The organism is Streptomyces albidoflavus (genome assembly GCF_000719955.1).
In the GTDB taxonomy this organism is placed as follows: Bacteria; Actinomycetota; Actinomycetes; order Streptomycetales; family Streptomycetaceae; genus Streptomyces; species Streptomyces albidoflavus.
The window spans coordinates 1-111,583 of record NZ_JOII01000001.1; the positions used below are offsets into that span (position 1 = coordinate 1).

The 111,583-nt window shown below is 73.8% G+C and carries 105 protein-coding genes (1 of these 105 cut by a window edge); 49 read left to right on the forward strand and 56 right to left on the reverse strand.

Annotated features, from left to right (window positions below; all coding sequences use genetic code 11):
- Positions 1 to 316 precede the first annotated feature (316 nt).
- From IF45_RS0100005 to ilvA, 3 genes are all read right to left on the reverse strand, one after another.
- Positions 317 to 1,168 (reverse strand): ABC transporter permease, encoded by an 852-nt coding sequence (locus tag IF45_RS0100005; protein WP_003948328.1) that lies wholly within the window; start codon positions 1,166 to 1,168, stop codon positions 317 to 319.
- On the reverse strand, positions 1,168 to 2,205 hold the full coding sequence (locus IF45_RS0100010) for a daunorubicin resistance protein DrrA family ABC transporter ATP-binding protein (protein ID WP_030304707.1): 1,038 nt from the start codon (positions 2,203 to 2,205) through the stop codon (positions 1,168 to 1,170). Before IF45_RS0100010 ends, IF45_RS0100005 begins: the two co-directional genes overlap by 1 nt.
- 350 nt (positions 2,206 to 2,555) lie before the next feature.
- Positions 2,556 to 3,785, reverse strand: coding sequence for a threonine ammonia-lyase (gene ilvA, locus IF45_RS0100015; protein ID WP_003948331.1), 1,230 nt, complete (start codon positions 3,783 to 3,785; stop codon positions 2,556 to 2,558).
- Between the two features lie 175 nt (positions 3,786 to 3,960).
- Between ilvA and IF45_RS0100020 the strand changes: the two genes are divergently transcribed.
- From IF45_RS0100020 to IF45_RS33205, 3 genes are all read left to right on the forward strand, one after another.
- On the forward strand, positions 3,961 to 4,497 hold the full coding sequence (locus IF45_RS0100020; protein ID WP_003948332.1) for a MarR family winged helix-turn-helix transcriptional regulator: 537 nt from the start codon (positions 3,961 to 3,963) through the stop codon (positions 4,495 to 4,497).
- A gap of 79 nt (positions 4,498 to 4,576) precedes the next feature.
- A complete protein-coding gene (locus IF45_RS0100025; protein ID WP_018894348.1) occupies positions 4,577 to 5,065 on the forward strand; it encodes a sigma factor-like helix-turn-helix DNA-binding protein in 489 nt (162 codons plus the stop codon).
- On the forward strand, positions 5,062 to 5,313 hold the full coding sequence (locus IF45_RS33205; protein WP_030304710.1) for a hypothetical protein: 252 nt from the start codon (positions 5,062 to 5,064) through the stop codon (positions 5,311 to 5,313). The genes IF45_RS0100025 and IF45_RS33205 overlap by 4 nt, the downstream gene beginning before the upstream one ends.
- Positions 5,314 to 5,388: 75 nt before the next feature.
- Here the strand turns inward: IF45_RS33205 and IF45_RS0100035 are convergent, their stop codons facing one another.
- A complete protein-coding gene (locus IF45_RS0100035) occupies positions 5,389 to 6,555 on the reverse strand; it encodes a cystathionine gamma-synthase (protein ID WP_008411086.1) in 1,167 nt (388 codons plus the stop codon).
- Between the two features lie 129 nt (positions 6,556 to 6,684).
- Here IF45_RS0100035 and IF45_RS0100040 point away from each other — a divergent pair, with 129 nt between their 5' ends.
- Together IF45_RS0100040 and IF45_RS0100045 are read left to right on the forward strand one after the other, a co-directional pair.
- Entirely contained in the window at positions 6,685 to 7,788 is a 1,104-nt protein-coding gene (locus IF45_RS0100040) for a hypothetical protein (protein WP_008411088.1), read from the forward strand.
- Between the two features lie 94 nt (positions 7,789 to 7,882).
- Positions 7,883 to 8,416 carry a DinB family protein gene (locus tag IF45_RS0100045; protein ID WP_008411090.1) on the forward strand — a complete coding sequence of 178 codons (534 nt, stop codon included), beginning with the start codon at positions 7,883 to 7,885 and terminating at the stop codon, positions 8,414 to 8,416.
- A gap of 25 nt (positions 8,417 to 8,441) precedes the next feature.
- On the opposite strand, the gene IF45_RS0100050 is transcribed toward IF45_RS0100045, so the two are convergent.
- The 4 genes from IF45_RS0100050 to IF45_RS0100065 all read right to left on the reverse strand — a co-directional run bounded on the left by IF45_RS0100050 (position 8,442) and on the right by IF45_RS0100065 (position 13,217).
- Positions 8,442 to 9,485, reverse strand: a complete 1,044-nt coding sequence (locus IF45_RS0100050) for an NAD(P)-dependent alcohol dehydrogenase (RefSeq protein ID WP_030304713.1) — start codon at positions 9,483 to 9,485, stop codon at positions 8,442 to 8,444.
- A gap of 110 nt (positions 9,486 to 9,595) precedes the next feature.
- A complete protein-coding gene (locus IF45_RS0100055; RefSeq protein ID WP_003948339.1) occupies positions 9,596 to 10,285 on the reverse strand; it encodes an ABC transporter ATP-binding protein in 690 nt (229 codons plus the stop codon).
- 53 nt (positions 10,286 to 10,338) lie between these two features.
- The gene (locus IF45_RS0100060; RefSeq protein ID WP_030304715.1) at positions 10,339 to 11,832 is read right to left on the reverse strand and encodes an ABC transporter permease; all 1,494 of its coding nucleotides are present in this window, start codon (positions 11,830 to 11,832) and stop codon (positions 10,339 to 10,341) included.
- A gap of 125 nt (positions 11,833 to 11,957) precedes the next feature.
- Positions 11,958 to 13,217, reverse strand: a complete 1,260-nt coding sequence (locus tag IF45_RS0100065; protein WP_003948341.1) for a L,D-transpeptidase — start codon at positions 13,215 to 13,217, stop codon at positions 11,958 to 11,960.
- Between the two features lie 419 nt (positions 13,218 to 13,636).
- Here IF45_RS0100065 and IF45_RS0100070 point away from each other — a divergent pair, with 419 nt between their 5' ends.
- Positions 13,637 to 13,951 (forward strand): hypothetical protein, encoded by a 315-nt coding sequence (locus IF45_RS0100070; RefSeq protein WP_003948343.1) that lies wholly within the window; start codon positions 13,637 to 13,639, stop codon positions 13,949 to 13,951.
- Between the two features lie 251 nt (positions 13,952 to 14,202).
- On the opposite strand, the gene hutH is transcribed toward IF45_RS0100070, so the two are convergent.
- From hutH to IF45_RS0100095, 5 genes are all read right to left on the reverse strand, one after another.
- Positions 14,203 to 15,744 carry a histidine ammonia-lyase gene (gene hutH / locus IF45_RS0100075; protein WP_008411102.1) on the reverse strand — a complete coding sequence of 514 codons (1,542 nt, stop codon included), beginning with the start codon at positions 15,742 to 15,744 and terminating at the stop codon, positions 14,203 to 14,205.
- A gap of 86 nt (positions 15,745 to 15,830) precedes the next feature.
- Positions 15,831 to 17,012: a GGDEF domain-containing protein gene (locus IF45_RS0100080; protein ID WP_010638388.1), complete on the reverse strand. Its 1,182-nt coding sequence runs from the start codon at positions 17,010 to 17,012 to the stop codon at positions 15,831 to 15,833.
- 393 nt (positions 17,013 to 17,405) lie between these two features.
- Positions 17,406 to 18,194, reverse strand: coding sequence for an enoyl-CoA hydratase/isomerase family protein (locus IF45_RS0100085; protein ID WP_030304717.1), 789 nt, complete (start codon positions 18,192 to 18,194; stop codon positions 17,406 to 17,408).
- A gap of 312 nt (positions 18,195 to 18,506) precedes the next feature.
- On the reverse strand, positions 18,507 to 19,754 hold the full coding sequence (locus IF45_RS0100090; RefSeq protein ID WP_008411107.1) for an adenylate/guanylate cyclase domain-containing protein: 1,248 nt from the start codon (positions 19,752 to 19,754) through the stop codon (positions 18,507 to 18,509).
- A 72-nt stretch (positions 19,755 to 19,826) separates the two neighbouring features.
- Positions 19,827 to 20,711 carry a biotin--[acetyl-CoA-carboxylase] ligase gene (locus tag IF45_RS0100095; RefSeq protein ID WP_003948348.1) on the reverse strand — a complete coding sequence of 295 codons (885 nt, stop codon included), beginning with the start codon at positions 20,709 to 20,711 and terminating at the stop codon, positions 19,827 to 19,829.
- 323 nt (positions 20,712 to 21,034) lie between these two features.
- On the opposite strand from IF45_RS0100095, the gene IF45_RS0100100 reads away from it, so the two are divergent.
- The 4 genes from IF45_RS0100100 (at position 21,035) to IF45_RS0100115 (ending at position 23,755) form a co-directional block, all read left to right on the forward strand.
- Positions 21,035 to 22,642, forward strand: coding sequence for an acyl-CoA carboxylase subunit beta (locus tag IF45_RS0100100; protein WP_018894341.1), 1,608 nt, complete (start codon positions 21,035 to 21,037; stop codon positions 22,640 to 22,642).
- A gap of 31 nt (positions 22,643 to 22,673) precedes the next feature.
- Positions 22,674 to 22,877, forward strand: a complete 204-nt coding sequence (locus IF45_RS0100105; RefSeq protein ID WP_030304721.1) for an acyl-CoA carboxylase subunit epsilon — start codon at positions 22,674 to 22,676, stop codon at positions 22,875 to 22,877.
- Between the two features lie 107 nt (positions 22,878 to 22,984).
- Positions 22,985 to 23,122 (forward strand): morphogenic membrane protein MmpB, encoded by a 138-nt coding sequence (gene mmpB, locus IF45_RS33210; RefSeq protein ID WP_003948351.1) that lies wholly within the window; start codon positions 22,985 to 22,987, stop codon positions 23,120 to 23,122.
- A gap of 33 nt (positions 23,123 to 23,155) precedes the next feature.
- A complete protein-coding gene (locus tag IF45_RS0100115) occupies positions 23,156 to 23,755 on the forward strand; it encodes a Maf family protein (protein ID WP_008411115.1) in 600 nt (199 codons plus the stop codon).
- A 556-nt stretch (positions 23,756 to 24,311) separates the two neighbouring features.
- Here IF45_RS0100115 and IF45_RS0100120 read toward each other — a convergent pair.
- Positions 24,312 to 24,818 (reverse strand): hypothetical protein, encoded by a 507-nt coding sequence (locus tag IF45_RS0100120; protein ID WP_008411117.1) that lies wholly within the window; start codon positions 24,816 to 24,818, stop codon positions 24,312 to 24,314.
- Between the two features lie 428 nt (positions 24,819 to 25,246).
- On the opposite strand from IF45_RS0100120, the gene IF45_RS0100125 reads away from it, so the two are divergent.
- Both IF45_RS0100125 and IF45_RS0100130 read left to right on the forward strand, forming a co-directional pair.
- Positions 25,247 to 27,019: an acetyl/propionyl/methylcrotonyl-CoA carboxylase subunit alpha gene (locus IF45_RS0100125; RefSeq protein WP_003948354.1), complete on the forward strand. Its 1,773-nt coding sequence runs from the start codon at positions 25,247 to 25,249 to the stop codon at positions 27,017 to 27,019.
- 281 nt (positions 27,020 to 27,300) lie between these two features.
- Positions 27,301 to 28,383, forward strand: a complete 1,083-nt coding sequence (locus tag IF45_RS0100130; protein ID WP_051720654.1) for a YncE family protein — start codon at positions 27,301 to 27,303, stop codon at positions 28,381 to 28,383.
- Positions 28,384 to 28,455: 72 nt separating this feature from the next.
- Here IF45_RS0100130 and IF45_RS33070 read toward each other — a convergent pair whose 3' ends face one another.
- Complete coding sequence (locus IF45_RS33070) at positions 28,456 to 28,614, reverse strand: hypothetical protein (RefSeq protein ID WP_157846479.1); 159 nt, start codon at positions 28,612 to 28,614, stop codon at positions 28,456 to 28,458.
- 165 nt (positions 28,615 to 28,779) lie between these two features.
- Here IF45_RS33070 and IF45_RS0100140 point away from each other — a divergent pair, with 165 nt between their 5' ends.
- Positions 28,780 to 29,355 carry a TetR/AcrR family transcriptional regulator gene (locus tag IF45_RS0100140; protein ID WP_008411123.1) on the forward strand — a complete coding sequence of 192 codons (576 nt, stop codon included), beginning with the start codon at positions 28,780 to 28,782 and terminating at the stop codon, positions 29,353 to 29,355.
- Between the two features lie 33 nt (positions 29,356 to 29,388).
- Here IF45_RS0100140 and IF45_RS0100145 read toward each other — a convergent pair whose 3' ends face one another.
- Both IF45_RS0100145 and IF45_RS0100150 read right to left on the reverse strand, forming a co-directional pair.
- Positions 29,389 to 30,351, reverse strand: a complete 963-nt coding sequence (locus tag IF45_RS0100145; protein WP_008411125.1) for a DeoR/GlpR family DNA-binding transcription regulator — start codon at positions 30,349 to 30,351, stop codon at positions 29,389 to 29,391.
- Positions 30,352 to 30,660: 309 nt separating this feature from the next.
- The gene (locus IF45_RS0100150) at positions 30,661 to 32,109 is read right to left on the reverse strand and encodes an NAD(P)H-quinone dehydrogenase (protein WP_008411127.1); all 1,449 of its coding nucleotides are present in this window, start codon (positions 32,107 to 32,109) and stop codon (positions 30,661 to 30,663) included.
- 127 nt (positions 32,110 to 32,236) lie between these two features.
- Between IF45_RS0100150 and IF45_RS0100155 the strand changes: the two genes are divergently transcribed.
- From IF45_RS0100155 to IF45_RS0100165, 3 genes are all read left to right on the forward strand, one after another.
- Positions 32,237 to 32,674 (forward strand): gamma-glutamylcyclotransferase family protein, encoded by a 438-nt coding sequence (locus tag IF45_RS0100155; RefSeq protein WP_003948359.1) that lies wholly within the window; start codon positions 32,237 to 32,239, stop codon positions 32,672 to 32,674.
- 84 nt (positions 32,675 to 32,758) lie between these two features.
- A complete protein-coding gene (locus tag IF45_RS0100160) occupies positions 32,759 to 33,583 on the forward strand; it encodes a purine-nucleoside phosphorylase (protein ID WP_003948360.1) in 825 nt (274 codons plus the stop codon).
- Between the two features lie 49 nt (positions 33,584 to 33,632).
- Positions 33,633 to 35,297 carry a phospho-sugar mutase gene (locus IF45_RS0100165; RefSeq protein ID WP_030304726.1) on the forward strand — a complete coding sequence of 555 codons (1,665 nt, stop codon included), beginning with the start codon at positions 33,633 to 33,635 and terminating at the stop codon, positions 35,295 to 35,297.
- Positions 35,298 to 35,388: 91 nt separating this feature from the next.
- Here the strand turns inward: IF45_RS0100165 and IF45_RS0100170 are convergent, their stop codons facing one another.
- Positions 35,389 to 36,000, reverse strand: a complete 612-nt coding sequence (locus tag IF45_RS0100170; RefSeq protein WP_030304727.1) for a PH domain-containing protein — start codon at positions 35,998 to 36,000, stop codon at positions 35,389 to 35,391.
- A 352-nt stretch (positions 36,001 to 36,352) separates the two neighbouring features.
- On the opposite strand from IF45_RS0100170, the gene IF45_RS0100175 reads away from it, so the two are divergent.
- From IF45_RS0100175 to IF45_RS0100190, 4 genes are all read left to right on the forward strand, one after another.
- On the forward strand, positions 36,353 to 37,183 hold the full coding sequence (locus IF45_RS0100175) for an alpha/beta fold hydrolase (protein WP_003948363.1): 831 nt from the start codon (positions 36,353 to 36,355) through the stop codon (positions 37,181 to 37,183).
- A 160-nt stretch (positions 37,184 to 37,343) separates the two neighbouring features.
- Positions 37,344 to 38,297, forward strand: coding sequence for a deoxyribose-phosphate aldolase (gene deoC, locus IF45_RS0100180; RefSeq protein WP_030304729.1), 954 nt, complete (start codon positions 37,344 to 37,346; stop codon positions 38,295 to 38,297).
- 10 nt (positions 38,298 to 38,307) lie between these two features.
- A complete protein-coding gene (locus tag IF45_RS0100185; protein WP_107048024.1) occupies positions 38,308 to 39,783 on the forward strand; it encodes an aldehyde dehydrogenase family protein in 1,476 nt (491 codons plus the stop codon).
- Positions 39,773 to 40,690, forward strand: coding sequence for an aldehyde dehydrogenase family protein (locus IF45_RS0100190; RefSeq protein WP_030304731.1), 918 nt, complete (start codon positions 39,773 to 39,775; stop codon positions 40,688 to 40,690). Before IF45_RS0100185 ends, IF45_RS0100190 begins: the two co-directional genes overlap by 11 nt.
- A 100-nt stretch (positions 40,691 to 40,790) precedes the next feature.
- Here the strand turns inward: IF45_RS0100190 and IF45_RS0100195 are convergent, their stop codons facing one another.
- Positions 40,791 to 41,204 carry a hypothetical protein gene (locus IF45_RS0100195; protein WP_008403673.1) on the reverse strand — a complete coding sequence of 138 codons (414 nt, stop codon included), beginning with the start codon at positions 41,202 to 41,204 and terminating at the stop codon, positions 40,791 to 40,793.
- 133 nt (positions 41,205 to 41,337) lie between these two features.
- Here IF45_RS0100195 and IF45_RS0100200 point away from each other — a divergent pair, with 133 nt between their 5' ends.
- A complete protein-coding gene (locus tag IF45_RS0100200; RefSeq protein ID WP_030304732.1) occupies positions 41,338 to 42,006 on the forward strand; it encodes a uridine kinase family protein in 669 nt (222 codons plus the stop codon).
- Here the strand turns inward: IF45_RS0100200 and IF45_RS0100205 are convergent.
- Together IF45_RS0100205 and IF45_RS0100210 are read right to left on the reverse strand one after the other, a co-directional pair.
- The gene (locus IF45_RS0100205) at positions 42,003 to 42,854 is read right to left on the reverse strand and encodes a helix-turn-helix domain-containing protein (RefSeq protein WP_030304738.1); all 852 of its coding nucleotides are present in this window, start codon (positions 42,852 to 42,854) and stop codon (positions 42,003 to 42,005) included. The two genes, IF45_RS0100200 and IF45_RS0100205, sit on opposite strands and share 4 nt — an antisense overlap.
- A gap of 10 nt (positions 42,855 to 42,864) precedes the next feature.
- Entirely contained in the window at positions 42,865 to 43,599 is a 735-nt protein-coding gene (locus IF45_RS0100210; protein ID WP_030304739.1) for a DUF6879 family protein, read from the reverse strand.
- 170 nt (positions 43,600 to 43,769) lie between these two features.
- Here IF45_RS0100210 and IF45_RS0100215 point away from each other — a divergent pair, with 170 nt between their 5' ends.
- From IF45_RS0100215 to IF45_RS0100225, 3 genes are all read left to right on the forward strand, one after another.
- Positions 43,770 to 43,973 (forward strand): hypothetical protein, encoded by a 204-nt coding sequence (locus IF45_RS0100215; RefSeq protein WP_030304740.1) that lies wholly within the window; start codon positions 43,770 to 43,772, stop codon positions 43,971 to 43,973.
- Entirely contained in the window at positions 43,970 to 44,185 is a 216-nt protein-coding gene (locus IF45_RS0100220) for a hypothetical protein (RefSeq protein WP_030304741.1), read from the forward strand. Before IF45_RS0100215 ends, IF45_RS0100220 begins: the two co-directional genes overlap by 4 nt.
- 356 nt (positions 44,186 to 44,541) lie before the next feature.
- The gene (locus IF45_RS0100225) at positions 44,542 to 44,763 is read left to right on the forward strand and encodes a hypothetical protein (protein ID WP_003948373.1); all 222 of its coding nucleotides are present in this window, start codon (positions 44,542 to 44,544) and stop codon (positions 44,761 to 44,763) included.
- 314 nt (positions 44,764 to 45,077) lie between these two features.
- Here the strand turns inward: IF45_RS0100225 and IF45_RS0100230 are convergent, their stop codons facing one another.
- On the reverse strand, positions 45,078 to 45,866 hold the full coding sequence (locus IF45_RS0100230) for a SigE family RNA polymerase sigma factor (protein ID WP_026235035.1): 789 nt from the start codon (positions 45,864 to 45,866) through the stop codon (positions 45,078 to 45,080).
- Between the two features lie 181 nt (positions 45,867 to 46,047).
- Between IF45_RS0100230 and afsQ1 the strand changes: the two genes are divergently transcribed.
- The 5 genes from afsQ1 (at position 46,048) to IF45_RS0100255 (ending at position 50,087) form a co-directional block, all read left to right on the forward strand.
- The gene (gene afsQ1 / locus IF45_RS0100235; RefSeq protein ID WP_003948375.1) at positions 46,048 to 46,725 is read left to right on the forward strand and encodes a two-component system response regulator AfsQ1; all 678 of its coding nucleotides are present in this window, start codon (positions 46,048 to 46,050) and stop codon (positions 46,723 to 46,725) included.
- A complete protein-coding gene (locus tag IF45_RS0100240) occupies positions 46,722 to 48,416 on the forward strand; it encodes a sensor histidine kinase (RefSeq protein ID WP_030304744.1) in 1,695 nt (564 codons plus the stop codon). Before afsQ1 ends, IF45_RS0100240 begins: the two co-directional genes overlap by 4 nt.
- On the forward strand, positions 48,413 to 49,024 hold the full coding sequence (locus IF45_RS0100245; RefSeq protein ID WP_030304746.1) for a hypothetical protein: 612 nt from the start codon (positions 48,413 to 48,415) through the stop codon (positions 49,022 to 49,024). The genes IF45_RS0100240 and IF45_RS0100245 overlap by 4 nt, the downstream gene beginning before the upstream one ends.
- Positions 49,025 to 49,131: 107 nt before the next feature.
- A complete protein-coding gene (locus IF45_RS0100250) occupies positions 49,132 to 49,758 on the forward strand; it encodes a VanZ family protein (RefSeq protein WP_030304747.1) in 627 nt (208 codons plus the stop codon).
- A 122-nt stretch (positions 49,759 to 49,880) separates the two neighbouring features.
- Positions 49,881 to 50,087, forward strand: a complete 207-nt coding sequence (locus tag IF45_RS0100255; protein WP_003948379.1) for a PspC domain-containing protein — start codon at positions 49,881 to 49,883, stop codon at positions 50,085 to 50,087.
- A gap of 110 nt (positions 50,088 to 50,197) precedes the next feature.
- Here IF45_RS0100255 and IF45_RS0100260 read toward each other — a convergent pair whose 3' ends face one another.
- Both IF45_RS0100260 and IF45_RS0100265 read right to left on the reverse strand, forming a co-directional pair.
- A complete protein-coding gene (locus tag IF45_RS0100260; RefSeq protein WP_010638441.1) occupies positions 50,198 to 50,569 on the reverse strand; it encodes a hypothetical protein in 372 nt (123 codons plus the stop codon).
- 147 nt (positions 50,570 to 50,716) lie between these two features.
- Positions 50,717 to 51,883 (reverse strand): adenosine deaminase, encoded by a 1,167-nt coding sequence (locus IF45_RS0100265; protein WP_030304749.1) that lies wholly within the window; start codon positions 51,881 to 51,883, stop codon positions 50,717 to 50,719.
- 132 nt (positions 51,884 to 52,015) lie between these two features.
- On the opposite strand from IF45_RS0100265, the gene IF45_RS0100270 reads away from it, so the two are divergent.
- Positions 52,016 to 52,774 (forward strand): alpha/beta hydrolase, encoded by a 759-nt coding sequence (locus tag IF45_RS0100270; protein WP_008403758.1) that lies wholly within the window; start codon positions 52,016 to 52,018, stop codon positions 52,772 to 52,774.
- A gap of 40 nt (positions 52,775 to 52,814) precedes the next feature.
- Here the strand turns inward: IF45_RS0100270 and IF45_RS0100275 are convergent, their stop codons facing one another.
- Positions 52,815 to 53,753: a GlxA family transcriptional regulator gene (locus IF45_RS0100275; RefSeq protein WP_030304750.1), complete on the reverse strand. Its 939-nt coding sequence runs from the start codon at positions 53,751 to 53,753 to the stop codon at positions 52,815 to 52,817.
- Between the two features lie 223 nt (positions 53,754 to 53,976).
- Here IF45_RS0100275 and IF45_RS0100280 point away from each other — a divergent pair, with 223 nt between their 5' ends.
- Together IF45_RS0100280 and IF45_RS0100285 are read left to right on the forward strand one after the other, a co-directional pair.
- Positions 53,977 to 54,657, forward strand: a complete 681-nt coding sequence (locus IF45_RS0100280; protein WP_030304753.1) for a DJ-1/PfpI family protein — start codon at positions 53,977 to 53,979, stop codon at positions 54,655 to 54,657.
- A gap of 49 nt (positions 54,658 to 54,706) precedes the next feature.
- Complete coding sequence (locus tag IF45_RS0100285) at positions 54,707 to 55,057, forward strand: hypothetical protein (protein ID WP_030304755.1); 351 nt, start codon at positions 54,707 to 54,709, stop codon at positions 55,055 to 55,057.
- Here IF45_RS0100285 and IF45_RS0100290 read toward each other — a convergent pair.
- On the reverse strand, positions 55,011 to 56,036 hold the full coding sequence (locus IF45_RS0100290; RefSeq protein WP_198536851.1) for a LysR family transcriptional regulator: 1,026 nt from the start codon (positions 56,034 to 56,036) through the stop codon (positions 55,011 to 55,013). The genes IF45_RS0100285 and IF45_RS0100290 overlap by 47 nt on opposite strands.
- 62 nt (positions 56,037 to 56,098) lie before the next feature.
- Between IF45_RS0100290 and IF45_RS0100295 the strand changes: the two genes are divergently transcribed.
- Positions 56,099 to 57,454, forward strand: coding sequence for an MFS transporter (locus tag IF45_RS0100295; RefSeq protein ID WP_071338126.1), 1,356 nt, complete (start codon positions 56,099 to 56,101; stop codon positions 57,452 to 57,454).
- A 148-nt stretch (positions 57,455 to 57,602) separates the two neighbouring features.
- Positions 57,603 to 58,727: a sigma-70 family RNA polymerase sigma factor gene (locus IF45_RS0100300; RefSeq protein ID WP_030304759.1), complete on the forward strand. Its 1,125-nt coding sequence runs from the start codon at positions 57,603 to 57,605 to the stop codon at positions 58,725 to 58,727.
- A gap of 20 nt (positions 58,728 to 58,747) precedes the next feature.
- Here IF45_RS0100300 and IF45_RS0100305 read toward each other — a convergent pair whose 3' ends face one another.
- The 16 genes from IF45_RS0100305 to IF45_RS0100380 form a co-directional block, all read right to left on the reverse strand.
- Positions 58,748 to 59,629 (reverse strand): MHYT domain-containing protein, encoded by an 882-nt coding sequence (locus IF45_RS0100305; RefSeq protein WP_030304760.1) that lies wholly within the window; start codon positions 59,627 to 59,629, stop codon positions 58,748 to 58,750.
- A 169-nt stretch (positions 59,630 to 59,798) separates the two neighbouring features.
- A complete protein-coding gene (locus IF45_RS0100310) occupies positions 59,799 to 60,794 on the reverse strand; it encodes a hypothetical protein (RefSeq protein ID WP_030304762.1) in 996 nt (331 codons plus the stop codon).
- A gap of 12 nt (positions 60,795 to 60,806) precedes the next feature.
- Complete coding sequence (locus IF45_RS0100315; RefSeq protein ID WP_030304764.1) at positions 60,807 to 61,400, reverse strand: PadR family transcriptional regulator; 594 nt, start codon at positions 61,398 to 61,400, stop codon at positions 60,807 to 60,809.
- Between the two features lie 79 nt (positions 61,401 to 61,479).
- A complete protein-coding gene (locus IF45_RS0100320) occupies positions 61,480 to 61,782 on the reverse strand; it encodes an STAS domain-containing protein (protein ID WP_030304765.1) in 303 nt (100 codons plus the stop codon).
- Positions 61,783 to 61,848: 66 nt separating this feature from the next.
- Complete coding sequence (locus tag IF45_RS0100325; protein WP_008403739.1) at positions 61,849 to 63,126, reverse strand: thymidine phosphorylase; 1,278 nt, start codon at positions 63,124 to 63,126, stop codon at positions 61,849 to 61,851.
- Positions 63,127 to 63,233: 107 nt separating this feature from the next.
- Positions 63,234 to 63,674, reverse strand: coding sequence for a cytidine deaminase (locus IF45_RS0100330; protein ID WP_010638467.1), 441 nt, complete (start codon positions 63,672 to 63,674; stop codon positions 63,234 to 63,236).
- Positions 63,671 to 64,939, reverse strand: coding sequence for an ABC transporter permease (locus tag IF45_RS0100335; RefSeq protein WP_003948395.1), 1,269 nt, complete (start codon positions 64,937 to 64,939; stop codon positions 63,671 to 63,673). Before IF45_RS0100335 ends, IF45_RS0100330 begins: the two co-directional genes overlap by 4 nt.
- The gene (locus IF45_RS0100340; protein ID WP_030304767.1) at positions 64,936 to 66,162 is read right to left on the reverse strand and encodes an ABC transporter permease; all 1,227 of its coding nucleotides are present in this window, start codon (positions 66,160 to 66,162) and stop codon (positions 64,936 to 64,938) included. The genes IF45_RS0100335 and IF45_RS0100340 overlap by 4 nt, the downstream gene beginning before the upstream one ends.
- Positions 66,159 to 67,940, reverse strand: coding sequence for an ABC transporter ATP-binding protein (locus IF45_RS0100345; protein ID WP_030304768.1), 1,782 nt, complete (start codon positions 67,938 to 67,940; stop codon positions 66,159 to 66,161). The genes IF45_RS0100340 and IF45_RS0100345 overlap by 4 nt, the downstream gene beginning before the upstream one ends.
- Positions 67,941 to 68,303: 363 nt before the next feature.
- Positions 68,304 to 69,344 carry a BMP family lipoprotein gene (locus IF45_RS0100350; protein ID WP_003948398.1) on the reverse strand — a complete coding sequence of 347 codons (1,041 nt, stop codon included), beginning with the start codon at positions 69,342 to 69,344 and terminating at the stop codon, positions 68,304 to 68,306.
- A gap of 336 nt (positions 69,345 to 69,680) precedes the next feature.
- Positions 69,681 to 70,739, reverse strand: coding sequence for a hypothetical protein (locus IF45_RS0100355; RefSeq protein ID WP_174905197.1), 1,059 nt, complete (start codon positions 70,737 to 70,739; stop codon positions 69,681 to 69,683).
- Positions 70,730 to 71,350, reverse strand: a complete 621-nt coding sequence (locus IF45_RS0100360) for a hypothetical protein (protein WP_033237535.1) — start codon at positions 71,348 to 71,350, stop codon at positions 70,730 to 70,732. The genes IF45_RS0100355 and IF45_RS0100360 overlap by 10 nt, the downstream gene beginning before the upstream one ends.
- Positions 71,351 to 71,524: 174 nt before the next feature.
- A complete protein-coding gene (locus tag IF45_RS0100365; protein ID WP_030304772.1) occupies positions 71,525 to 74,203 on the reverse strand; it encodes a LuxR family transcriptional regulator in 2,679 nt (892 codons plus the stop codon).
- Positions 74,204 to 74,279: 76 nt separating this feature from the next.
- Positions 74,280 to 75,194, reverse strand: coding sequence for a bis(hydroxyethyl) terephthalate hydrolase (gene bdeA / locus IF45_RS0100370; RefSeq protein WP_003948402.1), 915 nt, complete (start codon positions 75,192 to 75,194; stop codon positions 74,280 to 74,282).
- 151 nt (positions 75,195 to 75,345) lie between these two features.
- Positions 75,346 to 76,305 carry a DUF389 domain-containing protein gene (locus tag IF45_RS0100375; protein ID WP_003948403.1) on the reverse strand — a complete coding sequence of 320 codons (960 nt, stop codon included), beginning with the start codon at positions 76,303 to 76,305 and terminating at the stop codon, positions 75,346 to 75,348.
- 9 nt (positions 76,306 to 76,314) lie between these two features.
- Positions 76,315 to 77,118 carry a formylglycine-generating enzyme family protein gene (locus IF45_RS0100380; RefSeq protein WP_030304773.1) on the reverse strand — a complete coding sequence of 268 codons (804 nt, stop codon included), beginning with the start codon at positions 77,116 to 77,118 and terminating at the stop codon, positions 76,315 to 76,317.
- 202 nt (positions 77,119 to 77,320) lie between these two features.
- Here IF45_RS0100380 and IF45_RS0100385 point away from each other — a divergent pair, with 202 nt between their 5' ends.
- The gene (locus tag IF45_RS0100385) at positions 77,321 to 78,040 is read left to right on the forward strand and encodes a hypothetical protein (protein WP_030304774.1); all 720 of its coding nucleotides are present in this window, start codon (positions 77,321 to 77,323) and stop codon (positions 78,038 to 78,040) included.
- Between the two features lie 76 nt (positions 78,041 to 78,116).
- The gene (locus IF45_RS33695; RefSeq protein ID WP_003948406.1) at positions 78,117 to 78,248 is read left to right on the forward strand and encodes a hypothetical protein; all 132 of its coding nucleotides are present in this window, start codon (positions 78,117 to 78,119) and stop codon (positions 78,246 to 78,248) included.
- Positions 78,249 to 78,889: 641 nt separating this feature from the next.
- On the opposite strand, the gene IF45_RS0100395 is transcribed toward IF45_RS33695, so the two are convergent.
- The 5 genes from IF45_RS0100395 to IF45_RS0100415 all read right to left on the reverse strand — a co-directional run bounded on the left by IF45_RS0100395 (position 78,890) and on the right by IF45_RS0100415 (position 85,236).
- Positions 78,890 to 80,158 (reverse strand): amidohydrolase, encoded by a 1,269-nt coding sequence (locus IF45_RS0100395; RefSeq protein WP_030304776.1) that lies wholly within the window; start codon positions 80,156 to 80,158, stop codon positions 78,890 to 78,892.
- A gap of 311 nt (positions 80,159 to 80,469) precedes the next feature.
- A complete protein-coding gene (locus IF45_RS0100400; RefSeq protein WP_030304778.1) occupies positions 80,470 to 81,618 on the reverse strand; it encodes a hypothetical protein in 1,149 nt (382 codons plus the stop codon).
- Complete coding sequence (locus IF45_RS0100405; protein ID WP_003948410.1) at positions 81,599 to 82,543, reverse strand: N-acetylneuraminate synthase family protein; 945 nt, start codon at positions 82,541 to 82,543, stop codon at positions 81,599 to 81,601. The genes IF45_RS0100400 and IF45_RS0100405 overlap by 20 nt, the downstream gene beginning before the upstream one ends.
- Before the next feature lie 57 nt (positions 82,544 to 82,600).
- Positions 82,601 to 83,821: an acylneuraminate cytidylyltransferase gene (locus IF45_RS0100410; protein ID WP_030304780.1), complete on the reverse strand. Its 1,221-nt coding sequence runs from the start codon at positions 83,819 to 83,821 to the stop codon at positions 82,601 to 82,603.
- 50 nt (positions 83,822 to 83,871) lie between these two features.
- Positions 83,872 to 85,236: a DUF6716 putative glycosyltransferase gene (locus IF45_RS0100415; protein WP_030304782.1), complete on the reverse strand. Its 1,365-nt coding sequence runs from the start codon at positions 85,234 to 85,236 to the stop codon at positions 83,872 to 83,874.
- Between the two features lie 198 nt (positions 85,237 to 85,434).
- Between IF45_RS0100415 and IF45_RS0100420 the strand changes: the two genes are divergently transcribed.
- Together IF45_RS0100420 and IF45_RS0100425 are read left to right on the forward strand one after the other, a co-directional pair.
- Positions 85,435 to 86,454: a glycosyltransferase family 2 protein gene (locus IF45_RS0100420; RefSeq protein WP_030304784.1), complete on the forward strand. Its 1,020-nt coding sequence runs from the start codon at positions 85,435 to 85,437 to the stop codon at positions 86,452 to 86,454.
- Positions 86,451 to 87,878, forward strand: a complete 1,428-nt coding sequence (locus IF45_RS0100425; RefSeq protein WP_030304786.1) for a polysialyltransferase family glycosyltransferase — start codon at positions 86,451 to 86,453, stop codon at positions 87,876 to 87,878. Before IF45_RS0100420 ends, IF45_RS0100425 begins: the two co-directional genes overlap by 4 nt.
- 12 nt (positions 87,879 to 87,890) lie before the next feature.
- On the opposite strand, the gene leuE is transcribed toward IF45_RS0100425, so the two are convergent.
- Positions 87,891 to 88,547 carry a leucine efflux protein LeuE gene (gene leuE, locus IF45_RS0100430; RefSeq protein ID WP_003948415.1) on the reverse strand — a complete coding sequence of 219 codons (657 nt, stop codon included), beginning with the start codon at positions 88,545 to 88,547 and terminating at the stop codon, positions 87,891 to 87,893.
- 233 nt (positions 88,548 to 88,780) lie between these two features.
- On the opposite strand from leuE, the gene IF45_RS0100435 reads away from it, so the two are divergent.
- Both IF45_RS0100435 and IF45_RS0100440 read left to right on the forward strand, forming a co-directional pair.
- Positions 88,781 to 89,647 carry a L,D-transpeptidase family protein gene (locus IF45_RS0100435; protein WP_008403702.1) on the forward strand — a complete coding sequence of 289 codons (867 nt, stop codon included), beginning with the start codon at positions 88,781 to 88,783 and terminating at the stop codon, positions 89,645 to 89,647.
- 282 nt (positions 89,648 to 89,929) lie between these two features.
- Entirely contained in the window at positions 89,930 to 90,826 is an 897-nt protein-coding gene (locus IF45_RS0100440; protein WP_030304788.1) for an imine reductase family protein, read from the forward strand.
- On the opposite strand, the gene IF45_RS0100445 is transcribed toward IF45_RS0100440, so the two are convergent.
- Positions 90,823 to 92,073: an MFS transporter gene (locus tag IF45_RS0100445; protein ID WP_030304789.1), complete on the reverse strand. Its 1,251-nt coding sequence runs from the start codon at positions 92,071 to 92,073 to the stop codon at positions 90,823 to 90,825. The two genes, IF45_RS0100440 and IF45_RS0100445, sit on opposite strands and share 4 nt — an antisense overlap.
- Before the next feature lie 17 nt (positions 92,074 to 92,090).
- The gene (locus tag IF45_RS0100450; protein WP_030304791.1) at positions 92,091 to 93,203 is read right to left on the reverse strand and encodes a GNAT family N-acetyltransferase; all 1,113 of its coding nucleotides are present in this window, start codon (positions 93,201 to 93,203) and stop codon (positions 92,091 to 92,093) included.
- A 476-nt stretch (positions 93,204 to 93,679) separates the two neighbouring features.
- Here IF45_RS0100450 and IF45_RS0100455 point away from each other — a divergent pair, with 476 nt between their 5' ends.
- From IF45_RS0100455 to IF45_RS0100480, 6 genes are all read left to right on the forward strand, one after another.
- Positions 93,680 to 94,489 (forward strand): 2OG-Fe(II) oxygenase, encoded by an 810-nt coding sequence (locus tag IF45_RS0100455; RefSeq protein WP_008403696.1) that lies wholly within the window; start codon positions 93,680 to 93,682, stop codon positions 94,487 to 94,489.
- Positions 94,490 to 94,491: 2 nt separating this feature from the next.
- On the forward strand, positions 94,492 to 98,886 hold the full coding sequence (locus tag IF45_RS0100460; RefSeq protein ID WP_242536810.1) for a non-ribosomal peptide synthetase: 4,395 nt from the start codon (positions 94,492 to 94,494) through the stop codon (positions 98,884 to 98,886).
- Complete coding sequence (locus tag IF45_RS0100465; protein WP_003948422.1) at positions 98,883 to 99,641, forward strand: SDR family oxidoreductase; 759 nt, start codon at positions 98,883 to 98,885, stop codon at positions 99,639 to 99,641. The genes IF45_RS0100460 and IF45_RS0100465 overlap by 4 nt, the downstream gene beginning before the upstream one ends.
- Positions 99,642 to 99,765: 124 nt before the next feature.
- Positions 99,766 to 101,070 (forward strand): ATP-grasp domain-containing protein, encoded by a 1,305-nt coding sequence (locus tag IF45_RS0100470; RefSeq protein WP_051720655.1) that lies wholly within the window; start codon positions 99,766 to 99,768, stop codon positions 101,068 to 101,070.
- Positions 101,067 to 102,344, forward strand: a complete 1,278-nt coding sequence (locus IF45_RS0100475) for an ATP-grasp domain-containing protein (RefSeq protein WP_003948424.1) — start codon at positions 101,067 to 101,069, stop codon at positions 102,342 to 102,344. Before IF45_RS0100470 ends, IF45_RS0100475 begins: the two co-directional genes overlap by 4 nt.
- A gap of 37 nt (positions 102,345 to 102,381) precedes the next feature.
- Positions 102,382 to 103,083 carry an aspartyl/asparaginyl beta-hydroxylase domain-containing protein gene (locus IF45_RS0100480; RefSeq protein WP_008412408.1) on the forward strand — a complete coding sequence of 234 codons (702 nt, stop codon included), beginning with the start codon at positions 102,382 to 102,384 and terminating at the stop codon, positions 103,081 to 103,083.
- A 48-nt stretch (positions 103,084 to 103,131) separates the two neighbouring features.
- On the opposite strand, the gene IF45_RS0100485 is transcribed toward IF45_RS0100480, so the two are convergent.
- The 3 genes from IF45_RS0100485 to IF45_RS0100495 all read right to left on the reverse strand — a co-directional run bounded on the left by IF45_RS0100485 (position 103,132) and on the right by IF45_RS0100495 (position 105,891).
- Entirely contained in the window at positions 103,132 to 104,139 is a 1,008-nt protein-coding gene (locus IF45_RS0100485) for a hypothetical protein (RefSeq protein ID WP_018468388.1), read from the reverse strand.
- Complete coding sequence (locus IF45_RS0100490; protein ID WP_008412405.1) at positions 104,139 to 104,804, reverse strand: RNA polymerase sigma factor; 666 nt, start codon at positions 104,802 to 104,804, stop codon at positions 104,139 to 104,141. Before IF45_RS0100490 ends, IF45_RS0100485 begins: the two co-directional genes overlap by 1 nt.
- A 313-nt stretch (positions 104,805 to 105,117) precedes the next feature.
- A complete protein-coding gene (locus IF45_RS0100495; RefSeq protein WP_003948428.1) occupies positions 105,118 to 105,891 on the reverse strand; it encodes a glycosyltransferase family 2 protein in 774 nt (257 codons plus the stop codon).
- Between the two features lie 171 nt (positions 105,892 to 106,062).
- On the opposite strand from IF45_RS0100495, the gene IF45_RS0100500 reads away from it, so the two are divergent.
- From IF45_RS0100500 to IF45_RS0100510, 3 genes are all read left to right on the forward strand, one after another.
- Entirely contained in the window at positions 106,063 to 107,037 is a 975-nt protein-coding gene (locus tag IF45_RS0100500) for an ArsR/SmtB family transcription factor (RefSeq protein ID WP_003948429.1), read from the forward strand.
- A gap of 89 nt (positions 107,038 to 107,126) precedes the next feature.
- Entirely contained in the window at positions 107,127 to 108,116 is a 990-nt protein-coding gene (locus IF45_RS0100505; RefSeq protein ID WP_008412399.1) for an alpha/beta hydrolase, read from the forward strand.
- Between the two features lie 35 nt (positions 108,117 to 108,151).
- Positions 108,152 to 109,249 carry a DUF4185 domain-containing protein gene (locus tag IF45_RS0100510; protein ID WP_015507780.1) on the forward strand — a complete coding sequence of 366 codons (1,098 nt, stop codon included), beginning with the start codon at positions 108,152 to 108,154 and terminating at the stop codon, positions 109,247 to 109,249.
- Between the two features lie 7 nt (positions 109,250 to 109,256).
- Here IF45_RS0100510 and IF45_RS0100515 read toward each other — a convergent pair whose 3' ends face one another.
- The 3 genes from IF45_RS0100515 to IF45_RS0100525 all read right to left on the reverse strand — a co-directional run.
- A complete protein-coding gene (locus tag IF45_RS0100515) occupies positions 109,257 to 109,763 on the reverse strand; it encodes a hypothetical protein (RefSeq protein ID WP_008405242.1) in 507 nt (168 codons plus the stop codon).
- Positions 109,764 to 109,940: 177 nt separating this feature from the next.
- Positions 109,941 to 110,747: a DUF4328 domain-containing protein gene (locus IF45_RS0100520; protein WP_203627643.1), complete on the reverse strand. Its 807-nt coding sequence runs from the start codon at positions 110,745 to 110,747 to the stop codon at positions 109,941 to 109,943.
- Between the two features lie 190 nt (positions 110,748 to 110,937).
- Positions 110,938 to 111,583, reverse strand: the 3' end of a protein-coding gene (locus tag IF45_RS0100525; protein ID WP_015507778.1) for a beta-N-acetylhexosaminidase. It continues 1,046 nt past the right edge of the window; 646 of the gene's 1,692 nt are visible here — the last part of the coding sequence; its start codon lies off the right edge, out of view — the gene reads right to left on this strand; its stop codon occupies positions 110,938 to 110,940.

Sequence of the window (111,583 nt, forward strand, 5' to 3'; positions counted from 1 at the left end):
CGTGTCGGGGTGCCCCCGCAGCAAACTGCACGCTAGGCCGCCTTGCTCCAATTGACCCCGCACCCTGCAGTTTGTGAGGAGGTACCCCGGCGCGGCCCCACCCCACCCACGTACCGGAGGAACCGCGAATCCCTATAGCCCGGCCGGCGATTGAGGCCAGTCTTTGACCGGCACGGTCGAGACGGAGCCTGGCGACCAACAGCCCGGCCGGCCCAGGCCAATGACAGCCCGGCCGGCGATTGAGGCCAGTCGGTGACCGGGCACGGGGAAGGAGCGGCACCCCCTAGTCGCGGCGCAGCCGCGTGGGCGGTGTGGGTCAGACGGCGGATTTGCGGTACCGGCGAACCGCCAGCGTGCGGAAAACCACCAGGATGATCAGGGACCAGATGACCGAGGCCCAGATCGGGTGCTGCATGGGCCACGCGTCCGGCGTGACGAAGTCGGGCGGCAAGTTCCCGAACAGCTCGCGACATGCCTGAACGGTCGTGCTGAAAGGATTCCACTCGGCGATGTGCCGGAAGACCGTCGGCAGCCTGTTGGAGTCGACGAAGGCGTTGGAGATGAAGGTCAGCGGGAAGAGCCAGATCAGCCCGCCCGAGGTGGCCGCCTCCGGGGTGCGGACCAGCAGCCCGATGAGCGCCCCGATCCAGGAGAAGGCGTACCCCAGCAGCAGGAGCAGGCCGAAGCCGGCGAGGACGCTGCCGAGGTTCTCGTGGGTGCGCCATCCGATGAGGAGCGCCACACCGGTGAGGACGACCAGGGTGAGGGCGGTCTGCACGAAGTCGGCCAGGGTGCGGCCCGTGAGCACCGCGCCCCGGGCCATCGGCAGCGAGCGGAACCGGTCGACCAGCCCCTTGTGCATGTCCTCGGCGATGCCGGCGCTGGCACCGGCGGTGGCGAAGGTGACGGTCTGCGCGAAGATGCCCGCCATGAGGAACTCGCGGTAGGCCGCCTGCGAGAGCGAGCCCCCCACCTGGATCGAGCCGCCGAAGACGTAGGTGAAGAGCACCACGAACATGATCGGCTGGATGAGCCCGAAGAGGACGACCTCGGGGATGCGGGTCATTCTGATCAGGTTCCGTTGGGCCATGACCAGGGAGTCCATGACCGACTGGGCGACTCTCCCGCGGCGCCGGGGGCGGGCGGCGTGCTCGGCGACGGTGCTCATCAGTCGACCTCTTTCATGGCCTGGGCACGGCGCTCGGCCGCACTGCGCTCTCCGTTGGCCGGGCTGTCGCCGTCCTCGCCGTTCTCCCCCTCGGCCGCCTGGGCGGCGTGGCCGGTCAGGGAGATGAAGACGTCGTCGAGGGTGGGGCGGCGGAGCCCGATGTCGTCGATCTCGATCTTGCGCACGTCCAGCTCGCGGATGACCTCGGCGAGGAGTTTGGCGCCGCCGGAGACCGGGACGGTGAGCTTGCGGGTGTGCTCGCTGACCGTCGGGGCGCCCTCGCCCACGCGGGTGAGGACCTCCACGGTGTCGGCGATCCGCTCCCGCTCGTGCACGACCAGCTCGACCCGCTCGCCGCCGGTGCGGGCCTTCAGCTCGTCCGAGGTGCCCCGGGCGATGACCCGGCCGTGGTCCACGACGCAGATGTCGTCGGCGAGGTGGTCGGCCTCCTCCAGGTACTGGGTGGTGAGGAGCAGGGTGGTACCGCCCTCGACCAATTCCTGGATGACGTCCCACAGCGCCTGCCGGTTGCGCGGGTCGAGGCCGGTGGTGGGTTCGTCCATGAACATCACCGGCGGGGAGACGACGAGGGCCGCGGCGAGGTCCAGTCGGCGGCGCATGCCCCCGGAGTAGGTCTTCGCGGTGCGGTCTCCCGCGTCGGCGAGGCCGAACCGCTCCAGCAGCTCACCGGCCCGGGCCTTCGCCTCCCGCCCGGAGAGCTGGTAGAGGCGGCCGACCATCTGGAGGTTCTCGCGTCCGGTCAGGTACTCGTCGATGGCGGCGAACTGGCCGGAGAGGCCGATGGCGCGGCGCACCTCGTCCGGACTCTCGACCACGTCGATCCCGGCGACCAGGGCGCGGCCGCTGTCGGGCACGAGGAGGGTGGTGAGGCAGCGGACGGCGGTGGTCTTGCCCGCGCCGTTCGGGCCGAGCATGCCGAGGACGGTGCCCTCGGGGACGTCGAGGTCGACGCCGTCCAGCGCTCTGACGTCGCCGAAGGTCTTGACGAGACCTTCCGCGTAGATGGCGCCTGGCATAGGGATCTCCTGACGTGATGCCGTGTGCGGAATAGTAGGTTTGCTCAGGTATGTCCGCGATGCTCGCGACGCGCGGGGGACAGGTCGAAGCAAGGGCGGGGACTCACTCTGATCACGGAGAGTGACGAAGGTGGCGCGAGACACACCATAACGCGATGTATCGCGTGCCGCAATGGATTCCAGCGCCCCGGTCCTGACGAGAAGGGGAACGCTCTCCTCCGACGCACGCGCGCCCGCCCGCCCGCTCGCACGCACGCGAAGGAGAAGGCGAGCAGGGCGAACAGACGAAAGGGGCGGGCACCCGGTCGACCGGGTGCCCGCCCCTCCCCCGCGCCGAGGCGCGTGTCGCCTCACTCCATGACGAGGTATCCCGCCCCGCGCAGCGCCGCGCCGACGCTCGCGCAGTGCTCGGGTCCCTTCGTCTCCAGGTGGACCTCCACCTCCGCCTCGGTGAGCCCCAGCCGGGGGTCGGTCCGCACATGGCTGACGTCGAGCACGTTGGCGTCGACGCCGGAGAGGACCGACAGCAGGGTCGCGAGGGCGCCGGGACTGTCGGTCAGCCGCAGCCGCAGCGAGAGGTAGCGGCCGGCCGCCGCCATGCCGTGGGTGAGGACGCGCTGCATCAGCAGCGGGTCGACATTGCCGCCGGAGAGCACCGCCACCACCGGCCCCTCGAACGCCTCGGGCCTGCTCAGCAGGGCCGCGACCGGGCTGGCCCCGGCCGGCTCGACCACCTGCTTGGCCCGCTCCAGGCAGAGCAGCAGCCCGCTGGAGAGGGCGTCCTCGGTGACCGTGACGACCTCGTCGACCAGTTCCCCGACGATCCGGAACGGCACCTCGCCCGGCCGCCCCACCTTGATCCCGTCGGCCATCGTCGACGGGCGCTCGACCGCCACCGGCCGGCCCGCGGCCAGCGAGGGCGGGTAGGCCGCGGCGCCCGCCGCCTGGACGCCGACGATTCGCACGTCGGGGCGGACCGCCTTGACCGCGACCGCTATCCCCGCGGCCAGTCCGCCGCCGCCGATGCCCATGACGATCGTGCGCACCTCGGGGCACTGCTCCAGGATCTCCAGCCCCAGCGTGCCCTGGCCCGCGATGACGTCGGGGTGGTCGAAGGGGTGGATGAAGACGGCGCCGGTCCGCTCCGCGTACTCCTGGGCCGCCGCCAGCGTCTCGTCGACCACCTCGCCGTGCAGCCGTACCTCGGCGCCGTACTCCCGGGTGGCCGCGACCTTGGGCAGCGGGGCCCCGACCGGCATGAAGACGGTGGAGCGGACGCCCAGCAGGGTCGAGGCGAGGGCCACTCCCTGGGCGTGGTTGCCCGCGCTGGCGGCGACCACGCCCGCGGCCCGTTCCTCGGGGGAGAGCCCGGCGATCCGCACGTACGCGCCGCGGAGTTTGAAGGAGCCGGTGCGCTGGAGGTTCTCGCACTTGAGATGGACGGGGGCGCCGACCAGTTCGGAGAGGTGGCGGCTGCCCTCCATCATCGTGACCCTCGCCACCCCGGCGAGCATCTTCTGCGCACCGCGCACGTCGTCGAGCGTCACCCTGGGCGGCTGGACGGCCTTGCTGTCTGTCATGGCCCCAGTGTGGCTGCTGGAGCGCGGTCCCCGATACGCCGCGCCCCCGCCGGCCCCGGCGGGCCCGGGGCAACCGCGACAGCGCCCGTACGGTCGGCGGCCCGGCCGCGTACGCTGTCCCCCCAACCGTCCCTCCCGCACGAAGTGAGCCCTGGCCATGCCCATGACTGAGGACATGTCGACCACCGCTTCCGGCGCTCCGGGTCCCTCCGGAGCCCCCGGAGATCCTTCCGCCCTCTTCGACACGCTCCAGCACCAGGTCGCCGTCTTCGCTCGGCGGGCCGAGCAGACCCGCCTCGGCGGGGTGGGCGCCGTCCGCAACTCGATGGACCGCGCCGCGTACCTGCTCCTCAACCACCTCGACAACGAGGGCCCGATGGGCGTGAAGGCGCTCGCCGCCAGCATGGGCATCGACTCCTCCACGGTCACCCGGCAGGTCGCGCCGCTGGTCGACGGCGGACTGGTCAGCCGTACCAGCCACCCCGAGGACGGGCGCGCCGTCGTCCTCCAGCTCTCCGCGCTCGGCCGCAACCGCCTCGAAGAGGTGCGGGCCGGCCGCCGCGAGCTGCTCAAGGAGCTGACCGGCGGCTGGAGCGACGGCGACCAGGAAGCCTTCTGCCGCCTGCTGACCCGGTTCAACGAGGAGATCGTGGCCCGCCAGAACCGCCTCGCCCAGAGCGGCGCCCCGGGCACCGACCCCGCCGAGAGCTGATCCCTCCCCGCCTCTTGACCCCGCGCGCCCCCTGGCCTCAGATGGGAGGCCGGACCGCAGCGGCGGGCAGGAGGCCCCGGTGAGCCCAGGCCACGAGATCCCCCGCACCGCCCGCGCCCGCGCGTTCGTCTCCTTCGCCGCCGGCGCGGGCGGCCGCCTGCTCCACCTGGCCGTGCTGCTCACCGGCGAAGCCCCCGGCAGCACCCCGTACGCCCGCCGCCTGCTCACCGCCGCACTCAGCCGCACCTACGCCGACTGGGACGCCCTGCGCGGCGACGACCCGTACGACCGGACCCGCCAGGACCTCGTCGCCCGCTACGCCCGCGCCGCCTGGCACCGCCGGCTCGGCGCGGCCGGCCGGACGCGGGACCCCGGGCCGCTGGGTCCCCTCACCCCGCACGAGCGCATCGCGGTGGTCCTGAGGCTGTACGAGGGGGTGCCCGAGGAGCAGGCGGCGGCGCTGCTGGGGCTGCCCGCCGAGCGGGTCAGGGCGCTGACGGCGCGGGCCTCGGTGCGGCTGGCGCGGCCGCCGGGCGGTGCCCCGGGTGCCCCGGAGCCGGCCCGGTGAGCGGCGAGGACCGCCGGAAGGAGCACGTCCGCCGGCTGCTCGACACCCCGCCGCCGCCCGTACCGCAGGAGCTGCTGGCCGAGGCGGTGCGCCGGGGTGAGCGGCTGCGCCGTCTGCGGGCCGGGGCGCGCCGGTTCCTCTGGGTGGTGGGGACGGCGGTCGTGGCCGGGGTGGTCGTCTGGCTGGTGGTGGCCCGGCCCTGGGCCGCGCCCGAGATGCCCGTCACGCCGCCGCTGACCGGCTGGTGACACGGCGCGGGGCCGGGCCCCCGTACGGACCCGGCCCCGCGCTCACCGGCGTACCGGCCTGCGCCCGTGTGCCGTTCAGCCCAGCGCCTGCTGGAGGTCGGCGAGCAGGTCGTCGGCGTTCTCGATGCCGACGGAGAGGCGCACCAGGTCGGAGGGGACCTCCAGCTGGGAGCCGGCCACCGAGGCGTGCGTCATCCGGCCGGGGTGCTCGATGAGGGACTCGACGCCGCCGAGGGACTCACCGAGGGTGAAGACCTTGGTCCGGTCGCAGACGGCGACCGCCTCCTCCTCGCCACCGGCGACCTGGAAGGAGACCATGCCGCCGAAGGAACGCATCTGCTTGGCGGCGACCTCGTGGCCGGGGTGCTCGGCGAGCCCCGGGTAGAGGACCTTGGTGACCTTGGGGTGGCGGCTGAGCATCTCGACGATCCGCTCGGCGTTGGCCGAGTGGCGGTCCATCCGCACCGCCAGCGTCTTGATGCCGCGCAGCACCAGCCAGGAGTCGAAGGGGCCGGCCACCGCGCCCATGGCGTTCTGGTGGTAGGCCAGTTCGTCGGCCAGCTCCTGGTCGTCGGTGACCAGGGCGCCGCCGACCACGTCGGAGTGGCCGCCCATGTACTTGGTGGTGGAGTGCACGACGACGTCGGCGCCGAGCGCCAGCGGCTGCTGGAGGTAGGGCGAGGCGAAGGTGTTGTCGACCACCAGGCGCACCCCGGCGGCGCGTGCGACCCCGGCGAGCGCCGCGATGTCGCTGATGCCGAGCAGCGGGTTGGAGGGGGTCTCGACCCAGATCGCCTTGGTGCGGTCGGTCAGCGCGTCCCGGACGGCCGCCGGGTCCGAGGTGTCGGCCACGGTGTAGTCGACGCCCCAGCGGGCCACGACCTTGGAGATCAGCCGGAAGGTGCCGCCGTAGGCGTCGTCGGGGATGACGAGGTGGTCGCCGGGGGCCAGCAGGGTCCGCAGCAGGCAGTCCTCGGCCGCGAGCCCCGAGGCGAAGGCGAGGCCGCGCCGGCCGCCTTCGAGCGCCGCGAGGTTCTCCTCCAGCGCGGTCCGGGTCGGGTTGCCGCTGCGGCTGTACTCGTAGCCGCCGCGCAGCCCGCCCACGCCGTCCTGCTTGTACGTGGACACCTGGTAGATCGCGGGGACCACGGCCCCGGTCATCGGGTCGGGAGTGTTTCCGGCGTGGATCGCCACGGTCTCGAAGCCGTGCGTGCCGTGCCCGTCACTGTGCCTGTCGCTCATGCGGCCCGAGCCTAGTGCCTCCGCGGCCCCGTTCAGGCCGTTGTGGCACCCGTCCCGCCTGCGGATGGAGACCAGTCCGTTACGGAGGGGGTTCGCCAACTGTCGGCGCCGTCTGGTTCGCTTGGAGCCATGGAACTCTTGTGGGCCCTGATGGCAGTGGTCATGATCGGAGCGGTCCTCGGACCGGTCATCCTGCGGCGCCGCCGCGGGATACGGCAGGTGCAGCCCGGCACCCCCGAGGCGGCCGACCCGGCCCAGTACGGCTTCCGCCCGCAGGAGACCCTCGACATCCGCCTGCCCGGCCCCGACCAGGACCTCCTCGACGTCCTCGACGTCGTCCAGCGCACCCAGGACTGGCGGGCCGCCTCCCAGCTGCTGGCCGGCACCGACAAACACGGCGAGCTGCGCTGGCAGCGCGTGCAGGCGTTCGCCGGGGCCGCCTCGCTGGAGCTCCAGCAGCGTCCGGGCGAGGGCGGCCGCTGGCTGCGCGACTGGCGGGCGCAGGAGCCCAAGGACGCGGGCGGCGCCGCGGTGCACGCCGAGTTCCTGGTGCAGCAGGCGTGGCGCTCCTCCACGGCCGGGAGCGACGACTTCCGGATCATCCTGGAGGAGGCGCGGTCGGCCGTGGCCCAGGCCGCGCTGCTCGCCCCGGGCGACCCGGTGCCGTACATCAGCGAGCTGGCCGTGGCGCGCGGGCTCGGCTACACCCAGCAGGAGTTCGACCAGCTCTGGCTGAAGATCCTGGACCGCGCCCCGGCGCACATGGGGGCGCATCTGGTGGCGCTGCCGTACTGGTCGGAGAAGTGGCACGGCTCGCGGCAGCAGTCGATGGCGTTCGCCGAGGCGGCCGCGGCCCGCGCGCCGGGCGGCTCGCTGCTCTCGGCGCTGCCCCTCTTCTCCCTGTACGAGCACCTGCCCGAGGTGAACCTGGTCCGTAACTTCTTCCAGAGCCAGGTCTTCACCCGGGCCCTGGAGGGCGCCCAGTTCGCCGCCCAGTCGGCGCGCCAGGACGATCCGGTGCTGCCGCACGTCCGGCACCTGTTGGTCTTCTTCCTGGTCAGCTCGGAGCGGTGGGGCGAGGCGATGCACCAGCTCGTCCGTGTCGACGGGTACGTGGGCGCGCTGCCGTGGACCCTGTCGGCCGACCCGGCCGCGCAGTTCGCCGTCTACCGCGCACTGGCGGTCGGCGGGTACGAGGCCAACGGCGGCAGCCCGGCCACCCTGCGCGGCTGAGCCCAAAACACCGGCGACGGGACGCCGCCCGCCTGGCATGATCGCTCCGGCGCGGCGGGAGACTCCCGTCGGCGCGAGGAGGACGGGGGCTCGTATGAGCGGGATCGTGGTGCCGGTGGACGGGCTGGCGGAGCGGGTCTCACCGCCGGTGAACGGCAGTGAGCGGGAGTCGCTCCGCGGCCATCTGGACTTCCACCGGGCGACGCTGCTGGCCAAGTGCGCCGGGCTGACCACCGAACAGCTCCGTACGAAGTCCTCGCCGCCCTCGGCGCTGTCGCTGCTGGGGCTGGTCCGGCACATGGCCGAGGTCGAACGGGCCTGGTTCCGCCGGACCTTCGCCGGTGAGGAGATCGGGCTGGTGTGGTCGCCGGAGGGCGACTTCCAGGTGGCGTACGACGCGGCGCGGGCGGACGCCGGGGAGGCGTTCGCGGTGTGGCAGGCCGAGGTGGCGCACGCCCGGCGGATCGAGGCGGCGGCCGCCTCGCTGGACGAGACGGCCTGGTCCCCGCGGTGGGAGGCCGAGGTGTCCCTGCGGGCGATCATGCTCCACCTGATCCACGACTACGCCCGCCACAACGGCCACGCCGACCTCCTGCGCGAGGGGGTCGACGGGGCCGTCGGCGTCTGAGGCCGGGCCGGGCGGCCCGCGCCGGTCAGATGGTGGCGGTGTCGATGACGAAGCGGTAGCGCACGTCGCTGTTGACGACCCGCTCGTACGCCTCGTTGATCTGGTCGGCGCGGATCACCTCGATCTCGGCGCCGAGGCCGTGTTCGGCGCAGAAGTCCAGCATCTCCTGGGTCTCGGGGATGCCGCCGATGTTGGAGCCGGCCAGCGTCTTGCGGCCGCCGATCAGCGAGAAGAGGTTGAGCGAGACCTGCTCCTCGGGGGCGCCGACGTTGACGAGGGCGCCGTCGGGGCGGAGCAGCTTGAGGTAGCCGCCGAGCTTGAGCGGGGCCGAGACGGTGGAGACGATCAGGTCGAAGGTGCCGGCCAGTTCGTCGAAGACCGTGCCGTCGGCGGTGGCGTGGTAGTGGTCGGCGCCGAGCTTCAGGCCGTCCTCGCGCTTGCGCAGGGACTGGCTGAGCACGGTCACCTCGGCGCCGAGCGCGTGGGCGATCTTGACGCCCATGTGCCCGAGCCCGCCGAGGCCGACGATGGCGACCTTCTTGCCGGGGCCCGCCTGCCAGTGGCGCAGCGGGGAGTACACGGTGATGCCGGCGCAGAGCAGCGGCGCGGCCACGTCCAGCGGCAGGCTGTCGGGGATGCGGACGGTGAAGTTCTCATCGACGACGACGTGGGTCGCGTAGCCGCCGTAGGTGGGCTCACCGTCCCGGCCTATCGCGTTGTAGGTGCCGGTGGAGCCGTTGGCGCAGTTCTGCTCCTGGCCGGCGAGGCAGAACTCGCAGGTGCGGCAGGAGTCGACCATGCAGCCGACGCCGACCCGGTCGCCCACGGAGAAGCGCGTCACGGCCTCGCCCACGGCGGCGACCGTCCCGGCGATCTCGTGGCCGGGGACCATCGGGAAGATGCCCTCGGCCCAGCCGTCGCGGGCCTGGTGGATGTCGCTGTGGCAGATGCCCGCGTAGGCGATGTCGATCAGCACGTCGTGCGGACCGGGGGTGCGCCGCTCGATGGTCGTGCGCTCCAGGGGTGCGCCGGGCGCGGGGGCCGCGTAGGCGGGAACCGTCTGGGTCATGGGGGTGGCCTCCAGGTCGTACAGGGTTCAGCCTCCCGACCCTACGGCGTCACCCCGTGTAGGGGCCAACGGTTCCGGGGCGGGCCCTCGCCCGCCCCGGAACCACGGCTTCAGGAGGCGTCCGCGCGGTTCTCGGTGAGGGCGAGGCTGCCGCCGGTGAGGGTGGCGAGGCGGTCGGCGCGGCGGGTGAGGGCGGGGTCATGGGTGACCATGACGAAGGTGAGGCCGTGCTCGCGCCAGAGTGCGTCGAGCAGCTCCATGATGTCGTCGCGGGTGGCGGTGTCGAGGTTGCCGGTGGGTTCGTCGGCGAGGAGCACCTTGGGGCGCTTGACCAGGGCCCGGGCGATGGCGACGCGCTGCTGCTGGCCGCCGGAGAGCTCGGCCGGGACGTGGCCGACGCGTTCGCCCAGGCCCACGGAGGCGAGCGCCTCGGCGGCCCGTTCGCGGCGGTCGGCGGCGCGCAGTCCGAGCGGGACCAGGGCCGTCTCGACGTTCTCCTGGGCGGTGAGGGTGGGGATGAGGTTGAAGCTCTGGAAGACGAAGCCGATGGTCTCGGCGCGTACCCGGGTGAGGCGGGCCTCGGGGAGCGCGGCGAGGTCGGTGCCGTCGAGTTCGACGGTGCCGGAGGTGGGCCGGTCGAGTCCGCCGAGCATCTGGAGGAGGGTCGACTTGCCGCCGCCGGTGGGGCCCTGGATGACGAGCCGGTCGCCGTCGGCGAGGGTGAGGTCGACACCGTCGAGGGCCGCGACGGTCTGCTTGCCGCGCCGGTAGTGCTTGGTGACACCGCTGAGTCGGTACATGGTGCTGCTCCTGCGTGGGATGGGGGTGCGGGCCGGGGACGGGGAGCCGGGTCTCACTCCACCCGCCGCAGGGCGTCGGCGGGCCGCAGCCGCGAGGCCCGCCAGCCGCCGAACGCCCCGGCGACCAGGCCCCCGGCGACGGCCAGGCCGACGGCGAGCGCGAGGGTGGTCGCGGAGACCGGCGCGGTGAGCGCGACGTCCAGGCTCTGCGCCCCGGCGCCCGAACCGCCGCCGGGCCCGCGCCCCATGCCGCCGCCCATGCCGCCACCACCCATGCCCCCGCCGAGGGAGCCCAGTTGGGCGGTGAGCGTCGGTCCGGCCGCCGTGATGGCGTAGGCGGCGCCGAGGCCGACCGCGATGCCGAGGACGCCGCCGATCAGGCCGTTGACCACGGCCTCGCCGACGATCTGCCGGGTGACGCGCCCGCTGCGCCAGCCGAGCGCCTTGAGCGTGCCGAACTCGCGGACCCGGCGGCCGACCGAGGCCGTGGTGAGCAGCCCGGCGACCAGGAAGGCGGCGGCGAGCACGGTCCAGGAGAGCCAGCGGCCGACGGTTCCGGCGAGCGAGGCGGCGGTGGAGAGGGAGCCGGAGACGGTGTCGGCGAGGTCGGCGGAGCTGGTGACGGTGGTGCCGGGCAGCTTCTTGGTGAGCGCCGTCTTGAGCGTGCCGATCTGCTGGGAGTCGGCGGCCTGGACGTAGACGGTGGTGATCTTGTCCTTGGCGTCGGCCAGGGTCTGGGCGCGCTTCAGCGGGAGGTAGACGTCGGCGGCGGCCTGGCCGCTGTCGGCGGTGGCGATGCCGACGACGGTGAACTTGGTTCCGCCGACGGTGACCTTGTCGCCCTTGGCGAGCTTCTCCTGCTGGGCGTAGCCGCTGTCCACGACGGCCACGGCGGCGTCGGTGTCGGCCTTGGTGAAGGCGCGTCCTTCGGTGAGGGTCGAGGAGGCGAGGGGGCCGAGGCCGTCGGCGGTGACGTCGGTGCCGTAGACGGTGAAGGAGTCGATGCCGAAGGCGGCGCCGCCGCCCTCGACGCGGCCGCCGGAGCCGCCGCCCGGTCCGCCCGAACCGCCGCCTCCGGGGCCGCCGTTGGGTGGGGTGGCGGAGCCGTCGGAGCTGTCGTCCTGCTGGACCTGGCCGCGGCGGAACTGGCCGTCGACGCTGATGCTGGTGAGGCTGAGGCCGCCGGCGGCGCGGGCGACGCCGTCCTGGGCGGCGGCGGTGGTGACGGTGGCGGCGTCCAGGGTGGCGAGGCCCTGGACGACGAGGCGTTCGCCGGACTGTTCCTCGCCGTCCTCGTCCGCGTCGAAGTCGAAGGTGGGGCGCTCGGGGCGCTCGCCGTCGGCCGGGGCGGAGCGGGCCTTGGTGACGGTCAGGTCGGTGCCCAGGCCGTAGAGGGAGCCGAGGACCTGGTCCTGGGCGCGCTGCATGCCGGCGGTGACCGAGGTGACGACGATGACCAGCGCGATGCCGAGCGCGAGCCCGGAGGCGACGACGAGCGCCGCCTTTCTGCGGCGCCGCAGTTCGCGCCGGAGGTAGGTGAGGAACATGCCGCGACCGTAGGAACGCTCCGTGATGAACGGTTAAGGCGTACGTGAGAGCGGCATGAGAAGACCCCGCGCCCGGGAGGGACGCGGGGTCTTCGGGGCCGGTGCGCTACCGGACGGGGACAGGATCAGACGGCGGAGCCGGCCTTCCACTGGGCCCAGTCCATGTTCCAGCCGTTGAGGCCGTTGTCGGGGGCGATGGTCTTGTCGCCGGTGTTCCGGACGTCGACCACGTCACCGACCATCGAGTTGTTGTAGAACCAGGCGCCGGGGGTGGAGGCGTCGTTGGCGCCCTTGGCGTCGGCGAGACCGACACAGCCGTGGCTGGTGTTGGCGTTGCCGAAGATCGACTTGTCGCCCCAGTAGTTGCCGTGGATGAAGGTGCCCGAGGTGGAGAGCCGCATGGCGTGCGGCACGTCCTTGATGTCGTACTCGCCCTTGCCGTCGTCGTCGGTGAAGCCGACGGTGGCGCCGTTCATCCGGGTCTCCTTGAACTTCTCGGAGATCACCATCCGGCCTTCGTACGTCTTGTTGTCGGGCGAGCCGGCCGAGATCGGGATGGTCTTGACCGTCTTGCCGTCCCGGGTGATCTTCATCGTCTTGGTCTTGGCGTCGACGATGCTGACCTGGTTGCGGGCGATCTTGAAGGTGACCGTCTTCTGCTGGACGCCGTAGACGCCGTCCGCGCCCTCGACGCCGTCGAGGTCGAGCTTGAGGGTGACGGTGGAGTTGCCGGCCCAGTAGTCCTCGGGGCGGAAGTCGAGGCGCTTCTCGTTGAACCAGTGGCCGACGACCTCCTGGCCGCTGCTGCTGGAGACCTTGATGCCGTTCTGCACGGCCGCCTTGTTGGTGATGCCCTTGTCGAAGTTGATCGAGACGGGCATGCCGACGCCGACGGTCGAGCCGTCCTCCGGCGTGAAGTTGCCGATGAAGCTGTTGTCCGGCGAGACGGTGGTGAAGGAGGCGTTCTCGTGGGCCTTGCGGCCCTCGGAGTCCGCCGCCTCGGCGGCGATCTTGTAGACCGTGGCGCGCTGGAGCTGGCCCTCGGGCTTCCAGGAGGTCTTGTCGGCGGAGAAGGTGCCCGGCACGTCGGTACCGTCGGCGGACTTCATGCTGACGTCGGTCAGCTTGCCCTTGGTGACGGAGACCTCGGCGTCGTTGTTGATGCTGGCGTTGTCCGCGCCGTCCTTGGGCGTGATCTTTATTCGGGCCGCAGAGGTCTTCTTCGCCGCGGCCTCGTCGACCTCCGCCTGCGACTTCTCGCGGCTCTCCGACGATCCCCCGCCGCTCCCGCCGTCGTCGCCGCCACCGCACGCCGTGAGCACGAGCACTCCGCCGAGCAGTGCGGACGCGGCCGACAGAGCCCTGCGCCGCTTGCTGTCCGTCATCACACGCTTCTCCATCGTTGCTGATCCCCGGACGTCCCGGCGGCCCGGCCCCTGACGCGGTCCGGACCGCGCCCTCCAAGGACGCCTGTCCCCACTACAGGTGTACAACACCCGCCCGGTAAGTCCGGTTCCACTTCACTCACCGATGTGAGCTACGCCACGACCGCCCGTCAGGGGACGTTCTAGCAGCTCACACCACCGGCCACCAGGGGCGACCGGATTCGGCCACTGCCGGGACGGTGGTCTCCTGCCCAATTCGCCCGAACTCATACGAACCGTTGTGCTCCACCGTCGCACACTCATGCCCCCGGGTCGTAGCCCGTCCCGTAACCAACCCCTCCGCTTTCCCCCGTCGCGGGCGGTCATTACCATCGCCCCCACACGGCCAATTCGCCAGCGCCACAAGGGGGATCGCTTCCGTGTCGTCCACCGCACGACGATCACTTCTCACCGCCACCACCGCCGCCACCCTGCTGGGGGCGCTGTGGTTCGTGCCGTCCGCCAACGCCTCCGGCACGGCGGGCGACACCGCCCCGCAGGAGGAGCGGGCCGCCACCACGGCCGGCTCCGCCGCCGAACCGGCCGGCGAGGAGCTCCTGCTCGCCGACTCCGGCAGCGTGGACACCACCCCGTACCTCGTCGGCGGAACCGCGTTCCTGCTGGTCGGGGCGGGCTTCGTGGCCTACTCGGCCCGCCGCGGCCCCTGGGTCACCGAGGACGCGGGACTGACCTGATCCCGCCGTCGCGGGGCGCGGGCCCGTGCCGTACGCCACACGGCCCGCCCGCTCCCCGCAGCCCTCTCCCCCAAAACCCCCACATCCCGCCACCGGCGACAATCAGCCACACCTCCGGCACCCCCCGCGCACACTCCCGCGCGAACCACCCCACCCCTCACTTCTTACGGGCGCCCCCGTCCGACCCCCTCCCGCCGGACGGCGGCGCCCGCACCCCTCCCCACCCCGCCGTCACCCGGCGGGGCAGTTGCTCAGGCCAGCGGCCCGGTGTGCTGCTCGGCGGCTTCGACCGGGCGGCCGGAGCGGACGAACTCGGTGGTCAGCGCCAGGTCCGGGGCGAGCACCCGGTCCGGTCCCGGGCCCTCGACACCGGCCGCGCGCAGCGCCGCGATGACGGCGGCGGAGGCCGGGGCCGGGGTGAGACCGGCCCGCAGCTCGACGGCGCGGGTCGCCGCGTACAGCTCGACCGCGAGCACCCGGGCCAGCGCGTCCACGGCGGTCCGCAGCTTGCGGGCGGCGGACCAGCCCATGGAGACGTGGTCCTCCTGCATCGCGGAGGACGGGATCGAGTCGGCGGAGGCCGGGACGGCGAGCCGCTTCAACTCGCTGACCAGGGCGGCCTGCGTGTACTGGGCGATCATGAGGCCGGAGTCGACGCCCGGGTCGTCGGCGAGGAAGGGCGGCAGCCCGTGCGACCGGTTCTTGTCCAGCAGCCGGTCGGTACGCCGCTCGGCGATCGAGGCAAGGTCGGCGACGGCGATGGCCACGAAGTCCAGCACATAGGCGACGGGCGCCCCGTGGAAGTTGCCGTTGGACTCCACGCGCCCGTCGATGACCAGCGGATTGTCCACGGCCGCCGCCAGCTCGCGCTCGGCCACGAGCCGGGCGTGCGCCAGCGTGTCCCGGCCCGCCCCGGCGACCTGGGGCGCACACCGCACCGAGTACGCGTCCTGTACGCGCGGGGCGTCGTCCTGGTGCCCGCCGACCAGCCCGGAGCCGGCCAGCACGGCGGCCATGTTGGCGGCGGAGGCCGCCTGGCCCGGGTGCGGGCGGACGGCGTGCAGCTCGGGGGCGAGGACGCGGTCGGTGCCGAGCAGCGCCTCCAGGGTGAGGGCGGCGGTGATGTCGGCCGTGGTGTAGAGCCGGTCGAGGTCGGCGAGGGCCATGACCAGCATGCCGAGCATGCCGTCGGTGCCGTTGAGCAGCGCGAGCCCCTCCTTCTCGCGCAGCTCGACCGGGGTGATGCCGTGCTCGGCCAGCAGCTCGGCGGCGGGCCGCACGGTGCCGTCGGGACCCTCGGCGTCCCCCTCGCCCATCAGGGCCAGCGCGCAGTGGCTGAGCGGCGCCAGGTCGCCGGAGCAGCCCAGCGAGCCGTACTCGTGCACCACCGGGGTGATCCCCGCGTTCAGCACGTCGGCGACGGTCTGCGCCACCTCGGGGCGGACGCCGGTGTAACCGGAGCAGAGCGTCTTCAGCCGCAGGAACATCAGCGCCCGCACCACCTCGCGCTCCACCCGCGGGCCCATCCCCGCCGCGTGCGAGCGCACGATGTTGCGCTGGAGCTGGGTGCGCAGCTCCGGGCCGATGTGCCGGGTGGCGAGGGCGCCGAACCCGGTGGAGACCCCGTAGACCGGTTCGGGCTTGGCGGCCAGCGCGTCGACCGCCTCCCTGGCGTGGGCGAGCGCGGCCAGGGCTTCCGGGGAGAGTGCGACGCGGGCTCCGTCACGGGCGACCGCGACGACGTCGGCCGCGCTGGTGCCGGAGGTTCCCACCACCACAGTGTGCATATCCATATTCAGGAGCGTACGCAGTGAATCCCGCGCTGTCACGGGTGGTGGGCGGGGGAGACCGTTACCGGTTTCACCTGGGGCGGGCCCGGTCATCCCGGAGCACCCGCGCCACCGCTGCCGCCTCTGCGCCCGCGCAGCCGCCGCCGCTCGCCGCCCTCCGGCGGCGGGGTGTCGGCCAGTTTCAGCACCGCGTCGGCGCCGGTCTCCGGCTCGGCCTCGCGGCCGGCGACGACCGGCCCCCGGGCCCGTACCGCCTTCGCCCGGTACTGCGCGGCGTCCGCCAGCCGGAAGAGCCGGCGCGCCGAGCGGACCTCGCCGATCGCGTCTCCCGTCGAGGCGACCCCGCAGGCCACCCCCTCCCCCGTCGCCAGCCCGTACGCCCGCTCGCACAGCTCCTCGGCCACCGCCACCACCTCGTCCGCCTCGGGGCCGACGCTGACCAGGCAGAACTCGTCCCCGCCGAGCCGGGCCGCCAGCGTCCCCGGCAGCATCGCCCCGCAGAGCGACAGCAGCGAGCCGAACCGCTCCAGCAGCCGGTCGCCGACCGCGTGGCCGTGGGTGTCGTTGACCCGCTTGAGCCCGTTCACGTCGCAGACCACCAGCGACACCACGGCACCCTCGGCCCGGTGCGCCTCCACCGCCTCGTCGAGTCGCGCGTCGACCGCCCGCCGGTTGGCCAGCCCCGTCAACGCGTCCGTGTACGCCAGCCGCCGCGCCTCCTCCAGCCGCTCGCACTGCACGATCCCGGCGGCCGCCACCGCCGCCAGCACCGTCGCGAAATCGGCGTCGGCCCGCCCGAACACCTCGGCCCCCGCGTCCCGCGCCACGTACAGCTCGCCCCAGGCGTGCCCGTGCAGCACGATCGGCGCCACCACACAACAGCCCCGGCCCCGCCGCCGCAGCGCCGCCACCCGCTGATGGCAGTAACCGGGCCGCCCCTCGGCCCGCCCGTCCGCCGTCTCCACCCAGGCGTCCGGCTCCCCGCCCCCCGCCCACCGCTCGTGCAGGAACTCCGTGATCTCCGGGAACTGGTGCACCGGATACGTCTCCGCCTCCGGATACTCCTCCTCCCCCGCCGCCAGCCGCCCCGCGTTGACCAGCACCCGCAACCGCCCCTGCTCCCGCTCCCAGACCGAGAGCGCCGCGAAACTCCCCCCGAGCGCCCGGCAGGCCCCGAGCGCAGCGGCCCGCCACACCTCACGGGGCCCCTGAGCAGCGGCCATCGCCTGCGCCAGCCCCACCACGGCCCGGAGCCGGAGATCGTCTCCCATCCCTCCAGGCTATGGACATATGCCACCAAGTGAGACTTTTTGCTGCGCTACGGGGCGCGGGGCCCGGCTCCGGCCTGGACCGGGCGTTGTCGGGCGGAGTCGAGTGAGGCCGGGCCGGACGGGCCGGGTGACGGCCGACCTTCCTTGCCCGGACCGGCAGCGACTCCCCCGGCGAACCACCGGAGCCGGACCGAGGCGCCGGGCTCGAACCCGCGCCTGCCGTGGCCACGGGACGGAACACGACACCGGGCCGTGCCCGCGCTCGGGACGTCACCGCCGGAGCGCGGGCACGGCCCTCGACGGCGCCCCGGCAGGAAACGGCGGACACGCACAGCGCCGGTCCGGCGGGTCAGCCGTCGACCGTTCCGGACGCGTGCGGCCCCGAGGGCGCGCTCACTCTCCGGGCCACTTCGGGGCGCGCTTCTCGTTGAAGGCGGCGACGCCCTCGGCGCGGTCGCCGGAGAAGGCGGTGGCACGCCAGGCCGCGTCCTCGACCTCCAGGCCGGCTCGCAGGTCCAGGCCCTGCCCGAGGCGCAGGGCACGCTTGGCGTTGCGCAGGCCGACCGGGGAGTGCGCGGCCATGGCCGTCGCCAGCTCCAGGGCCTCCGCGCGGTCCTGCCCTTCCTCGGCCAGCCGGTCGACCAGTCCGAGGGCGAGGGCCTCCGCCCCGGCGACCCGGCGGGCGCTGAAGACCAACTCGGCCGCGCGGGCCGCACCCACCCGGCGCGGCAGGAGCTGCGTACCGCCCCCGCCCGGGATCACGCCCACGGAGACCTCGGGCAGCCCCACCACCGCCGTGGGGTCGGCGACGATCAGGTCGCAGGCCAGCGCCAGTTCGTAACCGCCCCCGAGGGCATACCCGTGGACCGCCGCGATGGTCGGCATCGGCAGCTCCAGCACCCCCGTGTAGGCGGCCCGCGCGGTGGGCCGCTGCCGGACCAGCTCGGCGTCGGTGAAGCGGTTGCGCTCCTTCAGATCGGCCCCCACGCAGAACGCCTTGGGGTGCGTGGAGGTCAGCACGGCGACCCGTACGTCCTGATCGCGCGCCAGCTCCTCGCAGGCGGCTGCCAGTTGACGCGCCAGGTCGGTGGAGACGGCGTTCATCGCCTCGGGGCGGTTCAGGGCCAGTTCTGCCACGTGGCCGTGGCGGGTGATCGTGAGGTGCTCTGCGGTCTGCGGCATGGCCTGCTCCTGGCTGAGGTTAACGATCGTTACCCCGATCCTAGCCAGCACCCCACACACCCCATAGAGCCCGGCCGGACAGAGCCCGGCCGGCGCTTGAGTCCATCAGGAACCGGCACCTGCGAACCGGACCGGACAACCCACCAGAGACCGGCGCCCGCGAACCGGACCGGGCAACCCACCACAGCCCGGCCGGCGCTTGAGGCCACCCCACGGCCACCACGGCCGGACGGGGGGTGACGAGGCCGATGGGCGTCCGCCCCGGGTCGGCGCAGGTGGAAACGACGCCCGCTCACCGCCCTCGCGGGGAGTTCAGTCCCGGCGCGTGAGCAGCCAGGGCTCGACCGCCCCGAGCCCCCGCACCGGCCGCTGATGCATCGGCTGCAGGGCGAACCGGTACTCCCCGGGCTCCTCCGCGGCAGCGGCCTCCGCCTCGGAGGCGGGCGCCTCCCCGGTCCGCACCAGTTCGGCGGCGAACGCGCTGTCCACCAGGATCGCGTTCTTGGGGGCGATGGAGGTGAGCCGGGAGGCGAGGTTCACGGTCGTCCCGAAGACATCGCCCATCCGGGTGGTGATGGTCCCGAAGGTCATCCCCACGCGCAGCTCGGGCATGCTCCCGTCGTTGGCCATGGTCTCGATCAGCAGCAGGGCGATCTCCGCGGCCGTCCCCGCGTCGTCCGCGGCGAAGAGCACCTCGTCCCCGAGGGTCTTGACCAGGCGCCCGCCCCGTGCGGCCACCAGGTCGGCCGCGGTGGTCTCGAACGCCTCGACCAGCTCCCCGAGCTCCTCCTCCTCCATGCGCCGGGTCAGCCGGGTGAAGCCGACGAGGTCCGCGAAGGCGACCGCGAACCGCCGGTCGACCATCTCCTCGTCGTCCGCCACCTGGATGACCCGCCCGGTGGAGGCGGCCAGCTGCCGCCGCCACACGTAGACGAGGAACTCCTCCAGCTCCGGCAGGAGCAGCTCGATCAGCGGATACGTGACCTCGGTCCGGGTCATCCCGGGCTCGGGCGGCTCGGTGAGCCCTTCCAGGAAGGAGTCGATCTGCCATTCGGCCAGCCGGGCCGTGGTCTGCCCGGTGGACCGGGCCACCTGGACGGCCATGGCCTCGCTGAGCAGCCCCGCCTCGACCAGACCGGCCAGTCGCCGCAGCGCCAGGACGTCCGCCTCGGTGAGGGCCTTGGCCTGCCCGATGTCGGCGAACCCCATGGCGCGCCAGAACCGGGACGCCAGCTCCATGGAGACCCCGGCGGCCCGGGCGGCCTGGAACGGCGTGTACCGGCGCTCCGCCCCGAGGATCAGCCCCTCGATCCGCAGGGCCAGCGGGTCCTGCTTGGGCTCGGTCTGCCCGCCGTCCTCCTGCGGCTCGCCACCGCGCTCGGACCGGTCGGGAAGATCGGGCAGACCACGCTCGGGGGCACCGGAGGCGGGCCCGCGCCCACCGCCCGGCGCGGCGCCGTCGGGGGCAGCGCTGTCGGACGCCCCGGCCCCGCCGCCGGTGTCCCGGCCGTGGGGACCGCGCGGCGTCCCGGTACCGGAACCCGTGTCGTCGACGGTCACTGCCAGCTGCCCTTCCGATCTGCGGCGGTCGCCTGTGGACCGGGCCCAACGATACGGCAGGTGTGCCGTGGCTCACTCCCCGCCGGAGCCCTCCGGGGGACCGTCCGGGCGCAGGTGGACGATGTCCCCGGCACCCACCGGACGCTGCACGCCGTCCCTGGTGGCGAGGACGAGCCGGCCCTCCGCGTCGAGGGCCACCGCCTCCCCGGTGAGCGCCTCCCCGCCCGGCAGCTCGGCCCGCACGGCACGGCCGAGGGTGACGCACCCCGCCGCGTACGCCGCCTGCACCCCGGAGGCGGCGGCGTCACCGCCCGCCTCCTGCCAGCGCCCGTACCACTCCTCCAGCGACCGCAGGACGGCCCGCAGCAGCGGGTCCCGGTCGGTGACGGCGGCCTGGGCGAGGCCGAGCGAGCCCGCGGTGGGGACGGGCAGCTCGTCGGCGCGGAGCGTGACGTTGATGCCGACGCCGATCACGATGCCGCCGCCCGCCATCTCCGCGAGGATGCCGCCCGCCTTCCGCTCCTCGTCGCCCACGGTGACCATGAGGTCGTTGGGCCACTTGAGTCCGGTGTCGACGCCCGCGATCCGGGAGACGGCCGAGGCGACGGCGACGCCGGTGAGCAGCGGCAGCCAGCCCCACTTCTCCACGGGCGCCGTGGGACGCAGCAGGACCGAGAAGAAGATCCCGGACCGGGCCGGAGCCGACCAGCGCCGGTCGAGGCGGCCGCGCCCGGAGAGCTGCTCCTCGGCCACGAGGACCGTGCCCTCGGGCAGCTCCGGGGCCCGGGCGGCGAGGTCGGCGTTGGTGGAGCCGGTCTCCTGGACCACGTCGAGGGAGGTCCAGAGTCCGCCGGGCCGCACGAGCGCACGCCGCAGCGCGGACTCGTGGAGCGGGGGCCTGCTGAGGTCGGACCAGGGAGCGGGGCCGTTACGCCCGGGGCGGTCGGTCGGTGTCATGGCTCTTAGCCTGCCCCTCGTCGGGCACTCCTGGCCAACGCCCGCACCCGGCCGGACCGGGCCGACGGGGGCTCCCGCGCCCCCGGCGTCCGCCGGCAGCCCTGCCCGGCGGGGTCCCTCGTCTCCCCCGGAATGCCCCTCTTCACTCCGTACGCAAGCGCACACGTGTGTGGCAAACACCGCACTGACGAAGCGGAGCGGCGCCGATACGCTACGGAACAGTAGCTCAGCGGCCTTGCGCCGTCCCGGCCTCCGGCAGCCGCCCTCACGGCGCCGGACGCCGACCGTCCACCCCTCGTGACCAGGCAGGGAGCCGCATCCCGATGTCCGCGCCGGAAAACGCCACCACACCGCCCAACCCCGAGCTGCACACCACCGCGGGCAAGCTCGCGGACCTGCAGCGCCGGATCGAGGAGGCCACGCACGCCGGTTCCGCGCGTGCGGTCGAGAAGCAGCACGCCAAGGGCAAACTGACGGCGCGTGAGCGCATCGGTCTCCTTCTCGACGAGGGCTCCTTCGTGGAGCTGGACGAGTTCGCCCGGCACCGCTCCACCAACTTCGGCCTGGAGGCGAACCGCCCCTACGGGGACGGCGTCGTGACGGGTTACGGCATGGTCGACGGCCGGCCCGTGGCGGTCTTCTCGCAGGACTTCACGGTCTTCGGCGGGGCGCTCGGCGAGGTCTTCGGACAGAAGATCATCAAGGTGATGGACTTCGCGCTGAAGAACGGCTGCCCGGTCATCGGCATCAACGACTCCGGCGGCGCGCGCATCCAGGAGGGCGTGAGCGCCCTCGGCATGTACGGCGAGATCTTCCGCCGCAACACCCACGCCTCCGGCGTGATCCCGCAGATCTCCCTGGTGGTGGGCCCGGCGGCGGGCGGCGCGGTCTACTCGCCGGCGATCACCGACTTCACGGTGATGGTCGACCAGACCTCGCACATGTTCATCACGGGCCCGGACGTCATCAAGACGGTCACCGGCGAGGACGTCGGCTTCGAGGAGCTGGGCGGCGCGCGGACCCACAACGCGACCTCGGGCGTCGCGCACCACATGGCGGGCGACGAGAAGGACGCCATCGAGTACGTCAAGTCCCTGCTGTCCTACCTGCCGTCGAACAACCTCAGCGAGGCCCCGGTCTTCGCCGAGGAGGCCGACCTGGAGATCAGCGACGAGGACCGCGAACTGGACGTCATCGTCCCGGACAGCGCCAACCAGCCGTACGAGATGCTGCGGGTCATCGAGCACGTGGTGGACGACGGGGAGTTCCTGGAGACGCAGGCCCTGTTCGCCCCGAACATCGTCACCGGCTTCGGCCGGGTCGAGGGCCACCCGGTGGGCGTCGTCGCCAACCAGCCGATGCAGTTCGCCGGCTGTCTGGACATCGACGCGAGCGAGAAGGCCGCCCGCTTCGTGCGGACCTGCGACGCCTTCAACATCCCGGTCCTGACCTTCGTCGACGTGCCGGGCTTCCTGCCGGGCGTCGACCAGGAGCACACCGGCATCATCCGCCGCGGCGCCAAGCTGATCTACGCCTACGCCGAGGCGACGGTGCCGCTGATCACCGTGATCACCCGCAAGGCGTTCGGCGGGGCGTACGACGTGATGGGCTCCAAGCACCTGGGCGCCGACCTCAACCTGGCCTGGCCGACGGCGCAGATCGCGGTGATGGGCGCGCAGGGCGCGGTCAACATCCTGCACCGCCGCACCCTGGCGCAGACCCCCGCCGAGGAGCTGGAGGCGGTCCGCACGCGCCTCATCCAGGAGTACGAGGAGGCGCTGCTCAACCCCTACACGGCGGCCGAGCGCGGCTACATCGACGCGGTGATCATGCCGTCCGACACCCGCAGCCACATCGTGCGCGGGCTGCGGCAGCTGCGCACCAAGCGGGAGAGCCTGCCGCCGAAGAAGCACGGCAACATCCCGCTCTGACGGATTCGGCACTGCCTGGAGGCCCGAGATGATGATCAAGGTGGTACGGGGCAACCCGACGCCGGAGGAACTGGCCGCCGCGCTCGCCGTGGTCCGGGCACGGGCCGCCTCCGCGCCCGGTTCCGACGAGGGGCCGCGCCCGCCCGAGGGCTGGTCCGACCCGGCGCGCGTCGCCCGGACCCGGATGCCGGCGCCCGGCCCGCGCTCGTGGGCGCGGACGTTCTGGCCGTCGTAGGCTCCGCCGCCCCGCGTGGGCGCGGCACCGGGCTCCCCGGTGGCCCGGGAGGCGCTTGAGTATCCGTACTCAAGCGCCTCCGGCGGGCGGAGCGGAGGATCGGATTCATGCTGTGGTCCGATTCCGTGGAACGTGAGGAAGAGGTGCCCCGCGCGGCCCGCGAGGCACAGGCGATGCTGCGCCGCGCGTGGGTGCTGCTGGCGGTGGCGGCGGTGGTCGTGATGTGTGTGCTGGGGCTTCGCTGACGAGGGCCCCGGGCGGGCGGTTAGGGTCGGGGGATGAGTAATCGTCGTGTGGTCCTGGCATCGGCCTCCCCCGCCCGTCTCGGTCTGCTGAGGCAGGCCGGGCTGGCGCCCGAGGTGATCGTCAGCGGGGTGGACGAGGACGCGCTGACCGCCGACTCCCCCGGCGCGCTGGCGCTGGTCCTGGCCGAGGCCAAGGCGGCCGCGGTGGCGCTCAGGCCCGAGGCGGCGGGCTCGGTCCTGATCGGCTGCGACTCGGTGCTGGACCTGGACGGGGTGGCGCTCGGCAAGCCGGCCGACGCCGAGGACGCGACGGCCCGCTGGAAGGCGATGCGGGGACGCGACGGCGTGCTGCGCACCGGCCATTGCGTGATCGACACGGCCAGCGGCCGCCGGGCCTCCGCCACCGCCTCCACCACGGTCCGTTTCGGCGAGCCCTCGGACGAGGAGATCGCCGCCTACGTGGCGAGCGGTGAACCGCTGCACGTGGCCGGGGCGTTCACCCTGGACGGCCGGTCGGCGCCGTTCATCGACGGCATCGACGGCGACCCCGGCAACGTGATCGGCCTCTCGCTGCCCCTGCTGCGCCGCCTCCTCACCGAACTCGACCTGGCGATCACCGACTTCTGGGAGTAGCGGACCCACCCCGAACCCCCGGCCCGGCCGCCCCCGGGCCGGAATCCACAGGCCACGCCACCACGGCCTCCACCGGACACCGTCAGTGACTCCACCCTGCCCCGGTACGCGACCGGACCGACGGGAGGGCGGAGAGTTCGGGCTGCCCGCGCTCGCCGGTTCCGGACCACCTGGTCCCTGAAGTCGGCTGGTTCCGCCGCAGGTTGCCGGGCCAGCGGCATCCGTGCCGCGAGGAAAGAGGGCGACGGCCACCGCCGCCGGAACGAGACTGCGCACCGAACCTCCAGAGTCGTGCATCACGCTGTCGATTACGGAGAGTAGTCATCGCAAGCGTGATCGACCAGCCCTGAGACCCTCGTTCGCTCGAATGGGGGATATGCGGACAACGGCGCGTAGATGCCCCGAGAAGCGGACAGGACTTCCTCGCACACGAGTTCAGGCCGTACGGCGGCGCGAGGGGTACGCGGAGCGGGCCGGGCGGGCCGCACGCGGGAAGAAGAGGGGGGAGGGGCGGCTCATGACGCGGGACGGCTCAACAGGCCCCATGCGCCTCGGACTAGGAGGCGGCGGGCTTCGGCCCCGGCTCCCCGGGGAACGACTCCTGCTTCTGCGTCCGCTCCTCGCCCTGCTCGGAGCCCGCGCCCTGCTGCGCCTCCGGCTTCTGCGGCCGACCGCCCGGTCCGTAAGCCACCAGCGTGAAGACGATGAGCGCGAGCACCACCATCAGTACGGCGAAGGCTTCCCAGCCGACCAGGCCGACGGTGAGGGCGCCGAGGACCCCGTGGACGACGGCGACCACGACCAGCAGGATGCGGGCGAAGCGTGCCGGGGCGCGGTCGCGCACGCCGACGAGCAGCAGCACCAGACCGCAGCCGGCGAGGAAGACCGCCGAGAAGATGCCGAAGCCGAGCGCCCCGCCGGACATCATCGCCGGGTCGAGCCCGTCGAGGGACATCGACTGGTTCTCCACCACGATGCCGACCGTCATCAGCAACATGAAGACGCCGAACGCCTCCGCGAACAGCACGACTCCCGCCGCGACCGCCGCCACTCTCCGTACCACCGCGCCACCCCCTGCTCCGTCCGGCCGGGCGGCCGGAACCTCGGCCCGCGCGCCAGCCCGGTCGGGTGCGTCGGCGGGGCGCCGCACACGGTTACCCGCAGTACGGCGACAGCGCGAACGCTACTTACCGGTAAACCCCCGGACAAGACTCCTGCGACACTCCGCCGGACCGCAAAGAAATCCCACGCCCTTCGTAGGGATTCCACAAAGAACGGGGAGCGCGGGACGCGTCCGGCCACAGAGACCTTGACCACACCGGGGACCTGCTGCCTCTTGAGGATTCCCCGCGTACCTTGGTGCGACAAGGGATGCAGCCACCTTCGTGAGCCTCGGATCACACTCCGTGTGGGCAAGCTCACCTCTGGGGACGGGTCGTGGAGCCGTGTGGGCAGTCCCTAAACTCAGCTTGTTTCAAGGAGGGAGCCATCGTGCGCAAGGTGCTCATCGCCAACCGAGGCGAAATCGCTGTCCGCGTTGCCAGGGCCTGCCGGGACGCGGGGATCGAGAGCGTAGCCGTCTACGCCGACCCGGACCGGGACGCGCTGCACGTCCGCGCGGCCGACGAGGCGTTCGCCCTGGGCGGTGACACGCCCGCGGCCAGCTATCTGGACATCGCCAAGGTGCTCCAGGCCGCCGCGGACTCCGGTGCGGACGCGATCCACCCCGGCTACGGGTTCCTCTCCGAGAACGCGGAGTTCGCGCAGGCGGTCCTCGACGCGGGGCTGACCTGGATCGGTCCCCCGCCGCAGGCCATCCGCGACCTCGGCGACAAGGTGGCGGCCCGTCACATCGCGCAGCGCGCCGGTGCTCCGCTGGTCGCCGGCACCCCGGACCCGGTCTCCGGTTCCGACGAGGTGGTGGCCTTCGCCGAGGAGCACGGCCTGCCCATCGCCATCAAGGCGGCGTTCGGCGGCGGCGGCCGCGGACTGAAGGTGGCCCGCACCCTCGAAGAGGTGCCGGAGCTGTACGACTCGGCCGTGCGTGAGGCCGTCGCGGCCTTCGGCCGGGGCGAGTGCTTCGTCGAGCGCTACCTGGACAAGCCGCGCCACGTCGAGACGCAGTGCCTGGCCGACCAGCACGGCAACGTCGTCGTCGTCTCCACCCGTGACTGCTCGCTCCAGCGCCGCCACCAGAAGCTGGTCGAGGAGGCGCCCGCGCCCTTCCTGAGCGAGGCTCAGGTCGAGCAGCTGTACTCGGCGTCCAAGGCCATCCTCAAGGAAGCCGGTTACGTCGGCGCGGGCACCGTCGAGTTCCTCGTCGGCAACGACGGCACGATCTCCTTCCTGGAGGTCAACACCCGCCTCCAGGTGGAGCACCCGGTCACCGAGGAGGTCGCGGGGATCGACCTGGTCCGCGAGATGTTCCGGATCGCCGACGGCGAGGAGCTGGGCTACGGGGACCCCGTGCTGCGCGGCCACTCCTTCGAGTTCCGCATCAACGGCGAGGACCCGGGCCGGGGCTTCCTGCCCGCGCCCGGCACCGTCACCGTCTTCGACGCCCCGACGGGCCCCGGTGTCCGCCTGGACGCCGGTGTGGAGTCGGGCAGCGTGATCGGCCCGGCCTGGGACTCCCTGCTGGCCAAGCTCATCGTCACCGGCGCCACTCGCCAGCAGGCGCTCCAGCGCGCCGCCCGCGCGCTGGCGGAGTTCAACGTCGAGGGCATGGCGACGGCGATCCCGTTCCACCGCGCGGTCGTCGCCGACCCGGCCTTCGCACCCGAACTCACCGGCTCCAGCGACCCGTTCACCGTCCACACCCGGTGGATCGAGACCGAGTTCGTCAACGAGATCAAGCCGTTCGACGCTCCCGCCGACGGTGACGCCGAGGACGAGTCCGGTCGCGAGACGGTCGTGGTGGAGGTCGGCGGCAAGCGCCTGGAGGTCTCCCTCCCGTCCTCGCTGGGCATGTCCCTGGCCCGTACCGGCCTGGCCGCCGGGGCCAAGCCGAAGCGCCGCGCCGCCAAGAAGTCCGGCCCGGCCGCCTCCGGCGACAGCCTCGCCTCGCCCATGCAGGGCACCATCGTCAAGATCGCGGTGGAGGAGGGCCAGGAGGTCAAGGAGGGCGACCTCGTCGTCGTGCTGGAGGCCATGAAGATGGAGCAGCCGCTGAACGCCCACCGTTCCGGCACCGTCAAGGGCCTGGCCGCTGAGGTCGGCGCCTCGATCACCTCGGGCGCCGTCATCTGCGAGATCAAGGACTGACCGGCTGACCAGGCCGTACGGCGACAGGCCCTTCACGCGAGCACCGCGTGAAGGGCCTGTTCCCTTCTCCGGTTCGCGCAGACCCCGCCCCTCCACCCGGGCCCTCGTCCGGCCGCGACGGGTGGGCCGCCGATGTCCGCGCCATGGAGAAAGCGTGAACTCCCTTTCACAGGGCAGATGTTGCACGTTCCGCGCACGGGGCGCGCCGTTCTCGCCGGAGTACCGGTGACGGTGCCGGCCCGCCGCGCCGCGTACCTCCCTGACGTAAGGACGGACCAGCCGTGAAGCAGAGACCGGATCGTGGGGCCCGCTGGGGACGCCTGCTCGCCGTGACCGTGGTGGGGGCGCTGGCCCTGTTCGGGCCGGGCTCGGCCACCGCGGGGGCCGCCGGAGCAACGGCGGAGCAGCCCGGCACGACCGAACTGCCCTACGCGTACCACTCCGACCTGGAGACGGACGCGCGGCACCAGCGTCTGTACATCTCGGACCGGGTCACCGGCTCCGTGCTCGTCACCGACTTCGACGGGCAGGTGGTCCGCAAGCTCGACGGGCTGCCCGGCGCCGCCGACCTGGCCCTGTCGAAGGACAACCGCACCCTGTACGTCGCCCTGGCCGACGGGGACGCCGTCGTCGCCCTCGACACGGCCACGTACCGGCAGAAGGCGCGGTACCCCACCGGCGAGGGGACGGGGCCCGCGCAACTCGCGCTGACCGGCGGGAAGCTGTGGTTCAGCCACGGCGAGAACTGGGAGAGCAGCATCGGCTCGCTGGACCTCGGCGGATCGAAGCCGGTCGTCCGCCTGAACCTCACGCCCGAGGGGTACTGGGGCGGGCCGCCGCGGCTGACCGCCTCCCCCGCCGCGCCGGGCAAGCTCGTCGCGGGCGAGCAGTACATGAGCAACGCGGGCGTCACGGTGTACGACGTCGGTTCCGGGACGCCGAAGCCGCTGGTCGCCCAGGACAATCCGGGGGACCTCGGCGCTCTGACCGGGCTGGCTCTGACACCGGACGGCAAGAGCCTGCTGGCCACGGGCGGTTACCCGTACCACCACCTCTCGCTGGACCTCGACTCCCTGGAGGTCGACCACATCTACCCGACGGTGGCGTACCCCACCGCGTCGGCGGTGTCGGCCCGGGGCGCGGTGGCGGCCGGGGTCAACAACAGCTGGGGTGAGGACGTCTACCTGTTCCGGCAGGGCGAGTCCGAGCCCTACCGCGTGGTCGACTTCGACCCCGGCACCGGCTCCTACCTGCGGCCCAACGGACTGGCCTGGTCGCCGGACGGCACCCGGCTGTTCGCCGTCACCGGCACCGACGGCCCGCACCTCTCGCTGCGCGTCGTGACCGCGGCCGACCCGCGCTGACCCGGCGGCGGGTCCGGCCCCTCACCGGCACGGCCGGTACCGAGGAGCCGGGCCCGTCCGCGGCCCCCGCGCCTACGCGCTGTCGCCCCGCCGCCGCTCGGTCCGGTGGTCGTACAGGGCCCAGGCGGCCACCGCGCCCACGCCCACCACCACGACCACCACGACCGCCACGAGGCACGCGGTCCCCGAAGTCAGCGCCGCGACACCGGCCATGAGCAGTCCCCCACCCACCAGGATGAGCCGGCTCCTCAGGTACAGCCCCGGCGGCTGCGGTGCCGGGCCGCCCCGGGCCCGCCCGGCACAGGCCGGTCCCGGAGCGGCCCGTCCCCCCACGCCCCCATGGCATCCTGAAGGAGCAGCGAGGGGCGGCCGAGCCCCACCCCGGGAGGGAAACCCATGCCGACCGAAACGGACCAGCGCCCCCTGCGCGCCGACGCGCGGCGCAACCGTGAGCGCCTGCTCGTCGAGGCCCGGCGCGCCTTCGCGGCGCACGGCACGGACACCTCGCTGGAGGAGATCGCGCGCCGCGCGGGCGTCGGCATCGGCACCCTCTACCGCCACTTCCCGCACCGCGAGGCCCTGCTCAGCGCGGTCTTCGCCGATGCCGTGGGAGAGCTGCTGGAGCGGGCGCGGGTGTTGCTGGAGGCGGAGCGTCCGTGTGCGGCGCTGGTGGAGTGGCTCCGTTCACTGATCACTCATGCGAGTGAGTACCAGGGGCTCTCCGGGGCGCTCATGTCGGCCTCCAGCGGGACCGGTTCGGAGCTGTCGCGGTGCAGCGACCCGATGCGGGACGCCGGTGCGGCGCTGCTGGGCCGCGCCCAGGAGGCGGGGGTGGTGCGCCCGGACATCTCCATCGGCGACCTGCTCCAGCTGACCAACGCCATCGCGCTGGCGGCCGAGGCCACCCCGGACGAGCCGGAGCTGGCCGACCGCCTGCTCTCCCTCACCCTGCGCGGCATCCGCCCGGACTGACCGGCCCCGGCCGGCCCGGGGCCGCGCGGCGGCTCACCTCCGCCGCAGGTCCGCCATCCTTCCGCGCTCCCCCAGTTGCTGTTCCCCGAGGGACCCCGGGCCCGCACCGCCGCGCAGCTGCGGTCCGCCCGGGGGCGGCGCTCCGTGGACGGTGCGGCGCTGGCCGGGCAGGGGCGCCTCGCGGCGTACCCCGCCGCCGGACCGGCCGCCGCCCGCGGGCGGCGGCGGGGGCGCCTCGGCGGGCGGCTGGTGGGAACCGGCCAGGGAGATCTGCACCCCCTGGTCGGCGAGGGCCTGGAGTTCGCCGGCGGCGCGCTCCTCGTGGGCCGGCGGCTCGTCGGTGACCAGCCGGGTGATGAGGTCGGTGGGGACCGTCTGGAACATGGTGTCGCTGCCGAGCTTGGTGTGGTCGGCGAGGACGACGACTTCGGCGGCGGCCTGGACGAGGGCCCGGTCGACGCTGGCGGAGAGCATGTTCGAGGTGGACAGGCCGCGTTCGGCGGTCAGCCCGGTGCCGGAAAGGAAGGCGCGGGAGACCCGCAGCCCCTGGAGGGACTGTTCGGCCCCGCTGCCGACCAGGGCGTAGTTGGAGCCGCGCAGGGTGCCGCCGGTCATGACGACCTCCACCCGGTTGGCATGGGCGAGGGCCTGGGCGACCAGCAGCGAGTTGGTGACGACGGTCAGGCCGGGGACCCGGGCGAGGCGTCGGGCCAGCTCCTGGGTGGTCGTACCGGCGCCGACGACCACGGCTTCCCCCTCGCCGACCAGTCCGGCGGCGAGGTCGGCGATGGCGGTCTTCTCCGCCGAGGCGAGGTGGGATTTCTGCGGGAACCCGGATTCGCGGGTGAAACCTCCCGGGAGTACGGCGCCGCCGTGGCGGCGGTCGAGGAGTCCTTCCGCCTCCAGCGCCCGCACGTCCCGCCGTACGGTCACTTCGGAGGTCTGGACGACGCGGGCGAGCTCCCGGAGCGAGACGGCTCCGTTGGCGCGCACCATTTCGAGGATCAATTGGCGACGTTCTGCAGCGAACACGGAACTGACAGTAATGCCAACGACCGTCTGCTTTCAGCACTTTGCGCCGGATAACAGAAATTGTTCGCACCGGGTCCGCCGAGGTGGTATATGCGACTGGCCCACCCCGGAAGCACCTGCGGAGCTGCCTGCGGGCACCCGGGAACCCTGGGCCCCACTGAGCAGAAACGCTCCCGCACACCCCACTCCTGACCTGCGCGGGCGCCCCGGAAACGCCGGGACCCCGGCGGCCGGGTGCGGCTGCCGGGGTGCGGGGTGCGGGGTGCGGGGGCGTCAGGAGTCGGAGGCGAGCTTCCGGGTGTGGAGCTGGCGGGCCACCTCGGCGATCGAACCCGAGAGCGAGGGGTAGACCGTGAAGGTGTTGGCGATCTGCTCGACGGTCAGATTGTTGTCGACCGCGATCGAGATCGGGTGGATCAGTTCCGAGGCGCGCGGCGCCACCACGACACCGCCGACCACGATCCCGGTGCCCGGACGGCAGAAGAGCTTCACGAAGCCGTCCCGGATGCCCTGCATCTTGGCGCGCGGGTTGCGCAGCAGCGGCAGCTTGACGACGCGGGCGTCTATCACGCCCTTGTCGACGTCGGCCTGGCTGTAGCCGACGGTGGCGATCTCGGGGTCGGTGAAGATGTTGCCGGAGACCGTCTTCAGGTCGAGCGGCGCCACCGCGTCGCCGAGGAAGTGGTACATGGCGATCCGGCCCTGCATGGCGGCGACCGAGGCCAGCGCGAAGACGCCGGTCACGTCACCGGCCGCGTAGACGCCGGGGGCGGAGGTGCGGGAGACCTTGTCGGTCCAGATGTGGCCGGACTCCTTGAGGCGGACGCCCGCCTCCTCCAGGCCCATCCCCTGGCTGTTGGGGACGGCGCCGACCGCCATCAGGCAGTGGCTGCCGGAGATGACCCGGCCGTCGGCGAGGGTGACCTCGACGCGGTCGCCGACCCGCTTGGCGGACTGGGCGCGGGAGCGGGCCATGACGTTCATGCCGCGGCGGCGGAAGACGTCCTCCAGGACGGCGGCGGCGTCCGGGTCCTCGCCGGGGAGCACCCGGTCGCGGCTGGAGACCAGCGTGACCCGGGAACCGAGTGCCTGGTACGCCCCGGCGAACTCGGCGCCGGTGACGCCGGAGCCGACCACGATCAGCTCCTCGGGGAGCTCGTCGAGGTCGTAGACCTGGGTCCAGTTGAGGATGCGTTCGCCGTCGGGCTGGGCGTCGGGCAGCTCACGGGGGTGGCCGCCGGTCGCCAGCAGCACCGCGTCGGCGGTCAGCCGCTCCTCGGTGCCGTCGGCGGCGGTCACCACGACGGTGCGCGAACCGTCGGTCTGCTGCTGGCCCTCCAGCCGGCCCCGGCCGCGCAGCACCCGCGCGCCGGCCCGGGTGACCGAGGCGGTGATGTCGTGGGACTGGGCGAGCGCGAGGCGCTTCACCCGTCGGTTGACCTTGCCGAGGTCGACGCCGACCACCCGGGCGGGTGAGTCGATGTGCGGGGTGTCGTCGGCCACGATGATGCCCAGCTCCTCGTAGGAGGAGTCGAAGGTCGTCATCACCTCGGCCGTGGCGATGAGGGTCTTGGACGGGACGCAGTCGGTCAGCACCGACGCCCCGCCCAGGCCGTCGCAGTCGACGACGGTCACCTCCGCGCCGAGCTGTGCGGCCACCAGCGCCGCCTCGTAGCCGCCAGGTCCGCCACCGATGATCACGATCCGAGTCACGTACTCCATTGTCCCGCACGCCTCGGGGAGCGACGCCCCGGGGCCCTCCGTCCGGGGTGCCGGGGGCGTCGCGCCGCTCCGAGCTGTGGTTCCGTAACCCCCGGACACCCGCCGCTCCTGCCGTACCCTCGGAACCATGTCGCTCTTCGCCGCCTACGCCGGCACCCTCGACGCGCGGCTCATGTCCCGCCGCGCCCCGCACTCCCCGCTACGCGCCACCGGGTGGCTCAACGGGTGGCGGCTCACCTTCGGCGGCGAGCACCTGGGCTGGGAAGGGGCGCTCGCCACCATCGTGGAGGCGCCGCGCTCGCAGGTCTTCGTGGCGCTGTACGACATCGCGCCGATGGACGAGGACGCGATGGACCGGTGGGAGGGCGTGGGCATGGACATCTACCGCCGGATGCGGGTCCGGGTGGACACCCTGGACGCCACCGAGCCGGCCTGGGTCTACGTCCTCAACGGCTACGAGGGCGGCCTGCCCTCCGCCCGCTACCTCGGCGAGATCGCGGACGCCGCCGAGTCCGCCGGCGCCCCGCACGACTACGTGATGGAACTGCGCAAACGACCCTGCTGACCAGCGAAGGGCCCCTGGCTGGTCCGTACCTGAATCACCCCCGCCGTCTACGCGCGTAGGCACTGAGCGGCTACGCTCTCCCCCGTGAACGCATCTGCCATCCCCGGACATCTGCCCAGCGACCCGTACACCGCCGCGAACGACGCGGCCGCCACGCTGCGCGCGCTGACCGGTGCCGAGACCCACGACGTCGCCCTGGTGATGGGCTCGGGCTGGCTGCCCGCGGCCGACCAGCTGGGCCCGGCGGACCACGAGTTCCCCGTCACCGAGCTGCCGGGCTTCCCGCCGCCGGCCGTCGAGGGCCACGCCGGCACCGTCCGCTCCCAGCTCATCGAGGGCCGCCGCGCCCTGGTCTTCCTCGGCCGCACCCACTTCTACGAGGGCCGGGGCGTCGCCGCGGTCGTGCACGGGGTGCGGACGGCGGTCGCCGCCGGCTGCAAGACCATCGTGCTGACCAACGGCTGCGGCGGCCTGCGCGAGGGCATGACCCCCGGCCAGCCGGTCCTCATCAGCGACCACCTGAACCTCACCGCCTCCTCCCCGGTCGTCGGCGCCAACTTCATCGACCTGACCGACCTGTACTCGCCGCGGCTGCGCGCCCTGTGCAAGGAGATCGACCCGAGCCTGGAGGAGGGCGTCTACGCCCAGTTCACCGGGCCGCACTACGAGACGCCCGCCGAGATCCGGATGGCCCGCACCCTCGGCGCCGACCTGGTCGGCATGTCGACCGCGCTGGAGTCCATCGCCGCCCGTGAGGCCGGGGCCGAGGTGCTGGGCATCTCCCTGGTCACCAACCTCGCCGCCGGCATGACCGGCCAGCCGCTGAGCCACGAGGAGGTGCTCCAGGCCGGCCGCGACTCCGCCACCCGGATGGGAGCGCTCCTGCGCCAGGTCCTCGGCCGCGTCTGACAGCCCCGCGCCCCGCCCGTCCGCCGTCCCGCCCGCAGAGAGGCACCGCATGTCCGCCCCGTCCGACGACCTGAACCGGCGGGCCGCCGCCTGGCTCGCCGAGGACCCCGATCCCGAGACCCGCGCGGAACTGGCCGCCCTGATCAAGGCCGCCGAGACCGATCCGGCGCCGCTGGCCGAACGGTTCGCGGGGACGCTGACCTTCGGCACGGCCGGGCTCCGCGGGGAGCTGGGCGCGGGCCCGACCCGGATGAACCGGGCCGTGGTGATCCGGGCCGCCGCCGGACTCGCCGCCTACCTGCGGGACACCGGGCAGGCCGGGGCGGGCCCGGTCGTCGTCGGCTACGACGCGCGGCACAACTCCGCGCGGTTCGCCCGGGACACCGCCGAGGTGATGGCGGGGGCGGGGCTCACCGCCCTGCTCCTGCCCCGCCCGCTGCCCACCCCGGTCCTCGCCTTCGCCGTCCGGCACCTGGGCGCGGTCGCGGGCGTCGAGGTGACGGCCAGCCACAACCCGCCCCGGGACAACGGCTACAAGGTCTACCTCGGCGACGGCAGCCAGATCGTGGAGCCCGCCGACCGCGAGATCGCGGCCCGGATCGCGGCGATCGGCGCGCTGGACTCCGTACCGCGCACCGAGGGCGGCGGCACGGTGCTCGACGAGGCGGTGGTCGAGGCGTACCTGGACCGGGCCGCCGGTGTCCTCGCCCCCGGTTCCGCCCGGTCGGCGACCACCGTCCACACCGCGCTGCACGGCGTGGGCGCGGCGCCGCTGGCGGCCGCCTTCGCACGGGCCGGGTTCCCGGCGCCGGTGGCGGTGGCCGAGCAGGCCGAGCCGGACCCGGACTTCCCCACCGTGGCCTTCCCCAACCCGGAGGAGCCCGGCGCCATGGACCTGGCGCTCGCCACGGCCCGCCGCCACTCCCCCGACCTGGTCCTCGCCAACGACCCGGACGCCGACCGGCTCGCCGCCGCCGTCCCGGACGAGGCGGCCGAGGGCGGCTGGCGGATGCTGCGCGGCGACGAGACGGGCGCGCTGCTCGCCGCCCACCTGGTCCGCCGGGGACTGCCGAAGGGCGGGGTGCTCGCCACCTCGATCGTCTCCTCCTCGCTGCTCTCGCGGATCGCGGAGGCGGCGGGCGCCGGGTACGCGGAGACGCTGACCGGCTTCAAGTGGATCTCCCGCGCCGAGGGCCTGGCCTTCGGCTACGAGGAGGCGCTCGGCTACTGCGTCGACCCGGACGGCGTCCGCGACAAGGACGGCATCACGGCGGCGCTCCTCCTGACCGAGCTGGCCTCGGAGCTGAAGGAGGAGGGCCGGACCCTGCTCGACCTGCTGGACGAACTGGCCGTCCGCCACGGCGTCCACGCCACCTCGCAGCTGTCGGTCCGGGTGGAGGACCTCTCCGTCATCGCCGACGCCATGGAGCGGCTGCGCTCGGCCCCGCCGGAACGCCTCGGCGGCCTGCCGGTGGTCCGGACCGAGGACCTGGGCGCGGGCGCGGGCGGGCTGCCGCCCACCGACGGCCTGCGGTACACGCTGGACGGCGCCCGCGTCGTGGTCCGCCCCAGCGGCACCGAGCCCAAGCTCAAGTGCTACCTGGAGGCGGTCGTCCCGGTCGGCGGCCCGGAGGGGCTGCCCGAGGCGCGGGCCGCCGCCGCCCGCACCCTGGCCGCCGTCGAGACGGACCTCGCCGAGGCCGCCGGACTCTGACCGTCCGCTTCGTACGTACGACTCCGCCGCCCTCCCCCTCGGGGACGGGCGGCGGAGTCGTACGCGCGGACGGGCGGGCCCGAGGCCGGGTTCAGCCGGTCGCGACCAGTACCACCAGGGCGATCGCGCCCACGGCGGCCGGCGCGATGATCTCGAACGCCCAGCGCACCACGGCCGGACCCTGCGCGCCCGGCGCGGCGGCGCGGCGCTCGGCGATCTCGCGCAGGTCCTCGACGGCCTGGTCGGAGTCGCTGCGGGTCGGCTGGGCGACGGTGGTCGGGGTGGCCCCGTGCGGGTCGGCCACGGCGTCGCGCATCTGGGCACGGGCGGCCTTCTTGCGGGCGCGGAGCGAGACCGGGAGCGCCCAGAGCTGGTAGGTGCGGCCGTCGCTGCGGACCTCGTTGGTGAAGCCGGAGCGCAGTTCGGCCACGGCGGCCCAGGGCAGCGTGACGGTGCGGAAGGGGTTGCGGACGGTGAGGCGGTCCTCGTCGGAGACGACGGCGGGGCGCAGCGTGTAGGCGACGACCAGCGGGACCAGCAGCACCAGGGCCGCCAGGGCCAGCCACGGGGTGCGCCCGCTGCCGCGCCAGATCGCGTCGACGCCGAACCAGGCGCCGAGTGCCAGCAACAGGGCGCCGGCCACCAGGGAGGCGGTGGACCGGTAGGTTCTCGGCTCCGGTGCGGAGGACTGCGGGGTGCTCATGAGTGCGATTCTGCCCCACCGGCCACCGCGGCCCGCAGCACAGGCCCCGGACGGCGGCGTCCGCGCCGAGGGCCACAGGCGCGTACGGAGGGGCACGGACCGCGGCAGGAATGCCCGCCTTGCACGCGGTACGGGGCTGCGTGACGCTGGGAAGAGGCTGCACGACGAGGCCGGTGACCCCGCTCGGCGGACCGGCATCACGTCCGAAGCGGCCGGCCCCGCGTCTCCCACGGCACAGATCACCGTCGGGAACCTCCGTCGGCCCGGCCGGCGCCGGGCGGAGAGAGCGCCCGCCGGTCGCGCGGTGGCGGACCGCGGCACACAGAGCCCACCCCACTCCGGAGGGACAGTCATGAGCACGGTAACCGCCTCGGATGGTACCGAGATCTTCTACAAGGACTGGGGGCCGCGCGACGGACAGCCGGTCGTCTTCCACCACGGCTGGCCGCTCAGCTCCGACGACTGGGACTCCCAGTTGCTCTACTTCCTCGGCCAGGGCTTCCGCGTCATCGCCCACGACCGCCGCGGACACGGCCGCTCCGGCCAGCCGTCCGGCGGGCACGACATGGACACCTACGCCGCCGACGTGGCCACGCTGACCGACGCCCTCGATCTCAAGGACGCCGTGCACATCGGGCACTCCACCGGCGGCGGCGAGGTGGCCCGCTACGTCGCGCGGGCGAAGCCGGGCCGGGTGGCGAAGGCCGTCCTGGTCAGCGCGGTCCCGCCGGTGATGGTCAAGAAGGAGAGCAACCCGGAAGGCACCCCGATCGAGGTCTTCGACGGCTTCCGCGCCTCCCTGGCCGCCAACCGCGCCCAGTTCTACATCGAGGTGGCCGAGGGCCCGTTCTACGGCTTCAACCGGCCGGACGCCGAGGTGTCCCAGGGGCTGATCGACCGCTGGTGGGCGCTGGGCATGTCGGGCGCCGCCAACGCGCACTACGAGTGCATCAAGGCGTTCTCGGAGACCGACTTCACCGAGGACCTCCGGCAGATCGAGGTTCCGGTGCTGGTCATGCACGGGACGGACGACCAGGTGGTGCCCTACGCGGACGCGGGACCGAAGTCCGCGGCCCTGCTGCCCGACGGCACCCTCAAGAGCTACGAGGGCTTCCCGCACGGAATGCTGTCGACCCGCCCCGAGGTGCTCAACCCTGACCTCCTCGCCTTCATCCGCTCCTAGCTTCCCGCTCCGCCTCAGGAGGAGTGGCCGACGGAGGGACGCCCCGCGCGGGCGCCCCTCCGCCCACCCGCGCACGCCCTCGCGGCGACCGCGCCCCCACTCTGCCGCCCCTGCGGCTGTACACCGTCCTACGCGCGTAGATATGCTCACCGGCGTGAGTATGTCCAGGAAGGAACTCAAGAGTGAGTTCGGCGACGTGACCGCCACGGAGACCGGCCTCCGCCGGTTCCTGCACGGGCTGCCCGGCGTCGACCCGGTAGGACTGGAGACCCGCGCCGCCGCGCTCGGGACCAGGTCCATCAAGACCACGGCCAAGGCGTACGCCTTGGACCTGGCGATCTCCATGATCGACCTGACCACGCTGGAGGGGTCGGACACGGCGGGGAAGGTGCGGGCGCTCGGCGCCAAGGCCGTCCTGCCCGATCCGTCCGACCGCTCGACGCCGCAGACCGCCGCCGTCTGCGTCTACCCCGACATGGTGGCCACCGCCAAGGCCGCCGTCGCCGGTTCGCCGGTGAAGGTCGCCTCGGTGGCGACCGGCTTCCCGGCCGGGCGGGTCACGCTCGACGTGAAGCTGGCCGACACCCGCGAGGCGGTCGCGGCCGGCGCCGACGAGATCGACATGGTGATCGACCGGGGCGCGTTCCTCGCGGGGAACTACGGCAAGGTCCACGAGGAGATCACCGCCGTCAAGGAGGCCGCGGGCGACGCCCGGCTGAAGGTCATCTTCGAGACCGGCGAACTCTCCACGTACGACAACATCCGCCGTGCCTCGTGGCTGTCGATGCTGGCCGGCGCCGACTTCATCAAGACCTCGACCGGCAAGGTCGGCGTCAACGCCACCCCCGCCAACACCCTGCTGATGCTCCAGGCCGTCCGCGACTTCCGCGACCGGACCGGCGTCCAGATCGGGGTGAAGCCCGCGGGCGGCATCCGTACGGCCAAGGACGCCGTGAAGTTCCTGGTGCTGGTGAACGAGACGGCGGGCCCGGACTGGCTGGACAGCCACTGGTTCCGCTTCGGCGCCTCCAGCCTCCTCGGCGACCTGCTGATGCAGCGCCAGAAGCTCCGTACCGGCCGGTACTCCGGCCCCGACTACGTCACGGTGGACTGAGATGGCCGAGATGAGCGAGACGACATCCGGCGCGGCCAAGGACGCCTTCGGCGGTCCCTTCCTCTACGCCCCCGCCCCCGAGTCCCGCGCGGTGGTGGACCTCGCCCCCTCCTACGGGCTCTTCATCGACGGCGAGTTCACCGAGGCGGCCGACGGGCAGGTCTTCAAGACCCTCTCCCCCTCGACCGAGGAGGTCCTCTCCGAGGTGGCCCGCGCGGGCGCCGAGGACGTGGACCGCGCGGTGAAGGCGGCCCGCCGGGCCTTCGGCCCCTGGTCGGCGCTGCCCGGCGCCGAGCGCGCCAAGTACCTCTTCCGGATCGCCCGGATCATCCAGGAGCGCAGCCGCGAACTGGCCGTCCTGGAGACCCTGGACAACGGCAAGCCGATCAAGGAGACCCGCGACAGCGACCTCCCGCTGGTCGCCGCGCACTTCTTCTACTACGCGGGCTGGGCCGACAAGCTGGCCCACGCCGGCTTCGGCCCCGACCCGCGCCCGCTCGGTGTGGCCGCGCAGGTCATCCCGTGGAACTTCCCGCTCCTCATGCTGGCGTGGAAGATCGCCCCGGCGCTGGCGGCGGGCAACACCGTCGTGCTGAAGCCGGCCGAGACGACGCCGCTCTCGGCGCTCTTCTTCGCCGACATCTGCCGCAGCGCGGGCCTGCCCAAGGGCGTCGTCAACATCCTCCCCGGCTACGGCGACGCGGGCGCGGCCCTGACCGCCCACCCGGACGTCGACAAGGTCGCCTTCACCGGCTCGACCGCCGTCGGCAAGGAGATCGCCCGCACGGTCGCGGGCACCCGCAAGAAGCTCACCCTGGAGCTGGGCGGCAAGGGCGCCAACATCGTCTTCGACGACGCCCCGCTCGACCAGGCCGTCGAGGGCATCGTCAGCGGCATCTTCTTCAACCAGGGCCAGGTCTGCTGCGCCGGTTCGCGCCTGCTGGTCCAGGAGTCGGTGGCCGAGGAGGTGGTGGACGCCCTCAAGCGGCGGCTGACCACGCTGCGCCTCGGCGACCCGCTGGACAAGAACACCGACATCGGCGCGATCAACTCCGCCGAGCAGCTGGCCCGCATCACCGAGCTGACCGACGCGGGCGAGGCCGAGGGCGCCGAGCGCTGGAGCGCCCCCTGCGAGCTGCCGTCCACCGGCCACTGGTTCGCGCCGACCGTCTTCACCCAGGTCACCCAGGCCCACCGGATCGCCCGTGAGGAGATCTTCGGCCCGGTCCTGTCGGTGCTGACCTTCCGCACCCCGGCCGAGGCGGTCGCCAAGGCCAACAACACGCCGTACGGCCTCTCCGCCGGCATCTGGTCGGAGAAGGGCTCGCGCATCCTCGCGGTCGCCGAGAAGCTGCGCGCGGGCGTGGTGTGGGCCAACTCGTTCAACAAGTTCGACCCCACGTCGCCCTTCGGCGGCTACAAGGAGTCGGGCCACGGCCGCGAGGGCGGCCGGCACGGTCTGGAGGCGTACCTCGATGTCCGATAAGCCGGAGCCGACGGTGCGGCTCTCCGTGTTCAAGACCTACAAGCTGTACGTCGGGGGGAAGTTCCCCCGCAGCGAGAGCGGCCGGGTGTACGAGGTGACCGACTCCAAGGACCGTCCGCTCGCCAACGCCCCGCAGGGCTCCCGCAAGGACGCCCGGGACGCGGTGGTCGCCGCCCGCAAGGCGTTCGGCGGCTGGTCGGGCGCGACCGCGTACAACCGGGGCCAGGTCCTGTACCGGGTCGCGGAGATGCTGGAGGGCCGCGCGGACCAGTTCACCCGCGAGGTCGCCGAGGCCGAGGGGCTCTCCCGCGCCAAGGCCGCCGCCCAGGTGTCGGCCGCCGTCGACCGCTGGGTCTGGTACGCCGGGTGGACCGACAAGATCGCCCAGGTCGCGGGCGGCGCCAACCCGGTCGCGGGCCCCTTCTTCAACCTCTCCTCGCCCGAGCCGACCGGGGTCGTCGCCGTCCTCGCCCCGCAGCGCTCCTCGCTGCTCGGCCTGGTCTCGGTGCTCGCCCCCGTGCTCGCCACCGGCTGCACCGCCGTGGTGGTTGCCTCCGAGGACCGGCCGCTGCCCGCGCTGACCCTCGGCGAGGTCCTGGCCACCTCGGACGTCCCCGGCGGCGCGGTCAACATCCTCAGCGGCCGCACCGCCGAACTGGCGGCCCCGCTCGCCGCCCACCAGGACGTCAACGCGATCGACCTGACCGGCGCCCCGGCCGAACTCGCCGTGGAGCTGGAGCGGGCCGCCGCCGACAACCTCAAGCGCGTGCTGCGCCCGGCCGACGCCGAGGGCGACGGCGAGGACTTCACCGCCGACCCCGGCATCCGCCGCCTGACCCCGTTCCTGGAGACCAAGACGGTCTGGCACCCCACGGGTTCGCTGGGCGTCTCCGGCTCGGCGTACTGACGCGCGGACGCACCACGGGTACGACGACGGGCGGGGCGGGGTCGCACAGACCCCGCCCCGCCCGCGTACGTGCGTACTCCTCGCGCGTCCTCCTCCCGGCTCAGCCCGGCAGGAGCCCCGCGACCTGGCCGACCACCGGCAGGTCGGTGAGCGAGCCGCCGTTGGCGAGCGACCCGGTGACCGCCTCGGTGGAGATGGGCTGGAAGTCGGCGACCTGGGTGCCGACGGTGTTGTCCAGCGGGTCGGTCCCGGTGCCCGCCAGGGGGTTGATCTGGAGGTTCTTCACCGGGCCGAGGCTGTGCGTGGTCGCCGAGTCGAGCGAGCCGGCGGCGATGCCGACGGCGCCGGTGACGGCGGACAGGGTCTCGCCGGTCGCGGCGCCCGGCTGCTCCTCGGCGGCCTGGGCGGTGGCCGCCCCGGCGGTCAGCGCGGCGCCCAGCGCGCCGAGGGTGAGGCCGGCGCGGAGCAGGGCGCGCGGGGCGGTCGGTCGGGAGGGTGCTGCGTGTCGTGCCATGGTGCGCCACCTGAGGGGAAGTTGCGGACAACTGTGAGCATGCGGACACCCAGCGTAATTCAGGCGTGACGTGCGTTCCAAAGGCCGCCCCGGAAGGTGAACCCTTCGGGTGGATGCCGCACACTGTTCTCCCGTGAGCAGCCTCAGTCCGATACCGACCCGCGTGGTCCTGCTGACCGGTCCCTCCGGTTCCGGCAAGACCTCGCTCGCCGCCCACTCCGGCCTGCCGGTGCTGGCACTCGACGACTTCTACAAGGAGACCGGCGACCCCACGCTGCCGCTGCTCCCCGCCACGGGCGAGACCGACTGGGACTCCCCGCTCGCCTGGGACTCCGACGCGGCCCTCGACGCCATCGAGTCCCTCTGCCGCCGGGGCCGCGCACGCGTCCCGGTCTACGACATCGGGGCCAGCGCCCGCGTCGGCGCGTCGACCCTGGACATCGACCGCACCCCGCTCTTCATCGCCGAGGGCATCTTCGCGGCCGACCTGGTGGAACGCTGCCGCGAACGGGGCCTGCTCGCCGACGCCCTCTGCCTGCGCGGCCACCCCACCACCACCTTCCGGCGCCGCCTCGCCCGCGACCTCCGCGAGGCCCGCAAGCCCCTCCCGGTCCTCCTCCGCCGGGGCTGGCGCCTCCTGCGCGCCGAACGCGCCATCATCGCCCGCCAGTCCGCCCTCGGCGCCCACCCCTGCACCCGCGAAGAGGCCCTCTGCCGCCTGGCCGCAGCGGCGGCGGGGCGCCATGTGACGGCACGGGGGACGGGGGACCGCCCGGTGGCGGGATCGGAGGCGACCCGCTAGCCGGCGTCCAGGGCGCGGCGGGCGGTGTGGATGACGCGGTGGGCCTCGGCCCCGTGAACGGCTGACGCGTGCAAGGTGTGCCAGACCCTCCTGTAGAGGGTGACGTTGTCCGCGTCGTCCAGCCACATCTCGGCGTGCCAGTCCTCGGCGACCACCAGACGGTCGTCGAAGACCCAGAACCCGTTGGCGGGCACGATCTTGACCGAGGCGCTGAACGGGACGACCCCCAGCTCCACCGTGTCCATCCCGATCATCCCGGCGAGTCGGTCGAGCTGCGCGGCCAGCACGGAAGGCGGGCAGATCAGTGACCGCAGCGCGGCTTCCCACACCAGGACGTACAGCTTCCGACCAGGCCGGTACAGCCACTCCTGCCGCCGCACCCGCGAGAGCACAGCCGCCTCGACGTCGCTGGCCCCGCCCAGCAGCTCCGCATACCGCTGGATGACGTGACGGGCGTACTCGGGGGTCTGGAGGAGCCCGGGGATGACGGACTCCTCCCAGATCCACATCTCGGAAGCCCGATCGATCTCGGCACTCAGTCCCTCGTGCATCGGCTTGAAACCGTTGGCGAGCGCGCGACGCCACGACCTGATGTGCGATTCGAACCCCGCCAGCCGCGCGGCCAGCTCGGCGTATGCCTCTGGTTGCCCGGTGGCGTCCGCCCACGCCCGCAGATCCTCGGGAGTGGCCGTCTGCCTGCCGTGCTCCAACTTGCTGACCTTGGAGCCCGCCCACCCGAGGCGCAGGGCGAGCTGCTGACCGGTGAGCCGACCACCAGGGCAGGTGAAACGGAGTTCGCGCAGCCGCACTCCGAGGGCCACCCTGGCTTGCTGGTAGTCGGTGCTCACCGGTCACACGTCATTCGGTCGCGGCGAACTGGCCGAACGGAACGGCGTGGTGCCTCGCCGCGTCACGGACGGTGGCGTACCGCACGACCTCGGCCGGTTCGGTGATCAGCTCGATGTTCACGATGGTGTCGGCATCGTCGAAGTGCAGCAGCGCAACCAGGCGTGAGTCGAAGATCCAGAAGTCCTCGGCGGGCAGCCCAGCCGCGTCCTCGCGCCACAGGTACCGGATGTCCTCGCCGACTGCCGCGTTGTACCGGGAGTAGTCGAGCAGGAACCGCTGCCCCGTCGTCATCGGCTTGTCGGCGATACGCACCCGGCCGACCGTCTTGCCCCCCTCGGTCTGTGCCTTGATGTTGACGAACCAGGGCTCGTTCAGGTCGCAGGGGGCGGAGCCGGTGGCCAGGAACTCCTGGTAGTCCGGGTCCTCGCGGTCCGAGGCGTAACCGCCCCGCGTCTCCAGCCGCCAGGCGGTGTGCTGGAAGGTCTCGAAGAGGCGACGGAACGCCTCCCGGTCCACCATCTCGGGCACTCGCTCCCTCTCCTTCGGTCCCCAGTTCACCAGCAGTTCGCGCGGCACTGCCACGGCTGCCTCACCCGCCCCCAAGTGCCGGAGCTGCGCCAGGTCTTCCGGGTCGGTGACGGGTGCGCCCTGGACGATGACCTCTCCGGTGCCCTCGTCGGTGTGCAGGGCGGGGCATCCGTCGACCTTGCTGTCCGTGCCGATGAAGCGCAGCTTACGAGCCATGAGCGCTCTCCGTTCCATGGATGGGGACCAACAGCTTGGCCAGGCCCCACCCCCAACACCACAGATACCGGGCGAACCGAAGAGAAAACACCGGCAATTACCCGCCCTGTCGAGCAAACCTGAGAAAACAGCGCCTCGCAGATCAACACCCCAGCCCTACCGTCCCGTTCATGACGCCCAGGAACCAGCAGCACACCGACCCTTACGCAGCGACCGACTCCCTCAGAGCCGCCCTCACCGCCGCCGGCATCGTCCTCCCCTCCCTCGCCGTCGACACCGCCTCCCCCCACCTCGGCCTCGTGGAACTCGGCCGAGTCCGCCCCGACGTGGCCGCCCAGCTGGCGGAAGCCCTGCGTGACGGCGGCCGGGCGTGAGCAAAGACGCGGGCGCGAGCCCGACCAAGCTGGCGGCCCTCGTCGCCCCGGGCGGCCGGATCGGCTACGAGGGCGTGTGGCGCACGGTCAAGGCGACGACGACCGACATCGGGGCGATGGGCGGGCTGTTCGTGAGGATCACGTGGGAGGAGGGGGGTACGGAGCGATTCCGGGCCGGGGACGAGCTGGTGACGGAACGGGCCAGGGCTTGAGCGGGCCATGTCGTCTTCCGCCAACTGCCTAGCGACTAGGCGACGTTGAGTGGGGCGTGCCGGTACTATGGGCCTCAGTGGGCGAAACGCCCTACGCGCCTGTGCGACCCGGGTTGGTAACGGGAGGACAGGACACAGCGAGCCCCAGTGACCGGGCGCGGTACCTTCCTGGCCGTGCCGATGATGCCGGTCAGCCTTCAACCTCGGGCTGGCAGTAGAGCACGACCGTACGACCGCGAGACCCCGGGCCTGGGTACAAGGCCCACCCGAGAACATGTGCGTGCCGCATCGACGCAGGTGTCCCGGTCCGAACCGCAGGGTTCGGATCGCGGCTGCCTGCGCACCCGATCCGACCCATGACAGGGAAGGTACGAGGATCGGTGGACGGCACCGCCATCATCGTCATTCTGGCCGTCGCCGGGGTGGCTTCGATCTTCCTCTTCGCACTGAAGGGGCTGCTCGACCAGATCCCGGACGTGCTCGACTCCGCCGGGCGGGCACGCGACTCGTGGCAACGCTTCAGGAAGCCGCCACCCCCGGCCGCCGAGGAGGACGACGACCCTCCCATGGCCGCGTGACAAGGAGAGGGGCCCCCGGAAGGACGCCCCTCTCCCCGCACGAAAGACGAGCGCGGAACCGGACAGACCCCCCGGCCCTCCGGTCCCGCGCTCTTCCGGTGATCCCCCCGGACCCCCGTGTTCCCCCGTGTTCCCCGTGGTCCGCCAAGGCCCCCCGGCCCTGGCATCCCCCGTTTCCCCCGTTTCCCCTGGTCAGGGCCCACCCCGATCCCCCGATCGTGAGCGGTCCCGTTTCCCCCTCGGGCTGCCCCACGTCCCCCGTGGGCTGCCCGCTTTCTTCCCCCGTCCGGCCCCGGGTCGCGGGGCCTGATCCTTCAGGCGACGAGTTCGCCGAAGGACTCCTCCTGGTCACGGCCGAAGCTGAGGACTTCGTCGTCGCGCAGCCGGCGCAGGGAGCGCCAGATGCTGGACTTGACCGTGCCGACACTGATGTCGAGTATGTCCGCGATCTCCGGGTCCGTGCGGCCCTCGTAGTAACGGAGGACCAGCATGGTGCGCTGGAGTTCGGGGAGCCGGGCGAGTGCCTGCCACAGGACGGCGCGGAGTTCGGTGCCGCGCATGGCGTCCGTGTCGCCGGCCGTCTCGGGAAGCTCCTCGGTCGGGTACTCGTTGAGTTTGCGGCGCCGCCAGGCGCTGATGTGCAGGTTGGTCATGGTGCGGCGGAGGTAGCCGCCGACGGCCGCCTTGTCGCTGATCCGGTGCCAGGCGCGGTACGTGGAGAAGAGGGCGCTCTGGAGCAGGTCCTCGGCCTCGTACCGGTCGCCGGTCAGGTGGTAGGCGGTCGCGTACAGGGAGGCGCGGCGCTCGCGGACGTAGGCGGTGAACGCCGCTTCGGCGTCGTCCCGCTCCGTCTGCTCGGGCCGGTCCCCCGTCTCCCCGTACGCGTCCCGGTTCCGGGGGTCCCCCGTGGCCCCCCGGCCCGTCTGGAGTGCGTCGAACACGGTGACGCGGGGCTGGCGCTCCGCGTGCACGGTGTGCTGACGCCCGGTGCCGCGAGCGCACCCCCGCCCGCTCACGGCACCGGACTTCTCGTTGGACCGCAGCGCCACGTCGTGCAGACGCGTGACAACCGCACCAGGGTGCTTGCTGTGCGGTGCGTTCATCGCGTGCCCTCCTCGTCGTGGAGCCTGGGTTTTCCCGTCTGCCCAGAAGCCTGCCGAAGCGACTTCATGGCGGTGTCCGCCGACTGTCACAGCCCTGTCACAGGGCCCGTCGGGGTGTGGATGAGGTAAGGGAGCGCTCCACCTGTCGAACTCGGCGGCGGCATGGGACGGAATGGCGGGCGTGCCTTCCCTGTTGCTGATCGAGGACGACGACGCCATCCGTACCGCCCTGGAGCTGTCGCTGACACGCCAGGGGCATCGGGTGGCGACCGCTGCCACCGGCGAGGAGGGTCTGACGCTCCTGCGCGAGCAGCGGCCGGACCTGATCGTGCTGGACGTGATGCTGCCGGGCATCGACGGCTTCGAGGTGTGCCGGCGCATCCGCCGCACGGACCAGTTGCCGATCATCCTGCTGACCGCGCGCAGCGACGACATCGACGTGGTGGTGGGGCTGGAGTCCGGCGCCGACGACTACGTGGTCAAGCCGGTCCAGGGGCGGGTGCTGGACGCGCGTATCCGGGCCGTGCTGCGGCGGGGCGAGCGGGAGTCGAACGACGCGGCGGTCTTCGGGTCGCTGGTGATCGACCGGGCCGCGATGACGGTCACGAAGAACGGCGAGGACCTGCAACTGACCCCGACCGAGCTGCGGTTGCTCCTGGAGCTGTCCCGCAGGCCGGGGCAGGCGCTCTCCCGGCAGCAGTTGCTGCGGCTGGTCTGGGAGCACGACTACCTCGGTGACTCCCGGCTGGTCGACGCCTGTGTGCAGCGGCTGCGCGCCAAGGTGGAGGACGTGCCGTCCTCGCCGACGCTGATCCGTACCGTGCGCGGCGTGGGCTACCGGCTGGACGCGCCTCAGTGAGACCGGCACACACGGCCGCCTCCCGGGGCGGCGAGACCCGCGCGCCCGAGGAACCGGGCGGCGCGGGCGACGAGGGCGTGATCGACGAGACGGGCGAGGACCGGGGCCCGCGCGGGCGGATGCTGGCCGGGCTGCGGTTCACCAGTCTGCGGCTGCGGCTCGTGCTGGTCTTCGGCCTGGTCGCGCTGACCGCCGCCGTCTCCGCGTCGGGGATCGCGTACTGGCTGAACCGGGAAGCGGTGCTGACCCGGACGCAGGACGCCGCGCTGAGCGACTTCCACCAGGAGCTGCAGAGTCACGCGGCCGCCCTGCCGCCGCACCCCTCGCAGGCGGAACTGCGGGACGCGGCGACCGAGATGGCCGACTCCAGCCAGCACTACGCGGTGGTCCTGCTCGGGGAGAGCGAGGAGGGGCACCGGGTCGCGGGCAACTCCGACCTCGACACCTTCACCGTGGCCGACGTGCCCCGTGCGCTGCGCGACGCGGTCGGCGAGGAGCAGAAGGGGGCCTCGGGCGACCCAGCGGCGTACCACCTGTTCTGGCAGCGGACGGTGGAGGACGGGACGCCGTACCTGATCGGCGGAGCGCGGGTGGCCGGGGGCGGGCCCACCGGCTATCTGAAGAAGTCGCTCCAGGCGGAGGCGGACGATCTCAACTCGCTGGCCTGGTCGCTGGGGATCGCCACCACGCTGGCGCTGATCGGCGCCGCGCTGCTGGCGCACGCGGCGGCGACCACCGTGCTGAAGCCGGTGCACCGGCTCGGCATCGCGGCCCGCCGGCTCGGCGAGGGCAAGCTCCACACCAGGCTGCGGGTCTCGGGCACCGACGAACTGGCCGAGCTGTCGCGGACCTTCAACCGGACGGCGGCAGCCTTGGAGAAGCAGGTCGACGCGATGAGCGACCGGGAGGAGGCGAGCCGCAGGTTCGTCGCCGACATGTCGCACGAGCTGCGGACTCCGCTGACCGCGATCACCGCCGTCACCGAGGTGCTGGAGGAGGAGCTGGACGCGGAGACCGGCAGCGTCGACCCGATGATCGAACCGGCGGTCCGGCTGGTCATCGGCGAGACCCGGCGGCTCAACACCCTGGTGGAGAACCTGATGGAGGTGACCCGCTTCGACGCGGGCACCGCCCGGCTGGTCCTGGACACCGTGGACATCGCCGACCAGATCACCGCCTGCATCGACGCGCGGGCCTGGCTGGACGCGGTCGAGCTGGACGCCGAGCGCGGCATCATGGCCCACGTCGACCCGCGCCGCCTCGACGTGATCCTCGCCAACCTCATCGGCAACGCGCTCAAGCACGGCGGCTCCCCGGTCCGCGTCTCGGTCCGCGTCGAGCCGCCCACGGTCGGCGAGGAGGCCGGGGACCGGCTGGTGATCCGGGTACGGGACCACGGTCCCGGCATCCCGGAGGAGGTGCTGCCGCACGTCTTCGACCGGTTCTACAAGGCCAGTGCCTCCCGGCCGCGCTCGGACGGCAGCGGGCTCGGCCTCTCCATCGCGGTGGAGAACGCGCACATCCACGGCGGTGACATCAGCGCCGCCAACTCCCCCGAGGGCGGGGCGGTCTTCACGCTACGGCTGCCGATGGACGGCGGCGCGGTGGAGGCCGAGGGCGACGAGGACACCGGCGACGACGGCGGGGCGCACCCCGCGACACCGGGCAGGGAAGGCGGCGACCGGCGGTGACGGGCAGGAAGACGGTACGGGCGGCCTGGCCGCTCCTCGCGGTGGCGGCGGCGGCCGTGCTGAGCGGCTGCGGCATCCGGGCGACCGAGGTGCCGACCGACTTCGGCCCGGCGCCCTCGCGGGCCGCCTGCCAGCTGGCGGGCGGCGAGGTCGCCGAGCCGGAGGCCGGGGAGTTCACCGCACCCGTCGCGCTGGTGTGCGGGGGCCGGCTGGTCGACGTCGACCGGGTGCTGCCGCTGCGCGAGCGGCACGCCGGCGACCCGGTCCGGATGGCGCGGGCGCTGCTGGAGGAGGCGAGCCGCACCCCGTCCGAGGACGAGGAGCGGGCCGGTTTCACCACGGATGTCCGCAAGGGGCTGACCGTGACGGGCCCCGGCGGGGGCGATCCGCGGGAGGCGCTGCGCCTGGGCACCCTCCCGGAGAACCTTTCCGTCTTCGCACTCGCACAGGTCGTCTGCACCTTCTCGGGGAGCCCGGCGGCCGCCTCCGACGGCTCTGTCGTCCTCGGCGGACCGGACGACGCGCCGTTGCGCCGTTACTCCTGCACCGACGAGGTACGCACCCGGCCCGGCACCGCGCCGACGCCGGCCCAGACCGTCGCGCCCTGACCCGGGGCCGACCGTCCGGCCGGTACGGACACGGTGCGCTACGACGCCCGGCCACTTCCCCGCGATCGGCGGGAACCGCCGGAGCCGCACCCCGCGTCCTTGACTGCGTGCAGCGTCAAGGCTGGGGCGGCGAGAGCGCCCCGATCGGCTTCCGAGCGACTGGGGGTCTCCTCCTCGTCGCCCATCTCCTTCTCGTCGGATGGGTCACGCTGCGTCCCCTGGACGTTCCCTGGGTGAGCGCGACCAATCTGCATCCGCTGGCCGGCATCCGCGCCGACCTCGCCCGCGGCCCTGTCGAGGCGGCCACCCGGATCGGCTCCGGTCTGGCCCTCCTCGCGCCACTCGGCATCCTCCTGCCGCTGGCCGACGGGCGGCTCCACGTCTCCCCGCTCGGTTCGCTGCTGCGTACGGTTTCGGCGGCCGCGCTCATCTCGCTGGCGATCGAACTCCTCCAGACGGGCGTGCCCGGCCGGGTGGTGGACGTCGACTCGGTGCTGCTCAACACGGCGGGGGTGGCCGTGCTCCATCTCGCCGTGGTCCCCGCCGTGCGGGCCCGGCTGCGCCGGGAGCCCGACCGGCCGCGCCGTCCGGCACCCGGCACCCGGGACGGCGGGGTGCGGCCGGTCCCGGCGCGGCGGCCGGGGCAGGGCTCTCCCGACGTGCTCCGCCGCTGGGAGGAGGGACGCGCTCAGGGTGCGACCCCGACGATTTCCAGGGTGGGTATCGCCCCGTAGGGCGAGGCTTGGACGCATTCGTCCTGCGTACCGTGGAAGAAGAGCGGGAGGTCCGGCCGGGGAGGCCGGAACCCGCGCGGGGCCCGACCGGGTCCCGTCCCGACGTACGCGAAGGAGTTCCCATGGCCTCCAGCCTGGTCCGCCCCACCCACGGACGGATGATCGGCGGCGTGTGCGCGGCGCTCGCCCAGCGTTTCGGTACCTCCGCCGGCACCATGCGCGTGATCTTCGTCGTCTCCTGCCTGCTGCCGGGCCCGCAGTTCCTGCTCTACCTGGCGCTGTGGTTCCTGCTGCCGAGCGAGAAGAGCGCCGCCCGGCATTCCTGGTGACGCCGCACCGCGGGTGCGCCCCCACTCGCCCCCGGACAGCGCCGACGGCCGGGTCTCCCTTCCGCGGGAGACCCGGCCGTCGGTGTGCGGTGCGCCTGAGGCGGCTGGGCTCAGCGGCCGAGCAGCGCGTCGGTGGCCAGGCCCTCGACGCCGAGGTCGTCGATGTTGGGCAGCTCGGCGAGGAGGGCGCGCGGGTCGCTGGCCTTGTCGACGAGGGCGTCGGCGCCCATGCCCACGGCCCGCACCCCGCTGCCGACCGCCTCGGGGGCACCGGCGGGCAGCGTCGACTGGGCGACCTCGCCGAGCGGCAGGGTCTGGTCGACGGTCGTCAGGGCCTCGGAGGGCTTGGGCAGGCCGGTGTCTGCCGAGGCCACACCGCCGCCGGCGGCCGCGAAGGCGGCGCCGAGGGCGACGGCTCCGAGGGACCTGGCCGCGAACTGCGACGACTTCGAGGGCTTGGCGTGCTTCGCCTGCTTCTTCATGGGACACGTCCTTGTGGGGCGGATGAGTGCCACCGCTCCGGCGGCCGTGGCGACCGTAGCCACGCCGCCGGGCGGCCCACAAACACCGTCCGGGGCCGTGTCCGCACCCGGAATTGACGGTTCAGCCGTTGCCCGGGGAAACCGTTCTCAGTCGCCGGTTCCGACGGAACCGCTGGTCGGGACGGTCTCCCGGAAGAGCCAGGCCGAGCGGAGCGCGGCGTAACCGGGCTTGATCACCTCGTTGATCATCGCGAGGCGTTCATCGAAAGGAATGAACGCGGACTTCATCGCATTGACGGTGAACCACTGCATGTCGTCGAGCGTGTAGCCGAATGCCTCGACCAGGTGCGCGAACTCCGCGCTCATCGAGGTGCCGCTCATGAGGCGGTTGTCGGTGTTGACCGTGGCGCGGAAGCCGAGGCTGCGGAGCAGCCCGATGGGGTGCTCCGTGTAGGAGGGGGCGGCGCCGGTCTGGAGGTTGGAGGTCGGGCAGAGCTCCAGCGGGACGCGCTTGTCGCGGACGTAGGAGGCGAGGCGGCCGAGCTTGACCGAGCCGTCGTCGGCCACCTCGATGTCGTCGATGATCCGCACGCCGTGGCCGAGCCGGTCGGCGCCGCACCACTGGAGCGCCTGCCAGATCGAGGGCAGGCCGAACGCCTCGCCGGCGTGGATGGTGAAGTGGTTGTTCTCCCGCTTCAGGTACTCGAAGGCGTCGAGGTGGCGGGTGGGCGGGAAGCCGGCCTCGGCGCCCGCGATGTCGAAGCCGACGACGCCCGCGTCCCGGTAGCGGTTGGCCAGTTCGGCGATCTCCAGCGAGCGGGCGGCGTGCCGCATGGCGGTCAGCAGGGCGCCGACGCGGATGCGGTGGCCTGCGGCCAGGGCCCGGCGCTCGCCCTCGCGGAACCCTTCGTTGACGGCCTCGACGACCTCTTCGAGGGTGAGGTCGCCGTCGAGGTGCTGCTCGGGGGCGTACCGGATCTCGGCGTAGACGACGCCGTCGGCCGCGAGGTCCTCGGCGGCCTCGGCGGCGACCCGGAAGAGGGCCTCGCGGGTCTGCAGGACGCCGACGGTGTGCGAGAACGTCTCCAGGTACCGCTCCAGCGAGCCCGAGTCCGCGGCCTCCCTGAACCAGGCGCCGAGCTTGACCGGGTCGCTGTCGGGGAGCGCCGAGTACCCCTGTTCGGCGGCGAGTTCGGCGATCGTGCCGGGGCGCAGGCCACCGTCGAGGTGGTCGTGGAGGAGCACCTTCGGGGCGCGGCGGATCTGGTCGGCGTCCGGGGAGGGGGCCATCTGGCCCGCGATCTGGCTCGTCATTGCGGCACTGTACCTCCTACGCGCGTAGACCGTCAGGGCCGTGCGGCTACGGCCCCGGCCGCGGCGCGCCGATATGTAACGGTGACCCGCCGTACAGGTGGCGTACGCCCGCGCTTCTGAGACTGTTCTGTCGTGACCCAGCACACGACGCCGGTACGGGACCCCCGGCTCGGACGCATCATCGCCGCCACCCCGGCCGCCGTCGCCGGGGTGGTGCTGCTGCTCCCCTCCGGCCTGCCCGACTCCGACCGCAGACCCCCGCCGCTGCCCGACCGCCGCACCCGCGCCCTCGCGCGCCGCCTCGCCGCCGAGGGCGGCACCCACGGCATCGCCGCCCACGTGGTGCGCTACCGCTGCCGGGGCTGGAACGGCGACCGCGCCGACCTCGCCCAGGACGCCGCCTGGGCCGCCGACGAGGCCGTCCGCCGCTACGGCGACGTCCCCGTCTGCCTCGCCGGACGCGGCATGGGCGGCCGGGCCGCCCTGCGCACCGCCGGGCACCACGCGGTCACCTCGGTACTCGCCGTCGCCCCCTGGCTCCCCGAGGAGTCCACCGACGCCGAGCCGGAGCCGGTACGCCAGCTCGCCGGACGCCAGGTGATGATCGTGCACGGCACCAACGACGAGCGCTGCGACCCCGAACTCTCCTTCCGCCTCGCCGAACGCGCCAAGAAGTCCAACCGCGACATCTGCCGCTTCGAGGTCCACTCGGACGGCCACGCCCTGGCCCAGCACCGCACCGAGGTCCTCTCCCTCGCCACCGACTTCGTCCTCGGCGCCCTCCTCGGCACCGACTTCGCCCGCCCGGTCACCGACGCCTTCGCGGCCCCGCCGCCACTGGGCCTCAGGATGCCGCTGGCCTCGGGGTTCGGGCGGTCGCTGCGGCACTGAGGCGCGGGGCGGGCGCGCCCCCTGACGCGGTGCCGTCCCCTCAGCTGAAGCTCCGCCGGTACGCCTGTGGGCTGACCCCCGTCGTGCGGCGGAACCGGTCGCGGAAGGTGGTGGGAGAGGCGAAGCCGACCTGGGTGGCGATGCGCTCGACGGGGTGGCCGGTGGTTTCCAGGAGGTGCTGGGCCTGGCGGATGCGGGCGCGGTGGAGCCACTGGAGCGGGGTGGTGCCGGTCTGTTCGCGGAAGTGGCGGATCAGGGTGCGGGTGCTGGTTCCGGCGTGGGCGGCGATGTCGGCGAGGGTGAGGTCGCGGGCGAGGTTCTCGCGGAGCCAGACCAGGAGGGGTTCGAGAGCGGCGCCGCGCGGGGCGGGCGGCCGGTCGTTCACGATGAACTGGGCCTGGCCGCCCTGCCGTTCGAGAGGGACGACGGAGAGCCGGGCGGCGTCGGCGGCGACCGCGGAACCGTAGTCGCGCCGGATCATGTGGAGGCAGAGATCGAGCCCGGCGGCGGCGCCGGCCGAGGTGAGGAGCGCGCCGTTGTCCACGTAGAGGACGGCGGGGTCGACCTCGATCGCCGGGTACAGCTCGGCGAGGAGGTCGGCGGCGACCCAGTGTGTGGTGGCGCGCAGCCCGTCGAGCAGGCCGGTGGCGGCCAGCGGGAAGGTGCCGGAGCAGATCGAGGCGATGCGCGTGCCGTCGGCGGCGGCCGCGCGCAGGGCGTCACGGACGGCGGGCGGCAGGGGCGCGGTGGGGTCGGCGGTGCCCGGGACGATCACGGTGTCGGCGCCGGCCAGTCCGTCCAGCCCCCAGGGGGCCTTGAGGGTGAAGGACCCGGCGTCGACCTCGGGCGTCCCGGCGCACACCCGGACCTGGTAACCGGGCCGCCCGTCGGGCAGGCGGGTGCGGCCGAACGCCTCCAGGGGCGTGGACAGGTCGAAGGGGATGACCTGGTCGAGCGCGAGGACGGCGACGGTGTGCATGGCGGGAATGTACCCGAGGCGCGGGAAACGGACTCCATGGGTGAGCCCTGTTCAGGGGCGAGGACGGCATCGGCGCGCGCTCGGTCGCTTTGCTTTCACTCGTTGGCACTTTCCCGTCGGAAGGTGACGTTTCTGCCACTGGGCGGACACGGGTGGAGCTTCTAGCGTCGGAGGTGACCGTGGCGGACGGACCGGCCTCGGCGCGTTCCTGGAGGTGGACCCCGTGCGGAACCCCGTACACGTACAGATCGTTCTCTTCGACGGCTTCGATCCGCTCGACGTGGTCGCCCCGTTCGAGGTGCTGCACGCGGGCGGTACCGCCACCGGCGGCGCGGTGAGCGTGGAGCTGGTGTCGGCTGAGGGGCCGCGCGAGGTGGTGAGCGGGACCGGCGGGCTGGCCCTGCGCGCCACGGGCGGCCTGGACCCGGCCCGGCCGGGCGTCGTGCTGCTGCCGGGCGCGGCCGGGCCGCTCGGGGAGACGCCCGGGGAGGACGGCGAGCCCGAGCCCGGCTCCATCCCCGTACTGCTGGCCGCGACGCTGGGGACCTCCCTGCCGGGGCTGCTGGCGGCGGCGGTCGGCGATCCGGCGGTGGTGGTGGCGGGGGTCTGCGGCGGCTCCCTGATCCCGGCCATGGCGGGCCTGCTGGAGGGACGGCACGCGACCACGCACCACCTCGGCCTGGACCTGCTCGACGCCACCGGGGTGCACGCGGTCCGCGCCCGGGTCGTCGACGACGGCGACCTGGTCACGGGCGCCGGGGTCACCAGCGGACTCGATCTCGCCCTGTACCTGCTGGAGCGCGAGGCCGGGCCCCGCGTCGCCCACGCCGTCGAGGAACTCTTCGCGTACGAGCGGCGCGGCACCGTCTGGCGGCCGGCGGGCCCGGTCCCGGCTGCCTTCTGACACACCCGACAGGCACACCCGACACACCAGAGAACAGAGGTACATCAGCATGTCCGTGGAAGGCACGTGGGACCTGTCCATCGCCACCCCCGTCGGCCGGATCAAGGCGGTGGTCACGCTGCACCGGGTGGACGGCGTCCTGACCGGCACCGCCGAGGGGGCGGGCCAGGAGGTGGCGCTGAGCGAGGTCGTCGCCGACGGGGACCGGGTCACCTGGAAGCAGGCCGTCACCCGGCCGCTGCGGCTCAACCTGGCCTTCGACGTGACGGTCGACGGGGACGCCCTGCACGGCGTCTCGCGAGCCGGGCGGCTGCCGTCCTCCCGGGTCACCGGAGTGCGGCGGGGTGCCCCCGTCAGCCCGGCAGCAGATGGCCCCGCCGGGACAGCAGGAACCGCTTGAACGCCGCCACCGGTGGCGTGTCGGGGTGGCCGGACATCCAGGCCACCCCGATCTCGCGGACCGCGCGGGGGGCGGTGACGGTGAGTTCGACGACGCCGGGGCGGGGGACGGCGGGGGGCGGGAGGAGGGCGACGCCGAGGCCGGCGGCGACGAGGCCGCGCAGGGTCTCGGCCTCCTCGCCCTCGAAGGCGACGCGGGGGCGGAAACCGGCCTCGGCGCAGAGGGCGTCGGTGATGCGGCGCAGGCCGTAGCCGGGTTCGAGGGTGACGAAGGCTTCGTCGGCCGCTTCGGCGAGGCGGATGCGGCGGCGGGAGGCGAGGCGGTGGTCGTCGGGGACGACGAGGCGCAGCCGCTGTTCGTCGAGGCGGCGGGCGACCAGGTCGGGGGCGTCCGGGACGGGTGAGGTGAGGCAGAGGTCGAGGCGGCCGGCGCGCAGGGCCTCGATCATCCACTCGCCGTAGTTCTGGACCAGGGTGAAGCGGACGTGCGGGTGGTCGGCGCGGAAGGCGCGGATCAGGGCGGGGACGGTCTCCGAGCCCATGGTGTGCAGGAAGCCGAAGGCGACCTTGCCGGAGGTGAGGTCGGCGTCGGCGCGGACCGTCTCGGCGGCCTTCTCGACCTCGCCGAGGGCGCGTTCGACGGAGGCCGAGAAGGCGCGGCCCGCCGGGGTGAGGGTGAGGGTGCGGCCGTGCCGGGCGAAGAGGTCGACGCCGAGTTCTCCCTCCAGCCGGGCGAGGGAGCGGGAGAGGGTCGACTGCGGCATGCCGAGTTCCTCGGCGGCGCGGGTGACGTGCTCGGTGCGGGCGACGGCGGCGAAGTGGGCGAGGCGGGGGGCTAGCAGGGCCGGCCAGGAGCCCGGTTCGAGGGCGGTGGCGGGGGTGGCCCCGGTCCCGGTGGCACCTGTGGCGGCGGTCACCGGAATGTCTTGCGCGTTACTGTTCTGCGACAGCCGCCGCTGTGAGCTGTGCTGATGCGTCATGGGATCGATTGTCGCCGATCCATGCATTGGACGGATGAATGCGCGCGTTCTACGTTCGACCCATGCCTCCCGCCAGTACCGGGGCGTCCGCGACTCTCGTGGACGCCCGTGTTCCGTCTGTGTCCCCGACCTCCCCGAAGTCCTCCTCCCCGGTGACCGCCCCGGCGCCCGCCGCCGCGGCCACTCCCCCGGCAGCCCCCGCCGACACGCGGATGGTGCCCGGTGGCCCCGGCTACCGCCGGATGAGCCTCGCCCTCTTCGCCGCGGGCCTCGCCACCTTCGCCCTCCTCTACTCCACCCAGGCCCTGCTGCCGCTGATCTCCGCCGACCTCGGCGCGAGTGCGAGCGCGGCCAGCTGGACGGTCTCGGCGGCCACCGGCGGACTCGCCCTGTGCGTGCTGCCGCTGAGCGCCCTCTCCGAGCGGTTCGGGCGGGCCCGGCTGATGACCGTCTCGCTGGCGGTCGCCCTGGTGGTGGCGGTGCTGGTGCCGTTCGCCCCGAACCTCGGCGCCCTGGTGGCGCTCCGCGCCGTGCAGGGTGCGGCGCTGGCGGGCGTGCCCGCCTCGGCGATGGCGTACCTCGGTGAGGAGGTGCGGCCGCGGGCGCTGGTCGGCGCGATCGGCATGTTCGTGGCGGGCAACAGCATCGGCGGGATGAGCGGCCGGATCGTCACCGGCTGGGTCGCGCAGGAGTGGGGGTGGCGTCCGGCGCTCGCCGTGATCGGTCTGGTCTCGGTCGCCTGCGGCCTCCTCTTCCGCGCGCTGCTGCCGGCGCCGCGCCACTTCACCCCGGCGACGTTGCACCCCCGCTCGGTGGCGGCCACCGTCGCCGGGCACCTGCGCAACCCGCTGCTGCTGCGGCTGTACGCCATCGGCGGGATGTTCATGACGGTCTTCGGCGCCGTCTACACGGTGATCGGCTACCGCCTGAGCGCCGAGCCCTTCTCGCTGCCGCAGGGCGTCGTCGGCTCGATCTTCGTCGTCTACCTGGTCGGTACGGTCGCCTCGGCGCGGGCCGGGCGGCTGGTGGCGCGGCTCGGGCGGCGCGGCACGCTCTACCTGTCGGCGGGGACCACCGCCGCCGGGCTCGCGGTCTCGCTGGCCGACTCGCTGGTGCTGATCGTGGCCGGGCTGGTGCTGATCACCGCCGGGTTCTTCGCCGGCCACGCGGTCGCCTCCTCCTCGGTCTCGGCCACCGCGACCGAGGGCCGCGCACAGGCGTCCGCCCTGTACCAGTCGGCGTACTACATCGGCTCCAGCCTCGGTGGTGTCCTCGGCGCCATGGCCTTCCACGCGGCCGGCTGGACCGGCACCACGCTGATCGGCGCGCTGGCCGTGCTGGCGGTGGCGGGGCTGACCCTGCTGGGGACGTACGCGGCCCGCGCCGAGCGGCACCGGCAGGTTCCGGCCGGCTGCTGAACCGGCTCACGCCGCTCCTCTACTGCCCCGACTGCCCTGTGAACAGGGCCGGTTGGGGCAGTTTCGTACTCCGGGCGCGATTGTCGGCGCCCTGCGGTAGCTTCCGGGTACGGGAGCTTTTCCGGGCGACGACGGGTGAGTGGGGCGTATGGCACAGGTGCCGGCGACGACGCAGGCGACGGGGACCGACGAGGGTGTCGGGGCGGCGGTCGAGCTGGACGTCCTGCTGGAGAGCCACCGCACGGAGCTGACCGGCTACTGCTACCGCGTGCTCGGCTCCGCCTTCGAGGCGGAGGACGCGGTGCAGGACACCTTCGTCCGCGCCTGGCGGGCGTACGACCGGTTCGAGGGGCGCTCCTCGCTCCGCTCCTGGCTGTACCGCATCGCCACCAACGTCTGCATGGACTCGCTCAACGCGGGCAACCGCCGCGCCCGCCCGGTCGACCTGACCCCGGCCACGCCGCTGGCCCAGGCGGCGCTGAGTCCCCGTCCCGACAACACCTGGCTGGAACCGGTGCCCGACGCCCGCGTACTGCCCTCCCACTCCGACCCGGCCCAGACGGCGGTGGCGCGCGAGTCGGTGCGGCTCGCCTTCATGGCCGCCCTGCAGCACCTGCCGCCCAAGCAGCGCGCCGTGCTGATCCTCCGTGAGGTCCTGGCGTGGAAGGCCGCCGAGGTCGCCGAGTTGCTGGAGACCACCACCGCCTCCGTCAACAGCGCCCTGCAGCGGGCCCGCGCCACCCTCGCCGAGCACGTCGGCGCCGAGGAGGCGGCCGACACCGCCGACCCGCTCGACGCCGAGCAGCAGAAACTCCTCGACCGGTACGTGGCGGCCTTCGAGGGGTACGACATGACGGCGCTCACCGCCCTCCTCCACGAGGACGCGGTGATGACGATGCCGCCGTTCGACCTGTGGCTGGCCGGCACCGACGACATCACCGGCTTCATGACCACCATCGGCGCCGCCTGCGCCGGCTCCCGGCTGATCCCGACGGTGGCCAACGGCGCCCCCGCCTTCGCCCACTACAAGCCCCGGGAGGACGGCGAGCCCGGCTTCGTGCCCTGGGCGGTGCAGGTCCTGGACCTCTCCGGCGGCCGGATCACGGGGCTGCACTGCTTCCTCGACACCCCGAAGTGGTTCCCGCTCTTCGGCCTCGCCCCGGCGCTGGACGCCGAGGGACGGCCGGCCGGCGGGGACGAGGCCCCCGACCTGCCCTCACCGGTCGAGCGGGCCCGCAAGATCATCGAGGCGGAACGGGCCGCCGGGGCCTGACGACCGTGGTTACGCCCCGGTCAGCGGGGGCCGTACGAGTCGGGGTAGCGGCTCGCGGGCTCGGCGGCCGGGGTCCGCGGGGCCGCCACGGGGGCGGGCGCGGATGACGTGTGCCGGCCCTGCGGGCGGCGGCGGGGGCGCGGCCGGCGGGCGCCGTTCCAGGTGTCCTCGCCCGAGATCAGCAGCGGGTCGAACATCACGATGACGCCCGCGACCAGCAGGAGGACCAGCGGGCCGAAGAGCATCGGGAGCAGCACCGTGGTCATGGACCCGCCCTGCACCGTGCGGCTGGCGTGGCCGTCGAGGTGGACGGTCATCGCGGACATGCCGGTGTAGTGCATACCGGTGACGGCGACGCCCATGATGGCGCTGGCACCGAGGCTCGGCAGGAAACCCCGGACCGTCATGGCGGCCCAGAGCGCGGCGGTCGCGGCGACGACGGCGATCAGCACGGAGAGCACGACGAGGACCGGGGCGTAGGCGAACTCCCCGCGCAGGCTCATGCTCTCCATGCCGATGTAGTGCATCGCCGCGACGCCCAGCCCCGTGACGAGGCCGGCGGTGGCGAGGGTGACCGGGCCCGTGCCCCGGTAGCCCACGATGAAGACGCCGATGCCGACGACGACGATGGCCACGCCGAGGCTGACCAGGGTGAACGGCACGTCGTAGCTGATGGCGGACTCGGCGACGGAGAAGCCCATCATGCCGACGAAGTGCATGGTCCAGATGCCGCAGCCGATGGCGGCGGCCCCCAGTGCCAGCCACCCGGCCTTGAAGGTCTGCCCGCCGTGCAGCGACCGGACCGTGCAGCGCAGTCCGAGGGCGCCGCCGAGGGCCGCCATCAGGAAGGCCGCGACCGGGGTGACCAGGCCGTAGCTGAACCCGTCAACCGTTCCTTGCATGAGGTGTCGTTCTTTCGTTGTCAGGGAGCGAACACGCTCCCCAACGGTAAGCGGGTATCCGGACAGGAAATGACCGAAAACCTATCGATTTCATTACCCCGGGCAGGACTTATCACCCCGAAGGGGCTTCATCCAACGGGGAGGGTGGCGGGCAGGGACCGACGGCCGGTCAGCCGCCGTGGCGGGCGACGAGGGCCCGCAGGGCGTCGAAGGCGGGCTTCGGGGCGTAGTCGTCGGTGGTGAGCCCGAAGCGGTGGAAGAGGCCGGGCCGGGTGGTGTCGGCGTCGCGCAGGGCGAAGTGGGTGTAGCCGCTCAGCCGCAGCGGCCCGGCCAGCTCGGCGACGGCCGTCACCACGGTCTCCACCACCTCGGCCTGGCGCTCCGGGTGACGCTCCGGGCCGGTGGGCCAGCCGTGCTCGGTGATGTGCAGGGGCAGGTGCCCCAGACCAGCCGGCGCCAGCACCGCCTCCCGGTGGTGGCGCAGCAGGCCCGCCACGGCGGGGGCGAGGCCGTCGGCGGCGACCGGCCGGAAGACGTCCGGGAAGAAGTCCAGGCCCACGTAGTCCAGGGCGTCGGTGAACTCCCTGCCGCCCAGGGCGGTCAGTTCGGCGACGAAGGCGGTGGCGGGGCCGAACAGCGGGGTGGTGTTGAAGCCGATCCGCAGGTGGGTGTGGCCGAGCGCGCGGGCCCGGGCGGCGGCGGCCGGGACGCCCCGTACGAGCGCCTCCCGCACGCGCGGGTGGTAGCCGTCCAGCACCGGGTTGGTGGTGACGTCGGGCTCCTCCGTGACCTGGAGCGTCCGGGTCACCGGGCCGTACTGCTCCACCAGTTCGCCGAGGAACGCGCAGTAGCCGTCGACGTCCCCGGCGGCCGACCGGTACTGCGCGACCAGGTCCAGGCGCCGGGCGCCGGTGGCGTACCGCTCCGCGCCGGCCGGGGTGGCGGTCGGGTGGGGTCCGCCGGGCCGGGTGGTGTCGTCGAAGTGGGTGTACGCGCGGACCAGGAACGGGCGGTCCGGGGAACCCTGGAGGAGGTCGAGGGCGGTGGACACCTGGGCCGGGTCGTCGGGCGGGCCGACGGCGAGGCCGCCCGCGTCGTCGCCGGTGGCGCCGCCGGGGTAGATGCCGAAGAGCAGGGGTGCGCTCGTGCTCGGGGTGCGGGTCACGGGGTCCTTCCGTCAGCGTGCGTCGGTCTGCGGGGCGGGGGTGGGCCAGGGCAGGGTGCCGGTGCGGATCTCCTCGGCCACCGTGCCGATCCAGGCCAGTTCGGCGTGGGCCAGGCGCAGGGCGTACTCGGCCTCGATGACGTGGAGGCGGGGGACGCCCGCCGACAGGGCCTCGGCCAGGCGGCGTTCATCCTCGGCGGTGCGGGCACGCAGGCGCCGCTCCCGCTCGGTGAGGGCGTCCACGGCGCCGTCGGGACCCAGGGCGCCGAGGTGGGCGACGGCGCCGAGGAAGCGGCTGAACTCGCGCTCGGGGTCGCGGATCTGGGCGTCGAGCCGCCGTACCAGCTCGGCGTGGCCGGCCTCGGTGAGGGCGTAGACGGTGCGCTCGGGGCGGTTGCCCGTACGTTCCTGGCCCTGGGAGGCGATCCAGCCGGCCTCGGCGAGGGCGGCGACGGTGTTGTAGAGCGTGCCCCGGGTGGCGGCGGAGGCGTGGCTCTCGCTGCGGGCCCGCAGGTCCGCGAGGAGCTTGTGCGGGTGCGAGGGCTGTTCCAGGAGGAGCCCGAGCACGGCGGGGACGATCGGGTTGTCGAGAGCGCGGCGTGGCATGCGCGCACTCTAGCAGTCTAAATAGACCATTCGAAAGAGACTGGTGGCGAGTAACTGGCCGACCAGGGCGCGCGTCCCCTCAGGGCGCCTCCCCCAGCCCCAGCGGCTCCGCCAGCCCCGTCAGTTCCAGCAGGGCGCGGAGTTGCGGGGTCGGGTGGTGCAGGCGGAGGTGGCAGCCGGTGCGGTGGGCGGTGAGGCGGAGGCGGGACAGGGCTTCCACGGCGGAGAGTCGCGGGGTGTGGAGGGCGGAGACGTCGCAGACGATCTCGGTGGCCCCGGCGGCGGCGAGGCGGGTCAGTTCGGCGCAGAGGCGGGGCCCGTCCGAGGGGGAGACGGGGCTGGCCAGCCTCAGTACGGCGGGGTCGGTGACGTCGGCATCCACACCCGGGCAGACGGCCGGGCCGCCCGAAAGTCATCGGTGCGGCCCGGCCTTGAGGGTGCGCGGGGGTCAGGCGATGCGGTCCAGGACGATCGGCGGGGTGTCGACGGTGGTGCCCGGCGCGGCGATGTCCCAGGCGGAGCCGAGCGCGTCGAGGGCGCCCGCGAACCGCTCGTCGGTGTCGGTGTGCAGGGTCAGCAGGGGCGCGCCCTCGGTGACCGTGTCGCCCGGCTTGGCGTGCAACTCGATGCCGGCGGCGGCCTGCACCGGGTCCTCCTTGCGGGCGCGGCCCGCGCCGAGCCGCCAGGCGGCGACGCCGACGTCGTAGGCGTCGAGGCGGGAGAGGACGCCGGTGGCGGGGGCGGTGACGGTGTGGGTGTGGCGGGCGGTGGGGAGCGGGGCGTCCGGGTCGCCGCCCTGGGCGGAGATCATGCGGCGCCAGACGTCCATGGCGGAGCCGTCGGCGAGCTTCTTCGCCGGGTCGGCGTCGTGGATGCCGGCCGCCTCCAGCATGTCCCGGGCGAGGGCGAGGGTCAGTTCGACCACGTCGGCGGGGCCGCCGCCGGCCAGCACCTCGACCGATTCGCGGACCTCCAGGGCGTTGCCCGCGGTCAGGCCGAGCGGCGTCGACATGCCGGTGAGCAGGGCGACCGTCTTCACGCCGTGGTCGGTGCCGAGGGAGACCATGGTCTCGGCCAGTTCGCGGGCGTCCTCGACGGTCTTCATGAAGGCGCCGGTGCCGCACTTGACGTCCAGGACGAGGGAGCCGGTGCCCTCGGCGATCTTCTTCGACATGATCGAGGAGGCGATCAGCGGGATGGCCTCGACGGTGCCGGTGACGTCGCGCAGCGCGTACAGCTTCTTGTCGGCGGGGGCCAGGCCGTCGCCGGCGGCGCAGATGACGGCGCCGGTGGAGGCGAGGACGTCGAGGAGTTCGGCGTTGCTGAGCGAGGCGCGCCAGCCGGGGATGGACTCCAGCTTGTCGAGGGTGCCGCCGGTGTGGCCGAGGCCGCGCCCGCTGAGCTGCGGCACGGCGGCGCCGCAGGCCGCGACGAGCGGGGCGAGCGGCAGGGTGATCTTGTCGCCGACGCCGCCGGTGGAGTGCTTGTCGGCGGTGGGGCGGGCCAGCGAGGAGAAGTCGAGGCGCTCGCCGGAGGCGATCATGGCGGCGGTCCAGCGGGCGATCTCGCGGCGGTCCATGCCGTTCAGCAGGATCGCCATGGCCAGCGCGGACATCTGCTCGTCGGCGACGGCGCCACGCGTGTAGGCGTCGACGGTCCAGTCGATCTGGGCGTCGGTGAGGGGGATGCGGTCGCGCTTGGCGCGGATGACCGAGATGACGTCCATCGGTCCGGCCTTTCTTCGGGGAGGCGGGCGTGCGGGCCGCGCCGCCTCGGAGCGGAAAAACGGGCGGGGCGGGGCGCCGGTCCTGGCGCCCCGCCCCGGGGTCGTGCCTACGCCTCGCCGGCCGCGTCCTGCGCCGTGAGGTGGCCGGCGCCGAACGCCTGCGGCAGCATCGCGTCGAGGGTGCGGACGCCCTCGGGGGTGCGCAGCAGCAGCTCCGGGCCGCCGGCCTCGTAGAGGAGCTGGCGGCAGCGGCCGCAGGGGACGAGGGCCGCGCCGGCGCCGTCCACGCACGCGAAGTGCGTGAGGCGGCCGCCGCCGGTGGCGTGCAGCTGCGAGACCAGGCCGCACTCGGCGCAGAGGCCGATGCCGTAGCTGGCGTTCTCGACGTTGCACCCGGTGACGATCCGGCCGTCGTCGGTACGGGCGGCGGCGCCGACCGGGTACCCCGAGTAGGGGGCGTACGCCCGGGACATGGCGTCCCGGGCGGCCTCCAGCAGGGGGCCCCAGCCGCCGGGCGGCTCGGTGGCGGCGGGGCCGGGGGCCGTCATCCGGCCTGGCCCTTCCGGTACGGCTTGTTGTTGTACTTCGGCATGCGTAGTTTCTGCGCCGCCAGGGCCATCACCAGCAGGGTGACGACGTACGGGGTGGCGCCGACCATCTCGTTGGGCACGGTGTCCGTCATGAAGTACCAGACCAGCACGAGGACGGCGAAGCCGGCCGACACCGCGCCCGTCAGGTAGCTCTTGCGGTAGATCTTCCATACCGCCAGCAGGACCAGCACCACCGCGATCAGCAGCAGCAGGGCGTGCACGGTGGTGCCGCCGTTGCGGAGCTGGAGCGCGTCGGAGTAGCCGAAGAGGCCCGCGCCCGCGGCGAGGCCGCCGGGACGCCAGTTGCCGAAGATCATCGCGGCGAGGCCGATGTAGCCGCGGCCGCCGGTCTGGCCCTCGTTGTAGATGTGCGAGCGGACCATGGCGAGGAAGACGCCGCCGAGTCCGGCGAGCGCGCCGGAGGTGGCGACGGCCGCGTACTTGTACAGGTAGACGTTGACGCCGAGGGACTCGGCGGCCAGCGGGTTCTCGCCGCAGGAGCGGAGCCTGAGGCCGAACGGCGTGCGCCACAGGACGAAGTACGAGCCGACGACCAGGAGCACGGTCAGCGCGGTGAGCGCCGAGACGTTGGTGACCAGGCCGCCGAGGATGCCGGCGATGTCGGAGACGAGGAACCAGTGGTGGCTCTCCAGCGACTTCAGCCCGTCGGAGAGGCCGGGCACGGTGAACGACGGGAGGTCGTCCACGGCCGGGGACTGCTTGGGGCTGGCGCCGAGGTGGGCCAGCGGCTCGAACCAGCGCTTGGCGAGGTAGGAGGTGGCACCGAGGGCCAGGATGTTGATGGCCACACCGGAGATGATGTGGTCGACGCCGAAGGAGACGGTGGCCACGGCGTGCACCAGGCCGCCGAGGGCGCCGGCGAGGACGCCGACGAGGACGCCGGTCCACGGGCCCCACTGGTAGCCGGCCCAGGCACCGAAGAAGGTGCCGAGGATCATCATGCCTTCGAGGCCGATGTTGACCACGCCCGCGCGCTCGGCCCACAGACCGCCGAGACCGGCGAGGCCGATCGGCACGGCCAGCGAGAGGGCGGCGGCGATCTGGCTGGAGCCGGTGATGTTGTCGGCGCCGGTGATGACGCGTACGGCGCACAGGGCAAGCAGCGCCCCGGAGAGGAGCAGCAGGACGCGCGGCAGGCTCATCCGCCGCGAGCGGGTGGGCGCGGGCGGGGTGGCCTTCTCAGCGGTGACCGTGGCGCTCATGCCGGCACCTCCTTCTTCTCAGTGCTGTCCGGGGTGTTCGGTCCGGCGTCGGGGCCTCGGTCGTCCGGGCCGTCGCCGCCGTCACCGGGGCCCTCGCCGCCGGTGCCGGAGTCGGGGCCCGGGCCACCGGGACCGCCCTGGCCGGCGGCGGCGAGCTCGGCGCCGACCATGCGCTGCTGGGACTTGAGGGAGTAGCGGCGGACCAGTTCGTAGGCGATGACCACGCAGAGGACGATGACGCCCTGCATGACGCCGACGATCTCCTTGTCGTAGCCGTGGAACTCCAGGCGGTTGCCGCCGCGTTCGAGGAAGCCCCAGAGCAGGGCGGCGAAGGCGATGCCGACCGGGTTGTTCCGGCCGAGCAGCGCGATGGCGATGCCGGTGAAGCCGATGCCGGTGGGGAAGTTGCTGGTGAACTGGTGGCTGTCGTTGAGCAGCAGCGGCAGGCCGGTGAGGCCGGCGACGGCGCCGGAGAGCGCCATGCTGGTGATCACCATGCGCTTGACGCCGACACCGCTGGCCTTGGCGGCCTCCTCGGAGCGGCCGACGGCGCGCAGGTCGAAGCCGAACCGGGTGCGGCCCAGCAGGAACCAGAAGCCGATGCCGGCGAGGACCGAGACGACGATGAAGCCCCAGATCTCTCCGTCGGCGCCCATGTCGAAGGAGAAGAACTGCCCGGACTCGGGGAGCGGCTGGGTGGAGACGCTGTTGGTGTCCTTGTGCAGCACGGCGAGCCGGTCCTCGACCAGCAGGTAGCCGATGAAGCTGGTGGCCAGCGAGTTGAGCATGATCGTGGAGATCACCTCGCTGACGCCCCGGTAGACCTTGAGCAGCGCGGCGATCGAGGCCCACATGGCGCCGACCAGCATCGCCACCAGGATGATCAGCGGGATGTGCACCAGGACGGGCAGTTCCAGCGCGCCGCCGACGGCGGCGGCGAAGAACGCGGCCAGGCGGTACTGGCCGTCCACGCCGATGTTGAAGAGGTTCATCCGGAAGCCGATGGCGACGGCGAGTCCGGCGAGGTAGTACGTGGTCGCCTTGTTGAGGATGAAGACCTGGCTGTCGGACTTGGTGCCGTAGTCGAACATCACCCAGAAGGCGGTGAACGGGTCCTTGCCGGTCGCGACCAGCACCACCGAGGTGATGACGAAGGCGGCGGCCAGCGCGAGGACGGGCGCGAGCAGCGTGAGCAGCACACGCTCCACGGAGAAGCGCTTCATCGGGTGTCACCGTCCTCGCGGGGGTGGTCGTCGTTCTGCGAGCCGGCGACGGCCTCGCGCGGCTCGTCCTGCGGGGTACGGGCGCCGGGCACGGGCGGCGGCCCGTCCGGGTGCTCCAGGTGGCCGGTGGCGGCGCCGGTCATGGCCGAGCCCAGCTCCTCGGGGGTGATCGCGGCCGGGTCGGCGTCGGCGACCAGGCGGCCCCGGTACATGACCCGCAGCGAGTCGGAGAGGCCGATCAGCTCGTCGAGGTCGGCGGAGATCAGCAGGACCGCCAGCCCCTCGCGGCGGGCCTCGCGGATCTGGTCCCAGATCTGCGCCTGCGCGCCGACGTCGACGCCGCGCGTCGGGTGGGCGGCGATGAGCAGCTTGGGGTGGTGGCTCATCTCGCGGCCGACGATCAGCTTCTGCTGGTTGCCGCCGGAGAGCGAGGAGGCGGGCACGTCGATGCCGGGCGTGCGCACGTCGTACTCGGTGACGATCCGCTCGGTGTCGCGGCGGGCCGCGCCCGGGTCGAGGAAGGCGCCCTTGGAGTTGGGGGCCTCGGTGACGTGGCCGAGGATGCGGTTCTCCCAGAGCGGGGCGTCCAGGAGCAGGCCGTGGCGGTGGCGGTCCTCGGGGATGTAGCCGATGCCGCCCTCGCGGCGCTGCCGGGTCGGGGTGCGCGAGATGTCCTGGCCGTCCAGGCGCAGGGCGCCCCCGGCCGCCTCGCGCATGCCCATGACGGCCTCGACCAGTTCGGCCTGGCCGTTGCCCTCGACGCCGGCGATGCCCATGACCTCACCGGCGTGGATGGTGAAGGTGACGTCGTCGCAGACGGGCCGGCCGGTCTGCGGGTCGTGGACGGTGAGCCCCTCCACGGCCAGCATCGGCTTGTCGGTGACGGTCGACTCGCGGGTCTCCGGGGTGGGCAGGGCCGAGCCGACCATCAGCTCGGCGAGGTGCCGGGCGGTGGTCTCGGCCGGGTCCACCGAGGCGACGGTGGTGCCGCGCCGGATGACGGTGATGGCGTCGGCGACCGAGAGCACCTCGCCCAGCTTGTGCGAGATGAACAGGACGGTGAGCCCCTCGGCCTTCAGCTCGCGCAGGTTGTCGAAGAGGGCGTCCACCTCCTGCGGCACCAGCACGGCGGTGGGCTCGTCGAGGATCAGCGTGCGCGCGCCCCGGTAGAGGACCTTGAGGATCTCCACCCGCTGCCGGTCGGCGACGCCGAGGTCCTCCACGAGGACGTCGGGCCGCACCCCCAGTCCGTACGCGTCGGAGATCTCCTGGATCTTCCGCCGCGCCCTGCCGCCGATGCCGTGCAGCTTCTCGGCGCCGAGAACGATGTTCTCCAGCACGGTGAAGTTGTCGGCCAGCATGAAGTGCTGGTGGACCATGCCGACGCCGCGGGCGATGGCGTCGCCGGGCGAGTGCAGGTCGGCCCGGGTGCCGTCGAGCGTGATGGTGCCCTCGTCGGGACGCTGCATCCCGTAGAGGATCTTCATCAGGGTCGACTTGCCCGCGCCGTTCTCGCCGACGAGGGCGTGCACCGTGCCGCGGCGGACGGTGATGTCGATGTCGTGGTTGGCGACGACTCCGGGGAACCGCTTGGTGATTCCGCGGAGCTCGACGGCGATGTCGGCACCGGCGGAGCCGGAGCCGGACTCACCGGTGGGAGGCTCGCCCTGGGGGGCGCTGGCGGCTTTGATGACGCGCTCCTGGCTGACTGGAGGGTGGTGGCTGGGTACGGCTGACGGGCCGTACGAACACTCCGCGCACCGGGGGGCGGTGCGCAAGGGGCGTGCGGGGGTGGTGTGCGCCCGGGGGCGTACGAGGGCGTGGAGTACGCGGCCTCACACGGAACGGACCCGGGGCTGCCGTGGGGCGCGCCCCGGGTCCGGGCCGCTGCGGGCCGGTTGGGGGCCGACCCCTGGGTCCGGCCGCCGAGGGTGTGACCGTGCCCGGGTCCGGTGAAGGGCCCGGGGCTGGTCCGGCTGCCGCGCCCGGTCTGAAGGGAGTGGGGGCTGTACGGAGGTCGGCTGGAAGGGGGTGGACGTCGCGCCGCCCAGCCGGCGGGGCCGGTGGGGCGGGCGGCGCGACGGCCGCCGCGGGGTGGTCCCGCGGGCGGCGATCGGTCCGCGGGGCGGGCCCTTGCGGGCTCAGCCCTTGTAGGTGTCGGTGACCTTGATGTCGCCGTCCGAGATCTTCTTCTGGGCCTCTTCGATCTTCGGCTTGATGTCGTCGATGAAGCCGCCGGAGTAGGAGAGGCTCACGCCGCCCTGCTCCAGGGTGAACGACTGGACACCGGTGAGCTTCTTGCCGTCCTCGATGGACTTGACGAAGTTGTAGACGGCGACGTCGACGTTCTTGACCGCCGAGGTCAGGATCGAGTTCTTGTACGGGGCCAGCGGCTCGGAGTTGTACTGGTCGCCGTCGACACCGATCGACCAGGCGCCCTTCTTCTTCGCGGTGGCCTCGATGGCACCCGAACCGGAGGCACCGGCGGCGGAGTAGATCACGTCGATGTCGCGGGCGAGCATGCCCGAGGCGATCTCCTTGCCGCGGTCGGGCTGGCCGAAGCCGGCCGTGTCGTTGCCCTCCTTGACCCACTGGACGTCCAGCTTGGCCTTGGGGTTGGTGTCCTTGATGCCCTGCTCGAAGCCGCCCGCGAACTTCTTGATGAGGACGGAGTCGGTGCCGCCGATGAAGCCGATGTGGTCGGACTTCGACTTGAGGGCGGCGGCCACGCCGGCCAGGTAGGACGCCTCGTGCTCGTTGAAGACCAGGCTGGTGACGTTGGGCAGGTCGACCACGGCGTCGACGATGGCGAAGTCGACGTCCTTGTACTTCTTGGCCGCCTTGGTCACCGAGGGCGCGTAGGCGAAACCGACCGCGATGACGGGGTTGTAGCCGGCGTCGGCGAGGTCGGCGAGGTGCTGGTAGCGGTCGGCCTCGGTCTCACCGGTCTTCGCGGTGATCTCCTTGCCGCCGAGCTTCAGCTCCTTCTTGGCCTTGTCGTAGCCCTTGGCGGCGGAGTCGTTGAACGAGTGGTCGCCACGGCCGCCTTCGTCGTAGGAGAGGCCGATGCCCTTGTTCTCGCCCGAGGACGCCTCGGTGGAGGACTCGCCACACGCGGTGGCGGTGAACGCGAGAGACGCGGTTGCTATGCCCGCGGTGAGAATCCTGGTTACCCGGCGCACGAGGGTTTCCTTCCACTGACCCGAGAGCGCCGGCTTCCGGCGCTGGTTTCGCCGCATCGTAACGCGCGTAGATGTCGGGGAAAGCCCCCTTCCGCAGCCGTTATCGATTCGACGCGAACCGGCCACGTCGCGCGGGCGGACGGCGGGTTGACGCAGGGCGTCGGAACGGTGGCACGGGGTGGCGGAGCGGGGTTTCCGTGGGGTTACGCGCGAAGGGGCGCGGGGCCGCCGGGGGCCGCGAGGGGCCAGGACCGGCCACCGGGATCGCATACGAAGCACGGCGGGGCCGCGCCCGGGAGGTCTCCCCCGCGGGCGCGGCCCCGTCCGGTGTGGTGGTCACCGGTTGACCGACTGGATCTCCTCGACCGTGACCGCCTGCTCGGCGCCGAAGGTGCCGTCGGGCAGGTCGCCGCCGGTGCCGCCGCTGCCGGTCCAGGCGATCTCCCAGGTCACGGTGGCCTGGAGCGGGAAGGTCTTGCCGCCCGACGACCGCAGGTAGGTCAGCCCGCAGCTGGGCTCCTCGTCCGCCTTGCCCTTGGCGTACGGCTCGCCGATCGACCCGTCGGCGTTGATCGCGCACTCCCCCGAGGCCGGGAAGGTCGTGGCGTCCTTGGTCCCCGGCTCCAGCTTGAGCGAGACGGGCTTGGCCGTGGTGGTCGCCTGGATGTTCAGGCCGCCGGCGTCGAGCGAGGCGGTGACGGCGACCTCCTTGAAGGTGGCCTTGTCGAGCCAGGCCCAGGTCGGCAGGTTGACCTTGGTGGCCACCTCCGGGGCGAGCGCGACCTTGGTACCGGGCACCTTGAGCCGGCTGTAGGCGAGCTGGGCGAGGATGTCCGGGGTGATGGCGTTCTCCACCTCGGGCGTCTCGCCGTTGTCGACCCAGAAGGTCGCCTCGTCGCAGGCGAACGCGGCCGGGTCGAGTGCCTCCTCCCGCGCCGGGTCGCGGACCGCCTCCCACCACATGCCCTCGCCGGACTTCTCCTTGTTGAAGTCGTCGTAGGGCTCGCCGTTGATGTAGTGGTCCTGGGACATCCGGTACGCCTCGCCGGCGCCGCTGAAGTGCGGGATGTCCCAGCTCTTGCGGAACTCCTCCTCGAACTCCTCGGGCGACCACTTCGGCTCGTACCAGCAGGCGGGCGGCGTCCAGTCACCGGCCGGGGCGACCGGACCGGCGCCCTTCCCTCCGGAGCCGTTCTTCGACTCGTCGTACGTCACGACGCTGGCGTAGATGCTGTCCCCGCCGGAGCCGCCGGAGGGCGTGGCGGTGCCCTCCGTCGAGCCGCCGGAGCCGCCGCGGGCCGCCCACGCGGTCTGCGGCAGCACGGCCAGGGCGGCGGCCGCGGTCAGCACGGTCAGGGCCCTGCCGGTCCGCGACCTCACGGATATCACTGGCATTGCGAAGTCCCCCTCTTCGAATACACATCGGTGGTCTGCCAGACGCCCTTGTCGTTCTTCACCAGCCGCGTGGTGTAGGCGACCAGGGAGTCACCTGAGCCGTCGACCGCGTCCGAGACCTTCCCGGACTTGAGGTCCTTGTTGAACGCCTTGGACTCGTCCGCGCAGTAGGACAGGGTCGCCTTGTCCTTCTTCTTGCCCTCGACGGTGACCTTGCGGTCGTAGTAGCGGACGGTGCCGGTCCAGGTGATCTTGTCGTCGTAGAAGCCCTGCACCCAGACGGCGGCACCCCGCGCGGCGTCGCCCGTGTTGTAGAAGCCGAAGGCGGGGCGTTCCAGCGAACGCGTGTGGATCGCCTCGTCCAGCGAGTTGATCCGCCCCTCGCTGTCCCGCAGGACGGCCTCGGCCACCGGGTCACCCGTGCCGCCGCCCTCGAAGACGTTCTTCATGTCCGTCGGCAGCTTGATCGCGGGGCGCTCGGCCTCGGGCGACGCACCGGGCTCCGGCGCGGCGCTCGAACCGCCGCCGCCGTCGGCCCCCGCGATCTTGTCGTCCTCACCGGACTTCCCGTCCCCGCCCCCGCAGGCGGACAGCGCCAGCGCGGCGGCCACTGCCAGTGAGACTGCGGGCAAAGAGCGGCGGTTCACCATGGACTCCCCGTGAGACAAACGTTCCCTCTGAGGAACTGACGCTACCGGCGGCTGTGTTGGTTTCGCCATAGCGATCCGGCGTGAGGCCGGGCACGGGGTGTGAAGACCGTGTGGGCCCGGCGCCGGGCGGTGCCCTCACCCTCCGGCCGACTGCTCCGCCTCGTCCACCAGCCGCGCCAGTTCCAGCCGGGAACGGACGCCGAGGGCCGCGAAGATCCGGCGCAGGTGGTAGTCGACGGTGCGGACGCTGACGGAGAGGGCGAGGGCGGTCTCACGGTTGGTGGCACCCCGCGCGACGTACCGGGCGATGCGGCGCTGCTGCGGGGTGAGAGAGGACAGGGCGGTGAGGTCCGGCGGGGACGACGGCGTGACCAGCGACCGCAGCTCGTCCCGGGCCTGACGGGCCCACACGCCGGCCCCGCAGCGGGCGAAGCCGGCGACGGCGGCGCCGAGCCTGTCGCGTGCCTCGCGGGGCCGGCGGCGCCGTCGCAGCCATTTGCCGTGCAGCAGCGTGGTGCGGGCGTGCTCGAAGCCGCCGCCCGCCGCCGCGTGCCGGTCCAGGGCCAGCCGGTAGAGGGCGTCGGCCTCGTCGGTCGGGTCCAGCAGGGCCTGGCAGCGGGCGAGTTGGGCGGCGGCCTGGGGGTCCGCGCCGAAGCTCGCCCAGCCGGCGAAATCGTCCAGCAGCGTACGGGCCTCGGCGGCGCGTCCGGCGGGGACGGCCGCCTCCACGAAGCAGGGCACGGCCAGCCGCCACACCGCGAAGTGGCCGCGCCGGGGGCCCGGCAGGACCAGCAGGCCGAGCCGGTCGGCGGCCTCCAGCGGCCGGCCGCGCCCCAGGTCGGCCCGGCCCGCGGCCCACTGGGCGAGGGTGAGCACCTGGGCCAGGCCGTGGCTGCGGGCGGTGGCGCAGGCGGCCTCGACATGTTCCTCGACCACGTGCGGCTCGTCCTCGATGGAGGCGGCGAGCGCCAGGACGGCGTGGTGGTGCGCGGCCGTGTTGCGCTGCCCGGACCGCAGGGCGGCGCGCAGCCCCTCCTCGGCGTGCGCCCGTGCCTCGGCGTGGCGTCCGGCGCGCAGCTCGGCGTAGGCGAGGTACTCCAGGGCGCGGGGCACCAGCGCGGCCGAGCCCTCCTGCCGGGCTCCGGCCAGGGCCCGTGCGCCCGTCCGGCGGGCCGCCTCCACCTCGCCCAGGAGCAGCGCGGCGGTGGCGGAGCGCAGCAGCGCCTCGGGCGCCGCCGGCGTGGTGGTGCCCTGCTCCCGTACCCGGCCCAACCGCCGGGCGGCCGGGCCGAACCGGCCTTCGAGCAGGGCCCGCATCCCGGCCCGCTGGTCGCCCGGCGCCTCCGGTTCCGGCCCGTCCGGGGTGTCCGGGCCGAGGGAGGTGAGGCAGGCCGCGAGGTCACCGGCGGCCCAGGCGGCGTCGGCGGCGGCGAGCCGGGCGGCCTCGGCCCGTTCGAGGGCGGCGGGCGTGCAGAGGGCGGCGGCGAGCAGCAGGGCGTGGTGGGCGTCCCCGGCCGGCCCGTCCACGAGCGTGGCCAGGCCGCGTACGAGGGCGGGGCGCCCCCGGTCCCGAACGGGCAGGAGGTGCTCGGGGACGGCGGCGGCGAGCAGCCGGGCCCGGTGCGCGTCCCCCGCGTCCAGGGCGAGTTCGGCGGCACGGGTCTGCCGGCCGGCGCTCTCGGGTCCTGGCCCGGCGAGGACGGCGGCGCGGGCGCAGGCCAGGGAGCGCAGGGCGGGCGGCTCCTTCGCCCCGTCCGCCGTGGCCTCGGCGGCCAGGCGGGCCGCGAGCCCGGCGTCCGCCGCGCCGTCCGCCGCCGACCAGGAGCGGTGCAGCAGGGCGGTGAGCCGGTGTCCGTCCGCCGCGTACTCCTCGGCGAGCGCGTGGTGCGCGGCCCGGCGCCGGGCCGGGGAGGCGGCGGCGTACAGGGCCCGGCCCAGCAGGGGGCTGCGGAAGCCGAGGGTGTCGCCGGCGTCGTGGAGCAGGGCGGGTGGGGAGGCGGGGTCCGGGCGGGCGCCGGGGACGAGGCGGTTCAGGGCGCGCAGGGCCAGGCGGGTGTCGACGCGGTCGGCACCGGCCGGACGGGTGCCCGCGGCCACCAGCACCGCCAGTGCCGCCGTCCGGGGATCGTGGCCGGTCAGGGCCGGGCCCGCGACCCTCGCCAGGGTGGCCGCGTCGGCGAGGGGGCGGGGCAGCGGGGCGCGTCCGCGCAGCGCCGCCGGGGACAGGTGGTGGACCAGGGCGCGCAGCAGGGCGGGGTTGCCCTCGCCCTCCGCGATCAACTCGGCGGCCACGGACGGCTCCACGGTCTCCCGTGCCGCCTCCGCGAGCAGGGCGGCGGCCTCCTGGGGGGCCAGCGGGTCCAGGTGGACGGCGGGCAGCGCGGCCAGTTCCCCGGGCAGCGGACGGTGGGTGGCGGCGGTGAGCAGGAGGCCGCCACCCGCCTCGGACAGCCGCTGGGCCGCCTCCCCGAGGAGCCGCCGGGCGGCGGGCGGCCACCGGTCGGCGTCGTCCGCGCACACCAGCGCCGGGACCCTGCCCTCGCCGCTCTCCACGGCGTGCAGCAGGGTCCCGGGGGTCCACTCCTGGTGGCGGGGCCCGGCGCCGGGTCCCGCCACCAGGTGGCCGGTGCTGCCCGCGCCCAGGACACGCGCCGCCCACCGCAGCACGGCGGTGCGGCCGAGGCCGGGCTCCCCGGCCACCAGCAGGGCGGTGCGGTGGGCGGGCGGCTGGTGCCACCAGGCGCGGACACGGCTCAACTGCGGTGCGCGGCCGTGCAGCCGCACCGTGGGGAGGGCGGGTTCCTCGCCGGTCATCCCCGGGAGGTTACGCGTGCGTAACCCGGTGCGGAAGCGGGCCGTCCGCCACTTCGGCCGTGCGAGGGGCGGTCCGTCAGCCACCGAGGGGGCACGTGCCCCGGTACTCCTCGATGTCGCGGTCGGGCACCGGCAGCGGGCAGAGGAACTGCTCGTAGCGGGTGTCGTCGTCGATGAAGCGCTTCAGCCAGGAGACGCTGTACTTGGCGATGGTGGTGTTGGAGAGGTTGGGCGCGAAGTGGGTGGCGTTGTTCAGCTCCAGGTAGGCGCGGTCCGTGCTGGACGGCAGGCTGGAGTAGAACGGCTTCGCGTGGGTGGCGACCGGGGCGACGGTGTCCCCGTCGGCGCCCACGACCAGCGTCGGGGTGGTCACCTCGGGCCAGGTCTTGTCCAGGTTCCACGGCGTGAGCGGGATCGCCGCCTTCAGCGAGGGCCGTGACTTGGCCGCCTCCAGCGTGCCGCCGCCGCCCATCGAGTGGCCGATGACGCCGAGCCGGGTGCCGTCGATCCGTGTTCTGGCGGAGCTGCGCTCCGTCAGGTAGTCGAGGGCGGCGAGCATCTGGCGGCCGCGTGAGTCGGGCTGGTCGAGGGTGGTCAGCGTGTCGATGGTGAAGACGACGAAGCCCTGCGAGGCCAGGCGCGGCCCAAGCCAGGCCATGGAGGACTCGGTCGCGGTGAAGCCCGGGGTGACCACGACGGCCCCGAAGGTGCCGTCGCCGGTGCTGGTCGGGTAGTAGATGGTGCCCCCGCCGAAGCCGGAGACGACCAGCGAGGAGACGGAGGTCTGCGAGACGGCGTACGGGCCGCGCGGCGCCTCGATGCTCGCCCGGGTGGGCGCGGGGCCGCGCTCGTACGGGTTGTCCGCGGCCTGCGCGCCGGGGGTGGAGAGCGTGGTGAGGCCGACGACGGCGGCCACGGCGGCGGCCGAGGCGGCCAGGCGGCGGCTCAGGCCGGGGGCCTGGGTGGTTCCGGTACGTGGGGTGGAGTGCACGGCGAGCGTCCTCTCGGTCGTGGGGCCCGGCCGCGGCGCGGTCCCGCCGGGACCCGGGCGCCCAGGGCGCCACGAGCCTGACGACACCGCTTCACGGGCGAGTTGGCTCTGCCACTGTCGGTGCCCCACCGTGCCCGGGCCACCGGCAGAATCACCGGTCCTGGCGCCCGTCCGCCGGCGCGGCCCCCCGTCCCCGCCGCATCCGCCACAGCCACTTCTGCGCCAGCAGGGTCAGCGTCCCCGCGACGGAGATGGCGACCAGGTTGAGGAGGAGCTGTTCGCTGGAGGCGCGGGTCTGGGCGTAGTTGCCGTAGGAGAGGGCGACGGCGGCGTTGGCGGCGGCCGGGATGGTGGTGACGGAGATGGCGACGCCGACCAGGGCGCCGGACTTGGCGGAGGTGAGGGAGAGGGTGCCGGCGACTCCGGCGAGGACGCCGACGATCAGGGAGAACTCGTCGGGCGAGACGATGAACTCGGTGATCGGGCGGTGCCTGGTCAGCTGCTCGGCGTGGAAGAGTCCGGCCGCGTCCATGGCGAGGCTGAACAGCACGGTCACGGCGATGGCGACGGCGAACCCGACCAGCAGGCAGATCAGGCAGCGCGCCACGAGCCGGTGGCGCCGCTCCACCATGGCCACCGAGACCCCGGCCAGGGGGCCGAAGTCGGGGCCGATGGCCATGGCGCCGACGATCAGCACCGCGTTGTCGAGGACCACCCCGCAGGCGGCGAGCGTGGTGGCGAGGGTCATGAAGGAGAGGTAGGTGACGGAGAGCGTCGACTCCTCGTGGGTGATCTCGGCGAGCTGGTCCCACAGCACGGCGTCCGCGCTGTCCCCCGGCGCCTCCTTCTCGGCCCGGTCGGCTCCCTGCGACACCGTCAGGTCCACGTTCTCGACCGCGATCGACCCGTACGCGTCGACGCCCAGCCGGCGCAGGGCGTGCACCGCGTCGTCGCCCGACTCGCGGGCCACGTCGCAGAGGATCACGTCCCCCTCCGGCTCGCGGGCGGCCCCGGGGAGCACGATGAGGTTGTACGTGCCGGGGACGCCCCGCAGCGTGGTGACGGTCTCCTCGGTGCGCTCGGCCGGGGTGATGATCCGCAAGTGCAGCATGACGGCAGGTTAGGCCGGGCGGGGGCCCCGCGGCCGGGTTCCGCGCGTGTCCGCGTCGGCGGCCAGGCGGAAGCCGACGCCGATCGCGGCGAGGTCGCGCTCGTAGGCGCCGTGGCGGCGGGCGCAGCGGGCCAGGTCGATGTCGTGGCGGAAGGCGCCGCCCCGGGTGATGTGCGGGTCGAAGGCCCACTCCTCGGTGGCCGGGACCCCGGCGGGGGCGCCGGGGTAGGGGGCGTACCGGGTGGAGGTCCACTCGTCGGCGTTGCCCGCGAGGTCCAGCACGCCGTACGGGCTCGCGCCCCCGGGGAACGACCCGACCGGCGCGGTGGTGCCGAGGCCGAGGTCGACGAGGTTGGCGAGGCCGGTGCGGTAGGTGTCGCCCCAGGGGAACTCGCGGTCGTCGTCGCCCCGGGCCGCCCGCTCCCACTCGTCCTCGGTGGGCAGCCGGATCCGCCCCGGCGTGCCGAGCCGTTCCCCGAGCCAGCGGCAGTACGCGGTGGCCGCCTCCCAGGTGACACCGGTGACCGGGTGGTCCGCCGGGGCCTCGGGCGAGGGGCGCCCGGTGGCCCGCGCGAACGCCGCCCACCGCCCCACCGTGACCTGCGTCCGCGCGATCCGGAACGCGGGTACGCGGACCCGGCTGCGGGGCGCCTCCTTGCGGTACCACTCCACCGGCACCCCGGTCCGCGCGTACCGCTCGGCCACCTCCTCGATCGCCTCGGCGGGCGTACCGCGCAGCAGCCAGCCGTCCGGCACCTCCACCCAGTCGACCGCCTCGACACCCCCGGCGCCCTGCTCCCCGTTCCCGTCCACGCTTCCCCCCGTCCGCCGTCCCGCCCTGCCCTGTCCCTTCTCATGATCGGCACCGGAACGCGGTGCGGGATCGGCCGACCGCCCCCGCAACCGGGGACCTTGGGCCTAGGACGACAGGAGGACAGGCCGACAGGCGGGGCGGACCCCCTGATAGCCTGCGCTCTTCGTCCGGTGCCCGGACGGAGTCCCCCGGCAGGTCACCATGGACCCCGCTCAGCAGCAACTCACCGCCGCGCTCGACGCGTTGGACCTCGCCTTCGTGGACGAGGAGCCGTTCACGGCCGGCGGGTGCACGTACTGCTACGGCGAGGAGCACTTCGCCGAGCTGTCCGGCCCGCCGCACCTGGTCTCCGAGGACATGATCTCGGCCGTGGCCTTCGAAGTGGACGACCACTGGCACGACTTCCCCCGCCTCTACCGCCGCCTGACCCCGCGCATCCTGCGCGCCGCCGCCACCGACACCCTCCACGTGGACGTGGAAGTCATCCCCAGCCGCCTCCTCCGGGCCGCCTGGACCACCTGGCCGCCCGCGCAGGCGGCGGCCCTCCGCGACTTCTGGCCCACCTGGTGGCGGGCCACCCTGCACACCCACCCCGACGCCGCCCCCATCTCCGCCCGGGAGGTACTGAGCGTCATCACCGTCGCCACCGGCACCCTGCGCCCCTGGCTCGACATCTGGACCTCCATCTGGACGGCGTCGGCCGACGCCCACCTGGCGGAGTTCGTCGACGACGTGCTGGTGGAGAGCGAGATCACCGACCTGGAGATGGGCTTCTACGGCGAGTACCACGCCACCGCCGAACTGATGGACTGGCTCCTCACCGACATACGCGACCGCGTCCACGAACCCCGCCTGGACGACCCGGACCACCTCGACTTCCTCCTCACGGAGGCCCGGGCCGCCAGGCCGGGCACCCCGTGACCCGGTTCAGCGCTCCGTCCGGGGGCAGACGCGGACAAAGGGAACAGCCCCCGGCAGCACGGGAAGAGGAGACGTCATGCACACCCTCGACGCGGTGAACACCCTGGCTCAGCAGACCGGGGAGAACGTGCCCCCGTGGCTGACCGTGCTGGTCATGGCCGGCTGCCTGGTGATGGTGGTCGTGCTGCTGCGGCGCAGGGAGGAGTGAGCGCGGCCGCGACCGGGCGCGGTGTGTGACGCGGCCAGGCCGTACCCGCGCACTCCGTCGCGGCCGCGCGGAACTCCGCCATGAGCACGCCTCCGGGACTCGCTCCGAACACCGGGTACTCCGCACGGTGGTAGCAGGCCCAGTAACTCACCGCGCGCCGCTCCGTGCGCGCGAAGAACTCCGCGTTCCGCACGATGAAGGCCCCGTAGAGACGACGCCGCGGAGAGTGCGGGACGGTGATTCCGGGAAGCCCGCGCCTGATCGCCTCCTGGATCTCCCGCACGTACTCGCCGGCCTGCTGGATCACGTACGGCACGACCCACGGCTCGGTTGGGGACAGGAGCGCTTCCAGGTGGCGCTGCCGGACGTGACCGTCGTGGTGGCGGGAGTACAGGCAGTGCAGGATCAGGCGCTGGGTGCCGGTCAGGCCCGGCCCGGGGCACTCCCCCGGTTCCTCGTCGTAGACGCGCGAGGGGATGTCGACGCTCTCACCCGTCACGACGACCCGGAAGGGCTCCGCGGGGCCGGGCCGCGACTCCGGTACGAAGGCGGCGGCGCGCCGTACGTCTTCCGCGAGCCGGGCCGGGAACGCCCGGCCCCAGGCAGGGAGCCGGGCCCCGCCAGGCCCGGCCTCCCCCGTGTCACGGTCGTTCGCCCGCGTCCAGCAGGGCCGCCGCGGTGAACATCTCCACGCCGACGCGGATCGCCGACTCGTCGACGTCGAAGTCGCCGCGGTGGAGGTCGCGGGAGACGGGGTCGCCGGGGCGGCGGACGCCGAGGCGGGCCATGGCGCCGGGGACGTGTTCGAGGTACCAGGAGAAGTCCTCGCCGCCGAGGCTCTGCTCGGTGCCCTCGACCGAGGCGGCGCCGCGGCGGGCCGCCATGGCGGTGTGGAGCAGCTCGGCGGCGGCGGGGTCGTTGACGACGGGCGGGACGCCGCGGATGTAGGTGACCTCGGACTTGGCGCCGTACAGGGCGGCGATCTCGTCGATGGCGGAGTGGATCAGGTCGGGGGCGAGGCGCCAGGCGTCGAGGTCGAGGCAGCGGACCGTGCCGGAGAGTTCGGCGTGCTGCGGGATGACGTTGCAGGCGTGGCCGGAGTCGATGCGGCCCCAGGTGACGGCGAGCCCGGAGCGGGCGTCGACGCGGCGGGCGACCAGCGCGGGCACGTCGGTGACGACCTTGGCGGCGGCGGTGACCAGGTCGGTGGTGAGGTGCGGGCGGGCGGTGTGGCCGCCGGGGCCGTCGAGGGCGATCTCCAGCCGGTCGCAGGCGGAGGTGATGGGGCCGACGCGCAGGCCGATGCGGCCCGCGTCGACCTTGGGGTCGCAGTGGACGGCGAGGATGCGGCCGACGTCAGCCAGGACGCCGTTCTCGATGGCGTCGGCGGCGCCGCCGGGCAGCACCTCCTCGGCGGGCTGGAAGAGCAGCCGCACCGGGCGGGGCAGCTTGCCCTCGCGGTCCAGGGCGGCCAGCACGAGGCCGGCGCCGAGGACGGTGGTGGTGTGCACGTCGTGGCCGCAGGCGTGGGCGCGGTCCGGGACGGTGGAGCGGTACGGGGCGTCCGCCTTGGTGTCCGGGATGGGCAGCGCGTCGATGTCGGCGCGCAGCGCCAGCATGCCGCGCTCGTCGCCCTCGGCGCGGGTGCCGATGTCGCAGATGAGGCCGGTCCCGGAGTCGAGGACGCGGGGGGCGAGGCCGGCCTGTTCCAGCCGGGTCTTGATGGCCAGCGTCGTCCGGAATTCCTGGTTGCCGAGCTCCGGGTGCATGTGCAGGTCGCGCCGGAAGGCGATCAGCTCCGCACAGAGCCGGTCGGGGAGCGCGCCGGCGAGCTCGATGGCGGCCGGTACGTCGGCGGCCTGGTCGCGGGCGGTCTCGGCAGGGGCAGGGGCACCGGGTTCGCGGGACATCAGTTGGTTCACCTTGGCAAGGTTAGGCCGCCGCGGGTGCCAACTCACCATCGATCAACAAAACTTCAGCCGGAAAGACGTAAGAAAAACCGGCTCCGGATGATTGTCGTGCGGTCACAGAGGGTATGAAATTTGCTTTTGCCCGGCGTTCACCTGCGGTGATGGCGTTCTGTTCAAGCCATGGGGAGCGCCGGTGGGCCGGGCCGGATCGCACAGCCATCCGTCTCACCTGGTGGGCACCCGCGGCGGAACGGCCCGGTCGCCCGGGCCGTCAGGGGGCGTCTCATCGGTTCCGTCTCATGGATTCCGTCTCACGGGTTCAAGGGTACGGACGTGAGCCGGTGGGCGGCTCGCGCGCTGCTGGTGACCCCGGAGAGGAAGCCCTGGGCGCGCGGTGAGGCGTGGCCGGTCAGCCACTTGGGGTCGATGTCCAGGACGGCGATCCGCACCCCGGTCCCGGCCAGCGCCAGGGGCAGGGTGTGCACCACGGTCGAGGGGAAGCTGAGCAGGGTGCGGCCGGTCGGGCCGCGCCGGGCTATCAGCTCCAGCGGCAGGTCGGGGCGGACCACCTCCAGGCCGGTGCCGTCGGTGAGGTGGCGCAGCTTGGCGGCGCTCTCCCGGCGGTGGGCGAAGTAGCGGGTGACGCCGTGCGCGCGGACCAGGGCGTGCACGGCCTCGCGGTAGCGGTCCTCGTCGACGACGCCGGTCTCCACCAGCGAGGTCCCGACCAGGTCCGCCCCGCCGGTCAGCCGGGGCGGGCCGAAGCGGGCCCGGGTCCAGGCCAGCGTGTTGCGGGTGAGGGTGAGCCCCTCGGGCGCCGCGTCCACCGGCATCGCCGAGAAGACCTCGATGCGCGGGTTCCCCTCGCCGGGGGTGAGCCGGCGCCGGGCGGCGGCGGAGACCGGGGCGAGCAGCAGTTCGCGCGGGCCCCGGCGGCCGCCGCGCCGGTGCCAGCGGACCAGGCGCTCACCCCGGGCCAGCTGGGCGAGGAACTCCACGGTGGCCGTCCCGTCGTCCACCACGACCAGGTCGCGGGCGCGGCTGAGGGCGAGCAGCAGCTGCACGTAGCGGGAGAACGGGTCGCCGATGACGATCCGGGCCGCCGCCCGCAGCCGGGGCGCGAGGCCCCGGACGGTGGCCAGCGGTGCGGCCGTCCCGCCCCTGGCCTCCTCCCAGCGGACCTCGACGCCCTCGCCCCGGGCCAGCTCGGCCATGCGGCGGAGCTGGCCCCGGGACATCGGGTCGAGGGGGGAGAGGACGACCAGGGTGAGGCGGTCGGGGGCCTGCCCGGAGGCGTGGGCCCACTCCAGCACGTTGAGGAGCTGGACGGGGCTCTCCACGAAGGCCAGCGCCTCGTCCTCGCCCTGGGCGCGCCGGGCGGGCCCGCCGTAGGCGGGGTCCGGCGCGGGGTTCTGGGCCCCCGGGCGCCCGGGGCGGCGGTCAGACGGCGGCGGGCTCACGGCCGGCCTCGGCCTGGGCCTCGGCGACGACGCCGGGGACGCGGCGGAGCTTCTTCATCGGGCCCAGCTCCGACTCGTAGACCTGCTTGACGCCGTCGCCCAGGGACTCCTCGATGGTGCGGATGTCGCGGACCAGGCGGGACAGGCCCTGGGGCTCGACGGAGGCGGCCTGGTCGGAGCCCCACATGGCGCGGTCGAGGGTGATGTGGCGCTCGACGAAGGCGGCGCCGAGGGCGACGGCGGCCAGCGTGGTCTGCAGGCCCGTCTCGTGGCCGGAGTAGCCGATCGGGACGTTGGGGTACTCGGCCTGGAGGGTGTGGATGACGCGCAGGTTCAGCTCCTCGGCCTTGGCCGGGTAGGTGGAGGTGGCGTGGCAGAGCAGGATGTTGTCGCTGCCGAGGACCTCGACCGCGTGCCGGATCTGGCGCGGGGTTGACATGCCGGTGGAGAGGATGATCGTGCGGCCGGTGGCGCGCAGGGCGCGCAGCAGCTCGTCGTCGGTGAGCGAGGCGGAGGCCACCTTGTGGGCGGGCACGTCGAACTTCTCCAGGAAGGCGACGGCCTCGGTGTCCCACGGGGAGGCGAACCAGTCGATGCCGCGCTTCTTGCAGTAGGCGTCGATGGCGCGGTACTCGTCCTCGCCGAACTCCACGCGGTGGCGGTAGTCGATGTAGGTCATGCGGCCCCAGGGGGTGTCGCGCTCGATGTCCCACTGGTCGCGCGGGGTGCAGATCTCCGGGGTGCGCTTCTGGAACTTGACCGCGTCGCAGCCGGCGTCGGCGGCGGCGTCGATGAGGGCGAGCGCGTTCTCCAGGTCGCCGTTGTGGTTGATGCCGATCTCGCCGGTGACGTAGACGGGCTGGCCGGGACCGGCGGTGCGGGTGCCGAGGGTGCGCAGGCGGGGGTTGGTGCTCTGGTTGCTCATGGGTGGTTCCTCACATGGTGGGTCGGGTGTACGGGGTGGTCTGTGGGGTGAGCCGGGTCAGGGCCGGTGGGGGCTCTTGAGGTCGGGGCCGAGGAGCCAGGAGGCGATCTCCCGGACGGCGCCCCGGCCGCCTGGGGCGGTGGTCACCGCGCGGGCGGCGCGGCGTACCGGTTCGTGGGCACTGGCGACGGCGACGGGCCAGCCGGCCAGGGCGAAGCAGGGCAGGTCGTTGGCGTCGTTGCCGGCGTAGAGGACGCGGGCGGGGTCGACGCCCTGTTCGTCGCACCACTGCTTGAGCGCCTCGTCCTTGCGGTCGACGCCGTGCAGGACGGGGATGCGCAGCTTGCGGGCGCGGGCGGTGACGACCGGGTTCTGCTCGGTGGAGAGGATGAGCAGCGGGATGCCGGCGTCGCGCAGGGCGGCGATGCCGAGGCCGTCGCCGCGGTGGACGCTGACGCGTTCGCGGCCCTCGGCGTCGATCTGCACGGTGTCGTCGGTCTGGGTGCCGTCGAAGTCGAGGACGACCGCGTCCACGTCGCCGGGGCCGGGCCGGCGGGCGCCGGGGGCCTCGTTCCGGTCGAGGAGCGGGGCGAGGGCGCGGGCCCGCGCGAGGTCGTGCGGGTCGTCGATCTCCAGGACGCGGGCGGGGTCGGTGCGGACCAGCGCGGTGCGGCCGAAGAAGCGGTGGCGTACGGCGCGGAAGCCGTCGCCGCGCATCGCGTAGGCGGCGCCGGTCTCCAGCAGGTCCTCGGGCCGGTCCTGGCGGCGGGGCCGGTGGGCGGCGTCGTGGTTGACGCCGTGGCCGCTGCTCGGCGTGGCGCCGGTGGCGAGGTCCCGCCAGAGGAAGCCGTGGAAGTGCGCGGCGGTGACGGCCGTGTCGGCGCCTTCCAGGACCGCCGCGGTGACGCCGTCGACGTCGTCGGCGGTGAGGAAGGGGCTGGTGCACTGGACGAGGAGGACCACGTCGGCGAGGCGGCCGTGGCGGGCCTCGTCGGTGTCCAGCGCGTGCAGCACGGCGGCCTCGCTGGTGGCGGTGTCCCCGGAGAGCGGCGCGGGCCGCTCCACGGTGGTGGCCCCGGCGGCGCGGGCCGCCTCGGCGATCGCCGGGTCGTCGGTGGAGACCAACACCTCGCTGACGAGGCGGGCGGTGCGGCAGGCGTGCACGGCCCGGGCGACCAGCGGCACTCCGCCGACCTCGGCGAGGTTCTTGCCGGGCACGCCCTTGGAGCCGCCCCGGGCGGGGATGACGGCGAGGACGCGGGGAGCGGGGTCGCGCATGGCGTCTCCTTGGGGATTCGGGCGTACGGGTCGGGGCCCGTCGGTGCCGGTCACAGCCGGCCCAGGCGGCGGACGAGGGGGGCGACGTTCTGGACGCCGTGCCGGTAGGCGGCGCGGGCGGCGCCGCGTACCGCGCCGTTGACGGCGGTGCGGGCCCGTCCGCGCAGCCCCTCGGCGGGGGCGGGGTCGAGGGCGCCGGGCAGCGGGGTGCCGTCGGGCGCGAGGTGGTGGCGGGCCAGCAGCCCGGGCAGGTAGCCGGGGGCGGTACGCGGGGTGTAGTACGGCGTGATCGGCGGCAGTTCCTCCGCCCCGGCCAGCTTCAGCAGGGCGGCGGTGCGGGCGCGGGCGGTGTCGAAGGCGCTCGCGTAGGCGGTGCCGGGGGCGACGCCGTTGCGGTCCTGCCAGGTGGGGTCGGCGACGGGGGTGTGGCCCTCGTCGAGCCGGTCGAAGGAGGTGAGGCAGCCGGAGCCGATGAAGTGGTGGTTGCCGAGCGCCTCGCGCACCCCGAGGTCGGTGAGGACCGCGGTGGGGATCGACCGGTGCAGCGACTCCAGGGCGGCCGTGGAGCTGACGGTGACCAGCAGGTCGGTGCGGTCCAGGACCTCGCCCATGTTGCCGTGGACCAGGCGGAAGTTCTCCGGCAGCGGTCCCCGGTCGCGGGCGAGCCGCTGGTAGGGGATCTCCTCCAGGTGCGTGGTGTGCTCGCCGGGCTTGGAGCGCAGCTTGAGCAGCACCTCGCGGTCGGGGTGGGCGCGGGCGTGGCCGATGAGCCGGTCCAGCAGGTGGGCGCGGTCGGCGCGGCCGGCGGGCACCGAGGGCTGGGCGGCGAAGACCACCGTGTACGGGCGGTCGCCGGAATCGGCCGGGCGGTGCGGGGCGCCGCCGAGGAAGGGCAGCGCGGCCTCGGTGACGGCCGTGCTGTCGGCGCCGACGCCCTCGTAGACGGCGCGGAAGCGTTCGGCGTCGACGGCCGAGTTGGCGAGGACCAGGTCGGCGCCGTGGCGCAGCAGCAGGCCGTCGGCGAGCTTCTCGTAGACGACGCCGACGTAGCCGGTGACGACGACCGGGCGCACGCCGTGGTCCTGGCCGAGGCGGGCGAGGCCGTGCAGGGCGGCCTGGACGGCACCGCCGACCAGGGCGAGGACGACCAGGTCGTAGGGGGCGGCGTCGTCGGCGTGGCGGCGCCGCAGTTCCGCGAGGAAGCCGGCGAGGGGGACCTCGGCGAGGGCGTCGGGGCGCAGGCCGACCTCGGCGAGCTGCCGCTCGGTGGGGGTGGCCCGGCCGCGCAGCAGGTAGCCGTCGGTGGTGGCGCCCTCGGGGGCGAGCCGCCCGGCGGTGAGAGCACCCCATTTCCAGCGGGTGTCGGAATCCGCGAGAACGGCGATGCGCGGGGTTCGGTGGTTGCTTGCTGGCACGTCGCCGACGTTAGGAAGGGTCGGCGCCAAAGGGCCCAACGGGACGGCAACAAAGGGTTAACAGCGCACCGACGAAAGGAATTGCCGGGCCCGGGGCGGAATTCAGCGAGGGGGTTAACAAGCTGTCCGCCCGGCGTTCACCTCGTGTACGCGAGGGCTTCGCGGAGCGGGCCTCGGACGCCCCTTAGCGTCGATTCCGTGGTCAAGCTCTCCGTCATCGTGCCGTTCTACAACGTGCGGCAATTCGCGCCCGACACTCTGCGCAGCCTGAAGGCGAACGCGCGGGACGATGTCGAATTCCTCCTGGTCGACGACTGTTCGTCGGACGGCACCCGGGACCTGCTGGAACGGGCCGTGGAGGAGGTGCCCGGCGCCGTGCTGCTCCCCCACGAGGCCAACGGCGGCCTCGCGACGGCCCGCAACACCGGCCTGGACGCGGCCCGCGGCACCTACCTGACGTTCCTGGACGGGGACGACTGGTACGCCCCCGGCTACTGCGGCCAACTCCTCGACGCCGCCGAGAGACTGGGGACGGACTTCGTCCGCGTCGACCACGTCCAGGTGACGGGGAGGGCCCGCCAGATCCACCGGATGCCGCACGGCCGCCGCGAGGTGCCGCTGCGCCCCCTCGACGCGATCCTCCCCGCCGACCGCTCCACCTCGGTCGACTACCCGTACGCCTGGGCGGGGATCTACCACCGGCGGCTGCTCGACTCCGGCGTCCTGCGTTTCCGGGACGGACTGCGGACCGCCGAGGACCGCCCGTGGATCTGGCGGCTGCACCGCGAGGCGGAATCCTTCGCGGTGACCAGCCTTTACGGTGTTTTCTACCGGCGCGGGGTCTCCTCCTCCCTCACGCAGATCGGCGATGTCCGCCAGCTCGATTTCCTGCGCGCATTCGACCAGGTGGTCGAGGAGACGGCGGCGCACGACCAGGCGGCGGAACTCCTGCCGAAAGCCATTCGCACCTATTGCGCCGTGATGGCGCACCATCTGGAATCCATCGAAAGGTTCGAACCCGCCGTGGCCCGGACTCTGCGCACCGAGAGCGCGGCCGCCCTCGGGCGGCTGCCGCAGGACATCCTCCGCTCCACCCTGTCGGCCCTCGGCCCCGACCGCGCCGCCCGGCTCCGCCGCGTCCGGCGCCACCAGGCCCTGCGCCCCGGCGCCCCCGCCGCCGTCCCCGCCACCCGCGTCCACGAGGAGGCGGCCCGATGAACGCCGCCCCCGCGCCCGCCGGCGTCCGCCCGGGCTCCACCCAGCTCTTCCTCGCCGCCACCCAGTACGCGGCGGCGACCGTGGTGGCCGCGCTCCGCGCCGGCCGGTTCGGGCCGCGCGCCGAGCACCGGCGCGTCCTGGTCGTCAGCGACACCTCGGCCGTCCCCGAGGTCGGCACCCCGCTCGACGCCATGCCCGGCTTCGCGGCGCTCGCCGGGGAGTTCGACGCCGTGCACTCCTGGAACGCCTTCGTCCACCCCTTCCACCCGGCCGGCTGGTCCCCGCGGGAGCAGGACTGCCCGCTGTGGGAGCGCGCGGTGCGCGAGGCGTGGCAGCTCGGCGACGGCCCGCTGGAGGTGGCCTGCGAATCGCTCCAGGCCAACCCCTCCCAGGCGGTGGTCCGGATCTTCTCCGACGCCCCCGTCCACCTCTACGCCGACGGCCTGATGAGCTACGGCCCGACCCGCTCCAAACTCGATCCGCTGATCGGCACCCGGGTGGCCCGCCTGCTCCACCTCGACCTCGTGCCGGGGCTGCGCCCGCTGCTGCTCGGCGAGTTCGGCGTCGAGCCGGAGGTGGTGCCCACCGAGAAGTTCGTGAAGGTCCTCGGCGAACTGGCCGAGGACCCAGCCTCCGTACGCGCCGCCGACGCGGCCGGGGCGGTGGGCGCGGGCTCGCCCGCGCTCCTGCTCGGCCAGTACCTCTCGGCGATCGAGGTGCTCACCCCCGACGAGGAGGAGCGGCTCCACCTGCGACTGCTGCGCGGCGCCGCCGCCCTCGGCCACCGCGACATCGTCTTCAAGCCGCACCCCTCCGCGCCCGCCGGGTGGACCCGCGCGCTGACCGAGGAGGCGGACCGGCTCGGTGTGCGGTTCGGGGTGCTGGACGAGCCGGTCCTCGCCGAGGTCGTCTTCCAGCGGCTCCGTCCGGCGCTGGTGGCCGGCTGCTTCTCCACCGCCCTGCTGACCGCCGCCGTCTGCTACGGCCTGCCCGTCGCCCGCACCGGCACGGATCTGCTCCTGGAGCGCCTGACCCCGTACCAGAACAGCAACCGGGTGCCGGTCACCCTGGTCGACGCGCTGCTCCCGGCGCTGGAGGACGGGGCGGCGGTCGCCGCCTGGACGCCGCCGGGGACGGACGGGGCCGGGCTGCCCGAGGGGCTGGCCGAGCTGGTCGCCACCGTCGGGTTCGCGATGCAGCCGGCCCTCAACCCGCAGCTGCGCCCGGTCGCCGAACGCCACCTGGCCCGGCTGCGGCACACCCCGGCCCTCGGCCGCTACTTCAAGCGCCGCCGCCTCACCGCGCTGGCGCTGCCCGGCGGCGTCCCCGAACGGCTGGCCTTCGTGCCGCGCAACCGGGCCGTACGGGGACTGGCCCGGCGGGCGCGGCGGCTCTCGCCCCGCCTGGCGAAGGCGATGGGGTGAGGGCGGCGCCGGTCAGACGCCGCTGACGGAGAGCTTCACCGCGAAGCCGAGGAAGAGCGCCCCGGCCGCCGTCGTCGCCCCCGCCGACAGACTCCGGCGGCGGCGGAAGGCGGCGGCCAGCCGGTGCCCGGCGAAGATCAGCGTGGACAGGTAGGCGAAGCTGGCCAGTTGCAGCAGCGCGCCGAGGATCAGGAAGGAGAGCGCCGGATAGGCGTAGGCCGGGTCCACGAACTGCACGAAGAAGGACAGCAGGAAGAGGATGGCCTTCGGGTTGAGCAGGCTGGCCACCAGCGCCCTGCGGTACGGGCGTTCGCGGGCGGCGTCGGCCGGGGCCGCCTCGGGCTCCGGGCCGCTCTCCTCGCGCCGGTCGCGCCAGAGCCGCCAGGCGCTGCGGAGCATCCCGATCGCCATCCAGGTCAGGTAGGCGGCGCCCGCGTACTTGATGACGGCGAAGACCAGCGGGTTGGTGCGCAGCAGCGAGGCCGCGCCGGCCGCCGCCAGCGTCATCAGGATCGCGTCGCCGGTGAAGACGCCGGCCGCGGCCGCGTACCCGGCCCTCGGCCCGCGGCGGGCGGCCACGGAGAGGACGTAGAGCGAGTTCGGGCCGGGGAGCAGCACGATGACGGCGAGCCCGGCGAGGTAGGTCGGTAGATCGGTGACACCCAGCATGAGCGGAGTTTCGCACGTCCGTGCGGCTTCGTACCTCTCGGTTCCAGGAAGTGGAACAGCTACCTCCGGGACGGGTTCGGGCCAGCCCGCACGCGGAAGGTTCCAGCGGCTCCCGGGGTGGGCATTCAGGGGCCAGGAGCGGGCATGTCCGCGCGCCCACGCGCCGGATCCCGCCGACCGCCAAGGGGAGGGTGCGGCTCATGCCCACTGGGCGCACAGGACGAGGAAGACCGGTGGCCACGGCGGCCCTCGGGACGCTGGCACTGCTGGCCGTCGCGGGCTGCCGGGTCGACGCGGCGGCCGGACCGGGGCTGTCCCCGGCACCACCGCCCCCGGCCACCACCGAGGACGCGCGCCCGCCGGCGCCCTCCCCGCCCCCGCCACCGCCGACGCCTTCCCCGGCGCCCACCACGGCCACGCCGAAGCCCCCGCCACCCCCGCCCACGCCGTCCGCGACGAAGCCCGCCGCCCCGGCCGTCCTCATGCGGCCCGGCCAGACCAGCGAGCAGGTGCGTGAACTCCAGGCGCGGCTGGCCTCGCTCGGCCTCTTCGGCCGCTCCCCGACCGGCTTCTACGGCGACGTGACCAGCGAGGCGGTCTCCGCCTACCAGCGCAAGGGCGCGCTGCCGGTCACCGGCACCACCGACGCCGTCACCTGGGACCGGCTGCGCGCGGGCACCCCCCGCCCCACCCAGGACGACCTGCACCCGCCGACCACCCTGCCGCTGTCCAAGCCCGACAAGCGCTGCCTGACCGGCCGGGTGCTCTGCATCAGCAAGCAGAGCCGCTCACTGGCGTGGATGGTCGACGGCAAGGTGCGCGCGGCGATGGACGTGCGGTTCGGCTCGCAGTACACGCCCACCCGCGACGGCGCGTTCAAGGTCTACTGGAAGTCCCGCGACCACCACTCGACGCTCTACGACACCCCGATGCCGTACGCCCTCTTCTTCAGCGGCGGCCAGGCGGTCCACTACTCGAAGGACTTCGCCACCCAGGGGTACGCCGGCGCCTCGCACGGCTGCGTCAACGTCCGGGACAAGAAGAAGGTCGCCGCCCTCTTCGACCAGGTCCGCGAGGGCGACCGCGTGATCGTCTACTGAGGACGAGAAAGAGGCGCGGGCGGGACCGGGGGAACGTGTCCCGCCCGCGCCGACGGCACTGAGCCCAGAGGTACGGGGGGAACCCCGGCTCGTGCCACGCCGATGACCAGTCGGCTCACTTCCTACTGCGCCGTACGTCCGGGAAGTGTCACACCCGGGTGTCACGGGCCCCGCCCCCCGCCGCGTTCCCCTTGACCTTCACACCGGTGTGAGCCCGGAGCATCTCCCTGGGACGGCGCCGCGAGAGGCGGTGCCGCCGACCCCGAGCCGAGGAGATCCGCCATGTCCACGCCCCCGCACACCACCGCCGGCCCCGCCGCCGTGACCGTCCTCGGACTCGGGCGGATGGGCAGTGCCCTGGCCGCCGCCTTCCTCGCGGCGGGCCACTCCACCACCGTCTGGAACCGGACGCCCGGCAAGGCGGACGAGCTGGCCGCCCGGGGCGCGCGCCGCGCCGGATCGGTCGCGGAGGCGGTGGCCGCCGCCCCGCTCGTGGTGGTCTGCGTCGCCGACGACGAGGCCGTGCACCAGCTGCTGGACCCGCTGGACGGCGCCCTCGCCGGCCGCACCCTGGTCAACCTCACCACCGGCACCTCCGCCCAGGCGCGCGCCAACGCCGCCTGGGCGAAGGAGCGGGGCATCGCCTTCCTCGACGGCGCGATCATGGCCGTACCGGAGGACATCGCCACCGGCGACGCGGTCCTCCTGTACAGCGGCCCGCGCGACGCCTTCGACACGTACGAGGAGGCCCTGCGCGTCCTGGCCCCGGCGGGCACCACCCACCTCGGCGGGGACGCGGGGCTCGCCGCCCTCCACGACCTGGCGCTGCTCGGCATCATGTGGGGCGTCCTCAACGGCTTCCTGCACGGGGCGGCCCTGCTCGGCACGGCGGGCGTCCGCGCCGGGGACTTCGCCCCGCTCGCCGCCCGGATGACCACCGTGGTCGCCGGCTACGTCACCGCCGCCGCCCCCGAGGTCGACGCGGGCTCCTACCTGGCGGGCGACGCCACCCTCACCGTCCACCAGGAGGCCATGCGCCACCTCGCGGAGGAGAGCGAGGCCCTCGGCGTCAACGCCGAACTCCCCCGCTTCCTCCAGCTCCTGGCCGGCCGCGCGGTCGCGGAGGGGCACGCCGAGAGCGGCTACTCGGCGCTGGTGGAGCAGTTCCGCAAGGCTTAGGGGGTGTCCCCCGCGACGCCTTCGGACGCGACGCGGCCGAACCGCCGTTCCGTTCCCAGCAGGACCGCGGTGGACACCACGCTCACGCCCGCCAGCGACCACCACAGCACCGGGGGGTTCCCCGCGAGGGAATAGGTCACCAGCAGGGGGGCCACCGCCGTGGAGGCGCCCACGAAGATCTGGTTGAAGCCGAGGTAGGCGCCCTTGCGGGAGTCCGGGGGCAGACCGGTGAGCAGGACCAGGGCGGCCTGGGTGACGGCCAGTTCGCCGAGGGTGTACACCACCATGCCCAGCACGAGCAGGAGCATCCGCACGGTGCCGTCGGTCCGCGCGGCGGCGAGGAGGGCGGCGTACAGGGAGAGGTAGGTGAGGCCGCCGAAGGCGAGGACGCGGACCGGGGGGTGGCGGTCCAGGACGCGGCTGACCGGCAGCTGGAGGGCGGTGAGGACACCGGTGTTGACCGCGAAGAGCATGCCGACGGTCCAGGTCGGCATGGCCAGTTCCTGGAGGACGTAGACCGGCATGCCGCTCTCCACGGCCAGGGCCGAGACCAGCAGCAGGGCGTTGACGACGGCGATCAGCAGGAACTTGTGGTCGCGCCAGGGGCGGGCCCTGATCCGGACGCGGCCTGCGGAGTGCGCCGGGCGCGGGGTGCGCGGGACCACGGCGTACAGGGCGGCCGTGCACAGGATGCCGACCGCGTTGGCGATGCCGAGCAGGGCGAAGCCCGAGGCGGAGTCGACGATGAAGATGCCGGCGATCAGGGCCCCGACACCCATGCCGGCGTTGAAGACCACCCGGGAGAGCGCCAGCCACCGGCTGCTCTGGCCCTCGGGCGCGAGTTGCAGGGCGACCAGTGGGGTGGCGGTCTGCTCGGCGCGGGTGGAGACGGCCAGGGCCAGCGTGCCGACGGCCAGCGCGGCGGCGCCCCCGAAGGTGACGAACGAGACGAAGCAGCCCGCCCGGACCACCAGGGAGGCGATGAGGACGGGGCGCGGTCCCACCCGGTCGACGATCCGGCCCACCAGCAGCAGGCTGGGCAGCGCCGCGAGCGCGGTCACCGTGAGGACGGTGCCGACCGTCCGCAGCTCCTCGCCGGACAGGCTCACGTAGAAGAGGAGGGAGAACGGGTAGAAGAAGCCGGTGGACAGGGCGTTGCAGAAGCCCGCGACCGCGAACCGCAGCACGCCGGGGCCGCGCGGCAGGACCTGGGTGGGGGTCTGGGCGGCGGATTCGCTGGGCGCCATCTGGTGTTCCGTGCCTGTCAGAGGGTCAGGAGGTGGCAGCGCTGCTCGGTGGCGGTACAGCCCCGGGAGCGCTTCGTCGCGGTGCTGCCCAGCCCGTAGTTCACCGTGCTGATCCCGGCCGCGGCGGCCTCCTCGACCAGGACGTAGTAGAGGAGTTCGAAGTAGAGCGGGAGGCCGGTACGCCGCTGGTAGGCGTAGTCGTAGCCGGTCTGGCGGGCGGTCCAGTGGTCGCGGTGGCGCAGGACCGTCGCGAACCCCACGACCTCGCCCTCCGCGCGGGCGACGGCGGCCAGCGCGTCGCCGCCGAAGCACTCCCGGGTCTGGTGGAGCAGGGGCAGGAGCTGTTGCGGCGTGATGTCGATGGCGTACTTCGCCAGCAGCTGCGACTCCAGCTCCGCGAAGCGGGGGAAGTCGGCGCTGTCCAGCTCCTCCAGGCCCACACTCACACCGCTCTCGGCGATGCGCCGCCGTTCCGCGGCGACGGAGACCCGGCGCTTGCGGGAGGGCAGGGCGGCGAGGTAGGCGGGGAAGCCGCCGTCGGGGACCTCCAGCGCGCTGAACCACCCGGTGACGCAGGTGCGGTAGCCGCGGGCGCCGAGGACCCGGCCGAGCGCGGTGTCCTGCTCGTCCAGGTAGAGGAAGCAGACGCTCCGGGCCCCTGCCTCCTTGCCGAGCACCTCGGCGGCCTGGACGAGGGCCGCCAGGTCCTCGGGCGTGGCCTCGGGAGCGTGCAGCAGCCGGGTGCCTCCGACGTGGCGCCCGCCGGTGACCAGGCTGGGCATCAGCCGCTCGGAGGGGTCGCCGCCGAGGCCGGCGAGGAGCTCGGCGGCCTGGGGCAGTTCCTCCTCCGCACTCTTGGGCAGCACGACGTCGGGGCGGCCCAGGGCCCAGGGGACGGAGGTGGTGGCGAGGGCGGTCGCCAGCGCGGCGACCGGCCGCCCGGCACGCTCGGTCCACAGGTAGGCCATCGGCACCCCGGCGGTCGACTCGACCACCTCCAGCCAGCGGCAGGTGAGGAAGATGTCCCCCGGCCCGGTGAGCGCGTCCCACTCCTCCCGGGGAAGGTCCGCCACGCGGTCGGCGGCGTGGACGCCGGGGGGCAGCAGGGCTCGTGCGGACCGTCTGAGCACCGGTGTGAACCCCCGTGGAACGCTGCGAAAAGTCGGTCTGCGATGCCCGCCGGGTGCCCTCAACCACCCCGTGAAGAGTGGCAGTTCGGGCTGGACAGCGGGCAGGCCGCGTCACCCTGCCAGCCGGTCGGACGGCATGTCAACGGCCCCGGGGGCGGCGAAAACCGGAACTTGCGGATCCGCCGGAGGGGGTGTCCGGCACCGGGAGAACGGCCCTTCGCGGGTGTGCCACGGGGCCCGGCGGTCTCCCGCCGCGCCGGGCGCCCCGCCCGCGGACCGGTGGCACCAGCACCTGTGTCATTGGTCACGTCCGGCTACTGAGAAGTAGCGTTGCCGGGCCGCTCGGCGTCTGCCTATCTTCCCGAAGTCGCGCCCGGAACAGGCGAGTTCGCGTGACCACGGCGCATTGACGCGTCAACTGCAAGTGGATCAAGGGTAGTTGAAAGCGCAGCTCACACGAACCTGGAGTACTCCACATGACCATCCCCGCAGAGGTCGTCCGGTCGGCGTCCAGCACCGTCGCCACCGAACTCACGACGGAGTCCCTTCTGCAGCTGGCCGACCGGCAGATCGGCGCCATCCACGTCAAGGGCTACTACCCGGTCGACATCGCCGGTGAGGTGGCCCAGAAGGCCATCAGCCACCAGGCCCTGGGCCACTACCACAAGAAGCACACCAGCAGCGTCGGCCGCGTCTACATGCCGCACATCGACACCAAGTGGGACCCGGAGCTGACCCGGCAGTACCACGACGCCGCGCTCCCGGCGATCCAGGACGTCCGCTCGATGTTCCACCCCTACCTCTCGCCGGTCGACCGCGTCCGCCTGGAGCTCCAGGAGCTCTGGCCGACCGGGGCCAACCTGCTGCGGCTGCGGGAACGGGCCTGCTTCGTGGGCGCGTTCCGCGTCTTCCAGCCGTCGACGTCGGAGTTCTTCCCGCACAACGACGCGATCGACCAGGAGACCGACGCCCCCGAGATCGAGGGCGTGCTGAACCAGCTGGTCGCCAACATCTACCTCCAGGTCCCCGACGACGGCGGCAACCTCCAGCTGTGGCTGCGCGAGCCGACCGCCGAGGAGACCGCCGTCATCCTCGACGTCGAGGGCCTGGACCCGAAGGAGATCGAGGAGCCGGTGCTGGAGATCCACCCCGAGGCCGGCGACCTCATCATCTTCAGCCCCCGCCAGCTGCACGCGGTGACCGCCGGGCACGGCAAGCACCGCGTGGGCGCGGCCGCGTTCATCGCCACCAAGGGCCCGTCGGAACCGCTCCTGTTCTGGAGCTGACCATGCCCACCGACCGTCACGTCTGCCCTCCGACTCCTGAGGACGGCATGCTCCCGGAACTCATCCGCGCCCACGCCCGGCGCCACCCGCACCGCGAGGCCGTCGTGGCCGGGCACCGGCGGCTCAGCTACGCGGAGCTGAGCCGGCGGGCGGACGCGCTCGCCCTGCTGCTGCGCTCCCACGGCGTCGGGCGGGGGTCCGTGGTCGCCGTCCATCTGGAGCGGTCGGCGGACGTGGTGGTCGCCGTGGCGGCGGTGCTCGGCGCCGGCGCCGCGTACACCGTCGTGGAGCCGGCGACGCCGGTCGCGCACGGCACCGACGCCCTGGCCCGCCTCGGCGCCGATCTGGTGCTGGCCGCGCCGGAGCACGAGCGGGACCTCGCCGGCGCCGGGCTGCCGGTCCTCGTCGCCCCGGCCGGCGAGGCGGTGCCCGCCGGCCCCGGCGGCGAGGAGTACCCGCCCTCTCCGGGGGCCGTAGCGGACAACGATGTCGCCTATGTGCTGTACACGTCGGGTTCGACCGGCACCCCCAAGGGCGTCATGGTCACCCACGCCAACATCCGGCACTACACCGTCTCGCTCCTGGACCGCCTCGGCATCACGGAGCCCCTGCGGTACGCGCACGTCACCACGCTCGGCGCCGACCTCGGCAACACCTGCCTCTTTCTCGCCCTGTGGACCGGCGGCACCCTGCACCTCGTCGACGACGCGACCCGGCGCGACCCACGGGGCCTCCTCGACCACCTGCGGGCCGAGCGGGTGGACGTGCTCAAGACCACGCCGTCCCACTGGAACGCCATGGAGGACGGCTTCGGCGACGCCCCGGCCGACGGCCCCGTCCTGCGTTTCCTCCTGCTCGGCGGCGAACTGCTCGGTGTCCCCCAGGCACGCCGCGTCCTGGCGTCCGGCGTCACCCGCGTCCTGGTCAACCACTACGGCCCCACCGAGACCACCGTCGGCGTCGCCGCCCACGTGCTGCGCGGCCCGGCCGCCCTCGACGGCCTCGCCCCCGACGCCCGCTCCGTCCCCATCGGCACCCCGTTCGGTGCCACCACGCTGCTGCTGCGCACGGACGACGGCCGGCTCGCCGGACGCGACGCGGTGGGCGAACTCCTCGTCGCCGGTCCCTCCGTCGCCCGTGGCTACCGCGACGCCCCCGAGGCGACCCGGGCGGCCTTCGCCGAGGACCCGGCGCTGCCGGGGGCCGGCCCCGTCTACCGCACCGGCGACCGGGTCCGGGCCGACGCCGACGGTGTCCTGGAGTTCCTCGGCCGGGGCGACCGCCAGGTGAAGATCAGCGGCTACCGGGTGGAACTCGGCCACGTGGAGGCGGGGCTGCGCCGCCTGCCCCGGGTCGCGCACGCCGCCGCCCTGCACCGGCCCGGCCGCAGACCGGCCCTGGTGGCGGCCGTGGTCCTCACCGGGACACCCCGCCGCGAAGGCGACGCGCTGCGGCGGGAGCTGGGGCCGCACCTTCCGGCCCACATGGTCCCCGACCGCGTCGTGGTGCTCGACGCCTTCCCGCTCAACGCCAACGGCAAAACCGACCACCGGGCGCTGGGCGCCCTGGTGGAGGAGCGGCTGGCCGACGAGCGGCGTCCGGTGCCCGAGGCCGCGTTCCCCACCGGGGACCCGCTCGTCGCCGAGGTGGCCCACGCCTGGGAACGCGCCCTGGGACACCGCGCGTTCGGCCCCGACGACGCCTTCCACGAGGCCGGCGGGACCTCCATCGACGCCATCCAGGTCATCGCCCACCTCCAGGCCGGCGGCCACCAGGTGGCCGCCGCGCGCTTCCTCGCCGAACCGACGGTCTCCGCGCTGGCCCGGCTCATCGCGGACGGCACCGCCGGGAGCGCCCTCGCACCGGGCGGGCCCGCCCGGCCGGTGGAGGAGGACGACACCGCGCTCTCCCCCGCCCAGCAGTGGTTCTTCGAGCGGCACTTCGCCGCGCCCGACCACTGGAACCAGGCCCTCCTCCTCGACGTCGCCCCCACCGTGCGGGCGGAGCGGCTGGCCGCCGCCGTCGAGGACGCCGTGGCCCCGCACCCGCTGCTGCGCACCGCGTTCCGCGACGGCCCCGGCGGGATCCGGAGGGTCGTCACCGACCCCGGCCCCGTCTTCAGCCGGTCCGCCCTGCCCGCCGGCGGCAGCGCGGCGGTCCAGGCGGCGATCCGCGACACGGCGGCCCTCCGCCAGGCCGAGATCAGCGTGCGGGACGGACGGCTCTTCAAGGCCCACCTCTTCCAGGGCGACGGCCAGGCCCATCTGCTGCTGATCGCCCACCACCTCGCCGTCGACGCGGTCTCCTGGCGCATCCTCGTCGGCGACCTCAGCCGCTCCTACGGGGTCCGGCTCCGCGGGGGCGTCCCCGACCGGCCCCCGGCCGACGGCTTCGGCGCCTGGGCCACCGACCTGCGCGCCCGCCGGGAACAGCTCCGCGAGGACCTGTCGTACTGGGACGACCTGCGGCGCCTGCCCGTCCTCGGCCGGGACGACCCGGCCCCGGACGCCCCGGCCGGCGGTCCGGACGGCGCCGACAACACGGAGGGCGGGTCCCGGTCCGTCTGGTTCGGCCTGTCGCGGGCCGAGACCGAGGCGCTGGCCGAAAGCGCGGGAGCCCGTACCGGAGGCGGCACCCAGGACCTGCTCCTGGCCGCCTTCGCCCAGGCCCTGGCCGAGGCCGACGGGCGGGACGAACTCGTCGTCGACGTGGAGAGCCACGGACGCCGCTCCTTCCACGAGGCGATCGAGATCTCCCGGGTGGTGGGGTGGTTCACCTCCACCTTCCCGGTGCGGGTCGCCATCGCGCCGGGCGACGTGGAGACCACCGCCAAGGCGGTCGCCACGGCCCTGGACCGCGTGCCCCACCTGGGCATCGCGTACGGCCTGCACGCGGAGGGGCGCCGCGCCGACCTCTGCTTCAACTACCTCGGCGGCTTCGCCCTGCCGCACGGCGACGAACTGGCCCCGGCCCTCTCCCGGTACGCGGTCGGACCCGTGCGCGGCGCCGCCAACGACCGGGTGCACGACCTCAAGCTGACGGCGCGCACCCACGAGGGCCGGCTGGTCGCCGACGTGTCGTACAGCCCCCGCCGGCACACCCCCGAGCGGATGGCGGAGATCTGCCGCACCGCCGGCCGGCTGCTGCTCCGGTGGGCCGGGCTGCCGAGGACCGAGGTCGCGCCGGTCCACGAGCGCGGCTCCAGCACGGGGCTGCTGGCTCAGGTTCCCGAGGTCTTCCACACCGGGCCGGCCACCGCCGCCCGGCGGGAGTACACCGAGGTCCTGCTCACCGGGGCGACCGGGTTCATCGGCGCCCACCTGCTCCACCTGCTGCTGACCCGCACCCGGGCCCACGTCCACTGCCTGGTGCGCGCCGGCGACGACGCGGCCGCCCGCGAACGGCTGCGCGAGGTCCACGACTGGTACCTGCCCGAGGAGCCCCTGCGCGCCTGGGAGGACCGGGTCAGCGTGCACGCCGCCGACCTCGGCCGGCCCTCCTTCGGCCTGGCCGAGGAGACCCTGGACGGCCTGCGGCGGCGGACCGACGCCGTCTACCACCTGGCCAGCGACACCCGCCTCTTCGGCGACCGGGACTCCTTCGAGCGGCAGAACGTGGCACCGGTGCGGGAGCTGATCCGCCTCGCCGCCACCGGGCGCCCGAAGGACCTGCACTACATGTCGACCCTGGCCGTCTGCGGCGCGGGCGGACCGGACGGCACGGTCGTCTTCTCGGAGGACAGCCTCAACGTCGGGCAGAGCTTCCTCAACGAGTACGAGCGCAGCAAGTACCGGGCCGAGCAGCTCGTCAGGGAGTTCGCCGACGGCGGCGGAGGCGGCTTCATCTACCGCTCGGGCAACGTCACCGGCCACTCGGTCACCGGACGCTTCCAGCGCAACGGCGGGGACAACCGCCTGGTCCAGATGCTCCGTTCCTGCGCCCGGCTGGGCCGCGTCCCCGCCACCGGGGACCAGGGCGTCGTGCTCAGCCCGGTGGACCTCGTCGCCGAGGCCATGCTCGCCCTCTCCCTCAGCACCCGCGTCACCGGCGGCACCCACCACGTCGACGCGCACCAGGAGGTGGCCTACACCGAGCTGTTCGCCGCCATGCGGGAGGCGGGCTGCGCCCTGGAACCGACCGGAGCACGAGGCTTCGCCGCACTCTTCGGCGCCGCCCTGGAGCGGGGCGACGTCGACGAGACGCTCTCCCTCGCCCACTTCTGGGCCGGGCGCCCCGCCCGCGCCGTGCGCTACGACCACACGCGCACCCGGCGCGCGCTGGCAGACCTCGGTGTCGCCTTCCCGGTCCTGGACCGGGCCTGGCTGCGCCGGTTCTTCACCGACCTGGTCCGGCGGGGCGAGCTGCCGTCCGGGACCCACAACAAGGAGTACGCATGACGGACAAGCGCATCGCTGTCGTGACGGGTGCCTCCTCGGGCATCGGCCGCGCCGTGGCCCGCCGGTTCGCCGAGGACGGCCTGCGGGTGGTCGCGGCCGGCCGGCGCGAGGAGGCACTCGCCTCGCTGGCGCGGGAGGCGGCGGAGCTGCCCGGAGCCGTCCTCCCGCACCCCGGGGACATGAACGGCGAGGGGTACGCGGGAGAGCTGCTGGACGCCGCCGGCCGCGAGTGGGGCGCGCCGAGCGTCTTCGTGCTCTCGGCCGGACGCGGCCTGCCCGGCACCGTACTGGGCTCCGACGCCGGCCAGTGGCAGGGCCTCATCGAGTCCAACGTGACCTCGGTCCTCCACCAGCTGCGGGCCTGCGGCAGCCTCTTCCGGAGCCACGCCGAGCAGGACGGCGGCCGGCAGGTGCGGGACATCGTCGTCATCGGCTCCACCGTCGGCCGCCAGATCTCCGCCGCCAACCCGGTGTACGGCGCGACCAAGTTCGCGGTGCACTCCCTGGTGGAGGCGCTGCGCCAGGAGCTGTGCGCGCACAACATCCGCGTCACCCTGGTCGAGCCCGGCTTCGTCCGCTCCGGTTTCCAGGAGGCCGCCGGGTACGACATGGAGTGGTTCGCGAAGGTGGCGGAGGAGAACGGGCCGCTGCTGACCCCCGAGGACGTGGCCGAGACCGTCCGCTTCGTCGTCGGGCAGCCCGCCCACGTCCACCTCGACGACATCCGCATCCGCCCCACGCGGCAGAAGGGCTGAGCCGCGTGGGCCACCCCGGCGGGAGTTCCGGCACCGGCCGGACGCTCTTCGTGGACGGCGGCCTCCGCGTCACGTGACCCTTCCCGACCGCGGGCCCCGCCCCCGCCCCATCCGAGGAGTCCCCTTGGTCCCGACAGCGCCGGACCGGTCGCCGAGCGGCCCGGACCGCCCGGTGGTCGTCCTCGTCGACGCCTACACCTCCGGCAAGTACCTGCCGCCGGAGTTCGCCGCCCTCGGAGCCGATCTCGTCCACGTGCAGAGCACGCCGGAGTTCATGCCGTCGATGCCCGCGCCGGACCTCGGCCCCTACCGGGCCGCCCTCGTCCACCAGGACGTGGACCGTACGGTGGCCCGGCTCGCCCCCTACCGGCCGGTGGCGGTGCTCGCCGGACAGGAGCCCGGGGTGGACCTGGCCGACGTCCTGGCCGAGCGGCTGGGCACGCCCGCCAACGGGACCGCGCTCTCGGCCGCCCGGCGCGACAAGTACGTCATGATCGAGACCCTGCGGGCCGCCGGGCTGCGCTGCGCCGACCAGGCCAGGAGCGGCGACGTGGACCGCCTCGTCGCGTGGGCGCGCACCCGGGGCTCCTGGCCGGTCGTGGTGAAGCCGCTGCGCTCGGCGGCGGGCGACTCGGTCTTCGTCTGCCGGGACACCGCCGAGGTGCGGCAGGCGGCCGAGGCCGTCCTCGCCGGGGAGACGATCTACCAGGAGAGCAACCACGAGGCCCTGGTCCAGAGCTATCTGCACGGCACCGAGTACGTCGTCGACATGGTCTCCCGGGACGGGCGGCGCCACCTCTGCGGCGTGTGGGAGTACCAGAAGCGGCTGCTGCCCTCCGGGCGCAACATCTACGACCGGGAACGCCTCCTCGCCCACGACGAGGGACCGGCGCCGGCCCTCGCCGCGTACGTGAGCGCGGCGCTCGACGCCCTCGGCGTCCGGCACGGCCCCACCCACGCCGAGGTCATCATGACCCCGGAGGGCCCCGCCCTGGTCGAGGTGGGCACCCGGATCGCGGGCAACATGCACCCCGGCTTCCACGACGCGTGCGCCGGCGGCAACCAGGCGACGCTGACCGCGCTGGCCTACCTGGACCCCGAGACGTTCCACGCCCGCCACGCGGACCGCGGTTACCGGCGCCGGGCCCATGCCGTGTGCTGCACCACCCCCACCACCCAGGAGGGCCTGGTCGAGGGCGTCGACGAGGCGGCGGTCGCCGCGATCCGGGCGCTGCCCACCGTCCACGGGCTGAACCTCAAGCTCGGGCCGGGCCAGTACCTGCGCCCGACCGTCGACCTCTACACCAGCACCCTGCGCGTCTTCCTCCTCTCCGAGGACCCCGGCGCCCTCGCCCGGGACCTGGAGCGCCTCGGGGAGCTGAAGGACCAGGTGTACCGCCTCCGAGACCGTCAGGAGAGTCTGCTGTGACCACCGTCGTCGTCGCCGTCGTACCGTTCGCCTCGGTGCGCCCCGCCCATCTCGGCAAGGCAGCCGCCGCCCGGGGGCTCTCCCCCGTCTTCGTCGCCGTACGCGGCGCGCTGGGCGCGCCCGAACGCGCCGAGTACGCGGCGCTCGGCCCGGTCTTCGAGGTGGCGGAGGACGGCACCGGCGAGGCCGTCGCCGAGCTGCGCGCGCTGGACGCGGACGGCGTCATGACCTTCAGCGAGGGCCTGCTGCCCATGACGGCCACGCTCGCCGCCGCGCTGGAACTGCCGTACCACGACGCGGCGACCGTCACGGCGCTCACCGACAAGTGGGTGCAGCGGCGTACGCTCGCCGAGCGCGGGGTGGACACGGTCCGCAGCGCGCTGGTGACCAGCCGGGAGGAGGCCCTGGCGGTCCTCGCCGAACGCGGCGAGCCGGCCGTGGTCAAGCCGAAGCGCAGCCAGAGCAGCCGCGACACCTTCCTGGTCGGTCCGGGCGAGGAGCTGCCCGCCCCCGTCCGGCCCACGCCCGGGCAGCCGTTCGTCGTCGAGGAGTACCTGCGCGGGCGCGACGAGGGGGAGTTCGGCGACTACGTCTCGGTGGAGTCCCTGGTCGTCGGCGGTGAACCGGCAACCCTGGGGGTGACCGGCAAGTTCCCCCTGCTGCCGCCCTTCCGCGAGCAGGGACAGTTCGTCCCCGCCCGGCTCGCCGCCCCCGACTGGGCGGCCGTGACGCGACTGGCCTCGGACGCGGCCCGGGCCCTCGGCGTGGAACGGGGCCACGTCCACACCGAGATCAAGCTGACGCCTGCCGGACCGAAGATCATCGAGGTCAACGGCCGGCTCGGCGGCTTCATGCACGAGGTGTACGGCAGGGCGACCGGCCAGGACCTGGTGGAGCTGGGGCTGGCGGCGGCCTGCGGGCTGCCCGTCTCGCCCGTCGAGGCCCGCCGGGACGGCCCGGTCCACGTCCAGTACTGGAACCTGCCGCCGCGGTCGGGCGGAGAGCTGCTGGCCGTCGAGGGCGTCGAACGGCTCACCGCCGAGGAGGGCGTGGTCGGCCACCTCCCCCGGGTCGCCCCCGGGACCGTGCTGGAGCCCGCGGTGACCACCCACTTCATGGACATCGTCTCGGGCCGGGCCGACGATCACGCCGGGCTGCTCACGCTGCTGGACCGGGCGCTGCCGCACCTCCTGTTCGTCTACCGGCTGGCGGACGGCTCCACCGTCTCGTACCGGGGTTCCCGACGCGGGCTCGTGCCCGTGGACGGTGCCTGACCACGCCTCGCGCACCACCACCTAGGAGGAGACCACCGTGAAAGGTTCCCCCAGCGTCAACCAGCCCAGAATCCGGGCCGTCACCAACTGGATCTTCCTGCGGGCGGCCGGCCCCGACCGCCCGCGCGTGATCCTGCCGGAGAAGGTCTTCCCGGCCGCCCGCGAGCTGGAGGAGCGGTTCCCGGCCCTGCGGGCCGAGATCGACGCCCTCCTGGAGAAGCGGACCATCCCCGCCTACGGCGCCTTCGACCCGGTGCGCGCGGCCCAGGTCTCCGAGGAGTGGAAGCTCTACTACGCCTACATGTACGGACAGTCCAACGAGCTGGCCCGCGACGAGGTCCCGACGCTGCTGTCGTTCGCGCAGTCCCGCCCCGAGGTGGTCAACGCCTTCGTCTCGATCCTGGACCCGGGCGTGGAACTGCCCCCGCACAAGGACCCGTACGCCGGTGTGCTCCGCTACCACCTCGGCGTCCGGGTGCCGCGGGAGAACCCGCCGCACATCCGCCTCGACCAGGACCGGCACACCTGGAAGGAGGGGGAGGGCCGGGTGCTCGACGTCTCGGTCGAGCACGAGGTGGTCAACACCTCCGAGGAGCCGCGGGTCGTCGTGATCATCGACTTCAGGCGGCCGATGGGCTTCTTCGCCTCGGCGCTGAACCGCTACATGCTCCGGCTCAAGCGCAAGTGGGCGCCCCAGTTCGTGGAGGCGTCCCGGTACGACGTGATGCACGCCGCCTGAGACCGGCCGTTCCTCCCCGGACGCGCGGCGTCGGGGGAGGGACGGCTCTCAGCCGCCGGTGCCGGACGGCGCGGGGGACGGCGTCGCTGCGCCGGTCTCCTCGCCGTCGTCCTCGTCGCCGCTCCCGTCCTCCGGCGCCGCCCCGTCCTCCGGTGCCGCCCCGCCGTCCGCGTCCTCACCGTCACCGGCCGGCGGAGACGGGGCGTACCCGAAATCCGGGTTGCCGCCGTCGGGCCGGTCGCCGCCGGTGCCCGGGACCGGGACGGCCGGGAGGGTCAGCTGGGGCTGCTGCTCGGGGAGGTCGAGGACGCCGCGGCAGAACCGTTCGATCGCGCCGGGGCCGCCCTTGGCCAGCCGCTCCAGGCGGCGGCGGTGGTCGGCGTCCATCGTGCCGTCCTCGTAGGCGCGGCAGGCGATCTCGGTGCGCTCCTCCCAGTCCCAGCCGCCGCCCGGCGACGGGGTGCGGCCGGGGTGCGGGGAGCGCTCCGGCGTCGGCGTGCCGGACCCGGGCGCCTCGGTCTCCTCGTCGGGGACCGGCTCCCCGGAGGACGAGGACGCCGGCGGCGACGGGGAGTCGGGCGGGGCCGGAGAGGTGGGCTCGGACGGGTCCGGCTCCGGGGAGACCAGGACCTCGGGCGAGGAACTGTCGGCGGAGACGGAGGCGGCCGGGGCCGGGGTCTCGGGCCCGCGGAACGGGGAGGGCAGCACACCGGCGCCGGCGGCCATCGCCACCCCGCCGATCATGAACCCGCCCAGCGCCACCGCCAGCCCGAACCGCACCGGCCGCCCCCAGCGCGAGGGCGCCGGGGCGGGCCGGCCGAGCCGCACCACACCGGCCCCGGACTCCCGGTGGGCGGTGCGGAAGGCGGCGACGGCCTCCTCCTCGCGGGCGGCGGCCGGTCCGGCCGGGCCGGGCGCGGTCAGCGTCGCCAGCGCGGCCCGCAGGGCGGCGGCCTCCGGCGGGTCGGGGGGTGCGTCGGCGGGGCCGGAGTGCTCGCCGCGCAGCAAACGTTCGGTGGCGTCCTCGGTCGGCCATCCGTGGTGCTCGTCGGCCATCACATTTCTTCCTGCGTCCGCGGAGGTGTTCGCGTCACACTGACGGTTGTCGCCGGGGGTCGGTGCGGCGACCTCTGGGGCGGTACGGAGCCGGGGGCGTCCTCGCTCCGGCCGGTGCGGTCGGCGAGGAGTTCGCCGAGCCGCTTCAGGCCCCGGTGGGCGGCGGTGCGTACGGCGCCGGGGCGTTTGCCCAGCGTGTGGGCGGCGCTCTTGGCGTCCAGGCCGACGACGACGCGGAGGACGACCGCCTCGGCCTGGTCCTGCGGGAGTTGCGCTATCAGCGCGAGGGTGTCCCCCGTCGACAGCGCCTCCATGGCCTCACCGGCGGTGTCCGTCTCGGCGGCCCGGCCGGTCAGTTCGGTCTCGTCGCCCCCTATGGCGGGGCGGCGGCCACGCATGCGGATGTGGTCGAGGGCACGGTTGCGGGCGATCCGCGCGGCCCACCCCCGGAACCGGTCGGCGTCGCCGCTGAACCGGTCGAGGTCGCGCGCTATCTGCAACCACGCCTCGGACGCCACGTCCTCGGCGTCGGCCTCCCCGACGAGTGTCCGTACGTATCCCAGCAGCCGCGGCTGCACCGCGCGGTACACAGTCCGGAAGGCGTTCTCGTCCCCGTCCTGCGCCGCGTGAACCGCGGCGGTCAGCTCCGCGTCGTCCCCCAGCACTCCCTCATCCTGCCCCACTAGTCGGCCGCGCCGTCACCCGGCCCGGCCGGGCTCCTCGGGGATGCCCGGCACCCCCTGCCACCGGCGCGCCCGCGCGGACCAGCACGCTACGACCTGCACGCCCCCGCCGTCCACGCCCCGCACACCCCGCTGTCGCCCTGTCACACACCGGGGTGTGACAGAAACCGCACCGGCGGCGCTGTAGAGAGAGACGGGTCGCCCGCGACTCGCGTCGGCAACGGCCGGGGTCACTCCTGTGGGGGGTGGCGGCCCCGGCCGTTGTTCTGCTCCGGGGTCCCGCCGGACGGGGAACCTAGATCCGCGAGTTCCGCACCGACTGCCACACCGCGCCGGCCAGTGCCCGCGCCGACCGGGCGACGGAGAGCTTCTCGTGCTCGCGGTACAGCTCCCAGTTGTACTGGACCAGGGAGAGCTTGTTGGAGGAGAGCGAGGTCGCCTGGCCGGCCCGGTAGACGGCGAGCGGCTCGGCCAGGCCGCGGGCGTCGGCGCCGTCGCGCATGATCGACAGCCACAGGGCGTAGTCCTGGCGCTTGCGCATCTCCGGCATCAGCCGCGTGCCGAGGACCGTGCGGTCGTACATGGCGGTCAGGGCGCCGATGTGGTCCCGCACCAGCATCGCGCGGTAGTCGACGTGCGCGCGGGCGCGGATCACCCGGCCGTTCGGGGTGAAGTCGGTGCTCTCGCCCGCGTGGTCGGCGTCCATCTTGTAGTACGAGGTGAAGGTCAGCGGCGCGGTGCCCTCCTGGGCGAAGGCGAGCTGCCGCTCGGTCTTCTCCGGGAGCCACATGTCGTCGCTGTCGAGGAAGGCCACGTAGTCGCCCCGGGCCCGCTCCATGGCGAGGTTGCGGGCGCGGCCCGCGCCACCCCGCTCGGGCGCCGTCTCGGGCAGCACGCGCTCGTCCTGCCGGGCGAACTCCCGCAGCAGCTCCATCGAGTCGTCCGACGACTGGTCGTCGGTGATCAGCAGCTCCAGGTCGGTGTGGGTCTGCGTGAGCACCGACCGGACCGCCGCACCGAGCGTTGCCGCCGAGTTGTACACGGGCATGACGACAGACACCAGGGGCACGCGATTCTCCTTGCTCGGCCGGAACGACGGTCCATTCAAACATCGCGATCGAACAGGGAGCGACACGCGGCTCCTCGCCCCCGGGCGGGGCCGCCGCCACCGGGGCCGCATACTCCCCCGTCCCGACGGGTAGAGGCCGTTCCCCGCCTCGCGACGGAGCAGGGAGCTGCTGTGCTGCGTATCCACTTCACGCCCGAGGACCTCACCCGGGTCCGGGTGGCCCCGGGTCCCGACCTCCTGTGGGAGATCAGCAACAGCGTGCAGACCCTGCAGCGCAAGGACGGGGAGCGGGTCTTCGGTGCCTGGCGGCGTTGGGCGCGGCCCCGTCTTCCGGAGAGCCGGGAGCTGCTCTCGCCGCTGCTGCCGCCGTACGGCTACTCGCCGGACTTCCTCACGCCGAGCGCCGGGGAGCGGCCCACGTTCCGGGCCGCCGTCGACGCCCTGCTCGGGACGGAGCCGGCGCGGCTGCGGGCGGAGCTGGCCCGGCTCGCCCGGTCGGCGCGGCTGCCGGGGTGGGCGGCCTCGCTGGCGCGGGGGGACACGGAGACGCTGACGCGGCTGGGCGACGCCCTCCACGCGTACCAGGCGCGGGCCCTCGTCCCGCACTGGCGCCAGATACGGGCGGACGTGGAGGCCGACCGGGCGCGGCGGCTGCGGGACCTGATGGACGGCGGCACCGAGGCGCTGCTGACCGGGCTCGGGCCCGACGCCCGCTGGCGGCCCCCGGTGCTGGAGGTCACCTACCCGGTCGAGCAGTGCCTGCGGCTGGAGGGGCGCGGGCTGGTCCTCCAGCCGTCCTTCTTCTGCTGGCCCACCCCGACCACCCTGGCCGACGGCGCGCTGCGGCCCGTCCTGGTCCACCCCATACGCCACACCCCGGGCTGGTCCGCGCCCCGGACGGGACCGGGGCCGCTCGGGCGCCTCCTCGGGCAGACCCGGGCGGAGCTGCTGCGGGCCACCGGCACCGGCTGTTCCACCGTGGAGGCGGCCCGGATGCTCCAGGTGACGCACCCGGCGGTCAGCCAGCACATGAACGTGCTGCGGGCGGCCGGCCTGATCACCACCGTCCGCACCGCCGGCCGCTCCTTCCACCTCGCGACGGCCGAGGGCCGCGCCCTGCTGGCGGCCGAGGAACACCGGCCGTAAGCCCTCTCTTACGGCTCTTGTGCCGGGCGAGGCGGCGCCTCCACGCTGTCCCCTGCCCGGCCAGACCCCCCACACCTCCGGAGGCCACGTTGAGCACGTCCCGCCCCACCCGCAGAGGCGTTCTGAAGGCCGCCGCGGGGCTCTCCGCGACCACGGCGCTCGGCGCCACCGGCGTCCTCGCGTCGGCGTCCGCAGCCCACGCGGCCGGTGACGGCTTCGGGTTGCGCATCGTCGACCGAGGCGAGAGCGACGCCCGCATGTGGTACTACCGCTTCGCCACCGACGCGATCGGCTGGAACCCCGGCGTCAACGTCCTCCTCCCGGACGGCTACCACAGCGGCGGACGCCGCTACCCCGTGCTGTACCTCTTCCACGGCGGCGGCACCGGCCAGGACTTCATCACCTTCGACCGGATGGGCATCCGCGCCTGGACCGCCGGCAAGCCGCTCATCGTCGTCATGCCCGACGGCGGACCCGCCGGCTGGTACTCCAACCCGGTCTCCTCCAACGTGGGCCCGCGCAACTGGGAGACCTTCCACATCGCCCAGCTGCTCCCCTGGGTCGACGCCAACTTCCGCACCTACGCCGAGTACAACGGCCGGGCCGTCTCCGGCTTCTCGATGGGCGGCTTCGGCGCGCTGAAGTACGCCGCCAAGTACTACGGCCACTTCGCCTCGGTCAGCTCCCACTCCGGCCCGGCCAGCCTGCGCCGCGACGCGGGGCTCGTCACGCACTGGGCCAACGTCTCCTCCGCGGCGGTGGAGCTGGGCGGCGGCACGGTCTACGGCGCGCCCCTGTGGAACGAGGCCCGGGTCAGCGCCGACAACCCGGTGCAGCGCGTCGAGAGCTACCGGAACAAGCGCGTCTTCCTGGTCGCGGGCACCAGCCCCGACCCGGTCAACTGGTTCGACACCGTCAACGAGACGCAAGTCCTCGCCGGGCAGCGGGAGTTCAAGAGCGTGCTCGGTGCGGCCGGCATCCCGCACGAGGGCCACGAGGTCCCCGGCGGCCACTTCGTCCGCCCCGACCTGTTCCGCCGTGACCTGGACGGGATCGTCGCCCGTCTCCGCAAGGCCTGACCGCCGCCCCTTCGCCGACCTCCCGGGAGCCCGACATGCACGGACCCACCCCGTCCGGCCCGCGCCCGAGCCGCCGCGCGCTGCTGCGCGGCGCCGCGGGCGGCGGCCTCGCCCTGACCGGCCTCGCCGCCGCCGCTCCGGGCGCGAGCGCCACCGCGCGGGCCCCGGGAGCACGGGCCACCGGCGCCAAGGTCCGCGACCTCACCGGCCCCGCCCAGACCGGCCGCTTCGGCGCCCCCTGGACCGACCTCGGGATTCCGGTGCGCTGCCCGGACGGCTCGATGCTGCTGGTCTGCGGGGACACCTTCGACGGCGGGGGCGTCGGCGGCCCGGACTGGCGTTCGCCGGTGGGGCTGCGCTCCTCGAACGCCGACCCGGCCGCCCTCACCGTCGACGGCTGCGTGGGCGGCGGCCGGGCGGTGGGCCTGGTCCCGGAGGGCCACGAGGGCGGCACCACCGCCATCCCCTCCGACGTCTTCACCGTCGGCTCGACGATGTACATGCACCTGATGCGCGGCGTGATCTACCGGACCCACCACTCGGACTTCTGGCGCTCCGACGACAACGGCGAGACCTGGCAGTACCTCTGCCAGTGGCCCGGCGACCAGTACGGCGGCCAGTTCCAGCAGAAGACGTACGCGGTCGCCGACGACGGCTACTGCTACGTGCTGTCCACCGTCTTCAACCGCGACATCACCTCCGGCCTGCTCCTGCACCGCGTCCGCCAGGACGCCCTGGGCAACCCGGCCGCGTACGAGCCGTGGGGGTACGCGGGCGGCGCCTGGGCCTGGGGGAACCCGCCGACCACGGTGACCGCCGCCCGCCGCTGGGGCGAGATCTGCTTCCGCGCGATGGACGGGGGCTACGCGCTGAGCTGGCTCAACATGGCCCCGCTCGACCTGCGGGCCCAGTTCTTCCCGCTGCCGACCTCCAACCTCTTCACCACACCGGAGCAGACCACGATCGTCCCCACCGTCCCGGGCCGCGAGGGGGGCAACGCGGTGGCCAGCCCGTACGGCGGCTTCATCGTCCCGGGCTCCACCGTCGGCGACCTGCACCTGGCCGTCAGCCAGTGGTACGACGCGCAGAACTACCGGGTGATGCAGTACCGGATCAACGGGCTGACCCGCTGACCGGGCCTCACATCGGGAGAATCCCGGCCCGGTCCAGGAAGCGGAAGAAGAGCGGTTCGGCGAAGGGGTCCGCCGGGGCGGTGAAGGTGTCGAGCAGCGGCCGGTACGCCGCCTCGTGCCCGGCCTCGGCGGCCCAGGCGACCGCGCGGTCGGCGGCGTCGGGCGGCTCCAGGAAGTAGTCCTCGACGGCGAGGCCGTCGGCGGCCAGCCGCTGGGCCATCGCGTCCCGGGCGAGGCAGGCGGTCCACCCTCCGCTCTCCGGCCCGGCCGCCTCGATGACGACGCAGGCGCTGTCCATGACGTAGCCGAAGAGGGCGGGGTGGCCGGTCTCCTCGGCGAGCGTGTTCATGCTGCCGATGTCGGTGGGGCCGCCCTGGGTGGGGCACTCCCAGATCTGCCAGTCGTCGGGCCGGTGCTCCAGCAGGGTCAGCGCGGCGCCGACCGGCCGCAGGGCCGCCAGTGTGTCGAGCGGTGCGGCGCTCCTGGCCACGACGTAATAGCCCCAGTACCCCATAACCGTGCTCCCCCGCGCTCGTGTGCGTGACTCCACCGGCAGGGACGCCGCTCGGGTGCCCGAACGTTCCCGGCCGGGGGCCTGCGGCGACTTCAGCACATCAGGGGCCGCGAGCGCCACCGAAAGCCCGCATCCCGCCGGCCGGAGGGATGCGGGCCGCGCGGGCGCGCGCCGGGGTCAGACCTTCTCGGGCGCCGGAGCGTCCGGGACTTCCGGCAGGGGCCCGGGCGCCGCCGGTGGCCAGGGCTGGTGGGCGCGGGCGTCCTGGCGCCGGGTCAGCGCCAGCACGAAGAGGACGGCGATGACGGCGTGCACGACGCTGAACAGCTCGGAGTAGGCGACGTACCGGTAGGCGCGGGCGATCTCGTCCAGTTCCTCGGCGCGGCGGAGGATGCGCGAGGCGCCGTTGCCCACCACGGTGTCGACGACGAAGGTGACCCACCAGAGGTTGAGCAGCCACGTGCCCCGCCGGTCGGCCGGCGAGGCGCAGGCGCGCCAGGTGTCCACGGCGACCCGGCGCGGGAGCCAGAGATTGGCGAACGGTACGAACCAGCCTCCCACCGCCCAGCCGCGCCTAAGGGTGTGGCCGTGCGGGTCGAAGACCTCGGCGTTGACCCGGCTGCGCCGGAACCAAACGAGGAAGACGACGATGCTGGCGAAATAGACCAGCGACCAGAAGTGGCCGGTCCACACGGTGAACTGCTCGACGCCGCCCACCCACTCGGCCACCGCCCAGTCCCCGTCGGCCAACCGGCCGACGAGCCCGGCCAACCGGAGATCCAGCACGGCGGAAACCAGGTCGGTGAGGCCGACCGCCGCGAACAGCCCGGCGGTCGCCCACCCCAGGGCCACCGGTGAGCGGAGCACGGCCGGAGCGCCGTTGGCCTCGGCGCCGGTCCGGGGGTGGCCGGGGTAGGTGGCGCAGAGGGCGCACTGCACCGAGGACGGTTGGGCCTCGGCGACCTGACATCTGACACAGAGCATGACGAAGGAACCCCCCACGGGTGGAGCCGTGCGCCCGCGCCCCTCCCCCGAGGCGTGCGGCCGCGCACAGCGGAAAGCCCCGTCCGGGCGCGGTCATCCGGCGGCGGACGGGGCGTTGACCAGCGAAGAGTAAGGCAGCGGCGGGGCGTCCGGAAGCTCCTTTTCCGGTCCGCGGGTGCGAGCCGCCGGGTCACTCCTCGGTCGTCGCCTTGTCGGCGAGCTGGCGGAACTCGGTCCAGCTCCGCTCCGGCTTGCCGCTGTGCCACACCTTCTCGGCGAGGGCGGCGAGCGGCATCCGGATGCCCTCGGCGATCTGGTCGGTGGTCTGGGCGTTCGCGATGTCGCCCCAGACGGCGAAGCGGGCGCCGAGGATCTGGTCGTTCCAGCGGCCGGCGACCGGCTCGGAGCCGCGCAGCACCAGCGGGGTCCACTCGCGGTAGATCCGCTCCCCGGTGGGATAGGTGAAGGTCTGGGGCTCGCCGAGCACGTAGTAGAGGTACTCGTCGTTCATGTTGATCACCTTGAACCCCTCCTCCAGGTACTGGAGGGGCGGGCGGGCGCCGATCTCCTTGCCGGTCCAGTACTCGACCTCCAGGCCCTTGGGCGGCTTGACCCGGGTGTCGGCGAAGAGGCCGTCGTTCCAGACCTTGAGGGTGCGGTCGAAGGGGCGCATGGTGGCGGCCCGGTCGGCGACCCAGCCGGTGGCGAGGTCCTCGATCCCGGCGTCCTGCCCGTACTTGTCGCGGGCGGCGCGGGCCAGCTGGGGGTAGGACTGCTCGGGGTTCTGCGCCATCAGGGCCGGGTACTCGTCGGCGCCGAGGTGCCAGTAGCCGCCC

Excerpts from the sequence above, each read along its gene's own strand:
- IF45_RS0100485 (WP_018468388.1), bottom strand. The coding sequence starts at position 104,139 with ATGGCCGACGAGCACCACGGATGGCCGACCGAGGACGCCACCGAACGT.
- IF45_RS0100195 (WP_008403673.1), bottom strand. The coding sequence starts at position 41,204 with ATGGCACGACACGCAGCACCCTCCCGACCGACCGCCCCGCGCGCCCTG.
- IF45_RS0100275 (WP_030304750.1), bottom strand. The coding sequence starts at position 53,753 with ATGCACACCGTCGCCGTCCTCGCGCTCGACCAGGTCATCCCCTTCGAC.
- IF45_RS0100410 (WP_030304780.1), bottom strand. The coding sequence starts at position 83,821 with ATGCGCGACCCCGCTCCCCGCGTCCTCGCCGTCATCCCCGCCCGGGGC.
- IF45_RS0100515 (WP_008405242.1), bottom strand. The coding sequence starts at position 109,763 with ATGGGGTACTGGGGCTATTACGTCGTGGCCAGGAGCGCCGCACCGCTC.
- IF45_RS0100190 (WP_030304731.1), top strand. The coding sequence starts at position 39,773 with ATGTCCGATAAGCCGGAGCCGACGGTGCGGCTCTCCGTGTTCAAGACC.
- IF45_RS0100305 (WP_030304760.1), bottom strand. The coding sequence starts at position 59,629 with ATGCAAGGAACGGTTGACGGGTTCAGCTACGGCCTGGTCACCCCGGTC.
- IF45_RS0100055 (WP_003948339.1), bottom strand. The coding sequence starts at position 10,285 with ATGTACCGACTCAGCGGTGTCACCAAGCACTACCGGCGCGGCAAGCAG.
- hutH (WP_008411102.1), bottom strand. The coding sequence starts at position 15,744 with ATGGATATGCACACTGTGGTGGTGGGAACCTCCGGCACCAGCGCGGCC.
- IF45_RS0100065 (WP_003948341.1), bottom strand. The coding sequence starts at position 13,217 with ATGACGGACAGCAAGCGGCGCAGGGCTCTGTCGGCCGCGTCCGCACTG.
- ilvA (WP_003948331.1), bottom strand. The coding sequence starts at position 3,785 with ATGACAGACAGCAAGGCCGTCCAGCCGCCCAGGGTGACGCTCGACGAC.
- IF45_RS0100170 (WP_030304727.1), bottom strand. The coding sequence starts at position 36,000 with ATGAGCACCCCGCAGTCCTCCGCACCGGAGCCGAGAACCTACCGGTCC.
- IF45_RS0100100 (WP_018894341.1), top strand. The coding sequence starts at position 21,035 with ATGTCCGCGCCGGAAAACGCCACCACACCGCCCAACCCCGAGCTGCAC.
- IF45_RS0100225 (WP_003948373.1), top strand. The coding sequence starts at position 44,542 with ATGACAGGGAAGGTACGAGGATCGGTGGACGGCACCGCCATCATCGTC.
- IF45_RS0100210 (WP_030304739.1), bottom strand. The coding sequence starts at position 43,599 with ATGGCTCGTAAGCTGCGCTTCATCGGCACGGACAGCAAGGTCGACGGA.
- IF45_RS0100215 (WP_030304740.1), top strand. The coding sequence starts at position 43,770 with ATGACGCCCAGGAACCAGCAGCACACCGACCCTTACGCAGCGACCGAC.
- IF45_RS0100295 (WP_071338126.1), top strand. The coding sequence starts at position 56,099 with ATGCCTCCCGCCAGTACCGGGGCGTCCGCGACTCTCGTGGACGCCCGT.
- IF45_RS0100395 (WP_030304776.1), bottom strand. The coding sequence starts at position 80,158 with ATGTCCCGCGAACCCGGTGCCCCTGCCCCTGCCGAGACCGCCCGCGAC.
- IF45_RS0100185 (WP_107048024.1), top strand. The coding sequence starts at position 38,308 with ATGAGCGAGACGACATCCGGCGCGGCCAAGGACGCCTTCGGCGGTCCC.
- IF45_RS0100355 (WP_174905197.1), bottom strand. The coding sequence starts at position 70,739 with ATGCCAGTGATATCCGTGAGGTCGCGGACCGGCAGGGCCCTGACCGTG.
- IF45_RS0100290 (WP_198536851.1), bottom strand. The coding sequence starts at position 56,036 with ATGACGCATCAGCACAGCTCACAGCGGCGGCTGTCGCAGAACAGTAAC.
- mmpB (WP_003948351.1), top strand. The coding sequence starts at position 22,985 with ATGCTGTGGTCCGATTCCGTGGAACGTGAGGAAGAGGTGCCCCGCGCG.
- IF45_RS0100460 (WP_242536810.1), top strand. The coding sequence starts at position 94,492 with ATGCCCACCGACCGTCACGTCTGCCCTCCGACTCCTGAGGACGGCATG.
- IF45_RS0100330 (WP_010638467.1), bottom strand. The coding sequence starts at position 63,674 with ATGACGGCCCCCGGCCCCGCCGCCACCGAGCCGCCCGGCGGCTGGGGC.
- IF45_RS0100230 (WP_026235035.1), bottom strand. The coding sequence starts at position 45,866 with ATGAACGCACCGCACAGCAAGCACCCTGGTGCGGTTGTCACGCGTCTG.
- IF45_RS0100255 (WP_003948379.1), top strand. The coding sequence starts at position 49,881 with ATGGCCTCCAGCCTGGTCCGCCCCACCCACGGACGGATGATCGGCGGC.
- IF45_RS0100145 (WP_008411125.1), bottom strand. The coding sequence starts at position 30,351 with ATGGTGCGCGCCAACGGAGCCGTCTCGCTCCGGGAGCTCGCCCGCGTC.
- IF45_RS0100105 (WP_030304721.1), top strand. The coding sequence starts at position 22,674 with ATGATCAAGGTGGTACGGGGCAACCCGACGCCGGAGGAACTGGCCGCC.
- IF45_RS0100080 (WP_010638388.1), bottom strand. The coding sequence starts at position 17,012 with ATGGGAGACGATCTCCGGCTCCGGGCCGTGGTGGGGCTGGCGCAGGCG.
- IF45_RS0100265 (WP_030304749.1), bottom strand. The coding sequence starts at position 51,883 with ATGACGAGCCAGATCGCGGGCCAGATGGCCCCCTCCCCGGACGCCGAC.
- IF45_RS0100510 (WP_015507780.1), top strand. The coding sequence starts at position 108,152 with ATGCACGGACCCACCCCGTCCGGCCCGCGCCCGAGCCGCCGCGCGCTG.
- IF45_RS0100520 (WP_203627643.1), bottom strand. The coding sequence starts at position 110,747 with ATGCTCTGTGTCAGATGTCAGGTCGCCGAGGCCCAACCGTCCTCGGTG.
- leuE (WP_003948415.1), bottom strand. The coding sequence starts at position 88,547 with ATGCTGGGTGTCACCGATCTACCGACCTACCTCGCCGGGCTCGCCGTC.
- IF45_RS0100005 (WP_003948328.1), bottom strand. The coding sequence starts at position 1,168 with ATGAGCACCGTCGCCGAGCACGCCGCCCGCCCCCGGCGCCGCGGGAGA.
- IF45_RS0100385 (WP_030304774.1), top strand. The coding sequence starts at position 77,321 with ATGGACCCCGCTCAGCAGCAACTCACCGCCGCGCTCGACGCGTTGGAC.
- IF45_RS0100325 (WP_008403739.1), bottom strand. The coding sequence starts at position 63,126 with ATGGACGTCATCTCGGTCATCCGCGCCAAGCGCGACCGCATCCCCCTC.
- IF45_RS0100040 (WP_008411088.1), top strand. The coding sequence starts at position 6,685 with ATGGAACTCTTGTGGGCCCTGATGGCAGTGGTCATGATCGGAGCGGTC.
- IF45_RS0100010 (WP_030304707.1), bottom strand. The coding sequence starts at position 2,205 with ATGCCAGGCGCCATCTACGCGGAAGGTCTCGTCAAGACCTTCGGCGAC.
- IF45_RS0100095 (WP_003948348.1), bottom strand. The coding sequence starts at position 20,711 with ATGACACCGACCGACCGCCCCGGGCGTAACGGCCCCGCTCCCTGGTCC.
- IF45_RS0100115 (WP_008411115.1), top strand. The coding sequence starts at position 23,156 with ATGAGTAATCGTCGTGTGGTCCTGGCATCGGCCTCCCCCGCCCGTCTC.
- IF45_RS0100260 (WP_010638441.1), bottom strand. The coding sequence starts at position 50,569 with ATGAAGAAGCAGGCGAAGCACGCCAAGCCCTCGAAGTCGTCGCAGTTC.
- IF45_RS0100175 (WP_003948363.1), top strand. The coding sequence starts at position 36,353 with ATGAGCACGGTAACCGCCTCGGATGGTACCGAGATCTTCTACAAGGAC.
- IF45_RS0100315 (WP_030304764.1), bottom strand. The coding sequence starts at position 61,400 with ATGCCACGCCGCGCTCTCGACAACCCGATCGTCCCCGCCGTGCTCGGG.
- IF45_RS0100405 (WP_003948410.1), bottom strand. The coding sequence starts at position 82,543 with ATGAGCAACCAGAGCACCAACCCCCGCCTGCGCACCCTCGGCACCCGC.
- IF45_RS0100035 (WP_008411086.1), bottom strand. The coding sequence starts at position 6,555 with ATGAGCGACAGGCACAGTGACGGGCACGGCACGCACGGCTTCGAGACC.
- IF45_RS0100140 (WP_008411123.1), top strand. The coding sequence starts at position 28,780 with ATGCCGACCGAAACGGACCAGCGCCCCCTGCGCGCCGACGCGCGGCGC.
- IF45_RS0100045 (WP_008411090.1), top strand. The coding sequence starts at position 7,883 with ATGAGCGGGATCGTGGTGCCGGTGGACGGGCTGGCGGAGCGGGTCTCA.
- IF45_RS0100165 (WP_030304726.1), top strand. The coding sequence starts at position 33,633 with ATGTCCGCCCCGTCCGACGACCTGAACCGGCGGGCCGCCGCCTGGCTC.
- IF45_RS0100465 (WP_003948422.1), top strand. The coding sequence starts at position 98,883 with ATGACGGACAAGCGCATCGCTGTCGTGACGGGTGCCTCCTCGGGCATC.
- IF45_RS0100150 (WP_008411127.1), bottom strand. The coding sequence starts at position 32,109 with ATGGAGTACGTGACTCGGATCGTGATCATCGGTGGCGGACCTGGCGGC.
- deoC (WP_030304729.1), top strand. The coding sequence starts at position 37,344 with ATGTCCAGGAAGGAACTCAAGAGTGAGTTCGGCGACGTGACCGCCACG.
- IF45_RS0100340 (WP_030304767.1), bottom strand. The coding sequence starts at position 66,162 with ATGAAGCGCTTCTCCGTGGAGCGTGTGCTGCTCACGCTGCTCGCGCCC.
- IF45_RS0100155 (WP_003948359.1), top strand. The coding sequence starts at position 32,237 with ATGTCGCTCTTCGCCGCCTACGCCGGCACCCTCGACGCGCGGCTCATG.
- IF45_RS33695 (WP_003948406.1), top strand. The coding sequence starts at position 78,117 with ATGCACACCCTCGACGCGGTGAACACCCTGGCTCAGCAGACCGGGGAG.
- IF45_RS0100445 (WP_030304789.1), bottom strand. The coding sequence starts at position 92,073 with ATGGCGCCCAGCGAATCCGCCGCCCAGACCCCCACCCAGGTCCTGCCG.
- IF45_RS0100085 (WP_030304717.1), bottom strand. The coding sequence starts at position 18,194 with ATGCCGCAGACCGCAGAGCACCTCACGATCACCCGCCACGGCCACGTG.
- IF45_RS0100060 (WP_030304715.1), bottom strand. The coding sequence starts at position 11,832 with ATGTTCCTCACCTACCTCCGGCGCGAACTGCGGCGCCGCAGAAAGGCG.
- IF45_RS0100020 (WP_003948332.1), top strand. The coding sequence starts at position 3,961 with ATGTCGACCACCGCTTCCGGCGCTCCGGGTCCCTCCGGAGCCCCCGGA.
- IF45_RS0100425 (WP_030304786.1), top strand. The coding sequence starts at position 86,451 with ATGAACGCCGCCCCCGCGCCCGCCGGCGTCCGCCCGGGCTCCACCCAG.
- IF45_RS0100335 (WP_003948395.1), bottom strand. The coding sequence starts at position 64,939 with ATGAGCGCCACGGTCACCGCTGAGAAGGCCACCCCGCCCGCGCCCACC.
- IF45_RS0100455 (WP_008403696.1), top strand. The coding sequence starts at position 93,680 with ATGACCATCCCCGCAGAGGTCGTCCGGTCGGCGTCCAGCACCGTCGCC.
- IF45_RS0100365 (WP_030304772.1), bottom strand. The coding sequence starts at position 74,203 with ATGACCGGCGAGGAACCCGCCCTCCCCACGGTGCGGCTGCACGGCCGC.
- IF45_RS0100285 (WP_030304755.1), top strand. The coding sequence starts at position 54,707 with ATGTCCGTGGAAGGCACGTGGGACCTGTCCATCGCCACCCCCGTCGGC.
- IF45_RS0100050 (WP_030304713.1), bottom strand. The coding sequence starts at position 9,485 with ATGACCCAGACGGTTCCCGCCTACGCGGCCCCCGCGCCCGGCGCACCC.
- IF45_RS0100375 (WP_003948403.1), bottom strand. The coding sequence starts at position 76,305 with ATGCTGCACTTGCGGATCATCACCCCGGCCGAGCGCACCGAGGAGACC.
- IF45_RS0100440 (WP_030304788.1), top strand. The coding sequence starts at position 89,930 with ATGTCCACGCCCCCGCACACCACCGCCGGCCCCGCCGCCGTGACCGTC.
- IF45_RS0100300 (WP_030304759.1), top strand. The coding sequence starts at position 57,603 with ATGGCACAGGTGCCGGCGACGACGCAGGCGACGGGGACCGACGAGGGT.